The organism is Streptomyces sp. 7-21, assembly GCF_016741785.1.
Classification (GTDB): Bacteria; Actinomycetota; Actinomycetes; order Streptomycetales; family Streptomycetaceae; genus Streptomyces.
Genome location: NZ_JAERRL010000006.1, coordinates 228,631 through 341,936, shown reverse-complemented (window position 1 = coordinate 341,936; position 113,306 = coordinate 228,631). Strand labels below are relative to the sequence as shown.

At 73.2% G+C, this 113,306-nt stretch carries 90 protein-coding genes; 61 read left to right on the top strand and 29 right to left on the bottom strand.

The window, feature by feature from the left end:
- Nucleotides 1-135: 135 nt before the first annotated feature.
- Nucleotides 136-2,745, bottom strand: a complete 2,610-nt coding sequence (locus JK356_RS10775; protein ID WP_201867402.1) for a SpoIIE family protein phosphatase — start codon at nucleotides 2,743-2,745, stop codon at nucleotides 136-138.
- A gap of 238 nt (nucleotides 2,746-2,983) precedes the next feature.
- On the opposite strand from JK356_RS10775, the gene JK356_RS10770 reads away from it, so the two are divergent.
- The 8 genes from JK356_RS10770 to JK356_RS10735 all read left to right on the top strand — a co-directional run bounded on the left by JK356_RS10770 (nucleotide 2,984) and on the right by JK356_RS10735 (nucleotide 16,898).
- Nucleotides 2,984-8,632 (top strand): HAMP domain-containing protein, encoded by a 5,649-nt coding sequence (locus tag JK356_RS10770; protein ID WP_307815520.1) that lies wholly within the window; start codon nucleotides 2,984-2,986, stop codon nucleotides 8,630-8,632.
- Nucleotides 8,633-8,986: 354 nt separating this feature from the next.
- The gene (locus JK356_RS10765; protein WP_201867401.1) at nucleotides 8,987-9,661 is read left to right on the top strand and encodes a two-component system response regulator; all 675 of its coding nucleotides are present in this window, start codon (nucleotides 8,987-8,989) and stop codon (nucleotides 9,659-9,661) included.
- A gap of 62 nt (nucleotides 9,662-9,723) precedes the next feature.
- Complete coding sequence (locus JK356_RS10760) at nucleotides 9,724-12,504, top strand: DNA translocase FtsK (RefSeq protein WP_201867400.1); 2,781 nt, start codon at nucleotides 9,724-9,726, stop codon at nucleotides 12,502-12,504.
- 230 nt (nucleotides 12,505-12,734) lie between these two features.
- Complete coding sequence (locus tag JK356_RS10755) at nucleotides 12,735-13,547, top strand: helix-turn-helix domain-containing protein (RefSeq protein ID WP_201867399.1); 813 nt, start codon at nucleotides 12,735-12,737, stop codon at nucleotides 13,545-13,547.
- A 76-nt stretch (nucleotides 13,548-13,623) separates the two neighbouring features.
- Nucleotides 13,624-15,216, top strand: coding sequence for a 30S ribosomal protein S12 methylthiotransferase RimO (gene rimO, locus JK356_RS10750; protein ID WP_201867398.1), 1,593 nt, complete (start codon nucleotides 13,624-13,626; stop codon nucleotides 15,214-15,216).
- Nucleotides 15,105-15,854: a CDP-diacylglycerol--glycerol-3-phosphate 3-phosphatidyltransferase gene (pgsA, locus tag JK356_RS10745; RefSeq protein ID WP_236671134.1), complete on the top strand. Its 750-nt coding sequence runs from the start codon at nucleotides 15,105-15,107 to the stop codon at nucleotides 15,852-15,854. The genes rimO and pgsA overlap by 112 nt, the downstream gene beginning before the upstream one ends.
- Nucleotides 15,844-16,395, top strand: coding sequence for a CinA family protein (locus tag JK356_RS10740; protein WP_201867397.1), 552 nt, complete (start codon nucleotides 15,844-15,846; stop codon nucleotides 16,393-16,395). The genes pgsA and JK356_RS10740 overlap by 11 nt, the downstream gene beginning before the upstream one ends.
- Before the next feature lie 95 nt (nucleotides 16,396-16,490).
- Nucleotides 16,491-16,898, top strand: a complete 408-nt coding sequence (locus JK356_RS10735) for a helix-turn-helix domain-containing protein (RefSeq protein WP_201867396.1) — start codon at nucleotides 16,491-16,493, stop codon at nucleotides 16,896-16,898.
- Between the two features lie 37 nt (nucleotides 16,899-16,935).
- Here the strand turns inward: JK356_RS10735 and JK356_RS10730 are convergent, their stop codons facing one another.
- Together JK356_RS10730 and JK356_RS10725 are read right to left on the bottom strand one after the other, a co-directional pair.
- Nucleotides 16,936-21,624, bottom strand: coding sequence for a DEAD/DEAH box helicase (locus tag JK356_RS10730; protein ID WP_201867395.1), 4,689 nt, complete (start codon nucleotides 21,622-21,624; stop codon nucleotides 16,936-16,938).
- Nucleotides 21,625-21,686: 62 nt separating this feature from the next.
- On the bottom strand, nucleotides 21,687-22,571 hold the full coding sequence (locus JK356_RS10725; RefSeq protein ID WP_201867394.1) for a hypothetical protein: 885 nt from the start codon (nucleotides 22,569-22,571) through the stop codon (nucleotides 21,687-21,689).
- 78 nt (nucleotides 22,572-22,649) lie between these two features.
- Here JK356_RS10725 and JK356_RS10720 point away from each other — a divergent pair, with 78 nt between their 5' ends.
- The 3 genes from JK356_RS10720 to recX all read left to right on the top strand — a co-directional run bounded on the left by JK356_RS10720 (nucleotide 22,650) and on the right by recX (nucleotide 24,749).
- Nucleotides 22,650-22,844 carry a DUF3046 domain-containing protein gene (locus JK356_RS10720; RefSeq protein ID WP_201867393.1) on the top strand — a complete coding sequence of 65 codons (195 nt, stop codon included), beginning with the start codon at nucleotides 22,650-22,652 and terminating at the stop codon, nucleotides 22,842-22,844.
- Nucleotides 22,845-23,022: 178 nt separating this feature from the next.
- The gene (gene recA / locus JK356_RS10715; RefSeq protein ID WP_201867426.1) at nucleotides 23,023-24,135 is read left to right on the top strand and encodes a recombinase RecA; all 1,113 of its coding nucleotides are present in this window, start codon (nucleotides 23,023-23,025) and stop codon (nucleotides 24,133-24,135) included.
- A gap of 2 nt (nucleotides 24,136-24,137) precedes the next feature.
- Nucleotides 24,138-24,749: a recombination regulator RecX gene (recX, locus tag JK356_RS10710; protein WP_201867392.1), complete on the top strand. Its 612-nt coding sequence runs from the start codon at nucleotides 24,138-24,140 to the stop codon at nucleotides 24,747-24,749.
- A gap of 2 nt (nucleotides 24,750-24,751) precedes the next feature.
- Here recX and JK356_RS10705 read toward each other — a convergent pair whose 3' ends face one another.
- From JK356_RS10705 to JK356_RS10685, 5 genes are all read right to left on the bottom strand, one after another.
- Entirely contained in the window at nucleotides 24,752-26,311 is a 1,560-nt protein-coding gene (locus JK356_RS10705; RefSeq protein ID WP_201867391.1) for an FAD-dependent monooxygenase, read from the bottom strand.
- A gap of 111 nt (nucleotides 26,312-26,422) precedes the next feature.
- On the bottom strand, nucleotides 26,423-27,421 hold the full coding sequence (locus tag JK356_RS10700) for an amino acid ABC transporter permease (protein ID WP_201867390.1): 999 nt from the start codon (nucleotides 27,419-27,421) through the stop codon (nucleotides 26,423-26,425).
- Nucleotides 27,418-28,089, bottom strand: a complete 672-nt coding sequence (locus JK356_RS10695) for an amino acid ABC transporter permease (protein WP_201867389.1) — start codon at nucleotides 28,087-28,089, stop codon at nucleotides 27,418-27,420. The genes JK356_RS10700 and JK356_RS10695 overlap by 4 nt, the downstream gene beginning before the upstream one ends.
- 127 nt (nucleotides 28,090-28,216) lie before the next feature.
- Nucleotides 28,217-29,035 carry a glutamate ABC transporter substrate-binding protein gene (locus tag JK356_RS10690; protein ID WP_201867388.1) on the bottom strand — a complete coding sequence of 273 codons (819 nt, stop codon included), beginning with the start codon at nucleotides 29,033-29,035 and terminating at the stop codon, nucleotides 28,217-28,219.
- An 81-nt stretch (nucleotides 29,036-29,116) separates the two neighbouring features.
- Entirely contained in the window at nucleotides 29,117-29,902 is a 786-nt protein-coding gene (locus JK356_RS10685) for an amino acid ABC transporter ATP-binding protein (RefSeq protein ID WP_201867387.1), read from the bottom strand.
- 252 nt (nucleotides 29,903-30,154) lie between these two features.
- Between JK356_RS10685 and JK356_RS10680 the strand changes: the two genes are divergently transcribed.
- Nucleotides 30,155-30,853 (top strand): response regulator transcription factor, encoded by a 699-nt coding sequence (locus JK356_RS10680; RefSeq protein ID WP_201867386.1) that lies wholly within the window; start codon nucleotides 30,155-30,157, stop codon nucleotides 30,851-30,853.
- 19 nt (nucleotides 30,854-30,872) lie between these two features.
- Complete coding sequence (locus tag JK356_RS10675; protein WP_201867385.1) at nucleotides 30,873-32,318, top strand: HAMP domain-containing sensor histidine kinase; 1,446 nt, start codon at nucleotides 30,873-30,875, stop codon at nucleotides 32,316-32,318.
- Here the strand turns inward: JK356_RS10675 and JK356_RS10670 are convergent.
- Nucleotides 32,308-33,300 (bottom strand): TAXI family TRAP transporter solute-binding subunit, encoded by a 993-nt coding sequence (locus JK356_RS10670; protein WP_201867384.1) that lies wholly within the window; start codon nucleotides 33,298-33,300, stop codon nucleotides 32,308-32,310. The genes JK356_RS10675 and JK356_RS10670 overlap by 11 nt on opposite strands.
- 181 nt (nucleotides 33,301-33,481) lie before the next feature.
- Here JK356_RS10670 and miaB point away from each other — a divergent pair, with 181 nt between their 5' ends.
- Together miaB and JK356_RS10660 are read left to right on the top strand one after the other, a co-directional pair.
- The gene (gene miaB, locus JK356_RS10665; protein ID WP_201867383.1) at nucleotides 33,482-34,966 is read left to right on the top strand and encodes a tRNA (N6-isopentenyl adenosine(37)-C2)-methylthiotransferase MiaB; all 1,485 of its coding nucleotides are present in this window, start codon (nucleotides 33,482-33,484) and stop codon (nucleotides 34,964-34,966) included.
- A gap of 25 nt (nucleotides 34,967-34,991) precedes the next feature.
- Nucleotides 34,992-35,744, top strand: a complete 753-nt coding sequence (locus JK356_RS10660; protein ID WP_201867382.1) for a hypothetical protein — start codon at nucleotides 34,992-34,994, stop codon at nucleotides 35,742-35,744.
- 16 nt (nucleotides 35,745-35,760) lie between these two features.
- Here JK356_RS10660 and JK356_RS10655 read toward each other — a convergent pair whose 3' ends face one another.
- A complete protein-coding gene (locus JK356_RS10655; protein WP_201867381.1) occupies nucleotides 35,761-35,973 on the bottom strand; it encodes a hypothetical protein in 213 nt (70 codons plus the stop codon).
- Between the two features lie 109 nt (nucleotides 35,974-36,082).
- Between JK356_RS10655 and miaA the strand changes: the two genes are divergently transcribed.
- The 5 genes from miaA to panD all read left to right on the top strand — a co-directional run bounded on the left by miaA (nucleotide 36,083) and on the right by panD (nucleotide 42,247).
- The gene (gene miaA, locus JK356_RS10650; protein ID WP_201867380.1) at nucleotides 36,083-37,030 is read left to right on the top strand and encodes a tRNA (adenosine(37)-N6)-dimethylallyltransferase MiaA; all 948 of its coding nucleotides are present in this window, start codon (nucleotides 36,083-36,085) and stop codon (nucleotides 37,028-37,030) included.
- 120 nt (nucleotides 37,031-37,150) lie between these two features.
- On the top strand, nucleotides 37,151-37,642 hold the full coding sequence (locus JK356_RS10645) for a hypothetical protein (RefSeq protein WP_201867425.1): 492 nt from the start codon (nucleotides 37,151-37,153) through the stop codon (nucleotides 37,640-37,642).
- A gap of 220 nt (nucleotides 37,643-37,862) precedes the next feature.
- On the top strand, nucleotides 37,863-40,049 hold the full coding sequence (locus JK356_RS10640; RefSeq protein ID WP_201867379.1) for a bifunctional (p)ppGpp synthetase/guanosine-3',5'-bis(diphosphate) 3'-pyrophosphohydrolase: 2,187 nt from the start codon (nucleotides 37,863-37,865) through the stop codon (nucleotides 40,047-40,049).
- 263 nt (nucleotides 40,050-40,312) lie between these two features.
- Nucleotides 40,313-41,725, top strand: coding sequence for a GTPase HflX (gene hflX / locus JK356_RS10635; protein WP_374100641.1), 1,413 nt, complete (start codon nucleotides 40,313-40,315; stop codon nucleotides 41,723-41,725).
- Nucleotides 41,726-41,824: 99 nt separating this feature from the next.
- Nucleotides 41,825-42,247 carry an aspartate 1-decarboxylase gene (panD, locus tag JK356_RS10630; RefSeq protein WP_201867377.1) on the top strand — a complete coding sequence of 141 codons (423 nt, stop codon included), beginning with the start codon at nucleotides 41,825-41,827 and terminating at the stop codon, nucleotides 42,245-42,247.
- An 88-nt stretch (nucleotides 42,248-42,335) separates the two neighbouring features.
- Here the strand turns inward: panD and JK356_RS10625 are convergent, their stop codons facing one another.
- Nucleotides 42,336-43,565, bottom strand: a complete 1,230-nt coding sequence (locus JK356_RS10625) for a hypothetical protein (protein WP_201867376.1) — start codon at nucleotides 43,563-43,565, stop codon at nucleotides 42,336-42,338.
- A gap of 307 nt (nucleotides 43,566-43,872) precedes the next feature.
- On the opposite strand from JK356_RS10625, the gene JK356_RS10620 reads away from it, so the two are divergent.
- The 4 genes from JK356_RS10620 to JK356_RS10605 are packed head-to-tail and all read left to right on the top strand — an operon-like array spanning nucleotide 43,873 to nucleotide 50,188.
- On the top strand, nucleotides 43,873-45,735 hold the full coding sequence (locus JK356_RS10620; protein ID WP_201867375.1) for an IucA/IucC family siderophore biosynthesis protein: 1,863 nt from the start codon (nucleotides 43,873-43,875) through the stop codon (nucleotides 45,733-45,735).
- Nucleotides 45,618-46,379 carry a GNAT family N-acetyltransferase gene (locus JK356_RS10615; RefSeq protein ID WP_201867424.1) on the top strand — a complete coding sequence of 254 codons (762 nt, stop codon included), beginning with the start codon at nucleotides 45,618-45,620 and terminating at the stop codon, nucleotides 46,377-46,379. Before JK356_RS10620 ends, JK356_RS10615 begins: the two co-directional genes overlap by 118 nt.
- A complete protein-coding gene (locus JK356_RS10610) occupies nucleotides 46,376-48,118 on the top strand; it encodes an IucA/IucC family siderophore biosynthesis protein (RefSeq protein ID WP_201867374.1) in 1,743 nt (580 codons plus the stop codon). The genes JK356_RS10615 and JK356_RS10610 overlap by 4 nt, the downstream gene beginning before the upstream one ends.
- A 48-nt stretch (nucleotides 48,119-48,166) precedes the next feature.
- Nucleotides 48,167-50,188 (top strand): ATP-dependent DNA helicase, encoded by a 2,022-nt coding sequence (locus JK356_RS10605; protein ID WP_201867373.1) that lies wholly within the window; start codon nucleotides 48,167-48,169, stop codon nucleotides 50,186-50,188.
- 17 nt (nucleotides 50,189-50,205) lie between these two features.
- On the opposite strand, the gene lexA is transcribed toward JK356_RS10605, so the two are convergent.
- Nucleotides 50,206-50,955 (bottom strand): transcriptional repressor LexA, encoded by a 750-nt coding sequence (gene lexA, locus JK356_RS10600; RefSeq protein WP_201867372.1) that lies wholly within the window; start codon nucleotides 50,953-50,955, stop codon nucleotides 50,206-50,208.
- Between the two features lie 445 nt (nucleotides 50,956-51,400).
- On the opposite strand from lexA, the gene nrdR reads away from it, so the two are divergent.
- From nrdR to JK356_RS10575, 5 genes are all read left to right on the top strand, one after another.
- Nucleotides 51,401-51,916 carry a transcriptional regulator NrdR gene (gene nrdR / locus JK356_RS10595; protein WP_201867371.1) on the top strand — a complete coding sequence of 172 codons (516 nt, stop codon included), beginning with the start codon at nucleotides 51,401-51,403 and terminating at the stop codon, nucleotides 51,914-51,916.
- Nucleotides 51,917-52,029: 113 nt separating this feature from the next.
- On the top strand, nucleotides 52,030-54,936 hold the full coding sequence (locus JK356_RS10590; protein ID WP_201867370.1) for a vitamin B12-dependent ribonucleotide reductase: 2,907 nt from the start codon (nucleotides 52,030-52,032) through the stop codon (nucleotides 54,934-54,936).
- Between the two features lie 121 nt (nucleotides 54,937-55,057).
- Entirely contained in the window at nucleotides 55,058-55,666 is a 609-nt protein-coding gene (locus JK356_RS10585) for a YdbC family protein (RefSeq protein ID WP_201867369.1), read from the top strand.
- Between the two features lie 36 nt (nucleotides 55,667-55,702).
- Nucleotides 55,703-56,398 carry a histidine phosphatase family protein gene (locus tag JK356_RS10580; protein ID WP_201867368.1) on the top strand — a complete coding sequence of 232 codons (696 nt, stop codon included), beginning with the start codon at nucleotides 55,703-55,705 and terminating at the stop codon, nucleotides 56,396-56,398.
- A gap of 69 nt (nucleotides 56,399-56,467) precedes the next feature.
- On the top strand, nucleotides 56,468-57,172 hold the full coding sequence (locus JK356_RS10575) for a ribonuclease HII (RefSeq protein ID WP_201867367.1): 705 nt from the start codon (nucleotides 56,468-56,470) through the stop codon (nucleotides 57,170-57,172).
- Between the two features lie 33 nt (nucleotides 57,173-57,205).
- On the opposite strand, the gene JK356_RS10570 is transcribed toward JK356_RS10575, so the two are convergent.
- The gene (locus JK356_RS10570) at nucleotides 57,206-59,389 is read right to left on the bottom strand and encodes a RecQ family ATP-dependent DNA helicase (protein ID WP_201867423.1); all 2,184 of its coding nucleotides are present in this window, start codon (nucleotides 59,387-59,389) and stop codon (nucleotides 57,206-57,208) included.
- Between the two features lie 203 nt (nucleotides 59,390-59,592).
- On the opposite strand from JK356_RS10570, the gene JK356_RS10565 reads away from it, so the two are divergent.
- The 5 genes from JK356_RS10565 to JK356_RS10545 all read left to right on the top strand — a co-directional run bounded on the left by JK356_RS10565 (nucleotide 59,593) and on the right by JK356_RS10545 (nucleotide 66,344).
- A complete protein-coding gene (locus tag JK356_RS10565; RefSeq protein ID WP_201867366.1) occupies nucleotides 59,593-60,768 on the top strand; it encodes a DUF4192 domain-containing protein in 1,176 nt (391 codons plus the stop codon).
- Between the two features lie 7 nt (nucleotides 60,769-60,775).
- A complete protein-coding gene (locus JK356_RS10560; RefSeq protein ID WP_201867365.1) occupies nucleotides 60,776-61,507 on the top strand; it encodes an NUDIX domain-containing protein in 732 nt (243 codons plus the stop codon).
- A 75-nt stretch (nucleotides 61,508-61,582) separates the two neighbouring features.
- Nucleotides 61,583-63,358, top strand: a complete 1,776-nt coding sequence (locus tag JK356_RS10555; protein ID WP_201867364.1) for an ATP-binding cassette domain-containing protein — start codon at nucleotides 61,583-61,585, stop codon at nucleotides 63,356-63,358.
- A gap of 229 nt (nucleotides 63,359-63,587) precedes the next feature.
- The gene (locus tag JK356_RS10550; RefSeq protein ID WP_236671078.1) at nucleotides 63,588-64,484 is read left to right on the top strand and encodes a FadR/GntR family transcriptional regulator; all 897 of its coding nucleotides are present in this window, start codon (nucleotides 63,588-63,590) and stop codon (nucleotides 64,482-64,484) included.
- Between the two features lie 276 nt (nucleotides 64,485-64,760).
- Entirely contained in the window at nucleotides 64,761-66,344 is a 1,584-nt protein-coding gene (locus JK356_RS10545) for an RNA polymerase sigma factor (RefSeq protein ID WP_236671077.1), read from the top strand.
- Between the two features lie 133 nt (nucleotides 66,345-66,477).
- On the opposite strand, the gene JK356_RS10540 is transcribed toward JK356_RS10545, so the two are convergent.
- Entirely contained in the window at nucleotides 66,478-66,708 is a 231-nt protein-coding gene (locus JK356_RS10540; protein ID WP_201867361.1) for a hypothetical protein, read from the bottom strand.
- A 436-nt stretch (nucleotides 66,709-67,144) separates the two neighbouring features.
- Between JK356_RS10540 and JK356_RS10535 the strand changes: the two genes are divergently transcribed.
- Entirely contained in the window at nucleotides 67,145-69,262 is a 2,118-nt protein-coding gene (locus tag JK356_RS10535) for a type IIA DNA topoisomerase subunit B (RefSeq protein WP_201867360.1), read from the top strand.
- A 23-nt stretch (nucleotides 69,263-69,285) separates the two neighbouring features.
- Here the strand turns inward: JK356_RS10535 and JK356_RS10530 are convergent, their stop codons facing one another.
- Complete coding sequence (locus tag JK356_RS10530) at nucleotides 69,286-70,200, bottom strand: sucrase ferredoxin (protein WP_201867359.1); 915 nt, start codon at nucleotides 70,198-70,200, stop codon at nucleotides 69,286-69,288.
- Between the two features lie 78 nt (nucleotides 70,201-70,278).
- On the bottom strand, nucleotides 70,279-72,726 hold the full coding sequence (locus JK356_RS10525; protein ID WP_201867358.1) for a DNA topoisomerase (ATP-hydrolyzing) subunit A: 2,448 nt from the start codon (nucleotides 72,724-72,726) through the stop codon (nucleotides 70,279-70,281).
- 191 nt (nucleotides 72,727-72,917) lie between these two features.
- On the opposite strand from JK356_RS10525, the gene JK356_RS10520 reads away from it, so the two are divergent.
- The 3 genes from JK356_RS10520 (at nucleotide 72,918) to JK356_RS10510 (ending at nucleotide 76,559) form a co-directional block, all read left to right on the top strand.
- Entirely contained in the window at nucleotides 72,918-74,279 is a 1,362-nt protein-coding gene (locus JK356_RS10520; RefSeq protein ID WP_201867357.1) for a pitrilysin family protein, read from the top strand.
- Between the two features lie 11 nt (nucleotides 74,280-74,290).
- The gene (locus JK356_RS10515; RefSeq protein ID WP_201867356.1) at nucleotides 74,291-75,658 is read left to right on the top strand and encodes a pitrilysin family protein; all 1,368 of its coding nucleotides are present in this window, start codon (nucleotides 74,291-74,293) and stop codon (nucleotides 75,656-75,658) included.
- A 223-nt stretch (nucleotides 75,659-75,881) separates the two neighbouring features.
- Nucleotides 75,882-76,559: a GntR family transcriptional regulator gene (locus tag JK356_RS10510; protein ID WP_201867355.1), complete on the top strand. Its 678-nt coding sequence runs from the start codon at nucleotides 75,882-75,884 to the stop codon at nucleotides 76,557-76,559.
- A gap of 142 nt (nucleotides 76,560-76,701) precedes the next feature.
- Here JK356_RS10510 and JK356_RS10505 read toward each other — a convergent pair whose 3' ends face one another.
- Nucleotides 76,702-76,983, bottom strand: a complete 282-nt coding sequence (locus JK356_RS10505) for an HPr family phosphocarrier protein (protein WP_201867354.1) — start codon at nucleotides 76,981-76,983, stop codon at nucleotides 76,702-76,704.
- A gap of 142 nt (nucleotides 76,984-77,125) precedes the next feature.
- On the opposite strand from JK356_RS10505, the gene JK356_RS21815 reads away from it, so the two are divergent.
- The 3 genes from JK356_RS21815 to JK356_RS10495 are packed head-to-tail and all read left to right on the top strand — an operon-like array spanning nucleotide 77,126 to nucleotide 79,674.
- A complete protein-coding gene (locus JK356_RS21815) occupies nucleotides 77,126-77,713 on the top strand; it encodes a DUF5998 family protein (protein WP_236671076.1) in 588 nt (195 codons plus the stop codon).
- Entirely contained in the window at nucleotides 77,710-78,966 is a 1,257-nt protein-coding gene (locus JK356_RS10500) for an alkaline phosphatase family protein (RefSeq protein ID WP_307815519.1), read from the top strand. The genes JK356_RS21815 and JK356_RS10500 overlap by 4 nt, the downstream gene beginning before the upstream one ends.
- Before the next feature lie 15 nt (nucleotides 78,967-78,981).
- The gene (locus tag JK356_RS10495; protein WP_201867353.1) at nucleotides 78,982-79,674 is read left to right on the top strand and encodes a thymidine kinase; all 693 of its coding nucleotides are present in this window, start codon (nucleotides 78,982-78,984) and stop codon (nucleotides 79,672-79,674) included.
- 31 nt (nucleotides 79,675-79,705) lie between these two features.
- Here JK356_RS10495 and JK356_RS10490 read toward each other — a convergent pair whose 3' ends face one another.
- Nucleotides 79,706-80,503 carry a VOC family protein gene (locus JK356_RS10490; protein ID WP_201867352.1) on the bottom strand — a complete coding sequence of 266 codons (798 nt, stop codon included), beginning with the start codon at nucleotides 80,501-80,503 and terminating at the stop codon, nucleotides 79,706-79,708.
- Between the two features lie 128 nt (nucleotides 80,504-80,631).
- Between JK356_RS10490 and JK356_RS10485 the strand changes: the two genes are divergently transcribed.
- The gene (locus JK356_RS10485; RefSeq protein ID WP_201867351.1) at nucleotides 80,632-81,465 is read left to right on the top strand and encodes a sulfurtransferase; all 834 of its coding nucleotides are present in this window, start codon (nucleotides 80,632-80,634) and stop codon (nucleotides 81,463-81,465) included.
- A gap of 21 nt (nucleotides 81,466-81,486) precedes the next feature.
- Here JK356_RS10485 and sepH read toward each other — a convergent pair whose 3' ends face one another.
- On the bottom strand, nucleotides 81,487-82,500 hold the full coding sequence (sepH, locus tag JK356_RS10480; RefSeq protein WP_201867350.1) for a septation protein SepH: 1,014 nt from the start codon (nucleotides 82,498-82,500) through the stop codon (nucleotides 81,487-81,489).
- A gap of 532 nt (nucleotides 82,501-83,032) precedes the next feature.
- Between sepH and JK356_RS10475 the strand changes: the two genes are divergently transcribed.
- Both JK356_RS10475 and JK356_RS10470 read left to right on the top strand, forming a co-directional pair.
- Complete coding sequence (locus JK356_RS10475) at nucleotides 83,033-84,160, top strand: ferrochelatase (RefSeq protein ID WP_201867349.1); 1,128 nt, start codon at nucleotides 83,033-83,035, stop codon at nucleotides 84,158-84,160.
- A 30-nt stretch (nucleotides 84,161-84,190) separates the two neighbouring features.
- Nucleotides 84,191-85,009, top strand: coding sequence for an inositol monophosphatase family protein (locus JK356_RS10470; protein WP_236671122.1), 819 nt, complete (start codon nucleotides 84,191-84,193; stop codon nucleotides 85,007-85,009).
- Between the two features lie 75 nt (nucleotides 85,010-85,084).
- Here JK356_RS10470 and JK356_RS10465 read toward each other — a convergent pair whose 3' ends face one another.
- The gene (locus tag JK356_RS10465; protein WP_201867348.1) at nucleotides 85,085-85,264 is read right to left on the bottom strand and encodes a hypothetical protein; all 180 of its coding nucleotides are present in this window, start codon (nucleotides 85,262-85,264) and stop codon (nucleotides 85,085-85,087) included.
- A gap of 314 nt (nucleotides 85,265-85,578) precedes the next feature.
- Between JK356_RS10465 and JK356_RS10460 the strand changes: the two genes are divergently transcribed.
- The 3 genes from JK356_RS10460 (at nucleotide 85,579) to JK356_RS10450 (ending at nucleotide 88,102) form a co-directional block, all read left to right on the top strand.
- Nucleotides 85,579-86,232, top strand: coding sequence for a response regulator transcription factor (locus JK356_RS10460; RefSeq protein ID WP_201867347.1), 654 nt, complete (start codon nucleotides 85,579-85,581; stop codon nucleotides 86,230-86,232).
- Nucleotides 86,233-86,237: 5 nt separating this feature from the next.
- Nucleotides 86,238-87,530 carry a cell wall metabolism sensor histidine kinase WalK gene (locus JK356_RS10455; RefSeq protein WP_201867346.1) on the top strand — a complete coding sequence of 431 codons (1,293 nt, stop codon included), beginning with the start codon at nucleotides 86,238-86,240 and terminating at the stop codon, nucleotides 87,528-87,530.
- Between the two features lie 272 nt (nucleotides 87,531-87,802).
- Complete coding sequence (locus tag JK356_RS10450) at nucleotides 87,803-88,102, top strand: DUF4193 domain-containing protein (protein ID WP_049571160.1); 300 nt, start codon at nucleotides 87,803-87,805, stop codon at nucleotides 88,100-88,102.
- 21 nt (nucleotides 88,103-88,123) lie between these two features.
- On the opposite strand, the gene JK356_RS10445 is transcribed toward JK356_RS10450, so the two are convergent.
- Entirely contained in the window at nucleotides 88,124-88,597 is a 474-nt protein-coding gene (locus tag JK356_RS10445; RefSeq protein WP_201867345.1) for a DUF3093 domain-containing protein, read from the bottom strand.
- Between the two features lie 146 nt (nucleotides 88,598-88,743).
- On the opposite strand from JK356_RS10445, the gene dut reads away from it, so the two are divergent.
- From dut to JK356_RS10405, 8 genes are all read left to right on the top strand, one after another.
- Complete coding sequence (gene dut, locus JK356_RS10440; RefSeq protein ID WP_201867344.1) at nucleotides 88,744-89,271, top strand: dUTP diphosphatase; 528 nt, start codon at nucleotides 88,744-88,746, stop codon at nucleotides 89,269-89,271.
- 1 nt (nucleotide 89,272) lies between these two features.
- Nucleotides 89,273-90,046, top strand: coding sequence for a DUF3710 domain-containing protein (locus JK356_RS10435; protein WP_201867343.1), 774 nt, complete (start codon nucleotides 89,273-89,275; stop codon nucleotides 90,044-90,046).
- Nucleotides 90,047-90,144: 98 nt separating this feature from the next.
- Nucleotides 90,145-90,441, top strand: a complete 297-nt coding sequence (locus JK356_RS10430; RefSeq protein ID WP_201867342.1) for a DUF6343 family protein — start codon at nucleotides 90,145-90,147, stop codon at nucleotides 90,439-90,441.
- Nucleotides 90,442-90,508: 67 nt separating this feature from the next.
- On the top strand, nucleotides 90,509-93,112 hold the full coding sequence (locus JK356_RS10425) for an ATP-binding protein (RefSeq protein WP_201867341.1): 2,604 nt from the start codon (nucleotides 90,509-90,511) through the stop codon (nucleotides 93,110-93,112).
- Entirely contained in the window at nucleotides 93,094-93,798 is a 705-nt protein-coding gene (locus JK356_RS10420) for a response regulator (RefSeq protein ID WP_201867340.1), read from the top strand. Before JK356_RS10425 ends, JK356_RS10420 begins: the two co-directional genes overlap by 19 nt.
- A gap of 9 nt (nucleotides 93,799-93,807) precedes the next feature.
- Entirely contained in the window at nucleotides 93,808-94,221 is a 414-nt protein-coding gene (locus JK356_RS10415) for an OB-fold nucleic acid binding domain-containing protein (protein WP_201867339.1), read from the top strand.
- Nucleotides 94,222-94,225: 4 nt separating this feature from the next.
- Nucleotides 94,226-95,032 (top strand): DUF3159 domain-containing protein, encoded by an 807-nt coding sequence (locus JK356_RS10410; RefSeq protein WP_201867338.1) that lies wholly within the window; start codon nucleotides 94,226-94,228, stop codon nucleotides 95,030-95,032.
- 8 nt (nucleotides 95,033-95,040) lie between these two features.
- The gene (locus JK356_RS10405; protein WP_307815518.1) at nucleotides 95,041-96,234 is read left to right on the top strand and encodes a Gfo/Idh/MocA family oxidoreductase; all 1,194 of its coding nucleotides are present in this window, start codon (nucleotides 95,041-95,043) and stop codon (nucleotides 96,232-96,234) included.
- Here JK356_RS10405 and JK356_RS10400 read toward each other — a convergent pair.
- Together JK356_RS10400 and JK356_RS10395 are read right to left on the bottom strand one after the other, a co-directional pair.
- Nucleotides 96,231-96,893 (bottom strand): TrkA family potassium uptake protein, encoded by a 663-nt coding sequence (locus JK356_RS10400; protein ID WP_201867337.1) that lies wholly within the window; start codon nucleotides 96,891-96,893, stop codon nucleotides 96,231-96,233. The genes JK356_RS10405 and JK356_RS10400 overlap by 4 nt on opposite strands.
- Entirely contained in the window at nucleotides 96,890-97,555 is a 666-nt protein-coding gene (locus tag JK356_RS10395) for a TrkA family potassium uptake protein (protein ID WP_201867336.1), read from the bottom strand. Before JK356_RS10395 ends, JK356_RS10400 begins: the two co-directional genes overlap by 4 nt.
- A 381-nt stretch (nucleotides 97,556-97,936) precedes the next feature.
- Between JK356_RS10395 and JK356_RS10390 the strand changes: the two genes are divergently transcribed.
- The 5 genes from JK356_RS10390 to JK356_RS22340 all read left to right on the top strand — a co-directional run bounded on the left by JK356_RS10390 (nucleotide 97,937) and on the right by JK356_RS22340 (nucleotide 103,716).
- A complete protein-coding gene (locus JK356_RS10390; protein ID WP_201867335.1) occupies nucleotides 97,937-99,289 on the top strand; it encodes a class I SAM-dependent RNA methyltransferase in 1,353 nt (450 codons plus the stop codon).
- 147 nt (nucleotides 99,290-99,436) lie between these two features.
- On the top strand, nucleotides 99,437-100,363 hold the full coding sequence (locus tag JK356_RS10385) for an LLM class F420-dependent oxidoreductase (protein ID WP_201867334.1): 927 nt from the start codon (nucleotides 99,437-99,439) through the stop codon (nucleotides 100,361-100,363).
- The gene (gene mmuM, locus JK356_RS10380) at nucleotides 100,364-101,257 is read left to right on the top strand and encodes a homocysteine S-methyltransferase (protein ID WP_307815517.1); all 894 of its coding nucleotides are present in this window, start codon (nucleotides 100,364-100,366) and stop codon (nucleotides 101,255-101,257) included.
- Between the two features lie 567 nt (nucleotides 101,258-101,824).
- A complete protein-coding gene (locus tag JK356_RS10375) occupies nucleotides 101,825-102,520 on the top strand; it encodes a hypothetical protein (RefSeq protein ID WP_201867333.1) in 696 nt (231 codons plus the stop codon).
- Nucleotides 102,517-103,716 (top strand): sensor histidine kinase, encoded by a 1,200-nt coding sequence (locus tag JK356_RS22340; RefSeq protein WP_201867332.1) that lies wholly within the window; start codon nucleotides 102,517-102,519, stop codon nucleotides 103,714-103,716. Before JK356_RS10375 ends, JK356_RS22340 begins: the two co-directional genes overlap by 4 nt.
- 15 nt (nucleotides 103,717-103,731) lie before the next feature.
- Here the strand turns inward: JK356_RS22340 and chrA are convergent, their stop codons facing one another.
- The 5 genes from chrA to JK356_RS10345 all read right to left on the bottom strand — a co-directional run bounded on the left by chrA (nucleotide 103,732) and on the right by JK356_RS10345 (nucleotide 111,492).
- Nucleotides 103,732-104,916, bottom strand: coding sequence for a chromate efflux transporter (gene chrA, locus JK356_RS10365; RefSeq protein WP_201867331.1), 1,185 nt, complete (start codon nucleotides 104,914-104,916; stop codon nucleotides 103,732-103,734).
- 132 nt (nucleotides 104,917-105,048) lie between these two features.
- Nucleotides 105,049-106,047 carry an ornithine carbamoyltransferase gene (gene argF / locus JK356_RS10360; RefSeq protein WP_201867330.1) on the bottom strand — a complete coding sequence of 333 codons (999 nt, stop codon included), beginning with the start codon at nucleotides 106,045-106,047 and terminating at the stop codon, nucleotides 105,049-105,051.
- A 173-nt stretch (nucleotides 106,048-106,220) separates the two neighbouring features.
- Nucleotides 106,221-107,453, bottom strand: a complete 1,233-nt coding sequence (locus JK356_RS10355) for an arginine deiminase (protein WP_201867329.1) — start codon at nucleotides 107,451-107,453, stop codon at nucleotides 106,221-106,223.
- 14 nt (nucleotides 107,454-107,467) lie between these two features.
- Complete coding sequence (locus JK356_RS10350) at nucleotides 107,468-110,020, bottom strand: polynucleotide kinase-phosphatase (RefSeq protein WP_201867328.1); 2,553 nt, start codon at nucleotides 110,018-110,020, stop codon at nucleotides 107,468-107,470.
- Entirely contained in the window at nucleotides 110,017-111,492 is a 1,476-nt protein-coding gene (locus JK356_RS10345; protein WP_201867418.1) for a 3' terminal RNA ribose 2'-O-methyltransferase Hen1, read from the bottom strand. Before JK356_RS10345 ends, JK356_RS10350 begins: the two co-directional genes overlap by 4 nt.
- Nucleotides 111,493-111,646: 154 nt before the next feature.
- Here JK356_RS10345 and JK356_RS10340 point away from each other — a divergent pair, with 154 nt between their 5' ends.
- Entirely contained in the window at nucleotides 111,647-112,918 is a 1,272-nt protein-coding gene (locus JK356_RS10340; protein ID WP_201867327.1) for an Nramp family divalent metal transporter, read from the top strand.
- Between the two features lie 110 nt (nucleotides 112,919-113,028).
- Here the strand turns inward: JK356_RS10340 and JK356_RS10335 are convergent, their stop codons facing one another.
- Nucleotides 113,029-113,301 (bottom strand): hypothetical protein, encoded by a 273-nt coding sequence (locus tag JK356_RS10335; protein WP_201867326.1) that lies wholly within the window; start codon nucleotides 113,299-113,301, stop codon nucleotides 113,029-113,031.
- Nucleotides 113,302-113,306 lie beyond the last annotated feature (5 nt).

The window sequence follows — 113,306 nt, the reverse complement described above, 5'->3', positions numbered from 1 at the left end:
ATATCGTTAACGCTCAGGCCCTGCCGGGGATTCCCCGGCAGGGCCTGACGCTTTTCTCCCGGAATCCGGGAAACAACCCGTCAGTTCCGTAAGAGCGCGGTGCGCGGTCAGAACTGACGGTTCGCAAGGACCGTTTTACTCCGGGATGCGCAGCGTCAGAATCGCCATGTCGTCGGACGGAGCATCAGCCGCGAACCGTTCGACGGCACGCAGCACACGCGCGGCCACGGCGCCGGCCGTCAGGCCCGTACACGAGGCCAGCACCTCGGCAAGCCCGTCGTCGCCCAGCATGCGCGTGCCCTCACGGCGTTCCGTCACACCGTCGGTGACGCACAGCAGCACATCCCCTGGGTTCAGCGTGGCGGTCTGCTCGTACAGTTCCAGATCCGGAATGACGCCCAGCAGCGGCTGCGGGCTCGCCGCGGGGGTCACCTCCCCGTCGGGCGTCAGGCGCAGCGGCAGCGGATGGCCCGCGCACACCATCTTCAGATCGGCCCCGCCCTCGGCGCGCGGCCACAACTCCCCGTACAGCAGCGTGAGGAAACGGCCCCGGTCGCCCTCGTCGAGGATGGCCGCGTTGAGCCGCTCCAGCACGGCCGGCCCGCCCAGGCCCTCACGCGCGAGCAGGCGCAGCGCGTGCCGCGCCAGGCCTGTCACCGCGGCCGCCAGTGGTCCCGTGCCGCACACGTCGCCGATCGCGAAGCCGTACGCGCCCTCCCGGATGGGGAACAGGTCGTAGAAGTCGCCGCCGACCTCGTTGCCTTCACCCGCGGCGCGGTAGATGACCTCGACGTCCACGCCGTCCACCTGCGGCAGTTCCGGCGGCAGCAGGCTGCGCTGGAGCGACTGGCTGATGGCCGTGCGTTCGCTGTACAGCCGGGCGTTGTCGAGCGCCAGCGCCGCGCGCCGGGACAGATCCTCGGCGAGTTCCAGGATGTCCTGGCGGAATCTCTCGTCCGTGGGCTTGCCCAGGGCCAGCAGGCCGATCACGCGGTTTCTCGCCAGCAGCGGCAGCACCACGGTCTCGCCGCCGACGGCCGCGGCCGTCGCCAGGCTGGTGTCGGGCGTCCGCGGCGGCGGCAGCTTGCCGAGGGCGAGGCTGCGCAGCGACGTGCGCAGCGTCGTGTTGTGCGCGGCATCCGCGGGCGCGGTCCACAGCCGCACCCCGAGCGAGCTGTCGGGATCCGGCGGATCCACGCGCTCCAGCAGCTGCTTGATGCCGTCGATCCGCTCCTCGTCCTCGTGGAGCACGTACGACAGCACCGGGTCGGAGCCCTGCTCCGGGATCGTGTACACGGCGCACCAGGACGCCAGCGTCGGCACCGTCATCTGGGCCATCAGCGCCAGCGTCTGGTCGCGGTCCAGCGTTCCCGCCAGCAGCTCGGACGCCTCGACGAGGAATGCGAGCGAGCCGCGGCGCAGCCGCTCCAGCTCGGTCAGGCGGGCCGACTCCACGGCGAGCGCGATCCGGTCCGCGGCGAACTGCAGGCGCAGGGCCTCCTCGTTCCCGTAGCGGCCCGGGGTCTCGGACGCCACGCCCAGCGATCCCGTCAGCCTGCCCTCGACCTTCAGCGGCACGGTCACCACCGCGTGCATGCCGGTGCCCGACAGCAGCGGCACGGCGCCCGGGGAGGTCGCGATGTCCTCGTGCACGGACGGCATCCGGGCCGAGCCGTAGCGCCCGCTGCTGGCCTCGACGGGGACCCGGGCGAACCGCTGCCGTGCCGATGGCAGACCCGTCGTCGCGCGGACTTCCAGCTCGGTCTCGTCGTCGGTCGCCAGCAGCAGGAAGGCGGCGTCGCCGTCCAGCATGTCGCGGGCGCGCTCCACCGTGCGCTGGAGCAGGCCGTCGAGATCGTCGGGCGGGGGAGAGCCGATGAGGGCGTCCAGCGAGTCGCCGTGCCCCCGGTCGAAGGCGTCCGCGGCCGGGGCGTGGACCGGCGGCCGGGCGGGGCTCTGCAGGACGGCGCGCTCCTGCTCCCGCACCAGCAGGCAGACCGTGGACGGCTCGCCGTGCGCGTCACGGATCCGCAGGTGGCAGGCGTACACGGGGATCGTGCGGCCGCTGGCGGTGCGCATGCCGTAGCTGCCCTCCCAGCGAGAGAGAGTCAGCGCCTCGGCGATCCCCGTGCCCGTGCCGGGCGTCTGGGGCCAGGCCGCCAGGTCGGACAGCGGCTTGCCGATGACCTGGTCCGCGGTGTAGCCGAACAGCTCCCTGGCGTCCTCGTTCCAGGCGGTGATGGTGTCGGCGCGGTCTATCTGCAGGACCGCGACGAGCACGCGGGTGTCGCCGACCGGCAGCACCTCGTCGGGCAGCACGGGCCCGGCGGAGCGGGTGCCGACGGGAAGCGCTTGCTGGTCCAGCCGGAACCACACGCACTTGTCGACGGTCGTGTACTCCACTCCCCAGCGCGAGGCGAGGGCCGCGCAGAGCATCAGGCCGCGCCCGCCCTCGCTGTTGACGTCCACGTGGCTGCGGGAGAGCTCCAGAACCGGCAGCTCCCGCTCGGGGTGCCGGTCCACGACCTCGATGCGGACGCCGTCCGTGTCCCGCAGGCAGCGCACCTCGGCCGAGGTGCCCGCGTGCACCACGGCATTTGTCACCAGCTCGCTGGTGAGCACCACGGCGTCCTCGATGAGGTCGGCGAGGCCCCACCCCTGGAGCGTGTCGCGGACGAATCCCCGCGCGGTCGCGACCGAGCGCCCAACCGGTTCGAAGGTGGCCGCAGCCCGCGCGGTGATCACGTCATTCCCCCAAAAGGTCTTCTCGTCGCTACCTGGATGCCTCGCGCACAACCGGATGCCAGGTTACTGACGCTCGGTGGCCCCTCGGACGGCGCATCCATGGATTTCCCCCGGACTGGGAAGCAGCTGTGTGCGATGCTGCCGAACTGTTATCGCCCCGCCCGGTGGGAGTGAAACACTGGGATCGCCCGGTGTGCACGCCCGGGTGAACCGCCAAGCCTGTGGGAGGGACTCGGTAGTGTCTGACGGAGCGGTGGCGCACGGCAGCACGCGTGCGCGGAAGACGAGGTCCCGGCGCAGCGGCACCGTGGAGGTGGATGCCGCCGAGCTCCGGCGGCTGCTCTCCGCGCTGGAGTCCATGCGTGACGGTAACCTGCGCAAACGCCTGACGGTCACGGGCGAAGGTCCCATGGCCCAGGTCGCCGCCGTCTACAACCAGATCGCCGACCGCAACCTGCACCTTACCGGGCAGATTGCCCGCGTCCGGCGGGTCGTGGGGCGTGAGGGGAAGCTCACCGAGCGCCTGGAGACCGGTGCCTGCGAGGGCGCCTGGGCGAAGGCCATCGACGACGCCAACGACCTCGTCGAGGACCTCGTCCGCCCCGTCTCCGAGATGGGCCGCGTGCTGGAGGCCATCTCCGAGGGCGACCTTGAGCAGCGCATGGACCTGCGCGCCCAGCTGCCCAACGGCAGCGACCGGCCGCTGCGGGGCGAGTTCCTCAAGACCGGCCGCACCGTCAACGGCCTGGTCGACCAGCTCGCCGAGTTCACCCACCAGATGCGGTGGCTGACCACGGAGGTCGGCACCCAGGGGCGTCTGGGCGCACAGGCGGACGTGCACGGGATGTCCGGCAGCTGGCGTGCCCTGACCGAGTCGGTGAACTCGATGATGGCCCGGCTCACGGCGCAGTTCCGCGACATCCTGACCGTGACCAAGTCCGTCGCAGCGGGCGATCTCTCCAGGAAGGTCACCGTCCATGTCTCCGGGGAGATGCTGGAGCTGAAGAACACCGTGAATGCCATGGTGGACCAGCTCTCGTCGTTCCAGTCCGAGGTCACACGCGTGGCCCGGGAGGTCGGCACGGAGGGGGTGCTCGGGGGGTACGCCCGCGTCGACGACGCGTCGGGGGTGTGGAAGGACCTCACCGACTCCGTCAACCAGATGGCGACCAACCTCACCAAGCAGGTGAGGGAGATCTCTGCCGTCACCACCGCCGTGGCCAACGGCGACCTGTCCCAGACGATCACGGTCTCGGCGAGCGGCGAGGTGGCGCAGCTGGCCGAGACGATCAACGCCATGACCGGCACGCTGCGGTCGTTCGCGGACGAGATGATCAGGGCGGCGCGCGAGATCGGCACCGAAGGCCGGCTCGGCGCCCAGGCCCGCGTGCCGGGCGTCGCCGGGGTGTGGGGTGAGCTGACTGACTCGGTGAACACCGCCTTCGACAACCTCACGCGCCAGGTGCGCGACATCTCCCAGGTGACGACGGCGGTGGCCAACGGCGATCTGTCGCAGAAGGTCACCGTGGACGTCTCCGGCGAGATGCTGGAGCTGAAGAAGACCGTCAACAAGATGGTCGACCAGCTCTCGTCGTTCCAGTCCGAGGTCACACGGGTCGCCCGCGAGATCGGCGACGAGGGCAAACTGGGCGGGCAGGCGTCCGTGGTGGGTGTCGCCGGGGCGTGGAAGGACCTGACGGACTCCGTCAACACGGCCTTCCGCAACCTGACGGGCCAGGTGCGGAACATCTCCCAGGTCACCAAGGCGGTCGCCAGCGGTGACCTGTCGCAGAAGGTCACGGTCGACGTCTCCGGCGAGATGCTGGAGCTCAAGGACACCGTGAACACCATGGTCGACCAGCTGTCCTCCTTCGCCGACCAGGTCACCAGGGTCGCCACCGAGGTCGGCATCGAAGGACGCCTGGGCGGCAAGGCCGAGGTGCAGGGTGTCTCGGGCACCTGGAAGGCGCTGACGGACTCCGTCAACGAGATGGCGAAGAACCTCACCGACCAGGTCCGCAACATCTCCACGGTGACGGCCGCCGTGGCCAACGGCGATCTGTCGATGAAGATCACCGTGGACGCCCGGGGCGAGATCCTGGAACTGAAGGACACCGTCAACACGATGGTGGACCAGCTGTCGTCGTTCGCGGAGCAGGTCACCAAGGTGGCGCGTGAGGTGGGCACCGAGGGCCGTCTCGGTGGCCAGGCACAGGTGTCCGGCGTGGCCGGCGTCTGGCGCGACCTGACCAATTCGGTGAACGACATGGCGTCCAACCTGACCGATCAGGTGCGGAACATCTCCCAGGTGGCCTCGGCGGTGGCCCGGGGCGATCTGTCGCAGAAGATCACGGTGGACGCGCGGGGCGAGATCCTGGAGGTCAAGAACACCGTCAACACGATGGTGGACCAGCTCTCGTCCTTCGCCGAGCAGGTCACGCGCGTGGCCCAGGAGGTGGGCACCGAGGGCCGCCTGGGCGGCCAGGCCGAGGTAGAGGGGGTCTCGGGCACCTGGAAGGACCTCACCCAGTCCGTCAACAACATGGCGGACAACCTCACCTCGCAGGTGCGGAACATCGCGGAGGTCACCAAGGCTGTCGCCAGCGGCGACCTGTCCAAGAAGATCACCGTGGACGCCCGGGGCGAGATCCTGGACCTGGTGACCACGGTGAACACGATGGTCGACCAGCTGTCGTCGTTCGCCGACGAGGTGACCCGGGTCGCCCGCGAGGTCGGGACGGAGGGCCGCCTGGGCGGCCAGGCGCGGGTGCGCGGCGTCTCCGGTGTCTGGAAGGACCTGACCGACAACGTCAACCAGATGGCGCGCAACCTGACCACGCAGGTCCGCGACATCTCCGTGGTCGCTACCGCTGTGGCCAACGGCGACCTGACCAAGAAGGTCACCGTCAAGGCCAGCGGCGAGGTCGCGCAGCTCGCCGACACCGTCAACCGCATGGTGGCGACGCTGTCGTCGTTCGCCGACGAGGTCACCCGCGTCGCGCGCGAGGTGGGGACTGAGGGCAAGCTCGGCGGCCAGGCGCGCGTCCCCGGTGTGGCGGGCACCTGGAAGGACCTCACCGACTCGGTGAACGACATGGCGTCGAACCTGACGGCCCAGGTCCGCAACATCATCATGGTCACCAAGGCGATCGCGCGCGGTGACCTCACCCAGAAGATCGACATCAATGCCTGGGGCGAGATCCTCGAGCTGAAGAACACGATCAACACCATGGTCGACCAGCTCTCGGCCTTCGCGGAGCAGGTGACGCGGGTGGCCCGCGAGGTGGGCACCGAGGGCAAGCTCGGCGGCCAGGCGCACGTGCCCGGTGTGGCGGGCACCTGGAAGGACCTCACCGACTCGGTGAACGAGATGGGCGGCAACCTCACCCGCCAGGTGCGCGGCATCACCCGGGTCGTCAACGCCGTGACCCGCGGCGACCACGGCGTCAACATCGACGCCGACGCGGCGGGCGAGATCCTCACCCTGCAGGAAAAGATCAACGCGATGATCAGCAACCTGCGGGAGACCACGAAGACCAACCAGGAACAGGACTGGCTCAAGAGCAACATCGCCCGCATCTCCGCCCTGCTCCAGGGCCGCCGCGAACTCCGCGACGTGGCCGACCTGATCATGAGCGAGCTGGCCTCGGCGGTCGACGCCAAAGCGGGCGCGTTCTACTTCGTGTCGTCCACGGACGACGGCTCCGACATCATCACCGGCCCCGGCGAGGACGGCTCCTACGAGCTGCGGATGATCGGCGGGCACGGCGTGGACGGCTCGGTCCGCCAGCGCTTCCAGCCGGGGGAGTCGCTGGTCGGCGCCGCGGCCGAGGAACGCAGGACGATCCTGTACGGGCCGACGACCGAGGGCTACCTGCGGATCAGCTCGGCCCTGGGCACCTCCAGGTCGGCGTACGGCATCGTCATGCCGGTGCTGTTCGAGGGCAGCGTGCTCGGCGTCTTCGAGCTGGTGGCCTTCAAGCCGTTCACGCAGATCGAGCGCGACTTCCTCAGCCAGATGGCCGAGATGATCGCCACCAGCCTGAACACCATCATGGCCAGCACCCGCACGGAAATGCTGCTGAAGCAGTCCGGCGAGCTGAACGAGGAGCTCCAGCTCCGCTCGGCACAGCTGGAGGAGCAGCAGGCGGCGCTGCGCGCCTCGAACGAGGAGCTGAAGGAGAAGGCCGAACTCCTCGCCGAGACCAACCGCAACATCGAGGTGAAGAACTCGGAGATCGAGGAGGCGCGGCGCGGCCTGCAGGAGCGTGCCGAGCAGCTCGCGGTGTCGATGCGCTACAAGTCCGAGTTCCTGGCGAACATGTCGCACGAGCTGCGCACGCCGCTGAACTCGCTGCTCATCCTCGCCAAGCTGCTGTCCGACAACGCCGAGGGCAACCTCTCGCCGAAGCAGGTGGAGTTCGCCGAGACGATCCACGGCGCGGGCTCCGACCTGCTCCAGCTGATCAACGACATCCTCGACTTGTCGAAGGTCGAGGCGGGCAAGATGGACGTCACCCCGAGCCGCATCGCGCTGGTGCAGCTCGTCGACTACGTCGAGGCGTCGTTCCGCCCGCTGACCGCCGAGAAGAACCTGGAGTTCGCCGTCCGCGTCTCGCCGGAGCTGCCGGCCACGCTCTACACCGATGAGCAGCGGCTGGTGCAGGTGCTGCGGAACCTGCTGTCCAACGCGGCGAAGTTCACCGACTCCGGCTCGGTGGAGCTGGTCATCCGTCCCGGCGGCGACGACGTGCCCAGCGAGATCCGGGAGCAGATGCGCCGGAACGGCTCCGTCGCCAGCGCCGATGCGCCGCTGATCGCCTTCGCGGTCTCCGACACCGGCATCGGCATCGCCGCCAGCAAGATGCGCGTCATCTTCGAGGCGTTCAAGCAGGCGGACGGCACGACCAGCCGCAAGTACGGCGGCACCGGGCTGGGGCTGTCCATCAGCCGCGAGATCGCCCGGCTGCTCGGCGGCGAGATCCACGCGGCGAGCGAGCCGGGGCGCGGCTCGACCTTCACGCTGTACCTGCCGTTGCAGCCGACCGAGGTGCCGCCGCCCGGCTATGGCCGCCTCGACACGGGCGGGCGGACCGGCGAGTCCGTCTCCGCGCCCGAGGAGCCGGCTGCCGCCGAGCCCGCCGCGCTCGAGCCGGCGCCCGCTCCGGTGCTGCCGGCGGCGCCCGACCGCCCGGCGCGGGAGGCCGGCGCGGCCGCCGAGCGGGCCGCCGAGTCGCTGACCCGGCGCCACCGGCAGCGGGCCGCCGCCCCCGGCGGCGCCGTGGGCCAGGAGCCGGCGCCCGGCGGGGACGAGGCGTACCCGGCCGGTCTGGCGGAGCCGGGCAGGACGCCCGGCGGTCCGGAGGAGACGGCGGCGGCCCCGGCGGCAGAGGCGAAGCGGCGCCGGAAGTTCCGTGACTTCCGGGGCAAGAAGGTGCTCATCGTCGACGACGACGTGCGCAACGTGTTCGCCCTCACCAGCGTCCTGGAGCAGAACGGCCTGAAGGTGCTCTATGCCGAGAACGGCCGTGAGGGCATCGAGGTGCTGGAAGCCAACGAGGACATCGTCCTGGTGCTGATGGACATCATGATGCCGGAGATGGACGGCTACGCCACGACCGCCGCGATCCGGCGGATGCCGCAGTTCGCCGGCCTGCCGATCATCGCGCTCACCGCCAAGGCGATGAAGGGAGACCGGGAGAAGAGCATCGAGTCGGGGGCCTCGGACCACGTGACCAAGCCGGTGGACAACGATCACCTGCTGGAGGTGATGGCACACTGGCTGGAAGGCACGGCCGGCCGGAGCAAGGATGCCGCCAAGAACGACGCCGGGAAGCACACTGGCAGCGACGGCGGCGCGACGACCGGTAAGGAAGGGCGGCCGTAGGGAACTTCCGGGCGGCAGGGGGCGTTCTCCCCGCAGGAGCAACCCTGTTCGCCCGTCCTGCGCCCGCGTGATATGGTGACGCAGCGCGATGTGCTGGTCACCTGACGTCGGGTGCGCGGACGGCGAGACGGGCAGCATCATCGCAGGCTGAGCGGGGGTTAGGCTGGAGTGCTTGGGCTGTCTCGCGACGTTGCGGGACCGGGCGGGCGGCCGTCGAGAGTGGCGGAAACGCCCGCCGTGCTGGCGCGCGGGCCAGCACGGATGCCAGCATGTCCGGCACAGGACCGGGCGGCGTGAGTGAGCCGTCCATGACTACGGCGCGGAACCGTGCCGCAGGGGCGAGGAGGACAGGCCATGGTGCAGAAGGCCAAGATCCTCCTGGTCGATGACCGGCCCGAGAATCTCCTCGCGCTCGAGGCGATTCTCTCGGCGCTCGATCAGACGCTGGTCCGGGCATCGTCAGGGGAAGAGGCGCTCAAGGCGCTGCTCACGGACGACTTCGCGGTCATTCTGCTGGATGTCCAGATGCCGGGCATGGACGGCTTCGAGACGGCGGCGCACATCAAGCGCCGGGAGCGCACGCGGGACATCCCGATCATCTTCCTGACGGCCATCAACCACGGCCCGCACCACACCTTCCGGGGCTACGCCGCGGGCGCCGTTGACTACATCTCGAAGCCGTTCGACCCGTGGGTGCTGCGGGCGAAGGTCTCCGTCTTCGTCGACCTCCACAAGAAGAACGTGCAGCTTCGCGAGCAGGCCGCGCTGCTGCGCCGGGAGCTGGAGAGCGCGCTGCCCCCGGACGCCGAGCCGCGTCCGGGCGGGCTGCTGCCGGAGCTGTCGGCGCGGCTGGCAGCGGTCGAGGAGACAGCCGAGGCGCTGGTGAAGGAGCTGAACGAGTCGGGCGGCGGCCCGGCCCTGTCCACCGCGTCCCACCTGGAGCGCAAGCTCGCGGGGCTGCGGGGCGCGCTTGACGCCCTCCAGCCCGGCTCCGAGGAGCCTGACGCGCTGGACGAGCAGCCGTCCTGACCCCCGCGGCCCGCGCGCCGTGATCCGTGCCGCGCCCGCGCGAGGCCGGTAATCTCACCTCCATGGCCTCACGTACGTCCGGCAAGGGTTCCTCCAGCGCGCGCGCCGGGCGCAGCGGCGGCGGCAAGGGGCCCGCGAAGAAGACGGCGGCCAGGAAGCCGCCCGCCAGGAAGCCCGCGCCGTCCCCCACGGCCGGCCAGCTCGCCTACCGCGTGCTGCGCGGGGTGTGGATGGGCATCGCGCGGCCGGTCGCGGCTCTGCTGCGCGGGATAGGGCAGAGCGCCAAGGGACTTGACCCCGCGCACCGCAAAGACGGGCTTGCCCTGCTGCTGCTCGCCCTCGGCCTCGTCGCCGCCGCAGGCACCTGGTCGAACCTGCTGGAGGGGCCGGTCGGCGACGGCGTCACCCTGCTCGTCACCGGTGCGCTGGGGCGCCTGGACGTCGTCTTCCCCGTGCTGCTCGGCTTCCTGTCGGTCCGTCTGTTCCGGCACCCGGAGAAGCCCGAGGCCAACGGGCGCATCGTCATCGGGCTCACCGCGCTGCTCGTCGGCGTGCTGGGGCTCGTGCACATCGCCACCGGCGCACCGTCGCGCAGCGAGGGCGCGCAGGCGCTGCGTGACACCGGTGGCCTGGTGGGCTGGGCCGCGTCGCTGCCGTTGATCCGCGCCATGGGCGAGCCGCTGGCCGTGGCGCTGCTCGTGCTGCTCACGGTGTTCGGGCTGCTGGTGGTGACGGCCACGCCCGTCAACGCCATCTGGCGCCGGCTGCGGCAGGCCGCGGTGGCCCTTGGCCTCGCCGAGGACACGCCGGCGCGGCGTCCCGGCCGGTCCCGTCCCCGCACCCCCCACCGCCGCGCCGCCGCGGACCGCGACGGCACCGGAGCCGGCGACGAGTGGGACGACGGGTTGGGCGGCTTCGAGGACGACGACGGCTACGAGGCGCGCGACCAGCGCGCGGACCCCGGGGCTGGCGGCGAGTTCACCCCCGTCGAGCACCGGCCCGCCCGCCGCGGGCCCCGCCGTGCGGGCCGCCGGAAGGGCGGCGATCCGGTGGACGTCGCGGACGCCGCCGCGGCGGACCTCGATGGCGCCGTCGTGCACGGTGTCGACCCCGATCCGGTCGTGGCCAGCCTCAGCAGCGAGGTCACCGGCAGCCCCAGGCGCCGCGCCACGCCCTCCGGGACCAAGCCCCGCAAGTCCGGCGCTGCCGCACCGTCTGCCGGGCCGTCCGCGGGGTCCTCCGCGGGGTCGTCCACCGGCGCGGGATCTGCCGCCGGGGCCCCGCCGCGCAGCGTGCCCGACCTGACCAAGAAGGAGCCGGAGCCGGCCGGCCCGCTGCCGCCGCGCGCCGAGCAGCTCCAGCTCTCCGGGGACATCACCTACGCGCTGCCCTCGCTCGACCTGCTCAGCCGGGGCGGCCCGGGGCGCACCCGCAGCCCCGCCAACGACGCCGTCGTCGACGCGCTGACGACGGTCTTCGCCGACTTCAAGGTCGACGCCTCCGTCACCGGCTTCACCCGGGGCCCGACGGTCACCCGCTACGAGATTGAGCTCGGGCACGCCGTCAAGGTCGAGAAGATCACCGCGCTGGCGCGGAACATCGCCTACGCCGTGGCCAGCCCCGACATCCGTATCATCAGCCCGATCCCCGGCAAGTCGGCCGTCGGCATCGAGATCCCCAACAGCGACCGGGAGATGGTCAATCTCGGCGATGTGCTGCGCACCGCCGCGGTCACCGAGGACCATCCGCTCGTGGTGGGGCTCGGCAAGGACGTCGAGGGCGGCTACGTCACCGCCAACCTCGCGCGCATGCCGCACCTGCTGGTGGCCGGCGCCACCGGATCCGGCAAGTCCAGCTGCATCAACTGCCTCATCACGTCCCTGATGATGCGTGCCACCCCTGAGGACGTGCGGCTGGTGCTGGTGGACCCCAAACGCGTGGAGCTCACCGCCTACGAGGGCATCCCGCACCTGATCACCCCGATCATCACCAATCCGAAGAAGGCCGCCGAGGCGCTCCAGTGGGTCGTGCGCGAGATGGATGTGCGCTACGACGACCTCGCCGAGTACGGCTTCCGGCACATCGACGACTTCAACGCGGCGGTGCGCGCGGGCAAGGTCACCGCGCCGCCCGGCAGCGAACGGGAGCTGGCGCCCTACCCCTACCTGGTGGTCATCGTCGACGAGCTGGCCGACCTGATGATGGTGGCCCCGCGCGACGTCGAGGACGCCATCGTGCGGATCACGCAGCTCGCGCGGGCCGCGGGCATTCACCTGGTGCTCGCGACCCAGCGGCCCAGCGTGGACGTCGTCACTGGGCTGATCAAGGCCAACGTCCCGTCCCGTCTGGCGTTCGCCACCTCCTCGCTTGCCGACAGCCGGGTCATCCTCGACCAGCAGGGCGCGGAAAAGCTGATCGGAAAGGGTGACGGCCTTTTCCTGCCCATGGGCGCGAACAAACCGGTCCGCATGCAGGGGGCATTCGTCACGGAACAGGAGATCAGCGAGGTCGTCGCGCACTGCAAAGCGCAGATGGCGCCCGTTTTCCGTGACGACGTCACCGCCGGCACCGCCAAGAAGCGGGAGATCGACGAGGACATCGGCGACGATCTCGACCTGCTGTGCCAGGCCGCCGAACTGGTCGTCAGCACGCAGTTCGGCTCCACCTCCATGCTCCAGCGGAAGCTGCGCGTGGGCTTTGCCAAGGCGGGCCGCCTGATGGACCTGATGGAGTCGCGGGGCGTGGTCGGGCCCAGCGAGGGTTCCAAGGCGCGGGACGTGCTGGTGAAACCGGATGAACTCGACGGAGTGCTGGCGATGATCCGGGGGGAGACTCAGCCCTAGGGCCGAGGGGAGCTGACGGCCTTCCGGCCGGCGGCGGTGCCGGGGCAGGCATTCTCCGCGTTCCGGCCGGGGCCGCCAGCCGGAACGCCCCGGATGCCGCCATCAGGGAAGCAGCGGGAACCGGGCCATCCCCATGGCGGACAAAGTCGACCGGCCCGCTTGCCCGCTTTTTTCCTCGCGCCCCTAGACTTGACCCAAAGCACGTGGTTCCACGCTCGAAAGGCGCCCTCGTGTCCAACGGCAACTCCTTCGCCAAGGACCGGCCTTCCGTCGGTCGAACCCTTCAGCAGGCGCGCATCAGGGCAAAACTGACCGTGGACGAGGTCAGTTCGTCCACACGCGTGCGCATTCCGATCATTCACGCCATCGAACGGGACGACTTCTCCCGCTGTGGCGGCGACGTGTACGCGCGGGGCCACATCCGTACGCTGGCGCGCGCGGTCGGCCTCGATCCCGCGCCGCTCGTCGAGCAGTTCAACGCCGAGCAGGGAGCGCAGTCCGACCCGGCGCCGGCTGCGCCGCTCTTCGAGGCGGAACGCATCCGTCCCGAGCCCCGCAGACCCAACTGGACGGCCGCCATGGTCGCCGCGATCGTCGCGGTGATCGGGTTCGTCGGTTTCACGTTCTTCAGCGGCGGCGGGAACAACGATCCGGGCGCCGTCGCCGAGGACGTCGCCGAGGCCACCGCCGGGCCCACGGCCTCCGCGGAGGAGCAGGAGCGGCGGACCGGCGGGCCGGACCGCCCGGAGCCGTCCGAGAGCGCGGTGGCCGCCGCGCCCGCCGACAAGGTGACCGTGCGCCTGACGGTCGAGGAGGGCAGCAGCTGGGTCTCCGCTCGGGACAGCAGCGGCCGGCTGATGTTCGAAGGCGTGCTGGAGGACGGCGCGTCCGAAACGTTCACGGACGACGACCGGATCGACCTGATCCTCGGCAACGCCGGCGCTGTGACGCTCCACGTCAACGGCAAGGAGATCGAGGATGTCGGCGAGATGGGGCAGGTGCAGCGCCTGACGTACACGCCCGGCGACCCCGAGGAGGGCTGAGGCGCGGCGCCCCGCCGGCCCGGGAGCGGGCCGGGCGGGGCGCCGCGCTGTCGCCGGGACGAAGTAGGCTGAGATCATGTCCGAACGCCGTACCGTCGCCCTGGTCACTCTTGGCTGCGCCCGTAATGAGGTGGATTCAGAGGAGCTCGCGGGGCGGCTCGCGGCCGACGGCTGGGACCTCGTGGACGAGGCGGCACAGGCGGATGTCGCTGTCGTCAACACCTGCGGCTTTGTCGAGGCCGCCAAGAAGGACTCCGTGGACGCGCTGCTGGAAGCCAGCGAGCTGAAGACTCCGGGCGCGGGCGGGCGTACGCGGGCCGTCGTCGCTGTCGGCTGCATGGCGGAGCGGTACGGCAAGGAGCTGGCCGAGGCGCTGCCCGAGGCGGACGCGGTGCTCGGCTTCGACGACTACGCCGAAATCTCGGAGCGGCTGCGCACCATCCTCAGCGGCGGGTCGCACACGCCCCACGTGCCGCGCGACCGCCGCACGCTGCTGCCGCTGACGCCCGTGGACCGGCAGAACGCCAAGGTGAACGCCCAGGTGGCGGTGCCGGGCCACGGCGACGCTCTGGCCGACCTGCCCGAGGGGACGGCACCGGCCTCCGGGCCCCGCCCGCCGCTGCGGCGCCGGCTCGGCGGCGGACCGGTCGCGTCCGTGAAGCTCGCCTCCGGCTGTGACCGCCGCTGCTCCTTCTGCGCGATTCCGTCCTTCCGCGGCTCCTACGTCTCGCGGCGGCCCGCCGACGTGCTCGCCGAGGCGCGCTGGCTCGCGGAGCAGGGCGTCACCGAGATCATGCTGGTGTCGGAGAACAGCACGTCCTACGGCAAGGACCTGGGCGACATCCGGCTGCTGGAGACGCTTCTGCCGGAGCTCGCGGCCATAACGGGCCTGGAGCGCATCCGTGTCAGCTATCTCCAGCCCGCCGAGATGCGCCCGGGGCTCATCGACGTCCTCACCGGCACGGAGAAGATCGCCCCCTACTTTGACCTCTCGTTCCAGCACTCCGCCCCCTCGGTGCTGCGCGCCATGCGCCGCTTCGGCGACACCGGCCGCTTCCTGGACCTCCTCCGCACCATCCGTGACCGGGCCCCGGCGGCGGGCATCAGGTCCAACTTCATCGTCGGGTTCCCCGGCGAGACCGAGGCGGACCTGGCCGATCTGGCGCGCTTCCTCACCGAGGCCCGGCTCGATGCCATCGGCGTCTTCGGCTACTCCGACGAGGAAGGCACCGAGGCCGCCGGATACCAGGACAAGCACGCGCAGGAGGTCGTCGCCGAGCGCCTGGAGCGGGTCTCGCAGCTCGCTGAGGAGCTCATGTACCAGCGCGCTGAGGAGCGGATCGGCGAGCGCGCCGAGGTGCTGATCGAGTCACTCGGCCCGGAGGACGGCATCACCGCGTCCGGAGACGGGGAAGAGGACAGCGGGCCACTGGAGGGCCTCGAGGGAGTGCAGGGCCTCGAGAGCACGGAGAGGAAGGTGATCGCCGTGGGGCGCGGCGCGCACCAGGCACCGGAGACCGACGGCCAGATCCTGCTCGTGGGGGAGCGGCCGGGCGACTGGCGCCCGGGGCAGCTGGTCACGGCGGACATCGTTGCCACCCGGGGCGTGGACCTGATCGCGGTGGCGCGGCCCCCGGTGACGGACAGCCGCCCAGGGGCCGGCCAGTGACGGATATGCCGGCCTCGGCCGCCGGAGACGATCGGGGAGCGGGCGCCGTCCCACGGACGGCCGCTGCGGGCCTGTGGAACATCGCGAACGTCCTGACGATGGTCCGCCTGCTGCTGGTCCCGGCGCTGGTGCTGCTGATGTTCGCCGGCGGCGGCCATGATCCGGGGTGGCGCTCGCTGGCCTGGGCCGCGTTCACCATCGCCATGATCACCGACCTCTTCGACGGCGAGCTGGCGCGCCGCCGCAACCTCGTCACCGATTTCGGGAAGATCGCCGATCCCATCGCCGACAAGGCCATCATGGGGGCGGCGCTCATCTGCCTGTCGGCGCTGTCCGAGCTGCCGTGGTGGGTGACCGTGACGATCCTGGCGCGCGAGCTGGGCATCACCCTGCTGCGGTTCTGGGTGATCCGGCACGGGGTGATCCCCGCCAGCCGCGGCGGCAAGCTGAAGACGCTCACCCAGGGCATCGCCGTCGGGATGTACATCCTGGCCCTGACGGGCGTGCTGGCCAGCCTGAGGTGGTGGGTGATGGCCGCGGCGGTCGTGCTCACCGTGGGCACGGGACTGGACTATGTGCGGCAGGCGGTCGTACTCCGCCGGGCCGGCCTGGCACGGGAGCGGGCCCATGGGCAGTGACCCGGCCGCCCGGCTCGCGGCGCAGGTGCTCGGGCTGCTGGCGGACGGCGGGCGCACGCTCGCCGTGGCCGAGTCGCTGACCGGCGGGCTGGTGGCCGCGACGCTCACGGCCGTGCCCGGCGCCTCCCGGTCGTTCCTCGGCTCGGTCACCGCCTACGCGACGAGCGTCAAGCGGCATACCCTCGGGGTGGACGCCGCCCTGCTCGAGGAGCGCGGGGCGGTGGACGCCGAGGTCGCCCGGCAGATGGCGTCGGGTGTCCGGCGGCTGCTGGGGGCGGACTGGGGCCTGGCGACGACCGGCGTCGCGGGGCCCAGCCCTCAGGACGGCCAGAGTGTGGGCACGGTCTTCGTCGCTGTTTCGTCTTCCGGTACGGGGGGAGCCGTCGCGCAGCGGCTCAGCCTGGACGGTGACCGGGGCCAGATCAGGTCCGCGAGTGTACGGGCAGTGCTCGCTCTGCTGCGCAACGAACTCATCCTGCCGGCGAACGAAGCGGGACAGGATACGGAACAGAACGGAGACGATGGATGTTTGCAGCCCTGAGTGAACAAGACATCGCTCCCCGGCCGGTTGGAGTCCGAGGCGGTACGGTGGGGCATGAAGCAAGCGAGGCCAACGGTCCGAGGAGGGAGCCACCGATGATCCTGCTCCGTCGCCTGCTGGGTGACGTGCTGCGTCGGCAGCGCCAGCGTCAGGGCCGCACTCTGCGTGAAGTGTCCTCCTCCGCCCGGGTCTCGCTCGGCTACCTCTCCGAGGTGGAGCGCGGGCAGAAGGAAGCTTCCTCCGAGCTGCTCGCCGCGATCTGCGACGCACTGGAACTGCGGATGTCCGAGCTGATGCGCGAGGTCAGCGACGAGCTGGCGCTCGCCGAGCTGGCCCAGTCCGCGGCCAGCGACACCGTGCCGCCGCTGGGCGTCCCCGCTGGGCGCGGCCTGGCGGAGCGGACAATGCTCAACCCCGTCCGCGTGACATCCGTGCCGCACCGCCCCGACGACCACGTGACGATCAAGGCGCCCGCCGAGGCCGTCGACGTCGTCGCCGCCTGAGCACGGCGGCGTCCCGCCCACCGCAGGCGGGACACGCTCAGGGCCGCAGCCGCAGCCCCCGGGGGGTGGCGTGGAAACCCGCCTCCTCCAGCAGCGCGGCCCACCCGGGGTCGGCGAGCACGGCCACGCCGTTGATCCGTTCCACGGTCAGCGAGCTGACGGCCCCGTGCCGCACGGCCTGGGCCAGTGCCCGTACGGCCTGCCGCAGCGCTGCGGCACCCTCCTCGGCCGCCTCCCCGCTCTCCTCACCCGCCCAGGCCAGCAGCGTCCGGCCGCCGCGCTCCACGTACAGCCGCAGGCGCCCGCCGACCAGCACCACGAGGGCGCCCGCCTTCCTGCCGGGCTTGTGCGTCGCCGCGCCCGGCGGGTCCGGCCACGGCAGTGCGGCGCCGTAGGCATTCGCCGGATCGGCCGCCGCCAGCACCACGCCGTCCGGGACCTCGCCCGGGGACTGGCGCTCGGCCGCGGCGCCTGTCGCGCGGAGCCGGTCCACCGCCCCGTCCATGGCGAACTGGGCGGCGCCGAGCCCTTCCACGACGTAACCGCGCCGCGCCAGCCCCCGCTCCTCGAACGCGGACAGGACCCGGTAGACGGCGGCGAAACCGCCTTCGACACCCTCGGCAGCGACGGCACCCCGCGTCACCACGCCGTGCCGGTCGAGGAGCGTCTGCGCCAGGGCGTGGGCCCGCGGCGTCGGCTCGCTCTCCCGCTGAGGCAGCAGCGACCACCGGCCCGCGACCGTAGGCGGGCCGCTGGCGGCCCTGGCAGCGCCGCCCACGGCGAGGGAGCCATACCGGCCGCGGGGGGTCGTGCGGCGGGCGCGGTGGGCGGCCGAGCCTGCCGTCCGGCCCGAGCCGAGCAGGGCGCGCAGCGGGGCGAGCGTGTCGTTCGTCAGCCGGCCCGACCAGGCCAGCTCCCAGATCACCCCGGCCAGCGCCGCGTCCGTCGCCTCGTGCCCCGCGCCGCGCACGTGCGCCGCGATCTGGCGGAAGAACAGCCCGTAGCCCCCGGCGAGCGCATCGAGCACCGCCTGGTGCAGCGGTGACAGCTCCAGCGGCAGCGGAGGGGGAAGCAGCAGCGGGGCCGCATCGGCCAGGTAGAGGGAGATCCAGCCGTCGGTGCCGGGCAGCGCGCCGGCGCCCGCCCAGATCACCTCGCCGGCGGCCATCAGCTCGTCCAGCATCGGGGCCGCGTAGTCCACGACCCGGGACGGCAGCACCAGCCGCTCCAGGGCCGAGGCGGGCACGGCGGCGCCCTGCAGCTGCTCCACGGCGCGCGCCAGCCCGTCGACGCCGCGCAGCCCGCCGCTGGCCGGAAAGGAGCCGGCGTGCTGCCACTGCGGGAGGAACGCCGCCAGCGTGGCCGGGGGCACCGGCTCCAGCTCCTGGCGCAGCGCCGCCAGAGAACGCCGCCGCAGCCGCCGCAGCACCCCCGGGTCACACCACTCGTGCCCTTCTGCCCCTGGCCTGAACTCGCCTTGCACCAGCCGCCCGTCCGCGGCCAGCCGGTGCAGCGCGCCGTCCGTGACCGCGATGCCGAGCCCGAACCGGGCCGCCGCCTGCGCCGAGGTGAACGGCCCGTGGGTACGGGCGTAGCGGGAGAGCAGGTCGCCCAGGGCGTCTCTGACCGGCTCCGTGAACGCCTCGGGAACCCCCACCGGCAGGGCCGTGCCCAGGGCGTCCCGCAGGCGTCCGGCGTCCTCGACCGCGGCCAGGTGCTCCTGGCCCGCGATGCGGACCCGCAGGGCGCGCCGGGTGGCTTCCAGCTCCTCGGCCCACTCCGGCCGCGCGCCCCGCTCGGCCAGCTCCGCCGGGGTCAGCGGCCCCAGGACCCGCAGCGCGTCGGCGACCGCCTCGGCGTCCTTCAGGCGGCGGTCCTCGGTCAGCCAGGCCAGTTCGCGCTCCAGCTCGTGCAGCACGCCGGGGTCGAGCAGCTCCCGCAGCTCGGCCTGGCCGAGCAGCTCCGCCAGCAGCCGCGAGTCCAGCGACAGCGCCGCCGCCCGCCGCTCTGCCAGCGGGGAGTCGCCCTCGTAGAGGTACTGCGCCACGTAGCCGAACAGCAGGGAGCGGGCGAACGGAGACGGCTCGCGGGTCGTCACCTCGACCACCCTGACCCGCCGCGCCTCGATGTCGCCCATCAGCGCCGCGAGCCCGGGCACGTCGAACACGTCCTGCAGGCACTCGCGGACCGCCTCCAGGATGACCGGGAAGGAGCCGAACTCGCTGGCGACGGACAGCAGCTGGGAGGCGCGCTGCCGCTGCTGCCACAGCGGAGTGCGCCTGCGGGGATCCCGGCGCGGCAGCAGCAGCGCGCGGGCGGCGCACTCACGGAACCGCGCGGCGAACAGCGCGGAGCCGCCGACCTGGTCGGTGACCAGCTGGTCGATCTCGTCCTTGTCGAACAGGACGTCCGCCGCGCCCACCGACGGCGCCCCCTCTGCCCCGCCCGCCGCGCCGAACGGGTCCGCGGCGCTGTCCCCGCCGTCCAGCGGCCCGGCGTCCCCGAGCAGGTCGGTGTCCGGGAGCCGCAGCACGATGCCGTCGTCGGCGTGCAGCACCTGGGCGTCGACGCCGAACCGCTCTGTGAGCCGGGCGCCGAGTGCCAGCGCCCACGGGGCGTGCACCTGCGCGCCGAACGGGGAGTGCACCACGACGCGCCAGTCGCCCAGCTCGTCCCGGAAGCGCTCCACCACGATCGTGCGGTCGTCGGGCACGTGGCCCGTGGCCTCGCGCTGCTCGGCCAGGTAGGACAGGACGTTGTCCACCGCCCAGGCGTCCAGCCCCGCCCGCGACAGCCGCGCGCGGGCCTCCTCGGGCGCCAGCGAGCCCGTCTCACGCAGGAACGCGCCCAGGGCACGGCCGAGTTCGAGCGGTCGGCCGAGCTGGTCGCCCTTCCAGAACGGCAGCCGTCCCGGCACCCCGGGCGCGGGGGAGACGAGCACCCGGTCGCGCGTGATGTCCTCGATCCGCCACGACGTGGTGCCGAGCGTGAAGACGTCGCCGACGCGTGACTCGTACACCATCTCCTCGTCCAGCTCGCCCACCCGGCCGCCGCCCTTCTTCGGGTCGGCGCCCGCGAGGAACACGCCGAACAGGCCGCGGTCGGGAATGGTGCCGCCCGAGGTGACCGCCAGCCGCTGCGCTCCCGGCCTGCCGCGCACGGTGCCCGCCACCCGGTCCCACACGATCCGGGGCCGCAGCTCGGCGAAGGCGTCGGACGGATACCGGCCCGCGAGCATGTCGAGGACTGCGTGGTACGCCGACTCCGGCAGCGCGGCGAACGGCGCCGCCCTGCGCACCAGCGTGAGCAGCTCGTCCACGTCCCAGGTGTCCATCGCGGCCATCGCGACGATCTGCTGCGCCAGGACGTCCAGCGGATTGGCGGGGATGCGCAGCGCCTCAATGGCGCCCTGGCGCATGCGTTCGGTCACGACCGCGGCCTGCACCAGATCGCCCCGGTACTTGGGGAAGATGACCCCGGAGGACACGGCACCCACCTGGTGTCCGGCGCGGCCGACGCGCTGCAGCCCGGAGGCCACGGAGGGCGGGGACTCGACCTGGATGACCAGGTCGACGGCGCCCATGTCGATGCCGAGTTCGAGGCTGGAGGTCGCCACGACGGCGGGCAGGCGCCCGGCCTTGAGGTCCTCCTCGATCTGGCTCCGCTGCTCCTTGGAGACCGAGCCGTGGTGCGCCCGCGCGAGCACCGCGGGCGCGCCCCTGGCCGCGCCCGAGCCGCCCATCAGCGCGGCCGGGGCGTGCGCTTCGGGCAGCGGCTCGGCGGTGGTGCGCTCGTAGGCGATCTCGTTGATCCGGTTGCACAGGCGCTCGGCGAGGCGGCGGGAGTTGGCGAAGACGATCGTCGAGCGGTGGGCCTGGATGAGGTCCACCACCCGCTCCTCGACCGAGGGCCAGATGGAGGGCCGCTCGGTGCCGGGCCCCGCGCCGTCGGGCACGGGGGAGCCGCCGAGCTCGCCCATGTCCGGCACCGGTACCACGACGGACAGCCGGAACTCCTTGGCCGAGGAGGGCTGCACGATCCGCGCGCCGCGCTGGGGCGAGAGGAACCGCGCCACCTCCTCGACCGGCCGGACCGTCGCCGAGAGCCCGATCCGGCGCGCGGGCCGCGGCAGCAGCGCGTCGAGCCGCTCCAGCGACAGCGCCAGGTGGGCGCCGCGCTTGCTGCCGGCGACCGCGTGCACCTCGTCCAGGATGACGGTCTCCACGCCCGACAGCGCCTCGCGGGAGGCGGACGTCAGCATCAGGAACAGCGACTCGGGGGTCGTGATCAGGATGTCCGGCGGGCGGCGGGAGAGCGAGCGGCGCTCCGCGGCCGGGGTGTCCCCGGTGCGGATGGCGACCTTCACCTCGGGCTCGGGCAGGCCCAGGCGCACCGACTCCTGCCGGATGCCCGTCAGCGGGCTGCGGAGGTTCCGCTCGACGTCGACCGCCAGTGCCTTCAGCGGCGAGACGTACAGCACCCGGCAGCGGCGCAGCGCCTCGGCGGGCGGCGGGGTGGTCGCGACCCGGTCCAGCGAGGCCAGGAACGCCGCGAGCGTCTTGCCGGAGCCGGTGGGCGCGACGACCAGGACGTCCGACTCCTCCGCGATGGCGCGCCACGCGCCCTCCTGGGCCGGGGTCGGTGCCGGGAACGCCCGCGAGAACCAGGCGCGCGTCGGGGCGGAGAACCCGGCCAGGGCGGAAGCCGTGTCGTCCTCATCGTCCATACGCCCCATCGTGCACCCCGGCACTGACAGCGGCAGCGGACCGGCACCGGTGCGCGGGGGCCTCAGCGGCTCCGGCGGCTGAGGGGGTAGCCGTAGGCGCGCAGCGTGCGCAGCGCGTCGATGGTGGCCTCGGCGCGGCGTGCCGCCTCCGATCCGCCGGGCCAGCGGGGGGTGGCCGGCGGCCAGCCGCCGTCGTCCTGCTGCCGCGACGCCAGGTCCGCCAGGCAGCGTTCCAGGTCGCCGTCGGTGAACCACCGCCGCGCCAGGGAACGGGGCGTGGGCGCGAGGACGCACGGCAGCACCGGGCCGCCGGCCGGGCCCGACAGCAGCCGCCGCACGGTCCGGCCCAGCCGGTCGGCCGCGGCCTCGGCGCGGGGCCGGTCCCGGGCGCCGTCGAGGAAGGCGAGCGCCGCGGCGAGGCGTGCGGGGTCCTCGGTCCGCAGGTCCTCGACCGCCGCCCAGCAGTAGTCGGTGGCCCGGAACAGCCAGGCGTCCCAGACGTTGCCGCGGTGCAGCAGGCCCACGACGGGCCCGGTGGCGAGCAGGTCGCTGGGCGGGGACGCGCCCGGGTCCGGCACCGGCAGCCAGGGGGCGACCGGGTAGCCGTGCTGGGAGGGGTGGACGGCGGGCAGGGCGCCCTCGGGCGTGGAGACGGCGGTGAGGTAGCGGCAGAGGCGTTCGGTCCTGTGGCCGTGGCAGCGCCCGATCTCGTCGAGCACGCGCAGCGCGGCGGCGGCGTGCAGCGGCTGGCTGGCGGGGCCGCGCAGCCGGGGGTCGAGGGCGTGGCCGTAGCCGTGGTCGGGGTTGCGGTAGGCGGCGAGTGCGTCCTCGACGGCGTCGGGCGGGCCGTCGAGGAAGTGGTAAGCGAAGCGCCGCTGGTCCAGGACCCGGGCGGAGAGCCAGACGAAGCGCTCGGCGCGTGCGAGGGAGATTCGGTGGGCGGGCATCGCTGCGACCGTAGGGCCGGGGCGGGGAGGAGACAGGAGAACGGACGGGTAGTACCCGCTTGGCGGGATACTGGGGGCATGCGGTTGACGGACTTCTGGGGGCGGATGAGTGAGCACTTCGGCTCCTCGTACGCCGATTCCTTCGCGCGGGACCACGTGATGTCCGAGCTGGGAGGGCGGACGGTGTACGAGGCGCTGGAGGCTGGCTGGGACGCCAAGGACGTCTGGCGGGCGGTGTGCCAGGCGGTGGACGTGCCCGCGCGGCTGCGCTGAGCGCGGGTCCGCGCGCGGCCGCGGACCCGGGCGGGGAACTTGACATCAAATTCGAACACCCGTTCTTATGGGGGGATGTGAGGGACCGCGCCCCCAGCCGCCTGCGGGCCGGTTGTCAGTGGCGGGCGCTAGCGTCCGTAGTGTGAAGCGATCGAACCAGACGGACCGGGTGGCACCGATGGCAGGTACGGACCGCGAGAAGGCGCTCGACGCCGCGCTCGCGCAGATTGAGCGGCAGTTCGGGAAGGGCGCCGTCATGCGCCTGGGGGAGCGGCCGGACGAGCCGGTCGAGGTGATTCCCACCGGGTCGACGGCGCTCGACGTGGCCCTGGGCGTGGGCGGGCTGCCGCGCGGCCGCGTCGTCGAGGTCTACGGCCCGGAGTCCAGCGGCAAGACGACCCTCACGCTGCACGCCGTGGCCAACGCCCAGAAGGCGGGCGGCACGGTCGCGTTCGTGGACGCGGAGCACGCCCTGGACCCGGAGTACGCGAAGAAGCTCGGCGTGGACGTGGACCAGCTGATCCTCTCGCAGCCGGACAACGGCGAGCAGGCCCTGGAGATCACGGACATGCTGATCCGCTCCGGTGCCCTGGACCTCATCGTCATCGACTCCGTCGCCGCCCTGGTGCCGCGCGCGGAGATCGAGGGCGAGATGGGGGACTCCCATGTCGGCCTCCAGGCGCGGCTGATGAGCCAGGCGCTGCGGAAGATCACCGGCGCGCTGAGCCAGGCACGGACGACGGCCATCTTCATCAACCAGATCCGTGAGAAGGTCGGCGTGATGTTCGGCTCGCCGGAGACGACGACCGGCGGGCGCGCGCTGAAGTTCTACGCGTCGGTGCGGCTGGACATCCGGCGCATCGAGACCCTCAAGGACGGCACCGAGGCCGTGGGCAACCGCACCCGCGTCAAGGTGGTGAAGAACAAGGTCGCCCCGCCGTTCAAGCAGGCGGAGTTCGACATCCTCTTCGGGCAGGGCATCAGCCGCGAGGGCGGGCTGATCGACATGGGCGTGGAGCACGGCCTGATCCGGAAGTCCGGTGCCTGGTACACCTACGAGGGCGACCAGCTCGGCCAGGGCAAGGAGAACGCGCGGAACTTCCTGCGCGACAACCCCGACCTGGCCAACGAGATCGAGAAGAAGATCAAGGAGAAGCTCGGCATCGGCCCGAAGACGGAGAAGCCGGAGGGCGGGTCCGGGAAGGATGCCGCGAGCGTGCCGCAGCCGGCCGCGCCGTCCGCCGCGAAGTCCCGGTCCGCCAAGGCCGTGGCCGCCGCGGCCAAGAGCTGACAGTGACGCGGCGCAGCGAGTGGCCACAGGAGCGGGCGGCGGGCCCGCACCAGGACCGCGGTGGTCTCGTCCCGTCGAGGGCCGGGGCGAGACCACCGCACGCCTCCGCGGATCCTGAGCACCGGGCGCGCGCGGTCTGCCTGCGGCTGCTCACGGGCGCTCCCCGCAGCCGCGGTGAGCTCGCCGCCGCCCTGCGGCGGCGGGAGTTCCCCGGCACGGTCATCGAACGCGTCCTGGACCAGCTCACCGAGGCGGGTCTCATCGACGACGCGGCGTTCGCGGACGCCTGGGTGGACTCCCGGCATCACGGGCGCGGCCTGGCGCGCCCGGCCCTGGCCCGGGAGCTGCGGGCCAAGGGCGTGGACGCCGCGCTGATCGAGGGGGCGCTGTCGCAGCTGGACGCCGAGCGGGAGGAAGAGACGGCCCGCGCGCTGGTGGAGCGGAAGCTGCGCGCCACCCGGGGGCTGGATCCCGCCAAGCGGCTGCGCCGCATGGTCGGGATGCTGGCGCGGCGCGGCTACCCCGAGGGCATGGCGGTGCGGGTGGTCCGCGAGGCGCTGCGTGAGGAAGGGCAGCCCGAGGACGCCGAGCTGCTGCCGTACCCGGACGACTGAGTTCAGCCGGGCTGGGCGTCGCCCCGCATGGCGGCCACGCACGCCCGGATCCCGGCGTGGTCCGTGCCCGGAAGGGCGCCCACAAGATGGCCGTCGGGCCGCACGACGAGCAGGGTATGCGGGCTGGTCCCCGGGTACCCCTCGGTGACCAGCAGCTCGGCCGGGAGCGGCAGGGCCTGCGCCATGGCGGACAGCTCGGGCATCAGCCCGGCCGACAGCCAGTGCCGGGGCTCCCAGACCTGCGAGCCGGGCGCGGTGAGGATCAGCAGCACCTTCCCGCCGAGCCAGTCGCGCACGGTGCCCCGCGAGCCGTCCAGGGCGGTCACGGCGACGTCGGCCACCGGCGCTCCCGGTGGGGTGTCCGTGACCGACAGACCGGTGCCCGGCGGCGTGAGCGGGGAGCCGTCGTACCGCGGCGGGGCCCCCAGCGGCCCGGCGCCGACGTGTCCGTCCGCGAGCAGCGCCAGCCGGGCCCGCGTCCGACCGGTCAGCCGGGCCGCGACACCCCTGCCCCGTACCAGGGGCAGCGCCTGGTCGACGGCGCGCAGCCGGTGTCCCACGGCGCCGCGGCGCTCCGCCTCATAGCTGTCGAGCAGCGCCTCACCGCCGTCACCATGCCAGGCGAGGGCCAGTTTCCAGGCGAGGTTGTCGGCATCGCGCAGGTTTTCGGCGACCCGCTGGGTGCCCAGCGCTCCCAGCAGGTGGGCCGCGTCGCCCGCGAGGAAGACCCGCCCCGTGCGCCAGCGGCGGGCGAGGCGCTGGTGACAGACGTGCACCCCGGTGTCGAGCAGGTCGTACTCCGGGACCTCGCCGTCGTGCCATGCGGCGAGGGTGGCGTGGAGGCGGTCGAGCACCGCGTCGGGGGTGACCAGGCCGTCGCCCGGCGGCAGCGGCCAGTCCAGGCGCCAGCGGCCCTCCGTGAGCGGCCGCACGGTGACCTCGCCAGGCGGTATGCCCCGGTGCAGCCCCGCTTCCCCGGGCCACGGCAGCTCCGCGCGCAGCGCGGCCACCGCGTACCGCTCCACGTTCGTCCGGCCGGGGAAGCCGATGCCGAGCAGCTTGCGCACGGTCGAGCGCTTCCCGTCGCAGCCGACGAGGTAGCTGCCGCGCCAGGTGCGTTCCCGTTCCCGGCCGCGCTCGCCGGGCGCCTCGGCCGCGGTGTGGACCACGACCTCCTGGCCGGTGTCCTCAAGCTGGCTCAGCCGGTGTCCCGCCGCCATCCGGATCCGGCTGTGGCCGGCCACGGCGGCGCGCAGCGCCCCCTCCAGCACGTGCTGCGGGAGCTGCACGGGGGCCGTGCCGGGGGAGGGGAACTCCACGCGCCGCACCTCACGGCCCCGGTGCATGGTCCGCCAGGCCGACCAGACGGCGGCGTCCTGCCCGGCGCCAGGAAGCCAGGCCCAGTGCGCCGTGTCGGGCGGCAGCACGCAGGTCCTGGCCAGCCGCCGGGGAGAGGGGCCCTGACCTCCGTCGAGGACGACGACCGGCACCTCGCGGCGGGCCAGGGCGAGCGCCAGCGCGAGCCCGGTCGGGCCCGCGCCGGCGATGATCACGGGCAGCACAGCACGTATGCAACCCAGCGGTCGTGCGGGCGTCAAGTTGGCGCCGCACGGGGCGAACCGCCTGGCAGCGGCCGCCCGAGAGGGCCAGCAGCGGGGCTGGCCGGCCCAGGGCTAGGTGTCGAGCTCCCGGGCCTTGCCGACGGTCTTGCCATCGGGGTCATCCGGCCCGGCCGGCCGCCCGGCGCCTGCCGCCGGCTGCGCCGGCACCCGCGCCGCGGTGGGCGCGGCCCCCGGCAGCTCGGCCTCGAGGTCGTCGTCTGTCCCCGCCGAGGCCACCGCGCCGGAGGTCTTCCTGCCGCGGCGGATCCGGGCCTCGATCCGGCTCGCGGCGTTCGTGAGCAGGGCGTTGAGCGTGATGAAGATGGCCGCGGCCGTCGTGTAGGCGGCGATGGTGTTGGAGTAGTTGCTCTCCACCAGCCCGGCCTGGCGCAGCAGCTCGCTGTAACCGATCATCGGCCCGCCCAGCGCAGTGTCCTTGACGACCACCACGAGCTGGCTGACGATCGCGGGCAGCATGGCCGTGACCGCCTGCGGCAGCAGGATGTTCGTCATGGTCTGGCCCTTGCGCATGCCGATCGCCTTGGCGGCGTCGGTCTGCCCGCGCGGGAGCGAGAGCACACCGGCCCTGACGACCTCCGCCAGCACCGAGGCGTTGTACAGCACCAGGCCCGTCACCACCGCGTACAGCGGGCGCACTTCGCGGTCGAGCGAGGACCACTCGCTGTAGGCCACGTTGGCGAAGATCATCATCATCAGCACCGGGATGGCGCGGAAGAACTCCACCACGGCGCCGCACGGGGCGCTGATCCACCAGTGCTCCGAGAGCCTGCCGATGCCCAGCAGCGCGCCGAGCGGCAGCGCGATGACCATGGCCAGTGCCGCCGCGACCAGGGTGTCCTGGAGGCCGGGCAGCAGGTACGTCGTCCAGACCTGGGAATCGGTGAAGATCGGGCTCCACCGGTCCCAGTCCAGCTGGCCCTTGTCCTTGAGGGCACTGATCACCCAGTAGGCCACCAGGCCCAGCACCAGGAGGAACAGCACCGTGTACAGGACGTTCCGCCGCCGGGCCCTGGGGCCGGGCGTGTCGTAGAGAACGGAGAGATTGCTCATCGCTTCACCGCCACTCGCTTGCTCACCCAGCCGAGGAACAGACCGGTCGGGAGGGTGAGGATCAGGAACCCGGCCGCGAAGATGGCCGCGATCGGAATGAGCTGCGCCTCGTTCTCGATCATCTCCTTCATCAGCAGGGACGCCTCGGCCACGCCGATGGCGGCCGCGACCGTGGTGTTTTTCGTCAGCGCGATCAGGACGTTGGCCAGCGGGGCCACCACGGCGCGGAAGGCCTGCGGCAGCACGATCAGCCACAGCACCTGGCCGAAGTTCAGTCCCAGCGCGCGGGCCGCCTCCGCCTGGCCGACGGGCACCGTGTTGATGCCCGAGCGGATCGCCTCGCAGACGAAGGTCGAGGTGTAGGCGATGAACCCCAGCACCGCCAGCCGGAAGAGCGACGAATTGCTGTCGCTGCCGCCCATCGTCAGCGACAGGGTCAGGAAGAGCACCTGCGAGCAGGAGACGATGATCAGCGTCAGGGGAATGTTGCGGACGAGGTTGACGTACACGGCCGCGAAGCCGCGCATGACCGGCACGGGACTGACGCGCATCGCGGCCAGCACCGTGCCCCAGATCAGCGAGCCGATCGCGGAGAACACGGTGAGCTGCACCGTCGTCCAGAACGCGCCGAGCAGGTCGTACCTGTCCGGATCAAGAAAGTCGAACACGGGTTCTCACAGTCTCGCCTAGTCGGTCGGTGCCGACCGCCGGCGCGGCCGGCGTGGACTGCTGCACGAGGGGCCCCGCGGCGCGCCGCCACGGCGGAGCGGCGCGCCGCGTGCGGCTGCCCTCACCTCACTCGACGACCTCGCCGATCGTGGGGGGCTCCCCGGCGTCGTAGCCCGCGGGGCCGAAGTTGGCGTCGACGAACTCCTGCCAGGAGCCGTCCTCGATCATCTGCTCCAGCGCGGCGTTGATGTCGTCCCGCAGGTCGGTCTCGCCGTCCGGGACGCCGATGCCGTAGTTCTCGGTGCTCAGCTCCAGGCCCGCCAGCGCGAACTTGCCCTGGTTCTGCTCCTGCGCCGCGTACCCGGCGAGGATCGAGGCGTCCGTGGTCAGCGCGTCCACGGTGCCGTTCTCCAGGCCGGTCAGGCACTGCGAGTAGGTGTTGTACTCCTGCAGGTCGGCCCGGGGCGCGAAGGTGTCCTTCACGTTCTGCGCCGAGGTGGAGCCGGAGACGGAGCAGAGCGTCAGGTCGTTGATCGCCTCCTCGTTCGGCACCTCCTCGCCCTCGCGGATCAGCAGGTCCTGGTGGGTCACGAGGTACGGGCCGGCGAAGTCGACCTGCTCGTCGCGCTCCGGGGTGATCGAGTAGGTGGCGACGATGAAGTCCACGTCGCCCCGGTTGAGCATCGTCTCGCGCTCGGGGCTGGGCGCCTCCACCCACTCGATGTCCTCGGCGGCGTAGCCCAGCTCCTCGGCGACGTACGTGGCCACGTCCACGTCGAAGCCGGTGTAGTCGCCGCCCGGCTCCTGCAGGCCCAGGCCCGGCTGGTCGAACTTGATGCCGATCCGGATCGAGTCGCTGTCCCCGCCGCCGGAGCCACAGGCGGTCGCCGTCAGCGACAGCGCGGCAGCGACAGCGGCAAGGGTCGTCGTCTTGCGGAATCTCATGGGTGCCTCGTCTCGTTCTGCTCGTCGTGCTGACTCGTCGTACGGGGTCGTGCGGGAAGCACAGGGGTGACGCGCGGCGCGTCAGTGCTGCAGGATCTTCGACAGGAAGTCCTTGGCCCGGTCGCTGCGGGGGTTGTCGAAGAACTGGTGGGGCTCGGCCTCCTCGACGATCCGGCCGTCGGCCATGAACACCACGCGGTTGGCCGCCGACCGCGCGAAGCCCATCTCGTGCGTGACCACGACCATCGTCATGCCCTCCCGGGCGAGCTGCTGCATGACCTCCAGCACCTCGTTGATCATCTCCGGGTCGAGCGCGGAGGTCGGCTCGTCGAACAGCATCACCTTGGGCTCCATCGCCAGCGCGCGGGCGATGGCCACGCGCTGCTGCTGCCCGCCGGAGAGCTGCGCCGGGAACTTGTCCGCCTGGTTGCCGACGCCCACCCGGTCCAGCAGGGCGCGGGCCTTCGCCTCCACCTCCGCCTTCGGCTGCTTGCGCACCTTGACCGGGCCCAGCATCACGTTCTGGAGCACGGTCTTGTGGGCGAAGAGGTTGAAGGACTGGAACACCATGCCGACATCGGCCCGCAGCCGCGCCAGGTCACGCCCCTCCTGCGGCAGCGGGGCGCCGTCGATGGTGATCGTGCCGGAGTCGATGGTCTCCAGCCGGTTGATCGTGCGGCACAGCGTGGACTTACCGGAGCCGGAAGGCCCGATCACGACGACGACCTCGCCCCGCTTGATCGTGAGGTTGATGTCCTGCAGCACGTGGAGCGCGCCGAAGTGCTTGTTCACGCTGTCCAGGACGACCAGGTCCTCCGCCAGCGGGGTGGCGTCCTCGGCGTCCTTGCTCAGCGGTACTTGGCTCATCGTGGGACTGCTCCATCCTCGTCGGTTGGGGGGAGACCCTAACGACGGGCACAATCGGCAGTCAGCAGATCTGAGCGGAAATTGAGGATAACCGTCCGTGGCCCTGACCAGCGCGTAGGGTAGCGGGTGCCAGCCGCGGGATAACGGAAGGGTTCACCTGCCCGTCCGGCTCTTGACGCCGGGACCGCTATCGAGGTGGATGCCAGGTAGCCAGAAGGCGGACCCGCCTGACACACCGGAGAGGAGGCTGTGATGAGGCTGCTTCTCGTGGAGGACGACGAGCACGTGGCCGCCGCGCTGGTCGCCATCTTGCGACGGCACGGCTTCGATGTCACGCACGTGGCCACCGGCGAGGACGCCATCTCCCTCCTCAGCGACCGGGCCGGGTTCGGCTCCTTCGGCGCGGTGCTCCTCGACCTCAGCCTGCCGGACGTCGACGGCTTCGAGATCTGCGGCCGGATCCGCCGGGTGTCAGCCGTCCCCATCCTCATGGTCACCGCCCGCGCGGACGTCCGCTCCCGCATCCACGGGCTCAACCTCGGCGCGGACGACTACATCGTCAAGCCCTACGACACCGGCGAGCTGCTCGCCCGCATCCACGCCGTCAGCCGCCGCACCGCTCCCGCGGGCACCGGGTCCTCCCGCCCCGGCGGCGACGTGCTGGCCGCCGGCCCCGTCACCGTCGAGCTGGCCACGCGGCAGGTCAGCGTCGACGGCCAGCCGGTGACGCTGACCCGCAAGGAGTTCGACCTGCTGGCCCTGCTGGCACGGCGGCCCGGCGTCGTCTTCCGCAGGGAGCAGATCATCAGCGACGTGTGGCAGACCAGCTGGGAGGGCACCAGCCGCACCCTCGAGGTCCACATCGCCTCGCTCCGCGCCAAGCTGCGCCGCCCCGAACTGGTCGAGACCGTGCGCGGCGTCGGCTACCGGCTCGCGCTGCCGGCGTCCTGAACGGCCCGGCGTCCCCTCCATGCGCTCCCGCCTGCTCCCGCTGCTCATCATCCTGATCGCCGGGGTCGTCGTTGCCCTCGGCATCCCGCTGGCCATCAGTGAGGCCGCCCGGGAGCAGCAGCGCGTCGTCGTCGACCGCATCGACGACACCGCCCGCTTCGCCTCGCTCGCCCAGTACGTCACCGATCCCGTGCCCGGCGGCGGCGATGACGGGAAGCTCGCCACGCTGCGGCAGGAACTCGAGCGGTACCACGAGGTCTACGGCATCAGGGCGGGTGTCTTTCTCCGCGACGGCACCCCGCTGGCCGCCGCGCCCAGTGGCTGGGAGGCGCCGGGCGGCGCTGCCGGCCGGGAGTTCTCCGAGGCGCTTGCCGGGCGGCGCAGCCACCATCCGGGGCAGGTCTGGCCGTGGGAGACGGACGAGCGCCTCATCGTCGCTTCCCCCGTGATCCGGGACGGTGATGTCATCGCCGTCGTCGTCACCGACTCGCCGACCGGGCCGCTGCGCTCCCGCATCGTGCACGGCTGGCTGCCGCTCGCCGCGGGCGAGGCCGCCGCCATGCTGCTGGCGGTGGCCGCCGCGTTCCGGCTCACCGGCTGGGTGCTGCGCCCGGTCCGCGATCTCGACAAGGCCGCGCACGACATCGCGACCGGCCGCCTCACCTCGCGTGTCGCCCCGGCGGGCGGGCCGCCGGAGCTGCGGCACCTGGCGCGGTCGTTCAACGAGATGGCCGACCACGTGGAGCAGGTACTCGAACAGCAGCGGGCGTTCGTCGCCGACGCCTCGCACCAGCTCCGCAACCCGCTGGCCGCGCTGCTGCTGCGTATCGACCTGCTCGGCCTGGAGCTGCCGGAGGACAGCGAGGAGTTCGCCTCCGTGCGGGCCGAGGGCAAGCGCCTGGCCCGGGTGCTGGACGACCTGCTGGACCTGGCTCTGGCCGAGCACAGCCCTGCCGACCTGCGCGTCACCGACGTCGCCGCGCTCGCCGCTGAGCGGATCGACGCCTGGCGGCCCGTGGCCGAGCAGCGCGGGATCAGCCTGACACGGGACGGGGCCGCCGCGGTGACCGGCTGGGCCGATCCGGTGGGCCTCTCCAGCGCGCTGGACGCGGTCATCGACAACGCGCTGAAGTTCACCCCCCGGGGCGGGCACGTCACCGTCACGGTCACGCCCGGCCGGGACGAGGTCACCGTCGTCACCGCCGACGACGGTCCCGGCCTCGACGACGAGGAGCTCACCCGCATCGGCAGCCGCTTCTGGCGCAGCGGCCGCCACCAGAACGTCGCCGGCTCCGGCCTGGGCCTGTCCATCGTCAGTGCCCTGCTGGCGGCCGGGGGCGCCCGTGTCCGCTACGCGCACAACGAGCCGCACGGCCTGCGCGTGATCATCACGCTGCCGCGGGACGCGCCCGAGGACCAGGGGCCGGCGGCGCCTGGTGCCGCGCCCCGCCCGCTCACGACTTGACCGAGCGGTAGTACGCGACCGCGCCGGGATGCAGCTCCAGCGGATGCGTGTAGATCGCGGTCCGCAGGTCCACCCGCTGCGCCGCGTGCACCTCCTGCCCGATCCGGTCCCGGCCGTTGATCACCGAGCGCGTCACCTGCTCGGTCAGCCGGGAGTCCGTGCTGGCCGCGGTCACCAGCAGGTTGGCCATGGCCACGGTGTCGACCGTCCGGCTGCCCGCGATCGCCGGATAGGCGTCGGGCGGCATCACCGCGGCCCGGTAGTACTGCGCGGCCGGCCCCGACGCCCGCAGCGCGGGCAGCAGGTCACCCAGCGGCACGAACCGGATGCTGACCCGGCCGGCCAGCTGCTCCACGGCCGAGGTCGGCAGGCCGCCGGACCAGAAGAAGGCGTCCAGGCGCCCCGCTTCCAGCATGCGGGGCATGGCGTTGATCCCCTCGCGCACCGCCGTCAGGTCCTGGTCCATGTCCAGGCCCGCGGCCGCAAGCAGCTGCCGGGCCACCAGCTGCACGCCCGAGGCGTCCTGCCCCACCCCGACGCGCATCCCCGCCAGGTCGGCGGCTTTCCACACCGGCGACTCCTCGCGCACGACCAGCTGCATGTAGTCGTCGTACAGCCGCACGCACGCCTGCAGCTGCCCGCCGCTGTGCTCGCGCACATGCGCCGCCACCGAGTCGGCCGTGGCAATGGCGAAGTCCGCCTCCCCGGCCGCCAGCCGCCGCAGGTTCTCCACCGAGCCCTCGCTCGGCAGCAGCTCCACCCGCAGCCCGGGGACGTCCCGGGCCAGCTGCCCGCGCAGCAGCTGCCCGTACCGGGAGTACACGCCGGTGGGCACGCCCGTGCTCAGCCGCATCGTGCCGGACAGGCTCGGCTCGCCGCCCGGCAGCCGGTCCCGCAGCGCCACGCCGGCGACGGCCAGCGCCGCTGCCCCGCCCGACAGGGTCAGCACGACGCGGCGGGAGGGAGCGTTCAGCTGGGCCATGCCGTGATCCTGGCGCCGCCCGCGGTCCCGGGGCAAGCGCCCTCAAGGCCGGCGGCCGGGGCACCGTAGACTGGCACCGCGAGGATTCGCCGCGAGACGGAGCGCCACGCGCCGCGGACGCACCGCACGACGGACCGCAGACGAAGAAAGCCCCCGCACCCGACACGGATCGAGCCCACTCATGCCGGAAGCCGCGCGCACCTACGAAGTCCGGACGTTCGGATGCCAGATGAACGTCCACGACTCCGAGCGGATGGCCGGGCTGCTGGAGGAGGCCGGCTACGTCCGGGCCGAGTCCGGCACCGCCGACGTCGTCGTCTTCAACACCTGTGCCGTCCGGGAGAACGCGGACAACCGGCTGTACGGCAACCTCGGCCAGCTCGCTCCTGTCAAGGCCCGGCGCCCCGGCATGCAGATCGCCGTCGGGGGCTGCCTCGCGCAGAAGGACCGCGACGCCATCGTCAGCCGCGCCCCCTGGGTGGATGTCGTCTTCGGCACCCACAACGTGGGCCGCCTGCCGGTTCTGCTGGAGCGCGCCCGGATCCAGCGCGAGGTGCAGGTCGAGATCGCCGAGTCCCTCCAGGAGTTCCCCTCGACGCTGCCCACGCGCCGCGAGAGCGCCTACGCGGCCTGGGTCGCGATCTCCGTCGGCTGCAACAACACCTGCACCTTCTGCATCGTCCCCGCGCTGCGCGGCAAGGAGAAGGACCGCCGGCCCGGGAACATCCTCGCCGAGATCGAGGCGCTGGTCGCCGAGGGCGTCACCGAGGTCACCCTGCTCGGGCAGAACGTCAACGCCTACGGCTCCGACATCGGCGACCGCCAGGCGTTCTCCAAGCTGCTGCGGGCCTGCGGCCGCATCGAGGGCCTGGAGCGCGTCCGCTTCACCTCACCCCACCCGCGCGACTTCACCGACGACGTGATCGAGGCCATGGCCGAGACACCGAACGTGATGCCGCAGCTGCACATGCCCCTGCAGTCGGGCTCTGACCGCGTGCTGCGGGCCATGCGCCGCTCCTACCGGCAGGAGCGCTACCTGGGCATCATCGAGCGGGTCCGCGCCGCCATTCCCGACGCCGCGATCTCGACCGACATCATCGTCGGCTTCCCTGGCGAGACCGAGGAGGACTTCCAGCAGACGCTGCACGTCGTCCGCGAGGCCCGCTTCGCCCAGGCGTTCACCTTCCAGTACTCCAAGCGTCCCGGCACCCCGGCGGCCGAGATGCCCGGGCAGGTCCCCAAGGAGACCGTCCAGGACCGGTACGAGCGGCTGGTCGCCCTCCAGGAGGAGATCTCCTGGGAGGAGAACAAGAAGCAGGTCGGCCGCACCGTCGAGGTCCTCGTCGCCGAGGGCGAGGGACGCAAGGACGACGCCACGCGCCGCCTGTCCGGGCGCGCGCCCGACAACCGCCTGGTGCACTTCGCGCGCCCCGCCGAGCCCATCCGGCCGGGCGACGTCGCCACCGTCGAGATCACGTACGCCGCGCCGCACCACCTGCTGGCCGAGGGGCCGGTCGCCGCCGTCCGCCGCACCCGCGCCGGGGACGCCTGGCAGCGGCGCCACGAGGCGCCCGCCGAGCGCGGCCGTGGCGTGATGCTCGGCCTGCCCACTGTCGGGGCGCCCGCTCCGCTTCCGGAGCCGGCCGGCGGCTGCACCGCTCACTGACCGCACCGGCCCGTAGACTGCGCCCATGCTCGTCGCCGCCGCTGTGTGCCCGTGCCCGCCCGTGCTCGTGCCGGAGGTCGCCCAGGGCGCCGCGAGCGAGCTGGACGGGCTGCGCGCCGCCTGCCGCGAGGCGCTGCGGGCCGTGGCCGCCGCGCGCCCCGGCCTGCTGCTCGTCGTCGCCCCGGCGGGGCCGGGCGAGGAAGGGCACTACCCCGGCGGCAGCCGCGGTTCCCTGCGCGGTTTCGGGGTCGACGTCGACGCCGTGCTCGCCCCGGTCAGGCAGGACGGCGGCGACCCGCCTGGCGGCACGGCCGGGGCCGGCGAGGCGACAGGACGTGCCCTGCCGCCCGCGCTGACCGTGGCCGCCTGGCTGCTGCGGCACGCGTCCTGGGACGCCGCCCCCGTCGAAGGACTGGCCGTCGGCGAGACGCTGGAGCCGGAGCGGTGCGCCGCCACCGGGCGTGAACTCGCCGGGCGCGCGCCGCGTGTCGCGCTGCTCGCGATGGGCGACGGCAGCGCCTGCCGCTCCGCGCGCGCCCCCGGCGCCTACGATGCCCGCGCCGCCGGCTTCGACGCCGCCGCGGCCCGCGCGCTGGCGGCCGCGGACACCGCCGCGCTCGCGGCGACAGATCCGGCGCTCGCCACCGCGCTTCATGCCGCCGGCCGCCCCGTCTGGCAGGTGCTGGCCGGCGCGGCCAGCGGCGCGGGCCTGGACGGGCGGCTGCTGTACGACGACGCACCCTACGGCGTCGGTTACTTCGTGGCCCGCTGGACCTGACCCGTCGGGCGGCCGGTCAGGACCGCGCGCCCTCGCCGGTCTCCTCGCTGTCCGGGGCCTGCGCGGCCGCCGTCTGCTTCGGGATGCCGACCGCGTCGGCCCCGCTGTCCTCAGCCCCGGCGCCTGCGGCCGCCTTCTCCTCCCCGGCCGGGGCCCCGCCGGCGCCCGGCTTCCCGCCGCCGTCGTTGCCCCGGCTGCCCCGGCGCCGCAACCACGCGAAGACTCCCATACCCGACTCCTCACTGTGACGTGGTCCTCGGAGAGGGAAACGAGAGCCTCCCCGGCGGCGTCACGTCGCTCGTTCGAGGGCCGGACCGCCGGTCTGCGACACTGCCGGGGTGAACACCCGCCTCAGTCCTCCGCAGGTCATCGCCGTCGTCGGGCCTACCGCCACCGGCAAGTCCGACCTCGCCGTGGAGCTCGCGCTCCGGCTGGGCGGTGAGGTCGTCAACGCTGACTCCATGCAGCTGTACCGGGGCATGGACATTGGCACCGCCAAGCTCACCCCCGCCGAGCGCCGGGGCGTGCCGCACCACCTGCTCGACGTGTGGGACGTGACCCGGGCGGCCAGCGTCGCCGAGTACCAGGCCATGGCCCGGGAGACGATCGACCGGCTGCGCGCCGCCGGGCGCGTCCCGGTGCTCGTCGGCGGCTCCGGCCTCTACGTCAGGGCCGCGCTCGACCGCCTGGAGTTCCCCGGCACCGACCCGGCGACGCGGGCGCGGCTGGAGGAGGACCTGGCCCGCGAGGGCAGCGGCGCGCTGCACGCCCGCCTGGCCGCCGCCGACCCGGCCGCTGCCCGCGCCATCCTGCCCAGCAACGGCCGCCGCATCGTCCGCGCCCTGGAGGTCATCGAGATCACCGGGCGCCCGTTCACCGCCACGCTGCCCGGACCGGACGAGGACCTCGCCGTCTATCCCGCCCTCCAGATAGGCCTGGCCGTCGAGCGCCCCGAGCTGGACGCGCGCATCGCCGCGCGCGTGGACCGGATGTGGGACCAGGGACTGGTGGACGAGGTCGCGCGGCTGGAGGCCGCCGGGCTGCGCCAGGGCCGCACCGCCTCCCGGGCGCTGGGCTACCAGCAGGTGCTGGCCGCCCTGGCGGGGGAGTGCAGCGAAGCGGAGGCGCGCGCCGAGACGGTCCGCGCCACCCGGCGCTTCGCCCGGCGCCAGGAGTCGTGGTTCCGCCGGGACGGCCGGGTGCGGTGGCTCAGCGCCGCCGGGCCGGACCGCCGGACCCTCACGGAGCGGGCGCTCAGCCTGGTAGAACGGACGGTCACATCCTGATCACGTCATGGCATCGGGACGCTCCAGGCGTCGGGGAGGGCCCCGCTGCCGTGCCATCATCAACCAGTCATCTGGTGATGGTCCAGCCGTGGAGCCGCTGAGTTGGGAGGGCGCGTGGCGATGGAGGCCGGCCCTCGGGAGAGCGACGGCAGGACGGATGGCGTGCCCGCCAGCCGTCGGGAAGCGGACGCGCTGCCCCCCACCGTTCCGCCGCTGCGCGATGCGGACGAGGAGTCCCTCGGGGGCGCCGGGGACGGGGAGCCGGGGGAGCCGGGGGAGGAGTACGCGGAGCTGCGCCCCGAGCGGCGGCTGCGGCTGACCCAGGTCGTCCCCGTCGCGCTGCTGGCGCTGCTGGGCTCGCTGATGTTCGCTTTTCCCCTCGCCTTCGCGTTCGACGAGGCGGGCGCCGTCGTCGCCATGCTCGGCCTGCTCCTGGGCTGCTGCGCGGCGGGCTGGGGCATGATGGCGGCCCGGCGCGTGGGCTACACCTGGCCCGGCCTGCCGCCCCGCGGTTCCGGTCGCCGGCCCGACTGGCGGCTGCTCGTCCTGTACGCGGCGGGCCTGGGTATCCTCGCCGCCCTCGCCGTCTGGCGCGTGGCGGCCCTGCGGTGAGCGCCGCGTCAAGTCCTCGGGAACAGCAATGGATTTCGGCCAGGTTTCCCCGGACATAAGTCACCCGGACGGGTGATCCACCATGAGAGGGGCGAGCGGCGGACATCCGCGTGCGGCGGGCTCGGTAACATCAAGCACCGGCGTCGCCGCGGGAACCAGACGCGATCACGGGGGTCAGGGGATCGGCGGACCGGTTCCCAGACCGCGGGAGGTGCCACCCATGACGTCAGAGGCCACCACGCCCGGCCGGACGGCCCCGGCCGGGCGGGGGCACCGCAGGGACGTGCTCCGGCTGCGCCGCCTCGGCCGCGCCGCGCTGTTCGGCGCGGGCCACCCGCCGCGCGACCGGCTGCCCGATGCCATCGAGCACGTCGCGCAGGTCCACCGCCGCCACCACGCCGGGGCCGACCTCGACACGCTGCGCCGCGCCTATGTGCTGGCCGAGGCCGCGCACCGCGGCCAGTACCGCAAGAGCGGCGAGCCGTACATCACCCATCCGCTGGCCGTCACCCTCATCCTCGCCGAACTCGGTGCCGAGACGACGACGCTGACGGCCTCGCTGCTGCACGACACCGTCGAGGACACCGACGTGACGCTGGAGCAGGTGCGCGCCGATTTCGGCGACGAGGTCGCCCACCTCGTCGACGGCGTCACCAAGCTGGAGAAGGTGGACTACGGGGCGGCCGCCGAGCCGGAGACGTTCCGCAAGATGCTGGTCGCCACCGGCAGCGACGTGCGGGTGATGTCGATCAAGCTCGCCGACCGGCTGCACAACATGCGCACCCTCGGCGTGATGCGGCCCGAGAAGCAGGCGCGGATCGCCCGCGTCACGCGCGACGTGCTGATCCCGCTCGCCGAACGGCTGGGCGTGCAGACGGTCAAGAGCGAGCTCGAGGACCTCGTCTTCGCCGTGCTGCACCCCAAGGAGCACGGCGAAGCCGCCGAGCTGGTGCGGCGCCACCGCTCACGGCCCGACCCGCTGGAGCGGATCGCCTCCCGCGTCGACGCCGTGCTCCGGGAGGCCGGGATCACCGCCGAGGTGCAGCTGCGGCCCCGGCATCTGCTGTCGGTGCACCGGGCCCGGCTCAAGCGCGGCACCCTCGGCCCCTGCGACTACAGCAGGATCCTCATCCTCGTGGCCGAGGACGCCGACTGCTATGCCGTCCTGGGCGAGCTGCACACCTGCTTCACGCCCGTCGTCTCGGAGTTCAAGGACTTCATCGCCGCGCCGAAGTTCAACCTGTACCAGTCGCTGCACACGGCAGTCGCGGGGGAGGACGGCCTGGTCGCCGAGGTGCTGGTGCGCACCCACCGGATGCACCGGGTGGCCGAGGCGGGCGTCGTCGCGCTCGGCGACCCGCACCGCGGCGGCGACGGCGAGTCCGCGCCCGAGGACGGCGAGCGCGCCGACCCGACCCGGCCCGGCTGGCTGTCACGGCTGCTGGAGTGGCAGCGCCAGGCGCCCGACACCGACACGTTCTGGACCGAGCTGCGCGACGAGCTGTCCCGGGACCGCGAGATCACCGTCTTCTCCGAGGCGGACGACGAGCCGCCGCTGCACCTGCCCGGCGGCGCGACCTGCCTGGACGCCGCCTACGCGCGCCACGGGCAGGCGGCGCACGCCTGCATCGGCGCCCGCGTCAACGGGCGGCTGGCCACGCTGCGCACGGTCCTGCGCGACGGCGATACCGTCCGCCTGCTGCTGGCGCCCGAGGGCACCTCGTGGCCCTCGCCCGAGTGGCTGGGGTACGCCCGCACCCCGGCGGCCCGCGTGCCGATCCGCCGCTGGCTCGACGCCCAGCGCGAGCGCCCCGAGGCGCAGCCCTCCGCCGTCGCCGAGCGGCCGGAGCCGGACCATGGCGCCGTGCCCGCGGCCGTCCGGTCCGGCGGCCCGCCGAAGGCCGGGGCGGCCGCGGCGGCCGGAACAGACGAGGCAGCCGAGGAAAGCGGCACGGAACCGGCCGTCGTGGTCTCCGGCGCGCCCGGCGCCCGGCTCCGCCTCGCCCGCTGCTGCACCCCGGTGCCGCCGGACGCGGTGTCGGGCTTCGCGGTGCGCCGCGGCGTCGTCACGGTGCACCGGGACGACTGCCCCGTGGCCGTCGGCATGAGCCAGGACGGCAGGCGGCGGCTGCCCGTGACCTGGCGCTCGCGCTCCGTGGGCTGCCGCGTCACGCTCCATGCCGAGGCACTGGGGCGCCCGCACCTGCTCGCCGACCTCACCGAGGCGCTGGCCGCCCAGGGGGCGGCGGTGGTGCACGCCGAGGTGGCGCCGCCCCGGCAGCAGCGGGTGCGGCACACCTACACCCTGCGGCTCCCGGACGCCTCCGCGCTGCCGCGGCTGATGAAGGCGATGCGCAGCGTGCCCGGCGTGTACGACGTGACCCGGGCGGCCGGCACGGCGGGCTGACAGCCGGTGAACGCCGGACGGCCGGGTAAACGGGGTGACGGCGCCGGGCGGCCGTGCCACCATGGTCGGGCCGTCAGGCACCCCCGGACCGGGAATGTCCCGGCGCCGCGGCGCGTTGACGTGAACAGAGGGCCGTCAGGCTCGCCACATCCGTCGCAGCCCGGAGCAGGGCTGCGAGCACAGCCAAAGGATCTCATTTGACCTTCTCTTCCCTTCCTCAGGACCACCAGCGCCCCGCCACGAGCCGCCGGGCCGACGCCCTGATGGATGAGGACGTTGCCACGGACGGCTTCGAATACCGCGACGGAGAGCAGTTCGACCGCGAGGACCGGGCGGCGCTGCGGCGCGTCGCCGGCCTGTCCACCGAACTGGCGGACGTCACCGAGGTCGAATACCGCCAGCTGCGCCTGGAGCGGGTCGTGCTCGCGGGCGTCTGGACCTCCGGCACGGTCAGGGACGCGGAGAACTCCCTCGCCGAGCTGGCCGCGCTCGCGGAGACCGCGGGCGCCATCGTGCTCGACGGCGTGATCCAGCGCCGGGACAAGCCGGACCCGGCGACCTACATCGGCTCCGGCAAGGCCCAGGAGCTGCGTGACCTGGTGCTGGAGACCGGAGCCGACACCGTCGTGTGTGACGGTGAGCTGAGCCCGGGCCAGCTGGTTCAGCTGGAGGATGTCGTCAAGGTCAAGGTGGTCGACCGCACCGCCCTGATCCTCGACATCTTCGCCCAGCATGCCAAGTCCCGCGAGGGCAAGGCGCAGGTCGCGCTGGCGCAGATGCAGTACATGCTCCCGAGGCTGCGCGGCTGGGGCCAGTCGCTCTCCCGGCAGATGGGCGGCGGCGGCTCCAGCGGGGGCGGCGGCATGGCGACCCGCGGTCCCGGTGAGACCAAGATCGAGACGGACCGGCGGCGCATCCGGCAGAAGATGGCCAAGGCACGCCGCGAGATCGCCGAGATGCGCACCAGCCGCGAGGTCAAGCGCCAGGAGCGGCGGCGCAACCGGGTGCCGTCCGTCGCGATCGCCGGGTACACCAACGCCGGCAAGTCCTCGCTGCTCAACCGCCTCACCGGAGCGGGCGTCCTCGTGGAGAACGCCCTGTTCGCGACGCTGGATCCCACGGTCCGCAAGGCCGAGACCCCCTCGGGCAGGGCCTACACCCTGGCGGACACGGTGGGCTTCGTGCGCCACCTGCCGCACCACCTGGTCGAGGCGTTCCGCTCCACGATGGAGGAGGTCGCCGACGCCGACCTGATCCTGCACGTGGTCGACGGTGCCCACCCGTCGCCCGAGGAGCAGATCGCCGCCGTCCGCGAGGTGATGCGGGACGTGGGCGCACAGGACGTCCCCGAGATCGTCGTCGTGAACAAGGCCGACGCCGCCGACGAGCTGGTGCTCCAGCGGCTGCTGCGTGCCGAGTCGCGGGCCCTGGCGGTCTCCGCCCGCACCGGGCAGGGCATCCAGGAGCTGCGCGAGCGGATCGACGCGGAGCTGCCGCGCCCGGCCGTCGAGGTCGAGGCGCTCGTGCCCTACACCCACGGCTCCCTCGTCTCCCGGGTCCACACCGAGGGCGAGGTGCTGGCGGAGGAGCACCGCGGCGACGGCACGCTGGTGCGGGCGCAGGTGCACCAGGAGCTGGCGGCCCTGCTGGAGCCGTACGCCCTGGCCAGCAGCTGACCGGGCCGCCCCGGCCGCCGGGGCGCCGAAGTAGCATGAGGCGGATGGCGCGTATCTCGCCGGAGAACGCGACCGAGCGCGAAACAGGAGACGTGCACCGTGCTGCGCACCATGTTCAAGTCGAAGATCCACCGTGCCACCGTCACGGAGTCCAACCTGCACTACGTGGGCTCGGTGACGGTGGACGCCGAGCTGATGGACGCCGCGGACCTGCTCCCGGGCGAGCTGGTCCACATCGTCGACATCGACAACGGCAACCGCCTGGAGACCTACGTCATCGAGGGAGAGCGCGGCTCCGGCGTGATCGGGATCAACGGCGCGGCCGCCCACCTCGTCAAGCCGGGCGACCTCGTCATACTCATCAGCTACGCCCAGGTCGATGACGCCGAGGCGCGAACGATGCGGCCGCGCGTCGTGCACGTTGACAAGCACAACCGCATCGTCGCGCGCGGCGACGACCCGGCCGCCCCGGTGCCCGGGAGCGACACGGCCCGGCCCCCGTTGGCCGCCCCGGCCGGCTGATCCCCGGGGCGCACGCCAGCAACGGCGCAGGGCCGGCACCCGCTCGGGTGCCGGCCCTGCGCGTCGTGGCAGGGCGTGCGAGCCGCCGTCAGCCCGCCGCCTCCTCGCTCACGTACTCGAAGACCTCGCGGGCCTCGTCCTCCAGCCGCGGGCCGGCCATCCAGCGCGGCTCGATCGTGCCGAGGGAGTTCACCGAGATCAGCTCCGGTTCACCGCTGTCACCCTGCCGCAGCCACGCGCCTCCGGAGGCGCCGCCGGTCATGGTGCAGCCGGCCCAGTACATCACCGGCATGCTCGCGTCGAACGACAGCCGCGAGGGCGTAGCGTTGCAGGTGTACAGCGTCTCGCCGTCGTACGGCGGAGCGGCCGGGTAGCCGTACAGCGTGGTCTCGCCGAGGCCGGAGACCGCCGGGGTGTCGAAGTTGATGTCGACCGCGCCGCCGACGCGCTCCTCCAGGGACTGGCCGCTGCCGTCCTCGGGGACGACCGACATGATGGCGAAGTCACCGTGGGCGCCATCGCCGCCGATCTCCGAGCCGTTCGAGATCCAGTAGTCCGTGGTCGCGACGTACTCGGCCCACCAGGCACCGTAGGGGGCGATCTCCTCCAGGGGCGCCTGGTACGACTCCTCGGCGCTCAGCCCGCCGTCGTTGTAGTACGGCACGAACACGATGTTGCGGTACCAGCCGCCCTCGGCGCCCGCGTGCACGCAGTGGCCCGCGGTGGCGACCAGATTCGACTGGCCGGGAGCGTTGGGGTCGCTCACGACGGTGCCGGAGCAGACCATCGGGCCCTCCGGGCTGTCGAAGAACACCTTGCCCACCGGGGGCTGGCTGCCGCTGTACGGGGCGCCGGCCTGGACGGCGTCGATCGCCTCCGGCTCGGCGTCCGTGACGCCCCGGTCGTCGTCCGGGTTGTCCGCCGCCGGCTGGTCGCCGCCCTCCTCGATGTCGTCCTCGTCGATCGAGACGTCCGGGTCCTCGGCCTCCTCCATGCGGTCCTGGTCCCACAGCCCCTCGATGATGGGGTTGAGGAACTGCCCGATCTCCCGCAGCCAGCGGTCGGTGTCCCAGTCCTGCCAGCCGCCGTCGATCCACTCATCGACGTTGATGTCGAACGGCAGGTTGTCCAGGATGTCCTGGAGCGCGTCGCTGCCCCCCTGCGAGCCGTCGTCCGCCGGGGCGTCCTCGGTCGGGCGGGCGTCGGTTTCGGACTCCTCATCACCGTTGCAGGCGGTGGCGGTGATCGCGAGGCACGCCGCCATCGCTGTGGCAGCCAGAGCGGCTCGGCGGCGCGGCCGCCTGCCTATCGATGACATGGGTGAACTCCCCCTGTATGCCGTGTTCGTCACGTTCTCTTGATGTCGGCTCGATGTCAGTTGCTGCCGGCATCCACCTCCGGCGCTGCCTGAGGCGCCCTCCACTATGCCGGTGACCTACTGGACGGGCGCAGCCGGGTCCTCGGTTCCGCCGGGCGCCAACGATCTTGCCGCAGGCCGTGATCCCGCGCCGGTCCGGTCGTTACTACGAGCGGAGTAATGCCCCAGCGGCACCCGCGAGGTGACGCGCGACGCGACGAAGGAGGGAGGCGCCGCGGCCGCTTTCGCGTCCGCGCGCCGCACAGGGATGACGGCACACCCACGCACCCCGGGGGCCATTCTCGCCGACGCCGCGCTGCCGGAGCAGCGCACGCCCACGAGCGCCGGGGCCGCCGCGGAGGCCGACCCCGCCGAGCACCGTGACCCCGCCCGGGCCGCGGACGCCGTCGCCTCGGAGTGCCTGCTGCGCTGCTGGGTGCGCGAGACCCGTCCCACAGCCGGCCCGGAACGCGAACTGCGCCTGCCGCTGCGGGAGTCGGAAGCCACGCTGCGGGTGCCGGTCCGCTACTGGTCGGCCACGGGCCTGCACCGCTTCGGGCCGCCCCGGCTCCACGGGGCCACCGCCCGGCCGCTCGACGCCGTCACGCTGGCCGCGCTGCTCGGCCGGGAGTCCGGGGCCGGCCCGGAACACGTCACGGCGCTGGTAGGGCGGGTGGCCGACTCCGTGCAGCGCACGGCCGCCTTCCTCGCCGCCCGCCGGGCGCAGCCGGAACCCGCGGTAGCCGGAGACCCGTTCCTCGACGCCGAGCAGTCCCTCGTCCTGGGACACCCGATGCACCCTGCGCCCAAGAGCCGGGAAGGGTTCGCGGGCACCGAGGCCGTGCGCTGCTCGCCCGAACTCCGGGGGGCCTTCCGGCTCCACTGGTTCGCCGTCGACCGCTCGCTCGCCGTCACCGACTCCGCCTGGACCGAACACGGCGCCGTACAGTCCGCCCGCGACCTCGCGCTCCGGCTCGCCGGGGGTGCCCGCGCCCTGCCGGGCCTGCCGGACGACGCCGTGCCGCTTCCCCTGCACCCCTGGCAGGCGCGCGACCTGGTGCACCGGCCCGGCGTCGCCGCGCTGCGCGCGGCCGGGCTGCTGACCGACCTCGGCGAACACGGCGGCCTGTGGTACCCCACCAGCTCCGTCCGCACGGTCTACCAGCCCGGTGCTCCGGCCATGCTGAAGCTCTCGCTGGGGGTGCGGATCACCAACTCCCGGCGGGAGAACCTCCGCAAGGAGCTGCACCGGGGCGTTGAGGTTCACCGGCTGCTGGAGTCGGGCCTCGGCGCCCGGTGGCGCGCGGCGTGTGACGAGGGGCGCGGGTTCGACATCGTGCGCGACCCCGCCTGGCTGGCGGTGAACGACCGTGACGGGCGGCCCGTGCCCGGCCTGGACGTCGTGGTGCGGCACAACCCGTTCGCCCCGGGCGAGGACGCCGTCTGCGTGGCCGGGCTGCTCTCCCCGCGGCCCTGGCCCAACCAGCCGGAGGGGGTGCTGCGTTCCCGCCTCGCGGGCATCATCACCGGGCTGGCGCGCCGCACCGGCCGCGGGGTGCCCGCCACCGCCACCGAGTGGCTGCTGCGCTACCTGCGGACCGTCGTCAGCCCCGTGCTGTGGCTGGACGCCGAGGCGGGCGTCGCTCTGGAGGCGCACCAGCAGAACACGCTGGTGCTGCTGGACGGCCAGGGCTGGCCGTGCGGTGGCCGGTACCGGGACAACCAGGGCTTCTACTTCCGGCAGTCGCGCCGCGCTTCGCTGGAGCGCTGGCTGCCGGGCATCGGCCGCGCCTCGGACACGTTCGTCGCCGACGAGGTGGCCACCGAGCGCCTGGCCTACTACCTCGGCATCAACAACGTGCTCGGGCTCATCGGCGCGCTCGGCTCCCAGCGGCTCGCCCCGGAACGGGTGCTGCTCGCCGCCGCCCGCCGCTTCCTTGAGCGGCAGGTGACGCGCCGGGACCGGGTGGTCTCCCCGGCCGCTGAGCTGCTGCTGGAGCGGGAAACGCTCAGCTGCAAGGCCAATCTCCTCACCCGGCTGCGCGGCCTGGACGAGCTGACCGGCCCCGTCGACGGCCAGTCCGTCTACGTCACCATCCCCAACCCGCTGGCAGAGAACCGAGAGAGCTGAGCGCAGCCGTGCCCGATCCGCTCGACGGCGTCGCTTCCTGGGGGGCGGCGCCCACACCGGCAGGAAGCTTTCGCCTCCGTCCCGTGCGGCTCCCGGACGACCTGCCGCTGCTGGTCCGCTGGATGAACGACCCCGACGTCGACGCCTTCTGGTCGCTGGCCGGGCCGCCGGAGCGCACCGCCGCGCACGTGCGGCCGCAGCTGGAAGGCGACGGCCGCAGCGTGCCCTGCCTCGGGCTGCTCGACGGCCGCCCGGTGAGCTACTGGGAGATCTACCGCGCCGACCTCGATCCCGTCGCGGAGGCCTACCCGGCCCGGCCGCACGATACCGGGCTGCACCTGCTCATCGGCAGCGCCGCCGACCGGGGGCGAGGGCTGGGGACGGTGCTGCTGCGCGCCGTCTGCGGCCTGGTGCTGCGCCACCGCCCGCGCTGCCGCCGCCTCGTCGCCGAGCCCGACGTGCGCAACACCCGCTCCCTCGCGGTCTTCCACGCCGCCGGATTCCGGCAGGTCGCCGAGGCCGACCTGCCGGACAAGCGCGCCGCGATCATGCTCAGGCGGCGCGAGGACCCCGTGCCGGGCGGCCCTGCCGCGGCGGAGCAGCCCACCCGTGCCCGTACCGATCCAGGAGACCGCATCCCATGACGGCACCCACGAAGGCGTGGCAGCGTGCCGGCCGCGCACTGTTCGCCAAGATGCTCGGCGAGTTCGCCTACGAGGGCATCGTCGAGCCGCTTCCGGACGGCCCGCCCGCCGATGCCTACCGGCTCCCCGTGGCCCGTGGCCTGACCTACCGCTTCCGCGCCCGCCGCGGCGCCTACGGTGACTGGCGGGTGGACCCGGAATCCCTGACGCCCGACGCGGATCCGCTGGAGTTCCTCGCCCGTGCCCACGAGACGCTAGGGCTGGCCGGGGACACCACCGGCCACCTCATCCGGGAGCTGACCGCCACGCTGAGCGCGGACGTCGTGCTGGCGGAGAACGCCCTGAGCGTCGGCGAACTGGCCGAGCTGAGCTACGGGGAGCTGGAGGGCCGGCAGACGGGGCACCCGTGGCTTGTCGCCAACAAGGGGCGGCTGGGCTTCTCCGCCTCCGACACCGAGCGCTGGGCGCCCGAGCAGGCCACGGCCCGCCCGCTGCCGTGGCTCGCCGTTCACCGGGGCCTCGCCCGCTACCGCGGCACGCCCGCGCTGGCCTCCCCGGAGCGGCTGTACGCCGAGGAGCTGTCGGAGACCGTACGGGAGGAGTTCCGGCGGGCCGTGGCCGCGACGGGCGGCGACCCCGCGGCGTACCTGTGGCTGCCGGTCCACCCCTGGCAGTGGGACGAGGCCATCCGGCTGCTGTACGCGCCGCAGGTCGCCGCCGGGCAGATCATCCCGCTTCCCACGGACGGAGACCTGCGGCTGCCGCAGCAGTCCATCCGGACCTTCCTCAATGTCACCCGCCCGAACGCCCGCACCGTCAAGCTGCCGCTGTCCATCCTCAACACGCTGGTCTGGCGCGGCCTGCCGACCGAGCGCACGGAGGCGGCACCGGCGGTCACCGCGTGGATCCACGGGCTGCGCGACGCCGACCCGTTCCTCACGGAGACCACCCGTGTCATCCTGCTCGGGGAGACGGCGTCCGTGACCGTCGAGCATCCGCTGTACGACCGGCTGCGCACCGTGCCGTACCAGTACCGGGAGCTGCTGGGCTGCATCTGGCGGGAGCCGGTCGGCCCGCACCTCGATCCGGGGGAGCGGGCGCGGACGCTGGCGGCGCTGCTGTACACCGACGAGGACGGGCAGTCGTTCGTGGCCGAACTGGTCGCGCGCTCGGGGCTGCCCGCCACCGACTGGCTGCGGCGGCTGATGGATGCCCTTCTTCCGCCGCTGCTGCACTTCCTGTACCGGTACGGCACCGTGTTCTCGCCGCACGGTGAGAACGCCATCGTCGTCTTCGACGAGCGGGACGTCCCGGTGCGGCTGGCCGTGAAGGACTTCGTCGACGACGTCAACCTCAGCTCAGAGACGCTGCCGGAAACCTCCGGCGTGCCCGAGCAGGTGGACCGGGTGCTGCTGCGCGAACACCCGGGGTATCTCACGCAGTTCCTGCACTCCGGGCTGTTCGTCGGAGTCTTCCGGTACCTGGCGCCGCTGTGCGCGGCGCACCTGGGCGTGCCGGAGCAGGCGTTCTGGTCGCTGGTGCGGGAGGAGATCCTGCGCTACCAGCGGCGGTTCCCCGAGCTGAAACACCGCTTTGAGACGTACGACCTGCTCACGCCGCGCATCCAGCGGCTGTGCCTGAACCGCAACCGGCTCCACCTCGACGGCTACCGCGACCGCTCGGAGCGCCCCCACGCGGCCATCCACGGCACGGTGCCCAACCCGCTGTACGGTCCCTGACCCGCCGGGACGACGAATGTCACAGCCGCCGCGTAAGGTGACTCCCCTATGACGGACACATCCGCGGGGACATCCCCGCCGTCCCGCCCCGGGCTGGCCGAGCTGCTCCGCGCCGCGGTGGCGGACATCAACGGAAGCGAGCGGCCGGGCCAGGTCGCCATGGCCGAGGCCGTCGCCGAGGCGATCGAGAGCGGAACCCACCTGCTGGTCCAGGCCGGCACCGGCACCGGCAAGTCCCTGGGATATCTCGTCCCTGCCCTCGCGCAGGGCGACCGGGTGGTGGTGGCCACGGCGACGCTGGCGCTGCAGCGGCAGCTCACCGAGCGGGACCTGCCGCGGACGGTGCGGGCGCTGCGTCCGCTGCTGCGCCGGCGCCCGGAGTTCGCCACGCTGAAGGGCCGCTCCAACTACCTGTGCCTGCACCGGCTGCACGAGGGGGTGCCGCAGGACGATGAGCAGGGGCTGTTCGACCCGTTCGAGGCCGTGGAACAGCGGCCGGGCGGGGGCGCGAGCAGCAAGCTGGGCAAGGACCTGCTGCGGCTGCGGGACTGGTCCCAGGAGACCGAGACGGGCGACCGGGACGAGCTGTCGCCCGGCGTCTCCGACCGTGCCTGGAGGCAGGTGTCCGTCTCCTCGCGCGAGTGCCTCGGCGCCTCGCGGTGCCCGTACGGTGCGGAGTGTTTCGCGGAGGCGGCCCGTGAGCGGGCCAAGCTCGCCGAGGTCGTCGTCACCAACCACGCGCTGCTCGCCATCGACGCGATCGAAGGCGCCCCCGTGCTCCCGGAGCACGATGTCCTGATCATCGACGAGGCGCACGAACTGGTTTCCCGGGTCACCGGCGTGGCGACGGGCGAGCTGTCACCCGGCGCCGTGAACCGGGCCGTGCGGCGCGCCGCCAAGCTCGTGGACGACAAGACGGCCGACCGGTTCCAGACGGCTGCCGAGACGTTCGAACGGCTGCTGGAGCTGGCTGATCCGGGCCGCCTGGAGGAGCTGCCGGAGGACCTGGGCTACGCGCTGACGGCGCTGCGGGACGCGGCGCGTGAGGTGATCTCGGCGCTGGGGCGCGTGCGGGACCAGAGCGTGCCGGACGAGGACGCCGTGCGGCGGCAGGCGCTGGCCTCGGCGGAGACCGTGCAGGAGGTGACCGAGCGCGTCGTCGCGGGCTCCGAGCATGACGTGGTCTGGCTGGAGCGGCACGACCGGTACGGCACCTCGCTGCGCGTGGCCCCGCTGACGGTGTCCGGGCTGCTGCGGGAGAAGCTGTTCACCGGCCGCTCGGTGATTCTCACCTCTGCCACGCTGAAGCTCGGCGGCGACTTCAACGGCGTCGGCGCCTCGCTGGGGCTGGCCGCTGAGGGGGAACACGGCGAGGGGAACCCCGAGTGGCGCGGCCTCGACGTCGGCTCGCCGTTCGACTACCGCAAGCAGGGCATCCTGTACGTGGCCCAGCACCTCTCGCCGCCTGGCCGGGAAGGCGGCAGAGCCGACATGCTGGACGAGCTGGCGGAGCTGATCGGCGCGGCGGGCGGGCGGACGCTCGGGCTGTTCTCCTCGATGCGCGCCGCGCAGGCCGCTGCCGAGGAGCTGCGCGGGCGGCTGGATTTCCCGATTCTGCTGCAGGGGGAGGAGACGCTCGGAGAGCTGATCCGTGCCTTCGCGGCCGACGCCCCCACCTGCCTGTTCGGCACGCTGTCGCTCTGGCAGGGCGTGGACGTGCCAGGGCCCAGCTGCCAGCTCGTGGTGATGGACCGCATCCCGTTTCCGCGGCCGGACGATCCGCTGCTGAGCGCACGGCAGCGGGCGGTGGAACAAGCGGGAGGCAACGGTTTCATGGCGGTAGCCGCGACGCACGCCGCGCTGCTGATGGCCCAGGGGGCCGGGCGGCTGGTGCGGGCCACGGGCGACCGGGGTGTCGTCGCCGTACTGGATCCGAGGCTGGCCCGGGCCCGGTACGGCGGTTTCCTGCGCGCGTCGATGCCGGATTTCTGGTACACGACGGACCGGAACCAGGTCCGCCGCTCGCTGGCTGCCATCGACGCGGCGGCCAAGGAGGCCGCCGCGTCGTGAGGCCGTTAGCCGGGCCGCTAGACGCGCCGCATAACGGCGACGACCTTGCCCAGGATGGTCGCCTCGTCACCGGAGATGGGCTGGTAAGCGGGGTTGTGGGGGAGCAGCCAGACCTGCCCGTCCTCACGCTTGAAGCGCTTGACCGTGGCCTCGCCGTCGATCATGGCGGCGACGATGTCGCCGTTCTCCGCGACGGGCTGGCGGCGGACCGTGACCCAGTCGCCGTCGCAGATCGCCGCCTCGATCATCGAGTCGCCGACGACCTTAAGTACGAACAGCTCGCCGTCACCGACCAGTTGGCGGGGGAGAGGGAAGACGTCCTCGACCGACTCCTCGGCGAGGATGGGGCCGCCGGCGGCGATCCGTCCCACCAGTGGCACGTAGGAGGCCGCGGGCTTGCCGGCGGTGTCGGCGGCGGGGGGCGCAGGGGTGTCCGAGCCGCGTACCTCGTAGGCCCGGGGGCGGTGGGGATCGCGCCGCAGGAAGCCTTTGCGCTCCAGCGCCATCAGCTGGTGCGCCACGGACGAGGTACTCGACAGTCCGACGGCCTGGCCGATTTCCCGCATCGACGGCGGGTAGCCGCGGCGCTGCACGGAGTCGCGGATGACCTCGATGACCCGGCGCTGGCGGTCCGTGAGCCCCGAGCTGTCCGCCCTGATGCCCGGCGGGCGGCCCGGCATCGGCCGCGTGGGCGTGCTGCTAGGGACGGCGACCCGGTCCTCGCGGCGCTCGGCGGCGGTGACGGCGTCGTCTGCTGCGGTGGTCATGTCGGCCCCTTCTGACTGGTACTCCCTAGCCAGATAACGGTAGTTGCTATCGAAAGGTTGCGCCAAACACACGTTCGAGTGAAAATTCCCTGATCTGCTGACGTGATCTGGCTACGGGGTGTATAGCGCCACATCGTAACGCAGCGTATGCGTCGTGGATCACGGGGTCCCCTTCCTCCGGATGCCTTCACGCGGGCCGTGCCCATGCGACACGCCGCGCCGCTCACTTCCGGCCATCGAGTCGCCGGATCCCAGATCTAGTGGTTTGATGGGTCATGGCTGCCCACAAGTTGTGGTGCCCCGCCCGTTGGTGTCCCGAGGGATCGCCTATGCTGGTGGCGTTCCGAGGGCATGGTGACGGGCCTGCCCCCGGGCGGCTGACGCTGTGATCGTTGGCGTAATATTGCACGCTCCGTCACTGAGGCTGTGAGAGGGGAGGACGACGGTGCACTGCCCCTTCTGCCGGCACTCCGACAGCCGCGTCGTCGACAGCCGCACCGCTGACGACGGGACGGTCATCCGCCGCCGCCGCCAGTGCCCGAGCTGCTCCAGGCGGTTCACCACCGTCGAGACGGCCTCCCTCATGGTGATCAAGCGCAGCGGCGTGACGGAGCCCTTCAGCCGCGACAAGGTGATCGCGGGCGTCCGGAAGGCGTGCCAGGGCCGGCCGGTCACCGAGGACGCGCTCGCCCAGCTCGGCCAGCGGGTCGAGGAAGCGGTCAGGGCCACCGGCAGCGCCGAGCTGTCCACGCATGACGTGGGCCTGGCGATACTCGGGCCGCTGCGCGAGCTGGACCTCGTTGCCTACCTGCGGTTCGCGTCCGTCTACCGGGCCTTCGACTCGCTCGAGGACTTCGAGGCCGCCATCGCGGAACTGCGCGAGCGGCTCCCGGACGGCGAGGCTCCCCCCGGCGAAGACCGCGGTCCCGGCGTCCCCGGGCAGCCCACCGCCGCCAGCTGAGCGGCGCCCATGACCTGGCCTGGCCGCGCTGTGGCGGCGGGCCGACAGAACAGAATCCGTGACCCAGGACGTTTGGGCCACACCAGGGCATTGTGCCCGTACAGGGAGGCGGAATGACAGAGACGACGAGCGGCCCGGCACGTGGCTCCCGCGCCAAGGGTGGCAAGGCGAGCAAGGGCCTGCGCATCGAGCGCGTTCACACCACCCCCGGGGTTCACCCCTACGACGAGGTGGTGTGGGAGCGCCGTGACGTCGTCATGACCAACTGGCGCGACGGTTCGATCAATTTCGAACAGCGAGGCGTCGAGTTCCCGGACTTCTGGTCGGTGAACGCGGTCAACATCGTCACGAGCAAGTACTTCCGCGGTGCCGTCGGCACGCCGCAGCGGGAGACGAGTCTGAAGCAGCTCATCGACCGGGTTGTGAAGACCTACCGCAAGGCGGGCGAGGACCACGGGTACTTCGCGTCCGCCGCCGATGCGGAGATCTTCGAGCACGAGCTGGCCTACGCGCTGCTGCACCAGGTGTTCAGCTTCAACTCGCCGGTGTGGTTCAACGTGGGCACCAATCAGCCGCAGCAGGTCAGCGCCTGCTTCATCCTCTCCGTGGACGACTCGATGGAGTCGATCCTGGAGTGGTACAAGGAAGAGGGGATGATCTTCAAGGGCGGCTCCGGCGCAGGGCTCAACCTCTCCCGCATCCGTTCCTCCCGCGAGCTGCTCTCCTCGGGCGGCAACGCCTCCGGCCCGGTCTCGTTCATGCGGGGCGCCGACGCCTCGGCGGGGACGATCAAGTCGGGCGGCGCCACCCGCCGCGCCGCCAAGATGGTCGTGCTCGACGTCGACCACCCGGACATCGAGGCGTTCATCGAGACCAAGGTCAAGGAAGAGGCCAAGATCCGCGCGCTGCGCGACGCCGGCTTCGACATGGACCTCGGCGGCGAGGACATCACGTCGGTCCAGTACCAGAACGCCAACAACTCGGTCCGTGTGACGGACGCCTTCATGCGCGCGGTCGAGGAAGGCGGGAAGTTCCCGCTGCGCGCCCGGACCACCGGCGAGGTCCTTGAAGAGGTCGACGCCCGGGCGCTGTTCCGCAAGATGGCCGAGGCGGCACACGCCTGCGCGGACCCCGGCATCCAGTACGACGACACCATCAACCGCTGGCACACCTCGCCGGAGTCCGGCCGTATCACCGCCTCCAACCCGTGCAGCGAGTACATGCACCTGGACAACTCCTCGTGCAACCTGGCCTCGCTGAACCTGATGAAGTTCCTCCGCGACGACGACGAGGGCAACCAGTCGTTCGACGTCGAGCGCTTCACCAAGGTCGTCGAACTGGTCATCACGGCGATGGACATCTCGATCTGCTTCGCCGACTTCCCGACGCAGAAGATCGCCGACACCACGCGGGCGTTCCGCCAGCTGGGCATCGGCTACGCCAACCTCGGCGCCCTGCTGATGGCCACCGGCCACGCCTACGACTCGGACGGCGGGCGGGCGCTCGCCGGAGCGATCACCTCGCTGATGACCGGCACGGCCTACCGCCGCTCTGCCGAACTGGCCGCGGTCGTCGGCCCGTACGAGGGCTACAAGCGGAACGCCGAGGCCCACAACCGCGTCATGCGCCAGCACGCGGACGCCAACGCCGCGGCCAAGCGGATGGACGACCTGGACACCCCGGTGTGGGCGGCGGCGACGGAGGCGTGGCAGGACGTGCTGCGGCTCGGGAAGAAGAACGGTTTCCGCAACGCCCAGGCATCCGTGCTGGCCCCAACCGGCACCATCGGCCTGATGATGGACTGCGACACCACCGGCATCGAGCCTGACCTGGCGCTGGTCAAGTTCAAGAAGCTGGTCGGCGGCGGTTCCATGCAGATCGTCAACACGACGGTGCCGAAGGCCCTCAAGCGCCTGGGCTACCAGACGGAGCAGATCGAGGCGATCGTCGCTCACATCGCCGAGCACGGCAACGTGATCGACGCCCCCGGCCTGAAGCACGAGCACTACGAGGTCTTCGACTGCGCGATGGGCGAGCGTTCCATCGCTCCGATGGGACACGTGCGGATGATGGCCGCGACGCAGCCGTTCCTCAGCGGCGCCATCTCCAAGACGGTCAACATGCCCAGCACCAGCACCGTCGACGACGTGGCGGAGATCTACCTCCAGGGCTGGAAGCTCGGTGTGAAGGCACTGGCCGTGTACGTGGAGAACAGCAAGGTCGGCCAGCCGCTCTCCGCGAAGAAGAAGGAGGACAAGACCGCCGGGAGCGGCACGGCGGACACCTCTGAGCCGGAGCGGGTCGTCGAGTACCGGCCCGTTCGCCGGCGGCTGCCGAAGGGACGGCCCGGCATCACGACGTCGTTCACGGTCGGCGGGGCCGAGGGGTACATGACGGCAAACTCGTACCCCGACGACGGCCTCGGCGAGGTCTTCCTGAAGATGTCGAAGCAGGGCTCGACGCTCGCGGGCATGATGGACGCCTTCTCTATCGCGGTGTCCGTCGGCCTCCAGTACGGGGTGCCGCTGGAGACCTACGTGTCGAAGTTCACCAACATGCGCTTCGAGCCCGCGGGGATGACCGATGACCCGGACGTGCGGATGGCGCAGTCCATCGTCGACTACATCTTCCGCCGGCTGGCGCTGGACTTCCTGCCGTTCGAGACGCGGTCCGCGCTCGGCATCCACACGGCGGCCGAGCGGCAGCGGCACCTGGAGACCGGCTCGTACGAGCCCGCGGACGACGAGGTGGATGTCGAGGGGCTCTCCCAGTCGGCGCCGCGCCAGCCGCAGCAGGAGGCCGGGCCCGCGCCGGCCAAGGAGCCGGAGAAGGACGATGCCGAGGCCGCCGCGGCGGAGCGGCCCGCCCCCAAGGAGGCCCACAGCTCGACCGAGCTGCTGGAGATGCAGCTCGGCATGAACGCGGACGCGCCGCTGTGTCTCTCGTGCGGTACCAAGATGCGCCGCGCGGGCAGCTGCTACGTCTGCGAGGGCTGCGGCTCGACCAGCGGGTGCAGCTGATCACCGGCCCGGCAGCGGGGTCCCCTGACGGGCTGGAGGGCGGGGGCCGGCGCGCCGCCGGCCCCCGCCCGCGTGCGGGCGCAAGCCCCCGGCGGCCCCCCAATGGCCGTACGATGGCGCGGTGCTGGTCAAGTGGATGCGCTGCACGGTGATAGACCGAGTCGGCTTCGAGCGGGGGCAGCGGAAATGGGCGGGCCTCCTGGGCGAGCCCGGCTTCCGCGGCCAGGGGGGCGGCTGGAGCCGGACGCGGCCGGGAGTGGCGCACCTGTTCAGCTTCTGGGAGAGCAGGGCGTTCTACGACTCGTTCATGGCCAGGTCGCATGACCGGCTCGCCGCGGCACAGGCGGGAACCTTCCAGAATATGCGGGTCGGTCTCTTCCAGTACCGGTTCGACGTCAAGATGGGCTTCGAACCGCGTTTCACGGACGCGGACGTCCTGCGGGTGGCGCGCTGCCGGGTCCACCCGGAGCGGGCGGAGCACTTCGCGCTCATGCAGGAGAAGGTCTGGAACCCGGCGATGGCCGGCTCGCCCGGGATGCTGCGCGGGGTGTTCGCCGAGGCGGAGCCGGACTGCGAGTTCCTGGTGCTGTCCATGTGGGACTCCTCGGCCGAGCGGGCGAAGTACCGCACGGAACGGGTGGAGCGGCTGGCACTCCGGGCACAGACGATCGCCGACATCGCCGCCATCGACGGCGACGTCATCGACATGGAGTCCGCCTGGACCGTGTGACCGGCGCTGGGTGCTGCCCCGGACTAGGCTGGGGGCATGGCACGACCCCGGCGCATCGTCCTCCTCCGGCACGGAGAGTCGCAGGGGAACGAGGACGACGCGGTCTACGAGCGCATCCCCGACCACGCGCTGGAGCTGACGGCGAAGGGACGCCGGCAGGCGGAGGCGGCGGGGGAGCGGCTGCGCGCCGTCTTTGCGGACGAGCGGGTCTCGGCCTACGTCTCGCCCTACCGCCGCACACACCAGACATTTGAGCTGCTCCGGCTCGATCCCACGCGCGTGCGGGTCAGGGAGGAGCCCCGGCTGCGGGAGCAGGACTGGGGCAACTGGCAGGACCGTGAGGACGTGCGCCGCCAGAAGCGGGCCCGCGACGCCTATGGCCACTTCTTCTACCGGTTTGCCCAGGGTGAGTCCGGGGCCGACGTCTATGACCGGGTGGACGCGTTCCTGGAGAGCCTGTGGCGCAGCTTCCAGGAGGAGGACCACCCGCCGAACGTGCTGCTGGTGACCCACGGGCTGACGATGCGTCTGTTCTGCATGCGCTGGCTGCACTGGAGTGTCGCGGAGTTCGAGTCGCTGTCCAACCCGGGGAACGGCGAGACCCGCCAGCTGGTGCTCGGCGAGGACGGGCGGTACCACCTGGACCGCCCGTTCGAGCGCTGGCACACGCCCGACCGTCCGTTCCAGGGCTGGGCCGCGGCGGCCCTGGGATCCTCGGACCGGCGCGGCTGACCGCCGGGACCGCGCGGCGTGGTGGCCTCCTGTCAGCGCCGGTGACCGGGTGCGTAGGGTGGAGCCGCCATGCCGTACGAACCTCCTACACACCGCGTCGAGCGGTCGCTCCGCGCGACCACCGGTGTCCGTCTCGTCGCCGGGATCGACGAGGTGGGCAGAGGCGCGTGGGCCGGGCCCGTCACGGTCTGCGCCTGCGTGACCGGGCTGCGCCGGCCACCGGAGGGCCTCACCGACTCCAAGCTGCTGACGCCCGCGCGGCGCGAGGAACTGGCGCGGACGCTCGCCGACTGGGTCACCGCGTACGCCATTGGGCACGCCTCGCCCCAGGAGATCGACAGGCTGGGCATGACCGCCGCGCTGCGGCTGGCCGCCGTCCGCGCGCTGGAAGGGCTCCCCGAGCGGCCTGAGGCCGTGATCCTCGACGGCAAGCATGACTATCTCGGCCCGCCGTGGCGGGTGCGGACGGTGGTCAAAGGGGACCAGAGCTGCGTCGCCGTGGCGGCGGCCTCCGTGCTGGCCAAGGTGAAGCGCGATGCGATGCTCGCAGAACTGGCCGCTGAATACCCGCACTTCGGCTTCGAGAGCAACGCCGGCTACCCCTCGCCGGTGCACCGGGCGGCGCTGGCGGAACGCGGCCCTACCCCGCACCACCGCCTGAGCTGGTCCTATCTCGACGACCTGCCCCGCTGGCGCCACCTGAAGGTGCCCGCCCGCCGTGCGGCGTCCGGCAGCGATGCGCTGGAGCGGGCCGGTCAGCTCGGCATGTTCTGACCGCATGTTCTGGCCGCGCCCGGTGTGACCGGGTCAGCCCTGGACGGCCAGGACCAGCGGCATCACCTCCGTCGCGCCCGCCTGCCGCAGCAGCCGCGCGGCCATCGCCAGGGTCCAGCCGGTCTCCGTGTAGTCGTCGACGAGCAGCACGGGGCCGCCCGCCGCCCGCACGGCGCCGGCCACCTCTGGCGGCAGCCGGAGGGCCGCGTGCAGTTCCCGCACGCGCTGGGCCCCGTTGCTCCGCCTGGCCCCGGCCGGTTCCTCCTGGCGCAGTTCGCCCAGCAGCGGCATCCGGCCGGCCTGGGCGAGGCGTCCGGCGAGGGAGCCGACCAGCACCGGCCGCGAGCGGGATCCCACGGCTACGACGCCGACCGGGCGGGGCACCGCGTCCGCCACCCCCGGGGCCCAGCCCCCGGGGCCGGCCGCCCAGGAGGAGACGACGGAGACCACTGCCTGGAACACGTCGTCCGGCACCGGCCCGTCGCCCGCGCCCGGGGCGAAGAGCGGACGCAGCCGGTTCCCCCATCCCAGATCGGACAGCCGGCCCAGAGCCCGCCCGGGGGCGGCCTGCTCCTCGGCCGGTATCCGGCCCTTGAGGCTGACGCCCGCCGCGGGCAGTCCTGTCGGCCACATGCGCCGCGGTTCGAGCACCACGCCGGGGCGGTCCAGCTCGCCCTGGGCAGCCGCGACGAGCTCCGGCGGGACCTCGGCGGAGAACCGGGGGCCGGCGCAGACATCGCACCGGCCGCACGGGGCCGCCCCGGGGTCGTCGAGCTGACGGCGGAGGAACTCCATGCGGCAGCTGTCTGACCGGGCGTACTGGAGCATGGCCCGCTGTTCGGCGTCCCGCTGCCGTGCCACCCGGGCGTACCGTTCCCCGTCGTAGTGCCAGGGGGCGCCGGTGGCCCGCCAGCCGCCGCGCACACGCTCGACGGCGCCGTCGACGTCGAGCACCTTCAGCATCATGTCCAGCCGTGAGCGGCGGAGCTCGACCAGCGGTTCGAGGGCGGGCAGCGACATCGGCCGCCCGGCCTCCCGCAGGACGGCGAGCGTGCGCTGGACCTGCTCCTCGGGCGGGAAGGCGAGCGTGGCGAAGTAGCGCCAGATGGCCTGGTCCTCCGGGCCCGGCAGCAGCACCGCTTCGGCGGTGTCCACGCCGCGGCCGGCCCGCCCGATCTGCTGGTAGTAGGCGATGGGGGAGGAGGGGGAGCCGAGGTGGACGACGAAGCCGAGGTCCGGTTTGTCAAAGCCCATGCCGAGGGCGGAGGTCGCCACCAGGGCCTTCAGCCGGTTGGCGAGCAGTGCCTCCTCGGCCGCCTCCCGGTCGGCGTTTTCCGTGCGCCCCGTGTAGGGGGCTACGGCGTGCCCGCGCGAGGCGAGGTAGGAGGCGACCTCTTCCGCGGCCGAGACAGTCAGGGTGTAGATGATGCCGGAGCCCGGCAGGCGGCCGAGGTGTGCGTCCAGCCATGCCAGCCGGTGCGCCGGGCCGGGCAGGTGGACGACGGAGAGCCGCAGGCTCTCCCGGTCCAGCGAGCCGCGCAGGACCAGGGTGCGCAAGTCCCCGTCGGCGTCCAGCTGCTCGGCGACATCCGAGGTCACCCGTGCGTTGGCCGTCGCCGTGGTGGCCAGGACGGGCACGCCGGGGCGCAGGCTGGCCAGCAGGCTCCGCAGCCTGCGGTAGTCGGGGCGGAAGTCGTGGCCCCAGTCCGAGATGCAGTGCGCCTCGTCTACGACGAGCAGACCGGTCGTCCGGGCGAGCCGGGGCAGCGTCTCCTGCCGGAAACCGGGGGAGTTGAGCCGCTCCGGAGAGATCAGCAGCAGATCCGCCTCCCCGGCGGCAACCGCGGCCTGCACGCTCTCCCACTCCTCGGGGTTGGCGGAGTTCACCGTGAGCGCCCGGATCCCCGCGCGCCTGGCAGCGGCGATCTGGTTGCGCATCAGGGCCAGCAGCGGCGAGATGATGACCGTGGGGCCGCTGCCCTCCGCGCGGAGCAGCGCGGTAGCCACGAAGTACACGGCGGATTTGCCCCAGCCGGTGCGCTGGACGACGAGCGCCCTGCGGCGGCCGGCGACCAGTGCCTCGATGGCGCGCCACTGGTCCTCTCGCAGGCGGGCGCTGCCTGTCTCGTCCCCGACGAGCCGGCGCAGCACCGCGTCGGCCCGCTCCCGGAGCGAGGCGGACCGCTGCGGGCATGGCGCGGCGGCTTCGGCGTCCATCGCGTCTTTCGCGTCTTTCGCGTCGTTCACGGCTTCCACTGCGCTTCCTGATCGGCGGGCATCCCCCCATGCAAGCCCACCCGGGGCCGCTCGCGCCAATCCCGCCTGTGGATAACCGCACATCCCGTATGTCTATTAGGACTTACTCATGCACTTGTGGATAACTTTCTGCGAAATATCCCGTGATCCGGCAGGGTCGAGCCATGACGCATCACACCCACACCACCGGTCAGCTGACGCTCGCGGACAACCGGGTCACCCTTCGCGGCCCCGCCGATCTGGCGGATGCCCTGCCCTACCTCCTCGGCTTCCATCCGGACGACTCCATCGTCCTGCTTGGCCTTCACGGCCCCCGCGGGCGCCTCGGCGGCAGGATCCGCACCGGCATCCCCAGCCGCCCGGACACCTGGCCGGAAGCGGCCGAGCAGCTCGCCGCCTGCCTCGCCGAGGGAGACGGCGCCCGGGGCGGAAAGCCGGACGGCGCGGTCCTCTACCTCTGCCAGGATCCCGTCGGCGGCATCTCCGCCCGGGCCGTCATGGAGCGGCTGCGTCCGCTGGCTCAGCGGCTGCGCACCGCCTGCGGCGCCCGTGACGTGCCGGTGCTGGAGGCTCTCTACGTCGCCGGCAGGCGGTTCTGGTCGTACTGCTGCCCCGGAGGGACCTGCTGCGGTGAGGAGGGGACCGCGCTGCCGCGCGCCGGCACCTCGCCGATGGCGGCGGCCGCCGCCTACGCGGGCATCCGGGTCCACGGCTCCCTGAGGGACATGGAGCGGCGTCTCGCCCCGCTGGGCGGTCCGGTCGCCACCCGGCAGGAGTGCGCCCTCGACCAGACGGCGGCCCTGCTGCTGCCCCGCATGCTCGGCTCCCCGGCCGATGCGGCCGCGGTGCGGCAGGAGACCTCCCGGCTCCTCGGAAGGACGCTGCGCCGGTTCCGGCTGGCACCCGACCCGAAGCGGCCCGGCGAGGTGGAGCGGGATGCCAGGGACGACTGCCTCCTCACGTCCCAGACCGCCGCACAGCTCATCCTCGGCCTGCAGGACCGGACGACGCGCGACCGGGCGGCGGAGTGGATGGAGGGGGCTGACGCGCACCCAGCGCTGCGGCTGTGGCGGGCACTTGCCCGCCGGTGTGTCGGTGCGTACCAGGGATACGCGGCCGCGCCGCTGACCCTGGCCGGCTGGGTCTCCTGGTCGACCGGAGACGAGACAAGCGCCCGGGTGGCGCTTGGCCGAGCTCTGGAAACCGACCAGGAGTACGTTTTCGCGCAGCTGCTGTACCAGGCGCTCAACGACGGGCTCAGCCCGGAGCCGCTGCGGCGGTGCATGCGCCAGGAGCGGGCCGCACGCGGGCTCCAGAAGCCTTCCGGAGGCGCCCTATGATCACGGCATGCCCTACGACCCGTCGGACTTTCCGCAGTTCGCCGTTACCGTCGATCTGGTCGTGCTCACCGTCCGGCGGCATGCCCTGTGCGCGCTGACGGTGCGGCGCGGCGAGGAGCCGTACCGCGGGCAGTGGGCGCTCCCCGGCGGTTTCGTCCGCGCGGACGAGGACCTCGAGGCCGCCGCGATCCGCGAGCTCGCGGAGGAGACCGGGCTGCGGGTGCAGGGCGAGGGCCACGGCGGGCCGCATCTGGAACAGCTGGCGACCTACGGTGACCCGGCGCGTGATCCCCGGATGCGGGTGGTCAGCGTGGCGCATCTGGTCCTGGCGCCCGACCTGCCTTCGCCGACCCCGGGCGGGGACGCGGGCAGTGCCCGGTGGATGCCGGTGGGGCGGGTTCTGGGCGAAGGGGGGCCGGCGCCTGAGCGGCTCGCCTTCGACCACACCAAGATCCTGGCGGACGGCGTCGAGCGTGCCCGCTCCAAGATCGAGTACTCCTCGCTCGCCGCCGCCTTCTGCCCCGCGGAGTTTACGGTGGGAGAGCTGCGGCGGGTCTACGAGGCGGTATGGGGCGTCTCGCTCGACCCTCGCAACTTCCACCGCAAGGTGACGGGCACTCCGGGTTTCCTGGTGCCGGTCGGCGGCACGACAACCCGTCAGGGCGGCCGGCCCGCACAGCTGTTCCGCGCCGGAGGTGCGACCGTGCTCAACCCGCCGATGCTGCGTCCCGAGGTCTGAACGCTGCCGCGCGTTGCCGAGAAAATCGGATATGTCCCGTTATCGTGCCAGGGTGCGTCCTCAACGGGAGATGCGATGATCCAGGCCATCGGGCTCACCAGCCAGTCGCAGCGCGGACAGGCACCGGCCGTCGACGATGTCACCTTCGAGGCCCGCGCAGGCAGCGTCACCGCGCTGCTGGGGCCCGAAGGAGCGGGGAAGTCCACCGTGCTCCGGCTCATGCTCCAGCTCAGCCCAGGGCGGGGCATCACACTGTTCCGGGGCCGCCCGCTGTCCCGCGTACCCCAGCCGTCCCGCGAGATCGGCGTCCTCCTCGGTGACGTGCCCGCCCATCCCGGCCGCACCGCCCGCGGGCAGCTCAGGATGATGGCCGCCGCGGCAGGGGTCCCCGCCGACCGCGCCGACGAGGTCCTCGAGGTCGTCGGTCTCAGCGGCCTGGCGGACCAGCGGCTCGGCACCTTCTCGCGGGGCATGGACCGCAGGCTCGGCATCGCAGCGGCCCTCCTCGGCGACCCCCACACCCTCGTCCTGGACGAGCCGTCGAGCGGGCTGTCACCGCGGGAGACCGCGTGGCTGCACGGGCTGCTGCGCGCTTTCGCGGCGCAGGGCGGCGCCGTCCTCGTCGCCCTCAGCGACCCCGGGGAGGCCGCCCGGTGCGCCGACCGGGTCGTCACCCTCAGGGCCGGGCGGCTGGTCGCCGATCAGGCGTCCGAGGAGTTCGTGCGCACCCGCCTCAGTCCCCGGATCGTGGTGGAGACCCCGGAGGCGGACCGCCTGGTGGATGCGCTCGCCGGAGAACACGGCGCCGCCGCGGGCGGCGGCGCGGCCCGCGTGGAGGTCGTGCGCGAGGACGACACGCGCCTGGCGGTCTACGGCAGCGACCGCGCCGCAGTCGGCGAGGCCGTCCACCGCCATCACGTCCTGGTGCACCGGATCTCCGAGGAGGAGGCCGCGGACCGGTGCGCTCCCGGTCCTCTGGCGCGCGCCGACGGGCGCACGGCGGCTCCCGGTGAGCCGGCTGCGCGCCAGCTGCGGAGCACGGCGGAGACGGCCGAGCTGCCGCCGCGGCTCGCCGCCGCGCCGCCCCCCGGCCCGAGCTGGCCGCTGCGGTACGAACTGCGCCGCTGGGCCGGGCTGCCCGGCACGTGGTACGTCAAAGCCCTGGCGCTGCTGACCGGGGCCCTCAGCGCAACCGCGCTCGCCTGCCTCGGCGCCTGGCCTGCGGAACGCGTCCTCGCCGGCTGGCCGGAGCCGCTTCCGCTGTCTCCCGTCTCCTTCGCGGCCGGACTCCTGGGAGCCATGGCTTTCGGGTACGAGTTCCGCTACCCCGCGCTCGCTCCCGCACGGGTAGCGGTGCCCCGCCGGCTCTCGCTGCTCGGGGGGAAGCTCGTCATCTCTGCGGCCGCGGCCCTGCTGCTGTGCGCCGCCGCCGTCGGCCTCAACTGCCTGGTGCTGTCCGTGCTGCTGGAAAACCAGCAGGACGTGGTCGCCGCCTGGGCCGGCGCCCTGCACAGCACGGTGGCCCTCTCCGTCGGGTGTGCCTGGGCCGGCCTGCTCGCCGCCGGGGTGTTCCGTTCCACCCTCGCCGGGCTGGTCGCCGTCGCCGCCGTTCCGCTGGTGCTGGCCCCCGCGCTGCGGGCTGTGCTGGCCGGGCCAGTGGGGCAGTCGGTCGACGAGCTGCCCCACCGGTTTGCGTCGCTGACGTCGGTTCCGTTCCCGTCCGGAGTGGACCGCTGGCTGTCCGCATCGGTGCACCTCGCGTCGCAGCCGGTGGGATGGGCCCTGGTGCTGTCGCTGACCGTATTGCTCTGCGGATATGCCGTCGTCAGCCTGCGCGGAGGGCTCCGGTGACCGGGGCCTGACCGGGGACGCGGCCGTGATCCAGGCCTCCCGCAGGTGCGTACGGCCCAGTTGAGAGACCCTGACCTCCGGGTTTGCCTCGGAGAAGTCCGTTTCCTTCCGCTTGGTCGTCAATTATGCGGGGAGCGCCGATCACCCTTTCGTGTGCTTTTCACCAAAGCCCTCAAGGTGTCTGCGGAGCCCGCCGACATATGGAGGCGTGACTACCCTTGCGCACTCCATGATCACCTCCACGCGTTCGACCGAGCCCGGCCACGGCGTGCCAGCCGATGTCGACCGCTACTCCTACGCCGAATCGACGGGCGCGGCGCGGACCACCAACGCCCCTGCCTGGGACAACGGTGACCCCGACATCAGCCGGGTCGGCCGCCGTGCCGCGGGAAGCAGGGGGAGAGGACTGCACGGCCAGCTCGTCCAGCAGCTGGGACAGATGATCGTCTCGGGGGACCTGGGCGCCGACCGCCCGCTGGTCCCCGAAGAGATCGGCCAGCGCTTCGAGGTCTCGAGGACCGTCGTCCGCGAGTCGCTGCGCGTGCTGGAGGCGAAGGGGCTCGTGAGCGCGCGCCCGAACGTGGGCACGCGGGTGCGGCCCGTGGCTGACTGGAACCTGCTGGACCCCGACATCATCGAGTGGCGCGCCTTCGGCCCGCAGCGCGAGGACCAGCGCCGTGAGCTGTGCGAGCTCCGGCTGACCATCGAGCCGCTCGCGGCTCGGCTGGCGGCCGCCGACTGCCGTGAGGACGTACGGCAGCGCCTGGGCGACATGGTCGACATCATGACGCACGCGCTCGGGCAGGGAGACGCCCTCACGTTCTCGCGGGCCGACACTGAGTTCCACGCGCTGCTGCTCCAGGCGGCAGGCAACCGGATGCTGGAGCATCTCTCGGGCATCGTCGCCTCGGCACTCCAGGTCTCGGGGGGCGCGGTCTCCGGCTGCGAACAGCCCACGGAAGCCTCCGTGGGGCTGCACCAGCGCATCGTCGACGCGATGGGCTCGGGGGAGGCCGGGGCCGCCGAATCGGCCATGCGGCAGCTTCTCACTCCCCAGGACAGCGGGGCCCAGGGTGCCTCGGGCGCCCCCGGGTCGGGCGCGGTTCCCGCCCCGCGCGAACACTGAGAAACGGCATGTCACCGGGCGTCGCCGGAGCCGGCCAGGGAGGGCTCCGGCGACGCACCCGCGCCAGCCCCGCTACAGTCGAGCCTGCGGTGTGACTCGGGCCACGCGGAAGCCGCGTAACACTTCGGGGAGCAGCGCGATGATTCAAGAGGTGGCGATGGCGGCCGGACCCGTGGTCTCCCATCTGCTTGCCAACGCCGTTGGCACACCCCTGCCGGCGGTCATGGTCCCGCTTGTACCGGGCGGGCCTTAAGCCGTTCCCAGAGTTCCGAGAGGTTGTTCGTGTCGGCCAGCACTTCCCGTACTCTCCCTGCGGAGATCGCCGGAGCCACTTCAGTAATGGCGCTCATCGAACGGGGAAAGGCTGAGGGGCAGATCGCCGGCGACGATGTGCGCCGGGCCTTCGAGGCTGACCAGATCCCATCAACCCAGTGGAAGCACGTTCTGCGCAGCCTCAACCAAATCCTCGACGAGGAAGGCGTGACGCTGATGGTGAGTGCCGCCGAGGCGCCTAAGCGCACCCGCAAGAGTGTTGCCGCCAAGTCATCGGCCAAGCGGACGGCGACCAAGACGGTCGCGGCCAGGAAGACCGCGGCCAAGAAGACGGCGGCCCGTTCGCAGTCGGCGGAGGCCGGCGGCGAGGAGTCCGAGGCCGAGGGCAGGACCGCGGCGAAGAAGACCACGGCCAAGAAGACCGCCAAGAAGGCCGCGGCGAAGAAGACCGCGGCCAAGAAGACGGCGGCGAAGCGGACGACCGCGAAGAAGACCGCCGCGAAGGCCGAGCCGAAGAAGGACATCGGCGACGAGTTCCTCGACCCGGAGGAGGAGCTGACCGACGGCCCGGAGCGCGCCGCGGACGCCGACCCCGAGAGCAAGACCGAGAACGAGGGCTTCGTGCTCTCCGACGAGGACGAGGACGACGCCCCCGCCCAGCAGGTGGCTGCCGCGGGCGCGACCGCTGACCCGGTCAAGGACTACCTCAAGCAGATCGGCAAGGTCCCGCTGCTCAACGCCGAGCAGGAGGTCGAGCTCGCCAAGCGCATCGAGGCGGGCCTGTTCGCCGAGGACAAGCTGGCCAGCTCCGACAAGATCGCGCCCAAGCTCCGCCGCGAGCTGGAGATCATCGCCGAGGACGGCCGCCGTGCCAAGAACCACCTGCTGGAGGCCAACCTCCGCCTGGTGGTCTCGCTGGCCAAGCGCTACACCGGCCGGGGCATGCTCTTCCTGGACCTCATCCAGGAAGGGAACCTCGGGCTCATCCGGGCCGTGGAGAAGTTCGACTACACCAAGGGCTACAAGTTCTCCACCTACGCCACGTGGTGGATCCGGCAGGCGATCACCCGCGCCATGGCCGACCAGGCGCGTACCATCCGCATCCCGGTGCACATGGTCGAGGTGATCAACAAGCTGGCCCGGGTGCAGCGCCAGATGCTCCAGGACCTGGGCCGCGAGCCCACGCCGGAGGAGCTGGCCAAGGAGCTCGACATGACCCCCGAGAAGGTTGTCGAGGTCCAGAAGTACGGCCGCGAGCCGATCTCCCTGCACACCCCGCTCGGCGAGGACGGCGACAGCGAGTTCGGCGACCTGATCGAGGACTCCGAGGCCGTGGTCCCCGCCGACGCCGTGAGCTTCACGCTTCTGCAGGAGCAGCTGCACTCCGTGCTCGACACCCTGAGTGAGCGGGAGGCGGGCGTGGTGTCCATGCGCTTCGGGCTCACGGACGGGCAGCCGAAGACGCTCGACGAGATCGGCAAGGTCTACGGCGTGACCCGGGAGCGGATCAGGCAGATCGAGTCGAAGACGATGTCGAAGCTGCGCCACCCCTCACGCTCGCAGGTGCTGCGGGACTACCTCGACTAAAGCCCCGGCGCCTCGGCACGGCAGCGCAAACGGGCGGCTACCCCTGGTGAGGGGAGCCGCCCGTTTGCGCTGCCGGGGAAGCCCGGAAAGGTGCCGGAAAGCCGTGCAAGCCCGTCGGGGACGCGAGGACCGGTCAGCGCTCGCCGTCGCGCGCCGTGGCCGACGTCGCCGTGAGCTTCTCCGTCTCGTCCTGTATCTCCGCGGCGATCTTCTTGAGCTCGGGCTCGAACTTACGGCCGTGGTGGGCGCAGAAGAGCAGCTCTCCGCCGCTGGTGAGCACCACGCGCAGGTACGCCTGGGCGCCACAGCGGTCGCAGCGGTCGCCGGCCGTCAGCGGGGTCGCGGGGGTCAGAACAGTAGTCACGTCGCCTCTTCTCTAGCTCGACGAGCTGTCGTACCAGGGACAACATCCCAGCCTGCCGGATCGTTCCCGATCATGGGCGCCCGGCGGACAAAATTCTGCCGGTCTGGCTGGAAAGCTGCCCAGTGGCGGCGAATGAGCCGATTGCGTAGGAGTGCCTGGTTGGGTTGATTGGTGGTCTTTTACGGCTACCCCTGGGATGCCGGGGGTATCCACGATGGTGTCGTTCTCGCTCAGGAGGACGTGCCCGGAGCCTAAAGGGTTCATGCCTCGAAGGGAACGTGATGTACGCGTCACGGGGTCGGGTAATCGAACATGTGATCGAGATTCGGTTACGCTATTAGCTCTGCTGGGTGGCTGCACAACCGCTCTACAGAGCCTCGGTACCCTCTGAGCGGCGACAAGCCACCAGATCAGGATTCAGCGAGGAGCGAACTGCGTGACCGCCGATACGTCCGTGCCATCCGCCGCACTGCTGACCGGATCCGATCCGGGGAGCAACTACACCGCACGGCACCTTCTGGTTCTGGAAGGACTGGAGGCGGTGCGCAAGCGCCCCGGCATGTACATCGGCTCCACGGACAGCCGTGGCCTGATGCACTGCCTGTGGGAGATCATCGACAACTCCGTGGACGAGGCGCTCGGCGGCTACTGCGACCGCATCGAGGTCCTGCTCTACGAGGACGGCTCGGTGGAGGTCAGGGACAACGGCCGCGGCATCCCCGTGGACATCGAGCCGAAGACCGGCCTGTCGGGCGTCGAGGTGGTGATGACCAAGCTCCACGCCGGCGGCAAGTTCGGTGGTGGTTCGTACGCCGCCTCCGGCGGTCTGCACGGCGTGGGCGCCTCGGTGGTGAACGCGCTCTCCGCGCGCCTGGACGTCGAGGTGGACCTCCACGGCCGCACCCACGCCATGAGCTTCCGCCGCGGCACCCCCGGTATCTTCGCCGGGGAGGGCCCGGACGCTCCCTTCGAGCCCGCCAGCGGCCTGCGGAAGACCAAGAAGATCCCCAGGACCCGCACCGGTACCCGGGTGCGGTACTGGGCCGACCGGCAGATCTTCCTCAAGGACGCCCGGCTGTCCCTGGAGCAGCTGCACGCGCGTGCCCGGCAGACCGCCTTCCTGGTGCCGGGGCTGACTATCGTCGTGCGGGACGAGCGGGGCCTGGACGGCGCCGAGCCCAGCGAGGAGGTCTTCCGCTACGAGGGAGGAATCAGCGAGTTCTGCGAGTACCTGGCGCCGGACAAGCCTCTCAGCGACGTGCTGCGGCTGACCGGCCAGGGGACGTTCAAGGAGACCGTGCCCGTCGTCGACGAGGACGGCCACATGAAGCCCACCGAGGTCAAGCGCGACCTGGGCGTCGACGTGGCGCTGCGCTGGGGCACCGGCTACGACACCACGGTCAGGTCGTTTGTCAACATCATCGCCACGCCCAAGGGCGGCACCCACGTCGCAGGCTTCGAGCGCGCCGTGACCCGGACGCTCAACGAGGTGCTGCGGTCGACCAAGCTGCTGCGCGTTGCCGAGGACGACATCGTCAAGGACGACGCGCTGGAGGGCCTGACCGCCGTGGTGACCGTGCGGCTGGCCGAGCCGCAGTTCGAGGGCCAGACCAAGGAGATCCTGGGCACCGCTGCCGCCTCCCGCATCGTGGCCCAGGTGGTGGCGGCCCAGCTGAAGGCGTTCCTCACCTCGACCAAGCGGGACACCAGGGCGCAGGCCAGGTCGGTGCTGGAGAAGGTCGTGGCCGCTGCCAGGACGCGTATCGCGGCGCGCCAGCACAAGGAGGCCCAGCGCCGCAAGACCGCCCTGGAGTCCTCGGCTCTGCCCGCCAAGCTCGCCGACTGCCGCAGCAACGACGTGGACCGCAGCGAGCTGTTCATCGTCGAGGGAGACAGCGCCCTCGGCACGGCCAAGCTGGCGCGGAACTCCGAGTTCCAGGCGCTGCTGCCCATCCGCGGCAAGATCCTCAACGTCCAGAAGTCGTCCGTGTCGGACATGCTCAAGAACGCCGAGTGCGGGGCGATCATCCAGGTCATAGGAGCAGGCTCCGGGCGCACCTTCGACATCGACCGGGCCCGCTACGGCAAGGTGATCTTCCTGGCCGACGCCGATGTCGACGGGGCGCACATCCGGTGCCTGCTGCTGACGCTCTTCCAGCGGTACATGCGGCCCATGGTCGAGCAGGGGCGCGTGTTCTCCGCGGTGCCGCCGCTGCACCGCATCGAGCTGAGCAACCCGCGCAAGGGCCAGGAGAAGTACCTGTACACGTACTCGGACAACGAGCTGCGGGAGACCCTGCTGGACCTGGAGCGGCGCGGGATCCGCTACAAGGACAACATCCAGCGCTACAAGGGCCTCGGTGAGATGGACGCGGACCAGCTGGCCGAGACGACCATGGACCCCCGCAAGCGCACGCTGCGGCGGATCAACATCGGGGATCTTCAGGCCGCGGAGGCGGCGTTCAGCCTGCTGATGGGGAACGAGGTCGCCCCGCGCCGGGAGTTCATCGCCAGCTCCGCCGCCATGCTCGACCGTACCCGCATCGACACCTGAGCGTCCGGGCGCCGGTGCCCGGGTCACGCGCCCGCGGGCACCGCCGCCAGGCCGGTCACGCGCAGCCGCGGCTGCGGGGCGGGCGTGGCGCCGCAGCTGGCGGGCACGGGCGCCCGCCCGTGCTCCTGCCGCACCGAGACCCGCCAGGACCTGCCGTCCGCGTGCCGGACGTCCACCTCCCAGGACCCGCCGGACAGGGCGCGCGTCGCCGCCGTCAGGGCGTCAGCGCCCGTCTCGCCGGTGTGCGCCCGCACGGCGAGCTCGGCCGCCTGTCCCGGCCGGTCCCACGTGGAGCGGCCACGGCAGCCGTCCAGCACGACCCGCCCGTCGAGCAGCCCTGCCAGCACCGCCTTGGTCGCGAGCGGGGTCACCCGGCCGTAGGCGTAGCCGTGCGGCAGCGCCAGCAGCGTCGGCGCGAACCGGTGGCCGCCCAGGTGTGAGCTCTCCCAGACCCAGGCGCCGCCGGCGGCCTCCGCCTGGGCAGCCAGCGGGCGCCCGAGCACGGCACAGCAGCGGTCGCGCCTGCCGTTGGCGCAGACCAGCAGCAGCGGGGCGCCCCGGTGCGGCTCGCCCCAGCCGTCGTGGTGCCCGCCGCCGAGCCGGGCGAAGTCCAGCGCGAGCAGCTCGCGCGGGTCCGCCAGCAGTGCCGTGCGCACCCAGGTCCGTCCGGGCGCGGTGTGGGCGAGGACGGCACGGCGCCACGGCCCGGCGGAGGTGCCCCCCGCGCGACCGGGGCGGCGGATCAGCGCCACCCGCACGCCCGTACCCCCGGCCGCCTCCGCCAGGGCACGGCCGGTGGACGGATCGAGCCGGCTGCTGGCCAGGGCGTCGGCTCCCCAGGGGCCCGGCTGCTCGAGCGCGAGCCACGTCGCTGCCGTCGCGGCCGTCCCGGCCAGTGGCTCGTTCTCTGCCTCGGACAGCGCCGCGCACGTACTCACGGTGGTCAGGTTAGCCTTCCCTGCCCCGGCAGCCTCGCAGGCACCGCGCGCCCCTGGGGTGCCGTGGTACCCCGGCCGTCACACCGGCCCGGCGACCGCCGCCACGGCCTTGGGCAGCGGCGTGCCCGAGCCGTCGCGCCGCGGGTCCGGCTCCGGCAGCGGGGCCGGCGCGCCGGTCCGCGTCGCCGCCCGCGCGGGCGCCGCGCCGGCCCAGGCGAAGGCCAGGTGATCCTCGCCCTTGAGGAAGCGCTGGCACCGCACGCCGCCCGTGGCGCGTCCCTTGCGGGGGAACTGCGCGAACGGCGTGAGCTTCGCCGTCCCCAGCGAGTCGTCCAGCGTGCCGCTGCCGCCGGCCACGGTGAACACCACGGCGTCACCGGCCGGGTCAACCGCGGTGAAGGAGATGACCCGCGCCGTGGCGCCCAGCTTGATGCCGGCCACACCGCCGGCCTGCCGCCCCTGCGGCCGGACCTGGGCGGCCGGGAACCGCAGCAGCTGTGCCTCGCTGGTGATGAACACCAGGTCCTCTTCGCCGGTGCGCAGCTCGGCCGCGCCCACGACCCGGTCGCCCTCCTTGAGGGAGATGATCTCCAGCTCGTCCTTGTTCGCCGGGTAGTCCGGGACGACGCGCTTGACCACGCCGTGCTCCGTGCCCAGCGCGAGGCCCGGCGAGGACTCGTCGAGCGTCGTCAGGCACAGCACGGACTCGTCCGCCTGGAGCGACAGGAACTCCGACAGCTGCCCGCCGCCCGAGAGGTTCGGCGCGGTCGCGTCCGCGGGCAGCTGCGGCAGGTCGATCACCGGCAGCCGCAGCAGCCGCCCCCGGGACGTCACCGCGCCGACCGTGCCGCGCGCCGTCGCCGACACCGACGAGACGATCACGTCATGCTTGGTGCGCTTGGCCTGCGCGTCGAACGGCGTCTGCGCGTCGGCGGTCCGCGCCAGCAGCCCGGTGGACGACAGCAGCACACGGCAGGGGTCGTCGGCGACCTGGAGCGGCACGGCCTGGGCCGGGACGCTGTCCGACTCCACCAGCCGCGTCCGCCGTGGGGTGCCGAACTTCTTCGCCACCTCGGCCAGTTCGGAGGAGACCAGCTTGCGCAGCGCGGCGTCCGACTCCAGGATCTCCGTCAGCTCCGCGATCTCCTGTTCCAGCCGCTCGCGTTCGGCCTCCAGCTCCAGCCGGTCGAACTTCGTCAGCCTGCGCAGCGGGGTGTCCAGGATGTACTGGGTCTGCGCCTCCGACAGCGAGAACCGCTCCCGCAGCGCCTCCTTGGCCGCAGCGGCGTTCTCGCTGGAGCGGATGAGGCGGATGACCTCGTCGATGTCAAGCAGCGCCACCAGCAGGCCCTCGACCAGGTGCAGCCGGTCCCGGCGCTTGCTCCGGCGGAACTCGCTGCGCCGCCTGACCACCTGGAAGCGGTGGTCGACGTACACCTCGAGCAGCTCCTTGAGCCCCATGGTCAGCGGCTGCCCGTCGACCAGCGCCACGTTGTTGATGCCGAAGGTCTCCTCCATCGGCGTCAGCTTGTACAGCTGCGCGAGCACCGCCTCGGGGTTGAAGCCGTTCTTGATCTCGATGACCAGCCGCAGCCCGTGCTCCCGGTCCGTCAGGTCCTTGACGTCGGCGATGCCCTGGAGCCGCTTGGCGTTGACCAGGTCCTTGATCTTCGCGATCACCTTCTCCGGCCCCACCGAGAACGGCAGTTCGGTCACGACCAGGCCGCGGCGCCGGGCCGTCACCTTCTCCACTGAGACGGTGGCCCGGATGCGGAACGTGCCGCGGCCGGTCCGGTAGGCGTCCCGGATGCCGTCCAGGCCCACGATCTGGCCGCCGGTCGGCAGGTCCGGGCCCGGGACGAAGCGCATCAGCGTGGCGAGGTCGGCCCCGGGGTGCTTGATCAGGTGCCGGGCAGCGGCGATCACCTCGCCCAGGTTGTGCGGCGGCATGTTCGTCGCCATGCCGACCGCGATGCCGCTCGCGCCGTTCACCAGGAGGTTGGGGTAGGCGGCGGGCAGCGCCACCGGCTCCCGTTCGCTGCCGTCGTAGTTCGGCGCGAAGTCGACGGTGTCCTCGTCGATGGACTCCACCATCAGGCCCGCGGCCGCTGCCGAACGGCACTCGGTGTACCGCATCGCGGCGGGCGGGTCGTCGTTCCCCAGGGAGCCGAAGTTGCCGTGGCCGTCGACCAGGGGGAGCCGCATGGAGAACGGCTGCGCCATCCGCACCAGCGCGTCGTAGATCGCGGTGTCGCCGTGCGGGTGGAGCTTACCCATCACCTCGCCGACGACCCGGGCGCACTTGACGTAGGGGCGCTCTGGCCGCAGCCCCATCTCATGCATCTGGTAGAGGATCCGGCGGTGCACCGGCTTCAAGCCGTCCCGCGCGTCGGGAAGGGCACGCGAGTAGATCACCGAGTAGGCGTACTCAAGGAACGAGCCGCGCATCTCGTCGACGACGTCGACGTCGAGGATCCGTTCCTCGAAGTCGTCCGGCGGCGGGGTCTTGGTACTCCGGCGGGCCATCGGGGCAGCAGCTCCTTAGCGGGATGGTCGGTGCGGACGAGCAACCATGCGGTCGCCGCCGACCATTGTGACGCGCGCTGCCGACAGCGCCCCGCGGGCCACCGGCCCTCGCACGTCGCACACCCCGCCTCACCTTGCATAAGGTGGCTGAACCGCGTTCCCCACCGTCCGAGCGAAGGGACCTCAGACCCATGGGCCACACGGCCACCACGCAGGATTCCGTCGGCGGGCTCACCGCGACCGAGCACAGGCTGGCCAACGGCCTTCGCGTCGTGCTCTCAGAGGACCATCTCACCCCGGTCGCCGCCGTCTGCCTCTGGTACGACGTCGGTTCGCGCCACGAGGTCCAGGGCAGAACCGGACTGGCCCACCTCTTCGAGCACCTGATGTTCCAGGGGTCGGCGCAGGTGCCGGGAAACGGTCACTTCGAACTGATCCAGGCGGCGGGCGGTTCCCTCAACGGGACCACCAGCTTTGAGCGGACCAACTACTTCGAGACCGTTCCCGCCCACCAGCTCGAACTCGCGCTGTGGCTCGAGGCCGACCGCATGGGCACGCTGCTGAGCGCCCTCGACCAGGAGTCGCTGGACAACCAGCGCGACGTCGTGAAGAACGAGCGCCGCCAGCGCTACGACAACGTGCCCTACGGCACCGCGTTCGAGCGCCTGGCCGCGATGGTCTACCCCGAAGGGCACCCCTACCACCACATCCCCATCGGTTCCATGGCCGATCTGGACGCCGCCTCGCTGGAGGACGCCCAGGACTTCTTCCGCACCTACTACGCGCCGAACAACGCCGTCCTGGCCGTCGTCGGTGACATCGACCCCGACCAGACGCTGGCCTGGGTGGAGAAGTACTTCGGCAGCATTCCCTCCCACGAGGGCAAGCGGCCGCCGCGCGACGGCTCCCTGCCGGGCGTCATCGGCGCCGAGGCCCGCGAGCTGCTGCGGGAGGACGTGCCGGCCCGCGCGGTCATGGCCGCCTACCGGCTGCCGCAGGACGGCACCCGCGAGGCCGACGCCGCCGATCTCGCCCTGACCGCGCTCGGCGGGGGCGAGTCCTCCCGCCTCCACAACCGGCTGGTGCGCCGCGACCGCACGGCCGTCGCCGCCGGGTTCGGCATGCTGCGGCTGGCGGGCGCACCCTCGCTCGGCTGGCTCGACGTGAAGGCGTCGGGCGACGCCGGGACCGACGAGATCGAAGCGGCCATCGACGAGGAGCTGACGCGGTTCGCGGCCGAGGGCCCCACCCCCGCCGAACTGGAGCGCGCCCAGGCCCAGTTGGAGCGTGAGTGGCTCGACCGGCTGGCCACGGTCGGCGGGCGTGCCGACGAACTGTGCAAGTACGCCGTGCTGTTCGGGGACCCGCAGCTGGCACTCACCGCCGTGAACCGGCTGCTCGAGGTCACCCGGGACGAGGTGCGCGCGGTCGCCGCCGCCCACCTGCGTCCGGACAACCGCGCCGTGCTCGTCTACGAGCCGGAGGCGCCCGCGGCGGAATCCGGCGCCGACGCCGACGACAGCGACACCGAGGCCGAAGGGGCCGACAAGTGACCGAGACGACCATGCGACTTCACCCCCAGCCCACCCCCGGCGAGCCCAAGCCCTGGTCCTTCCCGGTGCCCGAGCGCGGCACCCTGCCCAACGGGCTGACCGTGCTGCGCAGCGACCGCCCCGGCCAGCGCGTCGTCGCCCTGGAACTCCATGTCCCGGCACCGCTGGAGGCCGAGCCGCGGGCGCAGGAGGGCGTTGCCGCGATCACGGCGCGCGCTCTCGCCGAGGGAACCGAGTCCCGCACCGCCGAGGAGTTCGCCGCCGAGCTGGAGGCCTGCGGCGCGACGCTGGACACCCACGCCGACCACGGCGGCATCCGGATCTCCCTGGAGGTCCCCGCCACCCGGCTGCCCCGCGCCGCCGGGCTGCTCGCCGAGGCGCTGCGCGCCCCGGCGTTCCCGGAGAACGAGATCGAGCGCCTGGTCCGCAACCGCCTGGACGAGATCCCGCACGAGCTGGCCAACCCCGCGCACCGCGCCGCCATGGCCCTGTCCGAGGCGCTGTTCCCGGAGGACTCCCGCTACTCGCGGCCCCGCCAGGGCACCCCGGAGAGCGTGTCCCGGGTGGACGCCAAGGCCGTGCGCGCCTTCTACGAGGCACATCTGCGGCCCGGGGCGGCCACCGCCGTGGTGGCCGGCGACCTGTCGGGCGTGGACCTCGACGGGGTGCTGGCTGACACCCTCGGCGCCTGGTCGGCGCCGCCCGTCGGCGACGTGCCGTTCACGCCCGTCACCGCTGAGGACACCGGCCGGGTGGTCATCGTCGACCGGCCGGGCTCCGTGCAGACGCAGCTGCTCATCGGGCGCACCGGCCCCGACCGGCACGATCCCGTCTGGCCCGCGCAGAAGGTCGGCGTCTACTGCCTGGGCGGCACCATCACCTCGCGCCTGGACCGGGTGCTGCGTGAGGAGAAGGGCTACACCTACGGCATCCGCGCCTACGGTCAGGTGCTGCGTTCCAGCGCCGAGGGCACGGGCCTGGGGCTGCTGTCGATCCGGGGATCGGTCGCCACGGACGTCACCGGCCCGGCGCTGGCGGACCTGTGGACCGAGCTGCGGTCGGTGGCCGCTGAGGGACTGACCGAGGAGGAGCGGGACGCCGCCGTCCGCTACCTGGTGGGCGTGGCGCCGCTGCGGTTCGAGACCGCGGCGGGCGTGGCGAGCACGCTCGCCGACCAGGCCGAGGAGGGGCTGCCCGACGACTACCAGTCGTGGCTGGACGCCCGGATCGCCGACACCGGCGCCGTCGAGGCGTCCGCCGCCGTCGCGCGGGCGTTCCCGGCCGACCGGCTGGTGACCGTGCTCGTGGGCGACGCCGAGCGCATCGCGGACCCGGTGACCGCACTCGGTATCGGTGAGGTCACCGTCGTCAGCGGCTGACCGCCCGGTCCGCCAGGCCGCCTGGTTACCCGGCGGGCCGGTTGTCCGGTGACGTCCGGTGCCCGGAACCGGGTAACCAGGTATAGCGGCCGAAAAATGCCGCTGCTTTCCGGCACGCTATCGGTTTCTTCTGCCGTGTGGCATACAGTTCGGGGGAGTGACTCGGTAGTAATGCAGCAGCTCGCGCCGGTGAGGGCACGGATTTGGCAATGGGGGTCAGTTCATGCGTATCTCCGCGCACACGGTATGCACGGCGATTCGTGACGACATTGTCAGCGGCGTCCTGCCTCCGGGGAGCCGGCTGGCCGAGGAGCAGCTCGCCCAGCGTTACGGCGTTTCCCGGGTGCCGGTGCGCGAGGCCCTGCGCACCCTCGAATCGGAGGGGTTCGTCGTCTCCCGGCGCCATGCGGGTGCCTGCGTCGCCGAGCTGGACGACCGGGAGGCGGCGGACCTGCTGGACATCAGGGCGCTGCTGGAGCCGCTGGGCGCCGCCCGCGCGGCCCAGCGGCGCACCGAGGCGCATCTGAAGGTGCTGCGTGGCCTGGTCCGGCTCGGCCGGCAGCGCGCCAGCCAGGGACAGGAAGGTGACCTGCGCTCCCTGGCGGACTGGTTCCACGAGACGATGGCCCAGGCGACGTGCAGCCCGGGGCTGACGGCCCTGCTGGTGCAGATCCGCCGCAAGATCACCTGGCTGTACACGGGCGAGCCGCTCGGCCGGGCGGTGGCGAGCTGGCAGGAGCGCGGGGCGCTCGTGGACGCCGTCGCGCGGGGGGACGCCGAGCGCGCGCGGGCGCTGGCCGCCGCGCACGTGGAGCGGTCCACGCCGGCGCGGCGGCAGTTCCGGCCGCTTCCTGTGAGAAATCCGAAACCTGTCGTCAACACGGGGCGCGGCCAGATTTAACAAACACCGCATAAACAAGGCTGTGTACCGGAACAGGTCACGCCGTGGGCGGTGCCCCCGTTTTTTGCTGCACGTTTTCCGTGCGGGTATTTCACGGGAAGCGGCGCGTTTCGCGGGGGAAAGGTAAACGGCCGCGCGCCCGTCACACTGTTTCCGGCAGTTCTTCAAGCCCTTCCGCAACCAGCCGCGCGAGACGGTCGAGCACCTCCTCACCGCCCGGGGCGTCCGTGGCGAGCACGACCTCCGTGCCGCCCTCGGCGCCGAGCCCGAGCACGGCGAGCATCGATGCGGCGTTGACCGGGCGTCCGCCCGGCACGGCGATGGTCACCGGGATGCCGCTGGCGGTGGCGGCCCGGACGAAGATCGACGCGGGCCTCGCGTGCAGCCCGTCGGCCCAGCCGATGGTGACGCGGCGTTCAGCCATGGTGTTGCCTCCGGCGTGAGAAGGTCGGATCCGGACACCGGAACGGTGACCCAGACCACCGTACGGCGCCCCCGCGCCAGGTGCGCACCGGCGGGGCTGAAGGGGCCCGGGGCCGCCAGTGCGTCCCCTTAGGATGGAGCCCATGGCGAAGACCGGTACGACGTCCCAGGGGCTGCGGGAGGCGATCGAGCGCGCTGGGTACTACCCCGCACTCGTCGCCGAGGCGGTCGAGGCGGCGGTGGGGCGCGAGTCCGTGCTGTCCTACCTGGTGCACCAGGAGACGACCTTCGACAGCACGGAGGTGCGCCGGCACGCCACCGTCCTGGTGCTGACGGGCACGCGGTTCATCGTCAGCCACACGGACGAGCAGTCCGCGGACAGCTCGGCTCCGGCCCCGTACGCGACGACCTCGACCGAGTCCGTCAAGCTCTCCCGGATCTCCTCGGTGATGGTCAGCAGGGTCGTTGCTGACCCGCAGTCGTACGTGCCCGGGACGCTGCCGCGCGAGGTGCACCTCACCATCGGCTGGGGCACCCTCAACCGCCTCGACGTGGAGCCCGCGAGCTGCGGCGACCCCAACTGCGAGGCCGACCACGGCTACACCGGCTCGGCCACGGCCGACGACCTGAGCCTGCGCATCAGCGAGGCGGGCGACGGGCCCGAGACCGTCCGCCAGACGCTCGAGTTCGCCCGGGCGCTCTCCGAGGCGACGGTGGTGGCCGGCAGGTGACGCTCTCCCAGTCGCGGGGGTCCGCCCGCGCCGGCACGAGCGGAGACGGCGCGCGGGGCGGAGGCGCCCCGGCGCACGGTGACCCCGAACCGCTCGACCCACGCGGTGCCCCCGCGCCGCGCTACGGCACGGGCTCGCTGGCCGACGTGCTGCCCGCGATCGCCCGGGGCCTCGGCGTGCCCGGGTGCGCCTCGGGCCTGCGGCTGGCGCCCGCCGACCGCGCCTGCCTGTTCCTCGTCGACGGTCTGGGCTGGGAGGCGCTGCGGGCCCATCCCCGCGAGACGCCGTTCCTCACCTCGCTGCTGCCCACCTCCGCCGGCGGCACCGGCCAGCCGGTGACCGCGGGCTTCCCCGCCACCACCGCCACCTCCCTGGCCTCGGTCGGCACGGGCCTGCCGCCCGCGGGGCACGGCCTGGCCGGGTACACCGTGCTCGACCCGGCCACCGGCGAGCTGATGAACCAGCTGCGCTGGGACCCGTGGACCGACCCGGTGGCCTGGCAGCCGCACCCGACGCTGTTCCACCTCGCCCGCCAGGCCGGGGTGGCGACCTCCCTCGTCACGGCTCCCCACTTCGAGAACACGCCGCTGACCCAGATCGCGCTCTCCGGCGGCGACTTCTACGGCCGCGTCGACGCGGGCGACCGGATGGACACCGCGGCCCGCCGCCTCGCCGCCGCCAGCCGCGCGCTGGTTTACACCTACTACGCGGAGCTGGACTCGACGGGTCACCGGCACGGCGTGGGCTCCGAGGCGTGGCGCCGCGAACTGCGGTACGTCGACGGGCTCGCCCAGCGCCTGGCCGAGCAGCTGCCGCCCGGCTCGGCGCTGTACGTGACCGCGGACCACGGCATGGTGGACGTGCCGTTCGACGACGAGAGCCGCTTCGACTTCGACGAGGACTGGGAGCTGCGGGCGGGCGTGCGCCGTCTGGGCGGCGAGGGCCGGGCGCGCCACGTCTACGCGCTGCCGGGGGCCGCGCAGGACGTCTACGCGGTGTGGCGCGAGGTGCTGGCGGACAAGGCGTGGGTCGTCACCCGCGAGGAGGCCATCGACCGGGGCTGGTTCGGTCCGCCCGGCGCCGGGGTCGAGCCGCGGGTCCGCGACCGCGTCGGCGACGTGATCGTGGCGATGACCGGCACGGCGGCCGTCGTGGCCACCGCCTCGGAGCCGAACGAGTCCGCGCTGGTCGGCATGCACGGCTCGGTGACACCCGCCGAGCAGCTGGTGCCGCTCCTTGAAGTACGTACCTGACCGGGAGCTGTGTCCGTGGCTGAACTCGCCTTCTTCTCCGGCACGATGGACTGCGGGAAGAGCACGCTGGCGCTCCAGATCCGGCATAACCGCTCGGCGCGGGGCCTGGCCGGCCTGATCTTCACGAGGAACGACCGCGCCGGCGAGGGCCGGCTGTCCTCGCGGCTGGGCCTGGTCACCGATGCCATCGAGACGGGGGACGACTTCGACTTCCACCACTACCTCGTCAAGCACCTCACCGCGGGCGGCCGGGCCGACTACGTCATCGCCGACGAGGCGCAGTTCCTCAGCCCCGAGCAGGTCGACCAGCTCGCCCGGGTCGTGGACGACCTCGGGGTGGACGTCTTCGCCTTCGGCATCACCACGGACTTCCGCACCCGGCTCTTCCCCGGCTCGCAGCGGCTCATCGAGCTCGCCGACCGCGTGGAGGTGCTGCAGGTGGAGGCCCTGTGCTGGTGCGGCGCCCGCGCCACGCACAACGCCCGGACGGTCGGCGGGCGGATGGTCGTCGAGGGCGCGCAGGTCGTCGTCGGCGACGTCGGCGGCCAGTCCGGCGAGGACGCCGAGGTCGGCTACGAGGTGCTGTGCCGGCGCCACCACCGGCGGCGGCTGACGGCCGCGGCGGCCGGCGCCGGGCCGCTGTCGCCGGACGTCCTGCCCGCCGACGGCGTCGCCGACGACGGCATCCCCCGGCAGCCGCAGCGCTGACGCGCGCGGCGTCAGCAGCCTGCAGCGGGCTTCAGCGGTCCTCGCCGCGCCGCAGCGGGCGGCTGGGCCGCAGCACCGCGAACGGGGCGCCCTCCGGGTCGCTCAGCCACACGGTGCGGCCCAGCCAGCCGTTCTCCGGCTCCCGCTGCACCTGGGCGCCCAGCTTCCGCGCCCGCTCCGCGGTGGCGTCCGGATCGCGGGCGGAGAAGTACGGCAGCCAGTGCGCCCCCCGGTCGTGCGGCAGGGCGTCGCCGACGCCCCGGACGCCGGCGACGGAATGGTCGCCCAGCCGCAGCAGCAGGTAGTCGACGTCCTCGGGCACCGAGGGATCGGGGGCGACCTCGTAGCCCAGCGCGGTGACGTAGAACATGCTCACCGGCCATGCCTCGGCGGTGACCAGTTCGTTCCACACCGGCACGCCGTCGGCGTCGGGGAGCGGGCCGCGCCCGCCGCCCTGCCAGAGGCCGAACGGCGCGCCGTGCAAATCGGCGGCGATGGCCAGCCGTCCGCCGCCGGAGAAATCCAGCGGCCCTACCGCGACCGTTCCGCCGCAGTCGCGGATGCGCGTCGCCGTCGCATCCGCGTTCTGCGTGGCGATGTACGGCAGCCAGGCCACCAGGCGCCGCTCGCCCGGGGGCATCTGGCCGAGCCCCGCGACCGGGCGCCCGTCCCGCAGCGCACGGACGTACGGGCCCAGCCGCTGCGGTCCGGCCTGGTACTCCCAGCCGAAGAGCGCCTGGTAGAAGCGCTGGCTGGCCTCGAGATCGTGCACCATCAGGCTCACCCAGCGCTGCGTCCCCGGGGCGGGCGGCGCCGCTCGCTCGGTCATGCCTCGCTCTCCCTCCACGGCGCGCTCGCCGTTCGCGGTGCTCTTCCTGCGAGTGTCCCCCCTGTCCCCGCCTCACCGGAACTCGCGTACCCGCCAGCCGCCGTCCCAGCGCCGCCAGAATGGGGTCCATGACACCGATCGTTTCCGCCGCGGCGCTCGCCGCGGAGCTCGCCCCGGCCGCCGGGCAGCCGCCCGTGCTCCTGGACGTGCGCTGGGAGCTGGGCGGCCCGCCCGGCCGGCCCGCGTACGAGGCGGGCCACCTGCCCGGCGCCGTCTACGTGGATCTCGACACCGAGCTCGCGGGGCCGCCGGGCCCGGGCGGGCGGCACCCGCTGCCCGACCTGGAGGTCTTCGGCGCCGCCATGCGCCGTGCGGGCGTCAGCCACGGCCGGCCCGTAGTCGCCTACGACGGCGGCCAGGGCTGGGCGGCGGCCCGCGCCTGGTGGCTGCTGCGCTTCACGGGCCACGAGCGGGTGCGGGTCCTGGACGGCGGGCTCGCGGCCTGGGAGGGCGAGCTGAGCCGCGAGACGCCGCGCCCCGCGCCGGGCGACTTCGTGCCGCGGCCGGGTGCGCTTCCCGTGCTGGACGCCGACGGCGCCGCCCGGCTGGCCGCGGCCGGGCTGCTGCTCGACGCCCGGGCGGAGGAGCGCTACCTCGGCGAGCACGAGCCCGTGGACCCGGTCGCTGGCCACATCCCAGGCGCGGTCTCGGCGCCGGTCAGCGAGCTGAGCGACGCAGCGGGCCGCCTGCTCCCGGCCGCGGAGCTGACCGAGCGGTTCGCGGAGCTGGGGGCCGTCCCGGGCACCGAGGTGGGCGTCTACTGCGGCTCGGGCATCTCGGCCGCCCGCGAGGTGCTGGCCCTGGCGGTAGCGGGCGTGCAGGCGGCGCTGTACCCCGGGTCGTGGAGCGAGTGGACCGCCGACCCCTCGCGCCCGGTGGCCACGGGGCGGCGGCCGGGCTGAGCGGGAGGCGGTCCGGCCGGTTCACTCCTTCTTCTTGCGGCGGGTGCCGAAGACGATCTCGTCCCAGCTCGGCACCGCCGCGCGCCGGCCCGGGCGGACGCCGTCCGCCTCGGCCTGCCGGTCGGTGTTCCCCGTCAGGCGCTCGCGGTGGCCCCTGACCGAGCGCGGCATCAGCACGTCGGCGTACGTCGAGCCGGCGCTCGCCGCGGAGGGGCGCTGCTCGCCGGGCGCGTCGCCGCGCTCGCCGCCGTCCTCGGCGGAACCGGCCGCCGCAGGGCCGGGCTGCTCCGGCACCACCAGGTCGCCGCGGAAGCTCGGCACCGCCTCCAGCAGGCTGGTGAGGGAGTCCGTCTCCGGCTCGCTCTGCGGCGGCCTGGCGGACGGGCGCGGGCCGTCCTGGCGCTCCTCGTCCCGGGGCAGCCGGGCGATGCGGGGCACGAACGGGGTGGCGGGCTCGGGCGTGTCGTCCGCCTCCCCCAGCAGGGCGCGGGCCTCGTCGTCCACCGCCTGGACCAGGCGGCGCGGCGGGTCGTACGTCCAGCTGGCGGTGTGCGTCTCGCCCGCCACGCGGTAGACGAGCAGCACCTCCCAGGTGCCGTCGTCGCGGCGCCAGGAGTCCCAGCGCACCGCGTCCTTGTCGGCGCCGCGCAGCATCAGCCGGTCGGCGACCGCGTCGCCCAGCGTCGGTCCGGCGGTCTCGCCGGGCCTGCGGACCGGCGTCTTGCGGGCCCGCTCGGCCATGAACGCCCGCTCGGCCAGCACCGGCCCCTCGAAGCGGCGCACCCGCTCCACCGGGATGCCGGCGAGCTGAGCCACCTCCTCGGCGGTCGCCCCGGCCCGTATCCGCGCCTGGATATCGCGGGGGCGCAGGTGGTTCTCCACCTCGATCTCGATCTGGCCGAGCCGCGCGCGGTCGTTGCGCACAGCGGCGCGCAGCCGCTCGTCAATCGGAAGGGTGTATTCCGTGTTGTCGGCAGCCTTGAGCACCAGGCGTGTGCCGTCGTTGCTCACGGCCACGACACGCAGTTCGGGCACGAGGACCTCCCGGTGGTGCCTGCCGACGTCACGTACGTCGCTGCTCCCGCTAGACGAGTGTGACCTGCCCGGGCGCAGCCTGCCACAACCTTGCCGACTTGCCCGGCGTGTCGGGCCATGGTCTTGAACCGCCGTTATGGCACAGTCACCACTTTGCCACGCCGTGTGACCGGCGCGGGTCCGGGGCGGTCGCCCGCGCGGGGCGGGAACAAGGCCAGGGCTCGTCACACTACTCCATTGGGGCCACGCGAGGTGGCTGCCGCGCCGTGGAAGTTCTCGCCGCTTACGGATGTTGACCATTTGGCTGCGGAGTGTCATCAACGCCCCAAGGGTTCCGCAAGGGCTGAGGAAGCGGCAAAAACGGATCTACTGTGTGATCTCGCGCGTCCGCGGGGCGGTTGCGGCAGTTGGCGCACACCCGGCGTGGCGGACGGAGGAATCTCAGGTAAAGATTTCGTGCGGAAGACGGCGTGCGCCCCCTGAGGCCAGGCCGCGCGCCGTCCCCGGAGCCCGGAATGGCAGGATCTAAACCATGGACCGTGCGAGCAATCCCCGCCCCTACGACGCCCTGCTTCTGCTCTCCTTCGGCGGCCCCGAGGGGCCCGATGACGTCCTGCCGTTCCTGGAGAACGTGACCAGGGGGCGCGGCATCCCCCGTGAGCGTCTTGAGGAGGTCGGCGCTCACTATCACCTGTTCGGCGGCGTCAGCCCCATCAACGAGCAGAACCGGCGGCTGCTCGCCGCCCTGCGCGAGGACTTCGCCGCACAGGGGGTCGACCTGCCCGTCTACTGGGGGAACCGGAACTGGGAGCCGTACGTCACCGACACCCTGCGGCAGATCTCCCAGGACGGGCACCGCCGGGTGCTGGCGCTGGTCACCAGCGCGTACGCCTCCTACTCGGGCTGCCGCCAGTACCGCGAGGACCTGGCGGCGGCGCTTGCCACCCTCAAGCGGGAGGGGCTGCCGCTGCCGCGCGTGGACAAGCTGCGGCACTACCACAACCACCCCGGCTTCCTGCAGACCGTCGCCGAGGGCGTGCTCGCCGCGCTCGACCAGCTGCCCGCCGAGGTGCGGGACGGCGCTCACCTGGCGTTCTGCACCCACTCCATCCCGACGGCGGCGGCCGACACCTCGGGGCCGCCCGCGCAGCACGGTGACGGCGGCGCCTACGTGGCCCAGCACCTGGATGCGGCCCGTTTCGTCGCCGGGGCGGTGCGCGAGGCCACCGGCGTGGAGCGGCCCTGGCAGCTGGTCTACCAGTCCCGCAGCGGGGCCCCGCACATCCCGTGGCTGGAGCCGGACATCTCCGATCACCTGCGGGAGATCCACGCCAGCGGCGCGCCGGCCGTCGTGATGGTGCCTATCGGCTTCGTCTCCGACCACATGGAGGTCATCTACGACCTCGACACCGAGGCGATGGCGACGGCGAAGGAGCTGGCGCTGCCCGCCGTGCGCTCCGCCACCGTCGGTGCCCACCCGCGCTTCGTGGCCGCCCTGCGCGACCTGGTCCTGGAGCGGGCCGCCACCGAGCGCGGCGAGAGCCCGGAGCGTGTCGCCGCCGGGCGGCTCGGGCCCGGCCACGACGTGTGCCCCGTGGGCTGCTGCCGGGCCCGTGAGCCCCGGCCCGCCGCCGCCGGCGCCGACAGCCCGTTCGCCTGACCCATCGCGAGGAGCGACACCACCGTGTCCCTGAACCCCATCACCCCCGACTCCCCGGACGGCGGGCTGCTCGCCATCGCTCTGGAGGCAGCCGGCCGGGCCGGCCGGCTGCTCCACGAGGGCCGGCCGGCGGATCTCGGGGTGGCCGCCACCAAGACCAGCCCGATCGACGTCGTCACGGAGATGGACCTGGCGGCCGAGAAGCTGATCACCGAGGTGATAACGGGCCACCGTCCCGACGACGCCATCCTGGGCGAGGAGGGCGGCGCCAGCGGCGGCACCAGCGGTGTCCGCTGGGTCGTCGACCCGCTGGACGGCACCGTCAACTACCTCTACGGCCTGCCGCAGTGGGCCGTCTCCGTCGCCGCCGAGGTGGACGGCGAGACGGCCGTCGGGGTCGTGGCCGCGCCGACGCGCGGTGAGACCTACCAGGCGGTGAGGGGCCAGGGCGCCTGGCTGCTGCGCGAGGGGGCCGAGCCGGAGCGGCTGCGCTGCCGCCCCTCGCCTCCGCTGGACCAGGCGCTGGTCGGCACCGGCTTCAACTACGTCGCCGAGGTCCGCGCCGAGCAGGCGGAGCAGGTGAGGCAGCTGGTTCCGCGGGTGCGGGACATCCGCCGCTCCGGGTCGGCCGCGATTGACCTGTGTGACGTGGCCTGCGGCCGCCTCGACGCCTACTACGAGCGCGGGCTGAACCCCTGGGACCTCGCGGCGGGGGAGCTGATCGCCCGGGAGGCGGGCGCCGTCACGGGCGGGCGGCCCGGCCGCAAGCCGGACGGCGAGCTGACGATCGCGGCCTCGCCCGGCCTGTTCGGCGGCCTGCGGGAGCTGCTGGTGAGCCTCGGCGCCTGACCGCGCAGCGCGGCGCCCCCGGCCGGTGGCCGGGGGCGCCGTGTCGTGTGCGGGGCGGCCGGGCGCCGGCCGGTCCTAGACCGACTGGGCCGCGGGGCCGACGAACACGCCGTGCTCCGCCGCCAGCCGGCGCAGGTCGTCAAGCTCGGCCTGCTCCACGTCCATGGTGAACACGTCACCGGCTTCACGAGCGCGGTGCAGATCGGACTCGGTGGTCTTGATGCGCTGAAGGATCCCAGCGGTGAACGCGTCCAAGGTGCGCCCCCTCGTCTTGGTCGGCGGCACTGGGGGTGCCGGGGGTGGGTACGACCACCGCCGGTGCGGTGGAGGTCGGCAGCGCGGTGAACGGCGGCTTGCCGCCTGCCAGCGGTGATCGCGGGGTGTGCCAGGCTCTTCCCCGGTGGCGCCGCGCGGGAAACCTCCCGCGCGGAAAACCTCCGCACCGAGGGACCGCGCGCCGTCCGCTGCCCGGGTGCCCGCCCCCTTACCGGCGGTTTATCAGGGCTCTGGGCAGGATGGAGTGACGGAAAGCGGCCGGCGACGGCCCCGAGAGCGAAGGTGGGCGGAAGGTGCGCGTACTCGTCGTCGAGGACGAGCGGTTGCTGGCGGACGCGGTGGCCACGGGGCTGCGCCGTCAGGCCATGGCGGTGGACGTGGTCTACGACGGAGCCGCGGCCGCCGAGCGCGTCGAGCTGAACGACTACGACGTGGTGGTACTCGACCGCGACCTGCCGCTGCTTCACGGGGACGACGTGTGCCGCCACGTGGTCAGCCTCGGCAAGCCGACCCGCGTGCTGATGCTGACCGCGGCCGGCGATGTCAGCGACCGCGTGGAGGGCCTGGAGATCGGCGCGGACGACTACCTGCCGAAGCCGTTCGCCTTCAGCGAGCTGATCGCCCGCGTCCGCGCGCTCGGCCGCCGCGCCACGCCCCCGCTGCCGCCGGTGCTGGAGCGGGCGGGTATCCGGCTGGACCCGAACCGCCGCGAGGTCTTCCGCGGCGACCGGCAGATCCACCTCGCGCCCAAGGAGTTCGCGGTGCTGGAGGTGCTGCTGCGCGGCGAAGGGGCTGTGGTCTCGGCTGAGCAGCTGCTGGAGAAGGCCTGGGACGAGAACACCGACCCGTTCACGAACGTGGTGCGTGTGACGGTCATGACGCTGCGCCGCAAGCTCGGTGACCCGCCCGTGATCACGACCGTGCCCGGCGCCGGATACCGGATCTGACGCGCATGAGCAGTCCGTCCTCCCCGGGCCGCTCCGGGGACTCCCGTACCCCGCCGCCCCCGCCGCCGCCCCGGGTGCCCCCGGCCCCGCCCAGGCCCTCCTGGGACCCGGGAGAGCCCGAGCAGGTCAGCTGGCTGCGCCCCACCATCCGCATCCGGCTGACGCTGCTGTTCGGCGGCATGTTCCTGACGGCGGGCGTCATCCTGCTGACGATCATCTACCTGGTCGCGGCGCAGGCGCTCAACGCGGGTAACGCCATGCCCTTCCAGCTGCAGAGCGACACGACGGTCACGATCACCTCGGACGTCTGCCCCAACATCTCCGGGTCGGTCAGCAGCGAGAACTTCCAGGAGTGGACCGAGCGGTGCGCCGACACCCAGCGGGCCATCGCGCTGGACAAGCTTCTGCGCCGCTCGCTGCTGGCCCTGCTGGGGATGACGGTGGCCGCCTTCGCCTTCGGCTACGTGATGGCCGGCCGTGTCCTGTCGCCGCTGGGCCGCATCACGCGCACCGCCCGCCGGGTCGCCGGCTCCGATCTGCACCGGCGGATCGAGCTGGACGGGCCGGACGACGAGCTGAAGGAGCTGGCCGACACCTTCGACGAGATGCTCGACCGGCTGGACCGCGCCTTCACCGCCCAGCAGCGCTTCGTGGCCAACGCCTCGCACGAGCTGCGCACGCCGCTGGCGATCAACCGGACGCTGCTGGAGGTCCAGCTCTCGGATCCCGAGGCGTCGCCGGAGGTCGTCCAGCTGGGGAAGACGCTGCTGGCGACCAACGAGCGCAGCGAGCAGCTCGTCGAGGGCCTGCTGCTGCTCGCGCGCAGTGAGAAAGAGCTGGTCGACCGCAAGCCCGTGGACCTCTCCGAGGTGGCCGCCCGGGCGGTGGAGCAGGTGCGGGGCGAGGCCGGGAGCCGGGGTGTGGAGCTGCGCGGGGTCCGGCCCCCCGTCTACGTGCACGGCAACGGGGTACTCCTGGAGCGCGTGGCCCTGAATCTGGTCCAGAACGCGGTCCGCTACAACATCCCCGACAATGGCTGGGTCCGGGTGGACACCGAGGCCCGGCCCGGCCACGCCCTGCTGGTGGTGGAGAACACGGGGCCGGTCGTCCCGGCCTATGAGATCGACAACATGTTCGAGCCCTTCCGGAGGCTGCGCACGGAGCGGACCGGAAGCGACAAAGGCGTCGGCCTGGGGCTCTCCATCGTCCGTTCCGTGGCGCGGGCGCACGGCGGGTACGTCGTGGCCGAGCCGCGCGAGAGCGGCGGGCTTGTGATGAGGGTTGTGATTCCGGTCTGAGAACCGTTTCCGAAGGGAAAGAGGCATGTGTGATCAATCACATATCTGAGCCCGCGGGCGCCCGCCACGCGGTGGCCGCTACCGGTCTTTGGGCCGGTCAGCGGCCCGATCGGCAGCCTTATTGATCACCTCTTCAGGCGTTCGGTTGGGTGTCGATTGAGTAACACCACTTGATGTGAGGCAAAATCTCCGCTTCGGGTCGGGCACAAAGTCCGGCCCCCGCGCGTTACGTGCGCCGGAGACACCGCAGACACCCGGAGGGGGAGAGCAGAATGGCAACGGATTACGACACTCCACGCAAGACAGACGATGATGTCAACGAAGACAGCATCGAAGAGCTCAAGGCCCGGCGGAACGACAAGTCGGCCTCCACGGTCGACGTGGACGAGTTCGAGCAGGCCGAGGGCCTCGAGCTTCCCGGCGCGGACCTTTCCAACGAGGAGCTGTCTGTCCGGGTGCTGCCGCGGCAGGCCGACGAGTTCACCTGCATGAGCTGCTTCCTGGTCCACCACCGCTCGCAGCTCGCCAGCGAGAAGGACGGCCAGCCCATCTGCCGCGACTGCGCGGCGTGAGGGCCCGCCCGGACCTAGCCCTCAGGCACCGTCCGGGCGGGACGCCCTCAGCGCGGCGGCCAGCCGGGCCGGCTGCCTGGTCGACAGATACAGATACGGGGTCGGGTCATCGGGATCGGTGACCTCGACCCTCACCGCCGTGGGGATGTAGGCGCGCAGCAGCATGTGGGCCCGGGCGTCCGCCCGGTGCGTCCGCCAGGCGCGCGCCTCGTCGGCGTCCAGCACGTGCACCTCACCGAGCGCCGTCAGCGGGATCCTGGCCTGCCCCGCGATGAGCGACCCCGCGGCCACGCGGATGCGCGCCGAACCGTAGGCGCTCAGCGCCATCCCGCACAGCGCCCCGCCCGCCGCCAGGCCCGCCAGCACGCCGGCCGTTCCCAGCGGCGCGAGTGCTACGGCCACCAGCGCGGCGCCTCCCAGAGCCATGGCCCACCATGAGCGGGGGACGGTCAGGCGCTCGTCATACGTCCGTGCGGCGTTCGCAGTGCTGCTCATGCGGTCAAGCATGGCAGGCACGCCGCTCCCGCCGCCCGGCGGCGGTAGGGTCTGCATCAAGGGCGCGCCGCCGCCCGCGGCTGCGGCCCGCGGCGCGGCACGTATCCGTGAAGGTGACGTTTGAGGTGACTTCCTGAGGTGACGTCGTGACCACAGCCCCGGTGGACGTGCTGATCCGTCGGATCGACCCGGAGGTGCCCCTCCCGTCCCGGGCGCACCCCGGCGACGCGGGAGTCGACCTGATCACGACCGAGGCGGCGGAACTGGCGCCCGGTGAGCGCGCCGTCCTTCCCACGGGGGTGTCGATCGCGCTGCCCGACGGCTACGCGGCGTTCGTGCACCCGCGCTCCGGCCTGGCGGCCCGGTGCGGCGTGAGCATGCTGAACGCGCCGGGCACCATCGACGCCGGGTACCGTGGAGAGATCAAGGTGATCTTGATCAATCTCGATCCGCGGCAGAGCGTGAAGTTCGCGCGGATGGACAGGATCGCTCAGCTGGTGATCCAGCGAGTGGAGACCGTGCGGTTCCACGAGGTCGATCAGCTGCCGGGATCGGCGCGCGCCGAGGGGGGTTTCGGCTCCACGGGAGGTCACGCCGGCTCGCACAACCCCTATGCTGCTGCGGTCGGTTCCGGCGTGAGCGCTGACCGGGCCGCTGACCGGAAAGGACAGTGACGTGTTCGGACGCCGTCGCAAGCGGAAGAAGCAGCCGCGGGAAGCCGAGGCGACCGCGGAGGAGACCACTGAGACCGCCGACGAGGTGCGTCGTGTGAAGCTTGAGCCCGCGCCCCGGCCGGACGGGCCGTGGGACGTGAGCGAGGTCGGCTCGCCCGGCGAGGGACGGGTCGACCTCGGGGGGATGTTCGTGCCGGGCGTCCCCGGCATGGAGCTGCGCGTGGAGGTCGCGGGCGACTCGATCGTCGCCGCCACCGTCGTGCTCAAGGAGAGCGCCATCCAGCTCCAGGCGTTCGCGGCGCCCAAGCGTGAGGGCATCTGGTCGGAGGTGCGGGAGGAGATCTCCGCCGGGATCACGCAGCAGGGCGGAGTCGTGGACGAGGTTGAGGGCCCGCTCGGCTGGGAGCTGCGGGCGCACGTCCCGGTGCAGCTCCCCGACGGCAAGCGCGGCACCCAGGTGGTGCGGTTCGTCGGCGTGGACGGCCCGCGCTGGTTCCTGCGGGGCGTGATCTCCGGGCAGGGCGCCGTGCAGCCGGAGGCGGCCGGCGTGCTGGAGCAGATTTTCCGCGACACCGTCGTGGTGCGCGGCGACGGGCCCATGGCGCCGCGCGACCCGATCGTCCTGAAGCTGCCGGAGGACGCCCAGATGGTGCCCGACGGTGTCAAGAAGGACGTCAAGAAGGAGCGGAGCGGCGAGGACGGCGCGCAGGTCTCCCGCTTCGCCGGCGGCATGGACAAGCTCCGCCGCGGCCCGGAGATCACCGAGGTCCGCTGACGTCTCGCGCCGCACCCCGCCGCCCGCCCGGCGGGGTGTGAGCGCCGCGGCAGGCGGGTACCCGCCGGCTTCCCCGAGGAGCCGGAGGAGGCGGCACCATGGGCAGCCGACGCCGCGGACGCCACGCCAGGACGGGCACGGAGCCGGTCACCGCGTACAGCGATCTCAGGCTGCGCCTGATCCTGTCGCTGGTCTTCGTGCCGCTGTTCACGGCCGGCACCGTGCTGCTGGTCCTGTGGTGGGCCAGCGCCGGGCCGGACGACGATATCGGCCGGGGCGCGATCGCCCCGGCCGCCGTGGTGTGCGGCGTCGCCGCGGTGATCGCGATCGTGGACCTCGTGGTCGTGGTGCGGCGCCTGCGGCGGCGCGGGGAGCAGCCCCGGCAGCTGCTGTGACCGGCCGGCGGCCCCCGCCCGGGCCCGGCCGTGGGGCACCGGCGGACCGGGGGGGGAGAATGGGTTCATGACACGCCGCGGCAGACTGCGTATCTACCTCGGGGCCGCGCCCGGCGTCGGCAAGACCTACGCGATGCTCTGTGAGGCGCACCGCCGGGCCGAGCGCGGCACGGACGTGGTCGTCGCGTTCGTGGAGCACCACGACCGTCCCCGCACCAAGGCCCTGCTCGACGGCCTGGAGCAGGTGCCGTGCCGGGAGGTGCGCTACGGCAGCGCCACGCGCGCGGAGATGGACACGGACGCCGTGCTTCGGCGCCGTCCCGCCGTGGCGCTCGTGGACGACATGGCCCACACCAACCTGCCGGGCTCGCGGAACACCAAGCGCTGGCAGGACATCGAGGAGCTGCTGGAGGCGGGGATCGACGTGATCTCCACCGTCAACATCCAGCACCTGGAGTCACTCGGCGACGTCGTGGAGTCGATCACCGGCGTCCGCCAGCGCGAGACCGTGCCGGACGAGGTCGTCCGCCGCGCCGGGCAGATCGAGCTGGTGGACATGGCGCCCGAGGCGCTGCGCCGGCGCATGGCGCACGGCAACATCTTCGCCCCGGACGAGGTCGACGCGGCGATGTCGCACTACTTCCGTCCGGGCAACCTGACCGCGCTGCGCGAGCTGGCCCTGCTGTGGACCGCCGACCGTGTCGATGACTACCTCCAGCAGTACCGCAGTGAGCAGGGCATCCGCACCACCTGGCAGGCCCGTGAGCGCATCGTGGTGGGCGTGACGGGCGGCCCTGAGGGCAGCACGCTGATCCGCCGGGCCGCGCGCATGGCGGCCAAGAGCTCCGGTGCCGAGATCCTCGCCGTCTACGTCTCCCGCGCCGACGGCCTGACCTCCGCCTCCCCGCGCCGCCTCGCCGACCAGCGCACGCTGGTCGAGCAGCTGGGCGGCACGTTCCACCACATCATCGGCGACGACGTTCCCAGCGCCCTGCTCGACTTCGCCCGGGGCGTCAACGCCAACCAGATCGTCCTCGGCTCCAGCCGCCGCAAGCCCTGGCAGTACATCTTCGGGCCCGGCGTGGGCATGACCGTGGCCCGCGAGTCCGGGCCCGACATCGACGTCCACATCGTCACGCACGGTGAGGTCGCCAAGGGCCGCGGCCTGCCCGCCGCCCGGGGCGCGATTCTCGGCCGCTCCCGGCGGATCACCGGCTGGTGCGTCAGCCTCGCCGGGCCGCCGGTGCTGACGGTGCTGCTGCCCAGCCCGGAGCCCAGCGTCACTCTCGCCAGCGACGTGCTGATGTTCATGGCGGTCACCGTGCTGGCAGCCCTCGTCGGCGGCCTGTACCCCGGCATGGCCTCGGCGGCGCTCAGCTCCGTGCTGCTCAACTACTACTTCACCGAACCCGTCAGCCGCTGGGTCGTTGACGAGGGCCACAGCCTGGTCGTCCTCATCGTCTTCTTCGCCATCGCCGTGGCCGTCGCCACCGTCGTGGACAGATCCGCGCGCCGCACCCAGCAGGCCGCACGGCTGCGGGCGGAGTCCGAGACGCTCACCCTGCTGGCAGGCAGCGTGCTGCGCGGCGACGACACGCTGGGCGCCCTGCTGGAACGCGCCCGGGAGACGTTCGGCATGGAGACGGCCGCCCTGCTGGAACGCGACCCCTCCCGGCCCGGCTGGACCTGCGCCGGCAGCGTGTCGGCCGGCGCGGCGCGTCCCGTCCGGTCGCCCGACGAGGCCGATGTCGACGTGCCCGTGGGCGATCACACCATGCTGGCCATGACCGGCCGCGTGCTGCCCGCCGAGGACCGCCGCGTGCTGGGCGCCTTCGCCGCGCACGCCGCCGCCCTCCTGGACCGGCAGCGACTCAAGGACGAGGCGGTGCGCGCCCACAAGCTCGCCGAGGGCAACCGCATCCGCACCTCGCTGCTCGCCGCCGTCTCCCACGACCTGCGCACGCCCCTGGCCGCTATCAAGGCCAGCGTGACGAGTCTGCGCTCCACCGACGTCGCCTGGTCGAAGGAGGACGAGGAAGGACTGCTGGAGAGCATCGAGGAGGGCGCCGACCGGCTCGACCAGCTCGTCGGGAACCTCCTGGACATGTCCCGCCTCCAGACCGGCACCGTCGAGCCCCTGATCCGCGACACCGGCCTCGACGAGGTCGTGCTCCGCGCCCTGAGCGGCGTGCCCGCGGACAGCGTCGAGCTGGACGTGCCGGAGACGCTGCCGTTCGTGGCCGCCGACCCCGGGCTGCTGGAGCGCAGCGTCGCCAACGTCGTGGAGAACGCCGTCAAATACAGCCCGCCCGGCACGCCTGTGCTGGTGCGCGGCAGCGCGCTCGGGCAGCGCGTGGAGCTGCGGATCGTGGACCGCGGCCCCGGCGTCGCCGACGAGGACAAGGAACGCATCTTCGCGCCCTTCCAGCGCCAGGGCGACACCCCGCGCGGCAACGGCGTGGGCCTCGGGCTCGCCGTCGCCCGCGGCTTCGCCGAGGCCATGGGCGGCACGCTCGACGCCGAGGACACCCCCGGCGGCGGGCTGACAATGGTGCTCTCGCTCCCGGCCGCCTCCCAGCGGCCCCAGGCCCAGCCGGACCGCGGCAGCCAGCGCCGTCCGGCACAGACACCGGAACCGGAGAAGACAACCCCATGCACCGGGTGCTCGTAGTCGATGACGAACCGCAGATCCTGCGGGCGCTGGTCATCAACCTCAAGGCGCGCAAGTACGAGGTGGACACCGCCGCCGACGGCGCCGCGGCACTGCGCCTGGCCGCGGACCGCCATCCCGACGTGATCATCCTGGACCTCGGCCTGCCCGACATGGAGGGCGTGGAGGTCATCCGGGACATCCGGGGCCGCTCACGCGTGCCCATCATCGTCCTGTCCGCCCGCCACACCTCCGACGAGAAGGTCGAGGCGCTCGACGCGGGCGCCGACGACTACGTCACCAAGCCGTTCGGGATGGACGAGCTGCTGGCCCGGCTGCGCGCCGCGGTGCGCCGGGCCGAGCCGGTGACCGCCCCCAACGGCGAGGCCGTCGTCGAGACCGAGAGCTTCACCGTCGACCTGGCCGCCAAGAAGGTGCACCGCGACGGCAAGGACGTGCGGCTGACGCCGACCGAGTGGCACCTGCTGGAGCTGCTCATCCGCAACGCCGGCCGGCTGGTGAGCCAGAAGCAGCTCCTCCAGGAGGTCTGGGGCCCCTCCTACCGCAAGGAGACCAACTACCTGCGCGTCTACATGGCGCAGCTGCGCCGGAAGCTCGAGGCCGACCCCTCGGCGCCGCGCCACCTCATCACCGAGCCGGGCATGGGATACCGCTTCGAACGCGGCACCGTGAGCCCGTCACGCTAGGCTGAGACCATGAGTGCGGGCGGGCATGCCCCCAGGCGCGGCGGCCGGCTGCGGCGCCTGCTGGGACGCCGCGGAACCGAGGCGCCGGGCGAGGATCTGGCGCCGTCGGGGCCGAAGGAGCCGGGGGCGGAGGGGTGCACCCGGATCCGGGACTGCCGCGAGGAGCGCGCCGGGCGTCCGGTGGTGCGTGTCACCGGGACGCTGCGGAGCGTAGGCGAGCGCCGGGTGGCCGGGATGCCCGCGCTCCACGCGGAGCTGGATGACGGGTCGGCGTCGCTCGGCATGGTCTGGCTGGGCCGGAGCGCCATAGCGGGGATTGAGCCGGGGCGCGAACTGATCGCCTCCGGGCGCATCACGATGACACGCGGTGGCCCCGTGCTGTTCAATCCCCGATACCAGCTGCAACCACGTGGACAGGAGTAGCCAGGTGACCGCACCCGACCGCCAGCGCGACGACGGCCCCGCGCCCGATGAGGCCGCGACGCGGGAGGCGTTCTTCGAGGCGTTCGGCGGGGTGCGGGGCATGGTGGAGACCACCCTGCCCGGCCTCGTCTTCGTGCTGTGCTACACGATCACCCGCGAGATCAACACCCCGGCCATCGCCGCGCTCGCGCTCTCCGCCGTCCTGGCCGTGGCCCGGCTGGCGCGGCGGGACACCATCAAGCACGCCTTCAGCGGCGTCTTCGGCGTCGCCTTCGGCGCGGTCTTCGCGATGATGTCGGGCGACGCGAGGAACTTCTACCTGCCCGGCATGCTCTACACCCTCGGCCTGGGCGTGGCCTACGTCGTCACCGCCGCGGCCGGTTTCCCGCTGCTGGGGCTGGTGCTCGGGCCGGTCTTCCGGGAGAACCTCTCCTGGCGCACCCGCAACCCGGGCCGCAAGCGGGCGTACGTAAAGTCCAGCTACGTCTGGGGCGCCATCCTGCTGGCCAAGTCGGCGATCACCTTCCCGATCTATTTCTGGGGTGACGCCACACAGCTGGGGTGGCTGCGCGTGGCGCTGGGCATCCCGCCGTTCCTCCTCGCCGTCTACTTCACGTGGATCATCCTCGTGAAGGCGCCGCCGCCGATCGACGTGATCGCCGAGATGGAGGCGGAGCTGAAGGCCAAGGACGAGGCGGAGGAGCGGGAGAAGCGGCGCGAGGCCGGCGGTGACGGGGCCGGCGAGGCCGCCCCCGGCGCCCCGGAGGTGCAGGACGGCGCCGAGGGCGCTGAGGCGGGCCGCCGCGGGTGACAGGCGCCGTGCCACCCGCCCGCGACATCGGGGTGGGCGTCATCGGCGGCGGCTGGATGGGCCACGCCCACGCCCGCGCCTACGCCCGGCTCCCGCACCACTACCCCGACCTGGGGCTGCGGCCCCGGCTCGCGGCCGTCGCCGAGCCGCTGGCCGCCAAGCGGGAGGACTTCGCCGCCCGGTTCGCTCCGGCGCGGGCGTACAGCGACTGGCGGGAGCTGCTGGCCGACCCGGACGTCGCGGCGGTCAGCGTGACCGTACCGAACGCGCTCCACCGTGAGGTCGGCACGGCGGTCGCGGCGGCGGGCAGGCACCTGTGGATCGAAAAGCCCGTCGGCCTGACGGCCGAGGACGCGCGGGCCGTCGCCGCGGCGGCCGGTCGCGCCGGCATCCAGGCGACCACGGGCTTCAACTACCGCCAGGTGCCCGCGGTCGCGCGCGCCGCGCGGCTGCTGCGTGAGGGCGCCATCGGCACCCCCGCGCACGCCCGGGTCCGGCTGTTCACCGACTACGCCGCCCATCCGGGCACCCCGCTGTCCTGGCGGTTCACCCGGGAGCACGGCGGGGACGGCGTCCTCGGCGACCTGGCCAGCCACGGCGTGGACCTGGTGCGGTTCCTGCTGGGCGAGGTGGCGGCCGTCGTCGCCGACACCGCCGTGCTCGTGCCCCGCCGCCCGGGCGCGGCGGAGGGCGCCGGGCACTACGCCATAGCCGGAACGGGAGACGGCGGGGCGCTGGGTGACGTGGAGAACGAGGACTATGTCGCCGCGCTGCTCCGCACCGCCGGCGGGGCCCGGGTGGTGCTCGAGGCCAGCCGCGTCGCGGCCGGGCAGCAGAACGCCTACGGCGTCACCGTCCACGGCGAGCGGGGCATGCTCTCCTGGGACTTCCGCCGCCCCGGTGAACTGGTCGTGTCCAGCGGCGGCGACTACCTGAACCAGCCGCTGACCACCGCGCTCGCCGGTCCCGGCGACGGCGACTACGCGCGCTTCCAGCCGGGCCCCGGGATCGCCATGAGCTTCGACGACACGAAGGTCGCCGAGGCCGCCGTCTTCCTGCGCGGCGTCCGCGACGGCCGCTCCGGCGGCGCCACGCTCACCGACGCCGCCCGCGCCGCCGAGGTGCTCCAGGCCATGGCGGAGTCCGCCCGGACGGGCACCTGGGTCGCGCCGGACGGCGGCGAAGGGGGCGGCGGGTCCTAGTCGGCCGGTGCCAGCAGCGCGGCCAGCTGCGGCTCCCGGTCGGGCGCGGCGACGAACAGCAGCTCGTCCCCGGCCGCCAGCGCGTCGTCCGGGTCGGGGATGAGCACGCGCGTGCCCCGGATGATCGTCACCAGCGCCGTGTCCTGCGGCCACGCCACCTCGCCGACCCGGGTGCCCACCAGCGGGGCGCCCTCCGGCAGCGTCAGCTCGACGAGCGTCGCCTCGCCCTGGCTGAACCGCAGCAGCCGCACCAGGTCGCCGACGCTGACGGCCTCCTCGACCAGCGCGGACATCAGGCGGGGCGTGGAGACGGCCACGTCCACCCCCCAGGCGTCGGTGAACAGCCACTCGTTCTTGGGATGGTTGACCCGCGCCACCACGCGCGGCACGCCGTACTCGGTCTTCGCCAGCAGCGAGACCACCAGGTTGACCTTGTCGTCGCCGCTCGCCGCGATCACCACCTGGCAGCGCTCCAGGGCGGCCTCGTCCAGCGTCGCGATCTCGCAGGCGTCCGCCAGCAGCCACTCCGCCTCCGGGACCCGGCCGACGGAGACCGCCTCCGGCGACTTGTCGATCAGCAGCACCTGGTGGCCGTTCTCCAGCAGCTCCCGCGCCACCGACCGGCCCACCGCGCCCGCCCCGGCGATCACCACTCTCATGCCGCGTCCTCCGGGCCCCGCAGGCAGGCCGCCTCGACCTCGGCCACCTGGTCGCTGTACATCATCACGTGCACCAGGTCGCCTTCCTGGATGACGGTCTTGGCCGTCGGCAGCATGGCCTCGCCCATCCGGGTCAGGAACGCCACGCGCACGCCGGTGCGCTCCTGGAAGAGGCTGAGCTTATGACCCACCCAGGACGGTGAGATGTGCACCTCCGACAGCTGCACCCCGCCGCTGGGGTCGCGCCACAGCGGCTCGGCGCCCGCGGGCAGCAGCCGCCGCAGCATCTGGTCGGCGGTCCACCGCACGGTGGCGACGGTCGGGATGCCCAACCGCTCGTACACCTCGGCGCGGCGCGGGTCGTAGATGCGCGCGGTGACGTTCTGCACGCCGAAGATCTCGCGCGCCACCCGGGCCGCGATGATGTTGGAGTTGTCGCCGCTGCTGACGGCGGCGAATGCGCCGGCGTCCGCCAGCCCGGCCTCGGTCAGCGTGTCGCGGTCAAAGCCGAGGCCCGTCACCCGGCGCCCGCTGAAGCGCGAGCCCAGGCGCCGGAACGCTGTCGGGTCCCGGTCGATGACGGCCACCGAGTGGCCCCGGTCCTCCAGGCCGTGGGCCAGGGCCGCGCCGACCCGCCCGCAACCCATGATCACGATGTGCATGGTTCTCCTTCGTGCGCGACCACGCTACCGGTCCAACCGGCCGCCGTCCGGTCATACCCGGCCGTACGCGGCTCTTCCCGCTGCCGTGCGGCGGATGGCCCGGACCGGCGGCTCCCAGTGCCCACCCCCTCTGCAAGGGGTGCGGGCGGCCGCGCGCCGCGCAGCGTCACGCACGCTCTCCGCCCTCCCGCCCTGCCTGTCCGCCGTCGCCGTGCTGGCAACGGCGGCCCCGGGGCGCCGCCAGGGCGCTCGGGCCCGGCGACCCGCCCCGCGCGCCGGGGAGCCTGGGCGGCCGGGCGGGCGCGGCGCCGGGCCGCGCGGCAAGGGCCCGTAGACTGGTGCGCCGCCGTTCCGCCACCAATCCGGGAGCCCGAAGCAGCCATGGCACGATCCGCGTCCGCCCCGGCAGCAGCGTCCCTGGTGGGGCAGGAGTACGAGGTGGAGGTCGGCCCGGTGGCCCACGGCGGCCACTGCGTGGCCAGGACCCCGTCGGGCCAGGTCGTCTTCGTCCGGCACACGCTGCCCGGCGAGCGGGTCGTCGCCCGCGTTACCGAGGGGCGCGAGGATTCGCGCTACCTGCGCGCCGACGCCGTGGCCGTGCTGGAGGCCTCCCGCGACCGGATCGAGGCGCCGTGCCCGTTCTCCGGGCCCGGCCGGTGCGGTGGCTGCGACTGGCAGCACGTCAAGCCGGGGGCGCAGCGCCGGCTCAAGGCGGACGTGCTGGCCGAGCAGCTGCGCTCGCTCGCCGGGCTCACGCCGCAGGCAGCGGGCTGGGACGGCACCGTGGAGCCGGTGCCGGGCGACAAGGTGCCCGCCGGGGAGGTCCCGGCCTGGCGCACGCGCGTGCAGTACGCCGTGACGGAGGACGGGCGGGCCGGGCTGCGCCGCCACCGGTCGCACGAGGTGGAGCCGGTTGACCGCTGCCTGATCGCCGCGCCAGGCGTGCGCGAGCTGGGGATTGAGCGCCGCACGTGGCCGGGGACTGCCGCCGTGGAGGCCGTGGCCGCCGCGGGGTCGCACGACCGGATGGTCGTGCTGACGCCGCGGCCGGGCTACCGGCTGCCGCTGGTGGAGCTGGACCGGCCGGTGTCGGTGATGCGGGCCGAGCCGGGCACCGGGCGCGGCGAGGGGCCGGTGCACCGCGTCCACGGCCGTCCCTTCGTCCGGGAGCGGGCCGACGGGCGCACCTGGCGCGTCAGCGGCGGCGGCTTCTGGCAGGTCCACGAGCGGGGCGCGGAGCTGCTGGTGGACGCGGTGATGCGCGGCCTGATCCCCCGCAAGGGCGAGAGCGCGCTCGACCTGTACTGCGGGGCCGGGCTCTTCGCCGGCGCGCTGGCCGACCGGGTGGGGGAGCGCGGCGCGGTCCTCGGTATCGAGGCGTCCGCGCGCGCCGTGCGGGACGCCCGGCACAACCTGGCGGACTTCCCGCGCGCCCGGATCGAGCAGGGCACGGTTGAGCGGGTACTGCCCCGGACCGGCATCACGCAGGCGGACCTGGTGGTGCTCGACCCGCCGCGCGCCGGCGCAGGAGAGCGGGTGGTGCGGCGCCTGGCGGGCCTGGGCGCGCGCCGGATCGCGTACGTGGCGTGTGATCCGGCGGCTCTCGCCCGCGACCTGGCGCACTTCGCGGCGCACGGGTACCGGCCCAAGTTCCTGCGGGCCTTCGATCTGTTCCCCATGACGCACCACCTGGAGTGCGTAGCGATCCTCCAGCCCGCCGGGCAGGGCGCCTGACCGCGGTGACGGGCGGGCCCCGGCCCGGGCACGCCGCTGGTGCGGCGCGGCCGTGCCACGGCAGGCGGTGACGGAGAACGCCACGGGCAGATGCGGCAGACGCGGCCCGGCGCGTCGGGGCGCGTGCGCGGGCGCAGAATAGGGCGCATGGATCTCCGCATCTTCACCGAACCGCAGCAGGGCGCCAGCTACGAGACTCTCCTGGCCGTGGCCAGGGCCACCGAGGAGCTGGGGTTCGACGCCTTTTTCCGTTCCGACCACTACCTGGTCATGGGGGACTCCGACGGCCTTCCCGGGCCCACCGACGCCTGGATCACGCTGGCCGGGCTCGCCCGTGAGACGCGGAGGATCCGCCTGGGCACCCTCATGACCGCCGCCACCTTCCGGCTCCCCGGCGTGCTGGCCATCCAGGTCGCGCAGGTCGACGCGATGTCCGGCGGCCGGGTCGAGTTCGGCCTGGGCGCCGGCTGGTACGAGGCGGAGCACACCGCCTACGGCATCCCCTTCCCGGCCGAGAAGTTCCCGCGGCTGGAGGAGCAGCTCGCCGTCATCACCGGGCTGTGGGGCACGCCCCCCGGCGAGACGTTCTCCTACGAGGGCCGCTACTACCAGCTGAAGGACTCGCCCGCGCTGCCCAAGCCGGCACAGCGGAAGGTGCCCGTCCTCATCGGCGGGCTCGGCAAGCGCCGCACGCCCGAGCTGGCGGCGAAGTACGCCGACGAGTTCAACGTGCCGTTCGCCTCGGCCCAGGACAGCGCCGCGCAGTTCCAGCGCGTCCGCACCGCCGCCCAGGAGGCCGGGCGCGACCCGGACAGCCTGGTGTACTCCAACGCGCTGGTGGTGTGCGTCGGCAAGAACGACGCCGAGGTCGCCCGCCGCGCCGAGGCCATCGGCCGCGAGGTGCCCGAGCTGAAGGAGAACGGCCTGGCGGGCTCGCCCGCGGAGGTCGTGGACAAGCTGGGTACCTACGCCGAGACGGCGGGCACCAGCCGCGTCTACCTGCAGGTGCTCGACCTGAGCGACCTCGACCACCTGGAGCTGATCGCCGACCAGGTCAAGCCGCAGGTGAGCTGAGTGCGCCGTCCCGGGGGGCCAGCGAGCGGGCAGCCGGTGCAGGTGCTGGACGGCGGGCTGTCGAACGAGCTCGCCGCCCAGGGCTGCGACCTGTCCGGCGACCTGTGGTCGGCCCGGCTGCTGGCCGAGGACCCCGCGCGCATCAGGGCGGCGCACGCGGCCTACCTGCGCGCGGGGGCGCGCGTGCTGATCACGGCGAGCTACCAGGCGTCGTTCGAGGGGTTCGCCCGGCACGGCATCCCCCGCACCGAGGCGGCGGAGCTGTTCGGCCGCTCCGTCGCCCTCGCCCGGCAGGCCGCCGCCGGCCGGCGCGACGTGCGGGTGGCCGCCTCGCTGGGGCCGTACGGGGCGGTGCAGGCCGACGGCGGGGAGTACCGGGGCCGGTACGGGCTGAGCGTGGCGGAGCTGGAGCGGTTCCACCGGCCGCGGGTACAGGCGCTGGCCGCGGCCGGCCCTGACCTGCTGGCCCTGGAGACCGTGCCGGACGTCACCGAGGCCGAGGCCATGCTCCGCGCGGTGCGCGGCTGCGGGGTGCCGGTGTGGCTGTCGTACACGGTCGCCGGCGGGCGGACCCGGGCCGGGCAGCCGCTGGCCGAGGCGTTCGCGCTGGCAGCGGGCGAGGACCAGGTGGCCTACGTCGGCGTCAACTGCTGCGACCCGGGCGAGGTGACCGAGGCGGTGGCGCTCGCGGCCGAGGTGAGCGGCAAGCCGGTGGTGGCCTATCCCAACGCCGGTCAGCGGTGGGACGCCAGGGCCCGGCGGTTCCGCGGCGCTCCGGCGTTCCGGCCCGAGGCGGCGCTGGCCTGGCGCGACGCCGGGGCCCGCCTGATCGGCGGGTGCTGCCAGGTCGGCCCGCGGCAGATCGCCGCGCTGGCCGCGGTGCTCGGGGCGTAAATCCGGCCGAGTTCGGCGGCGCCGGGCCTGCGCGCCGTTCGACGGCGTTCGATGTGACCGGGGCGTCACGGAGTGCGAGAGCGGCAGGTCACAGCGGTGGCCGCGGCGGTTGTCAGACAACGATTCGTATCCGTGCTGACACACATCGCGACCGAATCTCTTCCCGTCCGGGTGGATCCGGCCGGGTGATCCGGCAGACTGCGGTGCGCGGCCGGATACCTCCGCTGTGCAGGGCAGAGGTCACGACGCCGCCCAGGGACCGCGCACCGGCTGCCTGCTTCCCCGCATTCCACCCGGTGCGCGGTTCCGCCGTTTTACTCCTCCGGTGCCCCGCTGCCCGCCCGTGCCCGCCCCCTCCGGTGGCGCGCTGGTGCGACCCCGGTCGCTGCCCGCGCCGCGCCGGGGCGACCAAAGTCGCGGCGCCTGGCGCGGGGAGCCGACCTTTGGCCGGTGCGGACGGCAGTGCGGCCCGCCTACCGTCGTCTGCGGCTTGCGTGCCCCGGCGAGAGGGACGCGGGGGACGAGACGGATGAGACTGATGAGACGGACGAGAGGGTGCCGCCGCCGATGACCAGCGAGATACCCGCCAAGCAGACCGTGCTGCGATTGTCGCGCCGCGACCTGCTGCTGCTCCTGGTCGGCGGACCGCTGCTCGGCGCGGTGCTGGGCGTGGTGCTGCCGCCGTTGGCCGACTGGGTGGTGGAGCTGCGGTGGGTGCCGATGCGCGGGCCGTTCGAGCTGCTGTCCTCGCTGGACGGCGGCCTGACCCTCCTGTGGTGTGCCCTCGCCGGGCTGCTGCTCGGCCTGGGCCTCGCCACGCTCGCCGTGCTGTCGTGCCTGAAGGTGACGGTCTCGGCGGCGTCGGTGCGCGCCGAGAAGGACGACAACGTCCGCGTCATCGCCCGCGAGGACATCGACGCCGTCTTCCTGGACGGCAAGCGGCTGGTGATCCTCGACCAGGCATCACGGCAGCTGCTGTGCGAGACCATCGAGGCCCGGCCGGAGGACGTGGCACGGGCGTTCACCGCGCACGGCTACCCGTGGACCGCGACCGATCCGTTCGCTGAGCTGTACCGCCGCTGGGTGCCGGACACCCCCGACCTGCCCGCCGCCGCCAACGCCGTGCTGAAGGCCCGGGAAAACGCGCTGAAGAAGAAGGCGGCCGACGACGCGGCGGAGCTGCGCGACGAGGTGCAGAAGCTCGGCTTCGTGGTACGGGACGACGCCGCCAAGCAGTACTGGCGGCCCCTGGTGCGGCCGTGAGCGCGCAGGCGGGCCGGACCCGGCGCGAGGCGACCGCCGACCTGCTGGGGGTGGCGCTCGCCGCGCTGACGGGGCTGGCGTTCCTGGCGGAGGACGCCGACGCCGGGCGGGAGAGCGAAGGCTACCTGCTGCTGTCGGGCGTCGTGATGCTGGCCGGCTCCCTCTCGCTGTGGTGGCGCCGCCGCTGGCCGGTGGGGGTCGCGGCCGGGCTGCTGCCGACGGCGGTGCTCACCGAGTCCACGGCCGGTGCGATTCTCCTGGCGGTCCTGACGGTGGCCGTCCGCAGGTCGTGGCGGGTGACGGCCGCCGTGGTCGCGGCGCACTGCCTGGCGGCCGTGCCCTACACGCTCCGGCGGCCGGAGCCGGACCTGGCGGCGGCGGGCGTCGACGCGGCCGGGCAGGCGCTGTGGGCCATCGGGGCGTCGGCGGTCCTGATGCTTCCCTTCGCGTGGTGGGGTGCCGTGGTGCGCGCCCGGCGCGCGGAGCTGTCGGCGCTGCGGGAGCGGGCCGAGCGCGCTGAGGACGAGGCGCGTGCGGTGGCGGAACGGGTCCGGGCGCGGGAGCGTGCACACCTGGCCCGGGAGATGCACGACGTGCTGGCGCACCGCATCTCGCTGGTGAGCCTGCACGCCGGCGCCCTGGAGCTGCGTCCCTCGCTGCCGCCCGAGGAGGTGGCGGAGGCGGCCCGCACCATCCGTGCCAGCGCGCACCTGGCGCTGGAGGACCTGCGCGAGATCCTCGGCGTGCTGCGGCACGGCGAGGCCGCCGAGGAGGGAGTGCGGCCCCTGCCCGGGCTGGACCGGGTCGCCGAACTGGTCGCGGAGCGCCGCGCCGCCGGGACGCCGGTCGATGTGGACGACCAGCTGCCCGAGGGCGAGGAACCGTCCTTCGCGGTCAGCCGCACGGCCTATCGCGTCGTGCAGGAGGGGCTGACCAATGCCGGGAAGCACGCGCCGGGTGCCCGCGTCGGGCTGCGGCTCGCCCGCACCCCGGAGGGTGAGCTGCACATCAGCCTGCGCAACCTGCTGCCCGCCGCTTCCGCCCCGGTGGTGCCCGGTTCCCGGTCGGGCCTGATCGGCCTGGCCGAGCGGGCCGAGCTGACCGGCGGCCGGCTCGACTACGGCGTCCGCCGGGCGGAGGAGGGGCGCGTGGAGTTCCGCCTGGAGGCGTGGCTGCCGTGGTCCGGGTCCGGCTGACCGGTGCCGGCGCGCTCAGCCGGCCGGCAGGCCCGCCAGCGGCGCGAGCGCGCCCAGCGCCCCCGCCAGCAGCAGCGCGCTGACCACGCCCCGGCGCAGCACGAGCAGCCACAGCCCGGCGAGCCCCAGCACCGCCGCCTGCCAGGCGTGGCCGAGCGCGAGCGCCAGCGGCACGGCGGACCCGCAGATCGCGCCGATGACGGCGGGCCCGGCGCCGAGGAAGAACGCCTGGACGGACGGCAGCGACCGCAGCCGCTCCAGGTCCCGCGCGCCCAGGATGATGAGCAGGAAGGACGGCCCGAAGGCGACGGCTGCCGCGAGCAGCCCGCCCGCGAGGCCGGCCGCCGCGTAGCCGGTGACCGCGACCGTGTGCACCACCGGGCCCGGGGTGATCTGCCCGAGCGCCACCGCGTTGAGGAACTCCCCGCCGGTCAGCCAGCCGTGCTGGTCCACGGCGTCGGCCCGCATCAGCGGAATGATGACGAACCCGCCGCCGTAGGACAGCGCGCCCACCTTGAACGCCACCCACGTCAGCGCCGTGAGCGAGGCCGCCGCCGTCGCCACGGGCGCGGCGGCCAGCAGCAGCCACAGCCGTCCGCCCGCGCGCCCGCCGCCGGCGCGGCCAGGCTCCCGCGCGCCGCCGCGGCCCACGGCCGTCTCGGTCAGGCCCGCACCGATGAGCACCAGCACCAGCCACGGCCCGGCGCAGACCGCTGCCGCGCCGCCCGTGAGGACGTACGCCAGCCACCGCGCCCGCGGTGCCCCGGGCGCGGCCCGGCGCAGGCTGGCAGGGGCCAGCCCGAGCCCCGCGTGGAGCGCCACGGCGGCCACCGCCGCGCCGGCGCCCGCCGCCGCACCGCTGACCCACGACGGCGGGTCGCCCGCCAGGAACATCGCCGCCAGCGCCAGGATCAGCACCAGGCCCGGCGCGATGAAGCAGATCCCGCCCGCCAGCGCGCCCGGCACCCCCCGCAGCCGCCAGGCGCTGAGGATCGCCAGCTGCGTGGAGGCGGGGCCGGGCAGCAGATTCGTCGCCGCGATGTCGTCCTCGAAGGCGCGGGCGGGGATCCACCGCTCGCGCTCCACGCACAGCTGCCGCAGCAGCGTCAGGTGTGCGGGCGGTCCGCCGAAGCCGGTCAGGCCGATGCGCCCCCACTCGCGGGCGATCACCGGCAGGGACACGGTCCTCTCACGCGGCACAGGCGGCTCCCCCCAGGCGGGCGGCTGGACGGTGCTGGCCGGGTGACCCTACCGCCTCGCCCCGCACGGGCGGGTGAACGCCGGGAGACGGAACCGGCGGGCCGGTGCACGCGGGCCGGCTCAGGGAGGTGTTCAGGAGAGTGTCGCCACCATCAGTGCCTTGATGGTGTGCATCCGGTTCTCCGCCTCGTCGAAGACGACCGAGTGCGGTGAGGAGAACACCTCATCGGTGACCTCGAGCGAGTCCAGGCCGTGCCGCTCGTGGATCTCGCGGCCGACCGCGGTGCCCAGGTCGTGGAAGGCGGGCAGGCAGTGCAGGAACCGCACGTCCGGGTTGCCGGTGGCGCGCAGCACGTCCATCGTCACGGCGTACGGCTTGAGCAGCGCGATCCGCTCGTCCCACACCTCGGGGGGCTCGCCGAGCGAGACCCACACGTCGGTGGCGACGAAGTCCGCGCCGCGCACGCCCTCGGTGACGTCCTCGGTGAGGGTGACGCGGGCGCCGCTGTGCTCGGCGAGGCGGCTTGCCTCCTGCCGCACCTCCTCGGCTGGCCACAGCGCCCGGGGGGCGGCGATCCGCACGTCCATCCCGAGGAGTGCGCCCGTGACCAGGTAGGAGTTGCCCATGTTGTTCCGGGCGTCGCCGAGGTAGGCGAACGCCGTCTCGCCCAGCGGCTTGCGGCAGTGCTCCGTCATCGTCAGCACGTCAGCGAGCATCTGCGTCGGGTGCCAGTCGTCGGTCAGCCCGTTGTAGACGGGCACTCCCGCGTGCGCCGCCAGCTCTTCGACGGTGCGCTGCGCGCTGCCCCGGTACTGGATGGCGTCGAACATCCGGCCCAGCACCCGGGCGGTGTCCGCGGTGGACTCCTTGTGGCCCAGGTGCGAGCCCGCCGGATCGAGATAGGTGGTCGCCGCGCCCTGCTGGGAGGCGGCGACCTCGAAGGCGCAGCGGGTGCGCGTCGAGCTCTTCTCGAAGATCAGCGCGACGTGCCGCCCCGCCAGCCGCGGGGTCTCGGTGCCCGAGCGCCGCTCGGACTTCAGCTCGGCGGCCAGGCTGACCAGCGAGCAGAACTCCTCGGCGGTCAGGTCGGTTTCCTTGAGCAGGTGGCGGCCTCTGAGGTCCGTGGCCATCGGCAGGCTCCGTACGTCGCGTGGGGGCTTGCCGGGGCGCCCGGCCTGGCGGACGCGCGCCCCGGTGGTCGTTTGTGTGGAATCTTATACGAAATAAGACATGACTATGCTATGCCTGTCACGGCTGCCGTGTCTGCTGCGGTCTGGTCGCGCCGCGCCAGGTCCGGGCAGCGTCAGCTGACTGGGTCGCGCTCCACCGGGCAGCTCATGCACCGCGGCCCGCCGCGGCCGCGCCCCAGCTCGCTGCCGGGGATCTCCAGCACCTCAAAGCCGCTCTCCCGCAGGTGGCTGTTGGCCGTGACGTTCCGCTCGTACGTCACCACCACACCGGGCTCGACCGCCAGCACGTTGCACCCGTCGTCCCACTGCTCCCGCTCGGCCGCGTGGACGTCCTGCACCGGTGTCAGCACACGGATCCGGTCCAGCCCCAGCGCCGCCGCGATCGCGCGGTGCATGTGCGCGGGCGGGTGGTCCGTCACCCGCAGCCCGCCCTCGCCGTCCGGCTCGATGGTGTACGACGGCAGCATCCCCAGCCCCGCGTACTGCGTGAACGTCTCGCCGTCGACCATCGTCAGCACCGTGTCCAGGTGCATGAACGCCCGCCGCTTGGGCATGTCCAGCGCCACGATCCGCCCCGCCGAGCCCGCCGTGAACAGCCGCCGCGCCAGCAGCTCGACCGCCTGCGGGGTGGTCCGCTCGCTCATCCCGACCAGCACCGCGCCGTTCCCGATGACGAGCACGTCGCCGCCCTCGATCGTCGAGGGATGCGAGCCCTCGCCCTCCGACCAGGTGTGGAACGACCCGGCGCGGGAGGGGGCGAACAGCGGGTGGTAGCGGTAGACCGCCTCGAAGTGCACGCTCTCGCGCTGCCGCGCCGGCCACCGCATCGCGTTGATCGCCACCCCGTCGTACACCCAGGCGGAGGTGTCGCGCGTGAAGAGGTGGTTGGGCAGCGGTGCCAGCAGGAAGTCGTCCGGTTCCATCACGTGGAACCGCACGGAGGAGGGCTCCGGGAAGCCCTCCAGATACTCCCGCTTGGTCATGCCGCCGATCAGCGCCTCGGCGAGGTCGGCGTCGGACAGGCTGCCGAAGTTCTCGCGCAGCCGCCCGGTGGCGAGCGGCCCGTACTCCCGCTCGTCGAACACCCGCTCCAGCACGAGGGCGCGCGCGGCGGGGACGCTGAGCACTTCGGTCAGCAGCTCGCCGAACAGGTGCACCGCCACCCCCCGCTCGCGCAGCAGGGCGGCGAACACGTCGTGTTCCTGCTGCGCCCGCCGCACCCACAGCACGTCGTCGAAGAGCAGTTCCGACCGGTTGCTCGGGGTAAGCCGCTTCAGCTCCAGGCCGGGACGGTGGAGGATCACCCGGCGGAGCCGCCCGGTCTCGGAGGCCACGTGGTACGTCATGGGCCCATCCTCCGTCACAGCCGCGGGTCCACGGGCTCCGACTCCAGCGCCAGCACCGCCGCGACCGCCTCGTGGACGCGCCACAGCGGCTCGCCGGCAGCCAGCCGGTCGAGCGCCTCCAGGCCCAGGGCGTACTCGCGCAGCGCCAGCGACCGCTTGTGCCCCAGCGACCTCTCGCGCAGCCGGGCGAGCCGCTCCGGCCGCAGGTACCCGGGGCCGTAGACCAGCCGCAGGTACTCCCGGCCCCGGACCTTCACCCCGGGCTGGACCAGCCGCCCGGCGGCGTCGGTGGCCAGCGCCTGGCGCGGCTTGACCACCATGCCCTCGCCGCCGCCGGACGTCAGCCGCTCCCACCAGGCGGTGCCGGCCGCCACCGACTCCGGATCGGTGGTGTCGACCGCCAGCCGGGCCGTGGGCACCAGCAGCTCGTCGTGCTCCGCCAGCCGGTCCAGCAGGGCCAGCTGCTCGTCGTGCGGCAGCCCCGCCAGGCTGCGGCCCTCGGCGGCGAGGAGCTGGAACGGCGCCAGCCGCGCCCCCGACAGGCCGTCGGTCTCCCAGCAGTAGCGGCGGTAGGCCGCCGTGAACGCCTCGGCGTCCGCGGCCCGGGCGCGCTGCCGCTCCAGCAGCCCGCCCACCGGCAGGCCCCGCTCCCGCGCGGCCTCCAGCGCCGCCAGCGCCCTCGGGAACACCGCGCGGGCCGCCGCCCCCACGGCCGCGTACCGCTCCCGCACCAGCCCGCCGGCCTTCAGCGACCAGGGCATCAGCTCGGCGTCGAGCAGCAGCCAGTCGGTGTCCAGTTCCTGCCACAGCCCGGCGGCCGACACGCACGCGGCGACGCGCGCCAGCAGCCGCCCGGTCAGCTCCTCGTCGCGGAAGAACGCGCGGCCGGTGCGGGTGTGGACCGCGCCGCGCGTGCCCGGCGGCGCGTCGAAGCGGCGGGCCGCCGTCTTCTCGTCTCGGCACACCAGGACCACCGCCCGCGAGCCCATGTGCTTCTCCTGGCAGATGACCTCCCGCACGCCGGCGTCCCGGTACCCGGCGAACGCCTCGGCCGGGTGCTCCAGGTAGCCCTCGGCCGAGGCCGTGGCGGCCGGCGCCATCGTCGGCGGCAGGTACAGCACCAGCCGCGGGTCCATCGCGAACCGGCTCAGCACCTCCAGCGCCGCCGCCGCGTTCTCCTCACGGACCGTCACCCGGCCGTGGTGGCGGGTCTCCACCACGCGCCGCCCGGCCACATCGCCCAGGTCCAGCGGGCGCGGCGCCGGGGGAGCGGGCGCCAGCGGACGTACCGGCGCGTACCACTCCCGCTCAGCGGGAACGGACACCAGCTCGCGCTCCGGCCAGCGCAGCGCGGACAGCCTGCCGCCGAAGACGCACCCGGTGTCCAGGCAGAGCGTGTTGTTGTGCCACCTCGCCTCGGGCACCGGGGTGTGGCCGTAGACGACGGCCGCCTTGCCCCGGTACTCGTCGGCCCAGGGGTAGCGCACCGGCAGACTGAACTCATCGGTCTCGCCGGTGGTGTCGCCGTACAGCGCGTGCGCCCGCACCCGGCCGGAGGTGCGGCCGTGGTAGCGCTCGGGCAGCCCGGCGTGGCTGACGACCAGCCGCCCGCCGTCGAGCACGTAGTGGCTGACCAGGCCGTCCAGGAACTCCCGCACCCGCGCACGGAAGCCCGGGTCCGTCTCCTCCTCGCGCTCCAGCTGCGCCGCCGTCTCGGCCAGGCCGTGCGCCATCGAGGTGTTCCGGCCCGCGAGGTACCGGGCGAGCTTGTTCTCGTGATTGCCGGGCACGCACAGCGCGTTCCCGGCGGCGGTCATGCCGAGCACCAGCCGCAGCACGCCGGGGCTGTCCGGCCCCCGGTCGACCAGGTCACCGAGGAAGACGGCCGTCCTGCCCTCCGGGTGGCGGGCGTTGACCGCGCGCCCGGAGCCGTCCCGTTCGAGGACGTACCCCAGCGGCCCCGACAGCAGCGACTCCAGTTCACCGCGGCAGCCGTGGACGTCGCCGATGAGGTCGAACGGCCCGGTCAGGTGGGTGAGGTCGTTGTACCGCCGCCGCAGCCGCACCCGCGCGGCTGCCACCTCCTCCTCGCCGCGCAGCACGTGCACCGTGCGGAAGCCCTCACGCGCCAGGCCGCGCAGCGAGCGCCGCAGCTCGCGGTGCTGGCGCCGGATGACGTGGTCCGGCAGCGCGGCCCGTTCGGGCCGGGCGGCGTTCCGCTCGGCGCAGACCCGCTCGGGTATGTCCAGGACGATCGCCACCGGCAGCACGTCGTGCTCGCGGGCCAGCCGGACGAGTGAACGGCGCGACTCCCGCTGCACGCTGGTGGCGTCGACGACCGTCAGCCGCCCGGCTGCCAGCCGCTTGCCCGCGATGACGTGCAGCAGGTCGAACGCCTCGGCGGTGGCGCTCTGGTCGTTCTCGTCGTCGGCCACCATGGCGCGGCAGGCGTCGGAGGAGACGACCTGCGTCGGCTGGAAGTGGCGGCGGGCGAACGTGGACTTGCCCGAGCCGGTGGTGCCGATCAGGACCACGAGCGAGAGGTCGGGGATGTCGAGGTCGGTCATGCGGCGCGCCCTTCCCTGGTGCCGTCGGTGGTCCGTGTGAACAGCGCGAGCTGCGTGGGCGGCCCCAGCTCGGGGTCCTCGTCCCCGACGGGCCGGAAGGCGACGGTGTAGCCGTGCGCGGCGGCCACCGCCCCGGCCCACGCCCGGAAGCGCTTGCGCGGCCACTCGAAGCGGTGGTCCTCGTGGCGCATGGCGCCCGCGGGCAGCCCCGGGTAGCGGGCGTTGTACTCGGCGTTCGGCGTCGTCACCACCACGACGCGGGGCCGGGCCGCGGCGAAGACGGCGTGTTCGAGCGCGGGCAGCCGCGGCGGGTCCACGTGCTCGATGACCTCGCTGAGCACGGCGGCGTCGTACGCGGCGAGCCGGGCGTCGGTGTACATCAGCGACCCCTGCACCAGCGTGAGCCGCGCGCGCTGCCGTTCCGGCATGCGGCCGGTGCCCAGCCGCCGTTCGGCCGCGCGCAGTGCGCGGACCGAGACATCCATGCCCAGCACGTCGGTGAAGCCGGGGTCCTTGAGCAGCTCGGCCAGCAGCTGCCCGCTGCCGCAGCCGAGATCGGCGACGCGGGCGGCACGGCACTCGCGCAGCACGGCCAGGACGGCCTTTCGGCGGCGCTCCGCCAGCGGCACGGCCTCCCCGCCCGGGGCCTGCGGGGCGCTGCCGTCGCCGCCGTCGCTGCTGCCGTCGTCGGCCACCGCGTTGTCCAGCTCCTCCGGCGCGGTGTCGTCCGACTCGGCGAGCCGGGCCAGTTCGAGCCGCTGCAGCGCCCGCCGGGTGAAGGCGGTGCGGTGCGCCAGGTAGCGGCCGGCGATGAACCGCTGCTCGGGGTGGGAGGCCAGCCAGCCCTCCCCGGCCCGCAGCAGCTTGTCCACCTCCTCCTCGGTGATCCAGTAGTGCTTGCCGTCGTCGAGCACCGGCAGCAGCACGTACAGCTGCCGCAGCGCGTGGGAGAGCAGCGTGGTCCCCGCCAGCACCAGCCGCACGCAGGAGGCGTCGCCCCAGGCGGGGAACTGCGGGTCCAGCGGCACGGGTTCGGCCGTCACCCGCCATCCCAGCGGCGTGAACAGCCGGTGCGCCGCCGCCGCGCCGCCGCGCGCGGAGAGCGCGGGCACCTCAATGCGCAGCGGCAGCTCGGTCGCCGCCAGGGCGGGCCGGGCGGCGCACTCGCCGCGCATCGCCGAGCGGAAGACCTGGCCCAGCGCGACCGCGAGCAGTGAGGACGCGACGTACGGCCGGTCGGTCACGTGCGCCGCCGCTTCCTGCCGCCCCCGGCCGCGTGCGAGGGCGGCGGGGTCGGTCTCCAGCAGCAGCGCCGCCGTGCAGCGGTCCTCGCCGGCCTCCGGGTAGAAGACGTGGGCGGTGCCGGCGGAGACGGCGAACTCCTGGATGCGGTCGGGGTGTTTGTGCAGCAGGTAGCCGAGGTCCGAGGCCGGGTGGCCGGCCGCGGCGGCGGTCGAGATCGTCAGGAACACCCGGTCGAGTATCGCCACGTGGCGCTGCCGGGGCCAGGTGTTTTCCCGTGCGGCGGACCGCCGGCCCTCCGGCCAGCGCGCGGGCCCGCCGACGAGGGCGCCGGTCTCTTCCGCAAAGCGTGTGACACACGGGACGCGCGGGCATGACAACTCCGTGGCGAAGACGCGTGAGGAGGAGCAACTTCCCCGCAGCCGCTGGCGGTTGGTGGGGCCTGGCATCGTGGTGGCCGCCACCGGCGTCGGCGCCGGTGACCTGGTCGCGACGACCGTGGCGGGGGAGCGCTACGGCTACACCCTGCTGTGGGCGGCGGTCCTCGGCTGCCTGATCAAGATCTCGCTGGCCGAGGCGGCGGGGCGCTGGCATCTCGCCACCGGCACCACCCTCTTCGAGGGCTGGCGGACACTCGGCCCGTGGACGACCGTCTACTTCGCGGGCTACGTGGCCGTCTGGGGATTCGTCTACGGCTCGGTCGCCATGTCCGCGAGCGGCCTGCCGCTGGCCGCGCTCTTCCCGGACGGGCCCGACTACCGGGTCTGGGGCGTACTGTGCGCGCTGCTGGGCCTGGCCTGCGTCTGGTGCAACCGCTACGCCGTCATCGAGCGCGTGATGACGGTGCTGGTGGGCGTGATGTTCGTCGTCACGGTCGGCCTCGCGATCCGCGTCACCCCCGACCTGGGCGGGCTGGGCGCCGGGCTGCTGCCCACGTTCCCCGACGGCTCCCTGGTGTACACGCTGGGCCTGATGGGCGGCGTCGGCGGCTCCATCACGCTGGCGGCCTACGGTTACTGGGTCACCGCCAAGGGCTGGCGGGGCCCGCGCTGGATCCCCGTGATGCGCTGGGACAACCGCGTCGCCTACGCGATGACCGGCGTCTTCGTCATCGCCATGCTCATCGTGGGGGCGGAGCTGCTGCGCGCGGCCGACGTCGCGCTGGCGAGCGGGGACCGCGGCCTGCTGGACGTCGGCGAGGTGCTGGAGGAGCGCTTCGGCGCGCTGACGGCCAAGGTCTTCCTCCTCGGCTTCTTCGCGACGTCCTTCAGCTCCCTGCTGGGCGTCTGGCATGGCGTCAGCCTGCTGTTCGCCGACTTCACGGCGCGGCTGCGGGCCGCCCGGGGCGCAGGTGACGGCGGCGCGGCGGCCAGGGAGCCGGAGCGGTCACGGCCGTTCCGGGCGTATCTGCTGTGGCTGACGTTCCCTCCGATGCTGCTGCTGTACCAGGACGAGCCGGTTGCCCTGACCCTCGCCTACGGGGTCATCGGCGCGCTGTTCATGCCCTTCCTCGCCGTCACGCTGCTGTGGCTGCTCAACGGGCCCCGCACGCCGCGGGCGTGGCGCAGCGGCCTGGTCAGCAACGTGATGCTGGTAGGCGCCACGGCGCTGTTCGTCTTCCTGAGCGTGCGGGAGATCCAGGATCTGCCCTGGTGAACTGCCCCCGGCGGCCGGGCGGCGCCGGGCCCCGGCAGCGGGCGGCCGCCGCGCGGCGTCACGCGCGCCGCACGCCCCCGCTGCCGGCCGCGCCCGCGGGCCGCCGCTGGTCAGACGAGCAGCGCCGCGGCCAGCAGGTACGGCAGGCAGCCCGTGACCACGCCGGCGAAGACGACGGTGGCGGTCATCGTGGCCCGCCCGGGGACGACGCGGGCCAGCAGGCCGCTGACGACGAGTCCGCTCACCCCGGCGGCCAGCTCGTAGAGGACGAGCGCGGGCGACACGAGCATGGCCAGCACGCTTGTGGCGGCAAAGAGCGCGAGCGTGCGCCGCGCAGTCCTGCTGTCCAGCCGGTCCAGCCTGTTGTCCAGCGCCTGATCCATCGCGG

What these genes read in the sequence shown, in the direction of transcription:
- JK356_RS10765 (WP_201867401.1), top strand. Translation starts at nt 8,987, where the DNA reads ATGGTGCAGAAGGCCAAGATCCTCCTGGTCGATGACCGGCCCGAGAAT.
- JK356_RS10760 (WP_201867400.1), top strand. Translation starts at nt 9,724, where the DNA reads ATGGCCTCACGTACGTCCGGCAAGGGTTCCTCCAGCGCGCGCGCCGGG.
- rimO (WP_201867398.1), top strand. Translation starts at nt 13,624, where the DNA reads ATGTCCGAACGCCGTACCGTCGCCCTGGTCACTCTTGGCTGCGCCCGT.
- JK356_RS10740 (WP_201867397.1), top strand. Translation starts at nt 15,844, where the DNA reads ATGGGCAGTGACCCGGCCGCCCGGCTCGCGGCGCAGGTGCTCGGGCTG.
- JK356_RS10735 (WP_201867396.1), top strand. Translation starts at nt 16,491, where the DNA reads ATGATCCTGCTCCGTCGCCTGCTGGGTGACGTGCTGCGTCGGCAGCGC.
- JK356_RS10730 (WP_201867395.1), bottom strand. Translation starts at nt 21,624, where the DNA reads ATGGACGATGAGGACGACACGGCTTCCGCCCTGGCCGGGTTCTCCGCC.
- JK356_RS10725 (WP_201867394.1), bottom strand. Translation starts at nt 22,571, where the DNA reads ATGCCCGCCCACCGAATCTCCCTCGCACGCGCCGAGCGCTTCGTCTGG.
- JK356_RS10720 (WP_201867393.1), top strand. Translation starts at nt 22,650, where the DNA reads ATGCGGTTGACGGACTTCTGGGGGCGGATGAGTGAGCACTTCGGCTCC.
- recA (WP_201867426.1), top strand. Translation starts at nt 23,023, where the DNA reads ATGGCAGGTACGGACCGCGAGAAGGCGCTCGACGCCGCGCTCGCGCAG.
- JK356_RS10700 (WP_201867390.1), bottom strand. Translation starts at nt 27,421, where the DNA reads ATGAGCAATCTCTCCGTTCTCTACGACACGCCCGGCCCCAGGGCCCGG.
- JK356_RS10690 (WP_201867388.1), bottom strand. Translation starts at nt 29,035, where the DNA reads ATGAGATTCCGCAAGACGACGACCCTTGCCGCTGTCGCTGCCGCGCTG.
- JK356_RS10685 (WP_201867387.1), bottom strand. Translation starts at nt 29,902, where the DNA reads ATGAGCCAAGTACCGCTGAGCAAGGACGCCGAGGACGCCACCCCGCTG.
- JK356_RS10680 (WP_201867386.1), top strand. Translation starts at nt 30,155, where the DNA reads ATGAGGCTGCTTCTCGTGGAGGACGACGAGCACGTGGCCGCCGCGCTG.
- JK356_RS10675 (WP_201867385.1), top strand. Translation starts at nt 30,873, where the DNA reads ATGCGCTCCCGCCTGCTCCCGCTGCTCATCATCCTGATCGCCGGGGTC.
- JK356_RS10670 (WP_201867384.1), bottom strand. Translation starts at nt 33,300, where the DNA reads ATGGCCCAGCTGAACGCTCCCTCCCGCCGCGTCGTGCTGACCCTGTCG.
- miaB (WP_201867383.1), top strand. Translation starts at nt 33,482, where the DNA reads ATGCCGGAAGCCGCGCGCACCTACGAAGTCCGGACGTTCGGATGCCAG.
- JK356_RS10660 (WP_201867382.1), top strand. Translation starts at nt 34,992, where the DNA reads ATGCTCGTCGCCGCCGCTGTGTGCCCGTGCCCGCCCGTGCTCGTGCCG.
- JK356_RS10655 (WP_201867381.1), bottom strand. Translation starts at nt 35,973, where the DNA reads ATGGGAGTCTTCGCGTGGTTGCGGCGCCGGGGCAGCCGGGGCAACGAC.
- JK356_RS10645 (WP_201867425.1), top strand. Translation starts at nt 37,151, where the DNA reads ATGGAGGCCGGCCCTCGGGAGAGCGACGGCAGGACGGATGGCGTGCCC.
- JK356_RS10640 (WP_201867379.1), top strand. Translation starts at nt 37,863, where the DNA reads ATGACGTCAGAGGCCACCACGCCCGGCCGGACGGCCCCGGCCGGGCGG.
- hflX (WP_374100641.1), top strand. Translation starts at nt 40,313, where the DNA reads ATGGATGAGGACGTTGCCACGGACGGCTTCGAATACCGCGACGGAGAG.
- JK356_RS10625 (WP_201867376.1), bottom strand. Translation starts at nt 43,565, where the DNA reads ATGTCATCGATAGGCAGGCGGCCGCGCCGCCGAGCCGCTCTGGCTGCC.
- JK356_RS10620 (WP_201867375.1), top strand. Translation starts at nt 43,873, where the DNA reads ATGACGGCACACCCACGCACCCCGGGGGCCATTCTCGCCGACGCCGCG.
- JK356_RS10610 (WP_201867374.1), top strand. Translation starts at nt 46,376, where the DNA reads ATGACGGCACCCACGAAGGCGTGGCAGCGTGCCGGCCGCGCACTGTTC.
- JK356_RS10605 (WP_201867373.1), top strand. Translation starts at nt 48,167, where the DNA reads ATGACGGACACATCCGCGGGGACATCCCCGCCGTCCCGCCCCGGGCTG.
- lexA (WP_201867372.1), bottom strand. Translation starts at nt 50,955, where the DNA reads ATGACCACCGCAGCAGACGACGCCGTCACCGCCGCCGAGCGCCGCGAG.
- JK356_RS10590 (WP_201867370.1), top strand. Translation starts at nt 52,030, where the DNA reads ATGACAGAGACGACGAGCGGCCCGGCACGTGGCTCCCGCGCCAAGGGT.
- JK356_RS10580 (WP_201867368.1), top strand. Translation starts at nt 55,703, where the DNA reads ATGGCACGACCCCGGCGCATCGTCCTCCTCCGGCACGGAGAGTCGCAG.
- JK356_RS10575 (WP_201867367.1), top strand. Translation starts at nt 56,468, where the DNA reads ATGCCGTACGAACCTCCTACACACCGCGTCGAGCGGTCGCTCCGCGCG.
- JK356_RS10570 (WP_201867423.1), bottom strand. Translation starts at nt 59,389, where the DNA reads ATGGACGCCGAAGCCGCCGCGCCATGCCCGCAGCGGTCCGCCTCGCTC.
- JK356_RS10565 (WP_201867366.1), top strand. Translation starts at nt 59,593, where the DNA reads ATGACGCATCACACCCACACCACCGGTCAGCTGACGCTCGCGGACAAC.
- JK356_RS10560 (WP_201867365.1), top strand. Translation starts at nt 60,776, where the DNA reads ATGCCCTACGACCCGTCGGACTTTCCGCAGTTCGCCGTTACCGTCGAT.
- JK356_RS10555 (WP_201867364.1), top strand. Translation starts at nt 61,583, where the DNA reads ATGATCCAGGCCATCGGGCTCACCAGCCAGTCGCAGCGCGGACAGGCA.
- JK356_RS10550 (WP_236671078.1), top strand. Translation starts at nt 63,588, where the DNA reads ATGATCACCTCCACGCGTTCGACCGAGCCCGGCCACGGCGTGCCAGCC.
- JK356_RS10525 (WP_201867358.1), bottom strand. Translation starts at nt 72,726, where the DNA reads ATGGCCCGCCGGAGTACCAAGACCCCGCCGCCGGACGACTTCGAGGAA.
- JK356_RS10520 (WP_201867357.1), top strand. Translation starts at nt 72,918, where the DNA reads ATGGGCCACACGGCCACCACGCAGGATTCCGTCGGCGGGCTCACCGCG.
- JK356_RS10515 (WP_201867356.1), top strand. Translation starts at nt 74,291, where the DNA reads ATGCGACTTCACCCCCAGCCCACCCCCGGCGAGCCCAAGCCCTGGTCC.
- JK356_RS10510 (WP_201867355.1), top strand. Translation starts at nt 75,882, where the DNA reads ATGCGTATCTCCGCGCACACGGTATGCACGGCGATTCGTGACGACATT.
- JK356_RS10505 (WP_201867354.1), bottom strand. Translation starts at nt 76,983, where the DNA reads ATGGCTGAACGCCGCGTCACCATCGGCTGGGCCGACGGGCTGCACGCG.
- JK356_RS21815 (WP_236671076.1), top strand. Translation starts at nt 77,126, where the DNA reads ATGGCGAAGACCGGTACGACGTCCCAGGGGCTGCGGGAGGCGATCGAG.
- JK356_RS10490 (WP_201867352.1), bottom strand. Translation starts at nt 80,503, where the DNA reads ATGACCGAGCGAGCGGCGCCGCCCGCCCCGGGGACGCAGCGCTGGGTG.
- JK356_RS10485 (WP_201867351.1), top strand. Translation starts at nt 80,632, where the DNA reads ATGACACCGATCGTTTCCGCCGCGGCGCTCGCCGCGGAGCTCGCCCCG.
- JK356_RS10475 (WP_201867349.1), top strand. Translation starts at nt 83,033, where the DNA reads ATGGACCGTGCGAGCAATCCCCGCCCCTACGACGCCCTGCTTCTGCTC.
- JK356_RS10455 (WP_201867346.1), top strand. Translation starts at nt 86,238, where the DNA reads ATGAGCAGTCCGTCCTCCCCGGGCCGCTCCGGGGACTCCCGTACCCCG.
- JK356_RS10450 (WP_049571160.1), top strand. Translation starts at nt 87,803, where the DNA reads ATGGCAACGGATTACGACACTCCACGCAAGACAGACGATGATGTCAAC.
- JK356_RS10445 (WP_201867345.1), bottom strand. Translation starts at nt 88,597, where the DNA reads ATGAGCAGCACTGCGAACGCCGCACGGACGTATGACGAGCGCCTGACC.
- JK356_RS10430 (WP_201867342.1), top strand. Translation starts at nt 90,145, where the DNA reads ATGGGCAGCCGACGCCGCGGACGCCACGCCAGGACGGGCACGGAGCCG.
- JK356_RS10425 (WP_201867341.1), top strand. Translation starts at nt 90,509, where the DNA reads ATGACACGCCGCGGCAGACTGCGTATCTACCTCGGGGCCGCGCCCGGC.
- JK356_RS10420 (WP_201867340.1), top strand. Translation starts at nt 93,094, where the DNA reads ATGCACCGGGTGCTCGTAGTCGATGACGAACCGCAGATCCTGCGGGCG.
- JK356_RS10415 (WP_201867339.1), top strand. Translation starts at nt 93,808, where the DNA reads ATGAGTGCGGGCGGGCATGCCCCCAGGCGCGGCGGCCGGCTGCGGCGC.
- JK356_RS10400 (WP_201867337.1), bottom strand. Translation starts at nt 96,893, where the DNA reads ATGAGAGTGGTGATCGCCGGGGCGGGCGCGGTGGGCCGGTCGGTGGCG.
- JK356_RS10395 (WP_201867336.1), bottom strand. Translation starts at nt 97,555, where the DNA reads ATGCACATCGTGATCATGGGTTGCGGGCGGGTCGGCGCGGCCCTGGCC.
- JK356_RS10390 (WP_201867335.1), top strand. Translation starts at nt 97,937, where the DNA reads ATGGCACGATCCGCGTCCGCCCCGGCAGCAGCGTCCCTGGTGGGGCAG.
- JK356_RS10385 (WP_201867334.1), top strand. Translation starts at nt 99,437, where the DNA reads ATGGATCTCCGCATCTTCACCGAACCGCAGCAGGGCGCCAGCTACGAG.
- JK356_RS10375 (WP_201867333.1), top strand. Translation starts at nt 101,825, where the DNA reads ATGACCAGCGAGATACCCGCCAAGCAGACCGTGCTGCGATTGTCGCGC.
- argF (WP_201867330.1), bottom strand. Translation starts at nt 106,047, where the DNA reads ATGGCCACGGACCTCAGAGGCCGCCACCTGCTCAAGGAAACCGACCTG.
- JK356_RS10355 (WP_201867329.1), bottom strand. Translation starts at nt 107,453, where the DNA reads ATGACGTACCACGTGGCCTCCGAGACCGGGCGGCTCCGCCGGGTGATC.
- JK356_RS10350 (WP_201867328.1), bottom strand. Translation starts at nt 110,020, where the DNA reads ATGACCGACCTCGACATCCCCGACCTCTCGCTCGTGGTCCTGATCGGC.
- JK356_RS10335 (WP_201867326.1), bottom strand. Translation starts at nt 113,301, where the DNA reads ATGGATCAGGCGCTGGACAACAGGCTGGACCGGCTGGACAGCAGGACT.